Source organism: Pseudoduganella sp. GW821-FHT05F09, assembly GCF_059419605.1.
The window spans coordinates 169,656-284,998 of record NZ_JBWKSD010000009.1; the positions used below are offsets into that span (position 1 = coordinate 169,656).

86 protein-coding genes and 1 pseudogene (2 of these 87 cut by a window edge) are annotated in these 115,343 nt (G+C 66.0%); 41 read left to right on the top strand and 46 right to left on the bottom strand.

The window, feature by feature from the left end; translation table 11 throughout:
* The 6 genes from AC07S4_RS25755 to AC07S4_RS25780 all read left to right on the top strand — a co-directional run.
* On the top strand, positions 1–1,808 hold the 3' portion of the coding sequence (locus AC07S4_RS25755) for a monovalent cation:proton antiporter-2 (CPA2) family protein (protein ID WP_494989314.1). The gene continues 10 nt to the left of window position 1, outside the view; 1,808 of the gene's 1,818 nt are visible here — the last part of the coding sequence; its start codon lies off the left edge, out of view; it ends in the stop codon at positions 1,806–1,808.
* Between the two features lie 109 nt (positions 1,809–1,917).
* Complete coding sequence (locus AC07S4_RS25760) at positions 1,918–4,083, top strand: TonB-dependent siderophore receptor (protein ID WP_494989315.1); 2,166 nt, start codon at positions 1,918–1,920, stop codon at positions 4,081–4,083.
* A 4-nt stretch (positions 4,084–4,087) separates the two neighbouring features.
* On the top strand, positions 4,088–4,396 hold the full coding sequence (locus tag AC07S4_RS25765) for a DUF3649 domain-containing protein (RefSeq protein ID WP_494989316.1): 309 nt from the start codon (positions 4,088–4,090) through the stop codon (positions 4,394–4,396).
* On the top strand, positions 4,393–6,036 hold the full coding sequence (locus AC07S4_RS25770) for a PepSY-associated TM helix domain-containing protein (RefSeq protein ID WP_494989317.1): 1,644 nt from the start codon (positions 4,393–4,395) through the stop codon (positions 6,034–6,036). Before AC07S4_RS25765 ends, AC07S4_RS25770 begins: the two co-directional genes overlap by 4 nt.
* Positions 6,033–6,398: a DUF3325 family protein gene (locus AC07S4_RS25775; RefSeq protein ID WP_494989318.1), complete on the top strand. Its 366-nt coding sequence runs from the start codon at positions 6,033–6,035 to the stop codon at positions 6,396–6,398. Before AC07S4_RS25770 ends, AC07S4_RS25775 begins: the two co-directional genes overlap by 4 nt.
* Positions 6,399–6,426: 28 nt before the next feature.
* Positions 6,427–8,274, top strand: coding sequence for a M2 family metallopeptidase (locus tag AC07S4_RS25780; RefSeq protein ID WP_494989319.1), 1,848 nt, complete (start codon positions 6,427–6,429; stop codon positions 8,272–8,274).
* 135 nt (positions 8,275–8,409) lie between these two features.
* Here the strand turns inward: AC07S4_RS25780 and AC07S4_RS25785 are convergent, their stop codons facing one another.
* Positions 8,410–11,175 carry a TonB-dependent receptor gene (locus AC07S4_RS25785; RefSeq protein WP_494989320.1) on the bottom strand — a complete coding sequence of 922 codons (2,766 nt, stop codon included), beginning with the start codon at positions 11,173–11,175 and terminating at the stop codon, positions 8,410–8,412.
* Positions 11,176–11,444: 269 nt separating this feature from the next.
* Positions 11,445–12,401, bottom strand: a complete 957-nt coding sequence (locus AC07S4_RS25790; RefSeq protein WP_494989321.1) for an alpha/beta hydrolase — start codon at positions 12,399–12,401, stop codon at positions 11,445–11,447.
* A 113-nt stretch (positions 12,402–12,514) separates the two neighbouring features.
* Between AC07S4_RS25790 and AC07S4_RS25795 the strand changes: the two genes are divergently transcribed.
* Entirely contained in the window at positions 12,515–15,142 is a 2,628-nt protein-coding gene (locus AC07S4_RS25795; protein ID WP_494989322.1) for an alpha-amylase family glycosyl hydrolase, read from the top strand.
* 139 nt (positions 15,143–15,281) lie between these two features.
* Here the strand turns inward: AC07S4_RS25795 and AC07S4_RS25800 are convergent, their stop codons facing one another.
* The 3 genes from AC07S4_RS25800 to AC07S4_RS25810 all read right to left on the bottom strand — a co-directional run bounded on the left by AC07S4_RS25800 (position 15,282) and on the right by AC07S4_RS25810 (position 18,783).
* Entirely contained in the window at positions 15,282–16,904 is a 1,623-nt protein-coding gene (locus AC07S4_RS25800) for a methyl-accepting chemotaxis protein (protein ID WP_494989323.1), read from the bottom strand.
* Positions 16,905–16,995: 91 nt separating this feature from the next.
* Positions 16,996–17,505, bottom strand: a complete 510-nt coding sequence (locus AC07S4_RS25805) for a GNAT family N-acetyltransferase (protein ID WP_494989324.1) — start codon at positions 17,503–17,505, stop codon at positions 16,996–16,998.
* Between the two features lie 3 nt (positions 17,506–17,508).
* Positions 17,509–18,783: an amidohydrolase family protein gene (locus tag AC07S4_RS25810; RefSeq protein ID WP_494989325.1), complete on the bottom strand. Its 1,275-nt coding sequence runs from the start codon at positions 18,781–18,783 to the stop codon at positions 17,509–17,511.
* Positions 18,784–18,989: 206 nt separating this feature from the next.
* On the opposite strand from AC07S4_RS25810, the gene AC07S4_RS25815 reads away from it, so the two are divergent.
* The 4 genes from AC07S4_RS25815 (at position 18,990) to AC07S4_RS25830 (ending at position 25,632) form a co-directional block, all read left to right on the top strand.
* Positions 18,990–19,736 carry a phasin family protein gene (locus AC07S4_RS25815; protein ID WP_494989326.1) on the top strand — a complete coding sequence of 249 codons (747 nt, stop codon included), beginning with the start codon at positions 18,990–18,992 and terminating at the stop codon, positions 19,734–19,736.
* Positions 19,737–19,840: 104 nt separating this feature from the next.
* A complete protein-coding gene (locus tag AC07S4_RS25820) occupies positions 19,841–21,613 on the top strand; it encodes an ABC transporter ATP-binding protein (protein WP_494989327.1) in 1,773 nt (590 codons plus the stop codon).
* Positions 21,603–23,393, top strand: coding sequence for an ABC transporter ATP-binding protein (locus AC07S4_RS25825; protein ID WP_494989328.1), 1,791 nt, complete (start codon positions 21,603–21,605; stop codon positions 23,391–23,393). The genes AC07S4_RS25820 and AC07S4_RS25825 overlap by 11 nt, the downstream gene beginning before the upstream one ends.
* Positions 23,394–23,628: 235 nt before the next feature.
* Positions 23,629–25,632: a tetratricopeptide repeat-containing diguanylate cyclase gene (locus AC07S4_RS25830; protein WP_494989420.1), complete on the top strand. Its 2,004-nt coding sequence runs from the start codon at positions 23,629–23,631 to the stop codon at positions 25,630–25,632.
* An 89-nt stretch (positions 25,633–25,721) separates the two neighbouring features.
* On the opposite strand, the gene AC07S4_RS25835 is transcribed toward AC07S4_RS25830, so the two are convergent.
* Positions 25,722–26,024: an apolipophorin gene (locus AC07S4_RS25835; protein WP_494989329.1), complete on the bottom strand. Its 303-nt coding sequence runs from the start codon at positions 26,022–26,024 to the stop codon at positions 25,722–25,724.
* A gap of 113 nt (positions 26,025–26,137) precedes the next feature.
* On the opposite strand from AC07S4_RS25835, the gene AC07S4_RS25840 reads away from it, so the two are divergent.
* From AC07S4_RS25840 to AC07S4_RS25865, 6 genes are all read left to right on the top strand, one after another.
* Positions 26,138–28,366 carry a molybdopterin-dependent oxidoreductase gene (locus tag AC07S4_RS25840; RefSeq protein WP_494989330.1) on the top strand — a complete coding sequence of 743 codons (2,229 nt, stop codon included), beginning with the start codon at positions 26,138–26,140 and terminating at the stop codon, positions 28,364–28,366.
* Positions 28,367–28,456: 90 nt separating this feature from the next.
* Positions 28,457–28,852 (top strand): GntR family transcriptional regulator, encoded by a 396-nt coding sequence (locus tag AC07S4_RS25845; RefSeq protein ID WP_494989331.1) that lies wholly within the window; start codon positions 28,457–28,459, stop codon positions 28,850–28,852.
* On the top strand, positions 28,845–29,669 hold the full coding sequence (locus tag AC07S4_RS25850; protein ID WP_494989332.1) for an ABC transporter ATP-binding protein: 825 nt from the start codon (positions 28,845–28,847) through the stop codon (positions 29,667–29,669). The genes AC07S4_RS25845 and AC07S4_RS25850 overlap by 8 nt, the downstream gene beginning before the upstream one ends.
* Positions 29,666–31,057, top strand: coding sequence for a hypothetical protein (locus tag AC07S4_RS25855; RefSeq protein WP_494989333.1), 1,392 nt, complete (start codon positions 29,666–29,668; stop codon positions 31,055–31,057). Before AC07S4_RS25850 ends, AC07S4_RS25855 begins: the two co-directional genes overlap by 4 nt.
* The gene (locus tag AC07S4_RS25860; protein ID WP_494989334.1) at positions 31,054–32,445 is read left to right on the top strand and encodes a hypothetical protein; all 1,392 of its coding nucleotides are present in this window, start codon (positions 31,054–31,056) and stop codon (positions 32,443–32,445) included. The genes AC07S4_RS25855 and AC07S4_RS25860 overlap by 4 nt, the downstream gene beginning before the upstream one ends.
* Before the next feature lie 69 nt (positions 32,446–32,514).
* Complete coding sequence (locus AC07S4_RS25865; RefSeq protein WP_494989335.1) at positions 32,515–34,053, top strand: cryptochrome/photolyase family protein; 1,539 nt, start codon at positions 32,515–32,517, stop codon at positions 34,051–34,053.
* On the opposite strand, the gene AC07S4_RS25870 is transcribed toward AC07S4_RS25865, so the two are convergent.
* The 7 genes from AC07S4_RS25870 to AC07S4_RS25900 all read right to left on the bottom strand — a co-directional run bounded on the left by AC07S4_RS25870 (position 34,048) and on the right by AC07S4_RS25900 (position 44,078).
* On the bottom strand, positions 34,048–34,755 hold the full coding sequence (locus AC07S4_RS25870) for a hypothetical protein (RefSeq protein ID WP_494989336.1): 708 nt from the start codon (positions 34,753–34,755) through the stop codon (positions 34,048–34,050). The genes AC07S4_RS25865 and AC07S4_RS25870 overlap by 6 nt on opposite strands.
* Positions 34,756–34,768: 13 nt before the next feature.
* Complete coding sequence (locus tag AC07S4_RS25875) at positions 34,769–36,025, bottom strand: hypothetical protein (RefSeq protein ID WP_494989337.1); 1,257 nt, start codon at positions 36,023–36,025, stop codon at positions 34,769–34,771.
* A gap of 73 nt (positions 36,026–36,098) precedes the next feature.
* Positions 36,099–39,764, bottom strand: a complete 3,666-nt coding sequence (locus tag AC07S4_RS25880; protein ID WP_494989338.1) for a tubulin-like doman-containing protein — start codon at positions 39,762–39,764, stop codon at positions 36,099–36,101.
* Between the two features lie 26 nt (positions 39,765–39,790).
* Complete coding sequence (locus AC07S4_RS25885) at positions 39,791–40,264, bottom strand: hypothetical protein (RefSeq protein ID WP_494989339.1); 474 nt, start codon at positions 40,262–40,264, stop codon at positions 39,791–39,793.
* 40 nt (positions 40,265–40,304) lie between these two features.
* Positions 40,305–41,831: a hypothetical protein gene (locus tag AC07S4_RS25890; protein ID WP_494989340.1), complete on the bottom strand. Its 1,527-nt coding sequence runs from the start codon at positions 41,829–41,831 to the stop codon at positions 40,305–40,307.
* A gap of 11 nt (positions 41,832–41,842) precedes the next feature.
* Positions 41,843–43,408 carry a hypothetical protein gene (locus AC07S4_RS25895; protein WP_494989341.1) on the bottom strand — a complete coding sequence of 522 codons (1,566 nt, stop codon included), beginning with the start codon at positions 43,406–43,408 and terminating at the stop codon, positions 41,843–41,845.
* A gap of 190 nt (positions 43,409–43,598) precedes the next feature.
* A complete protein-coding gene (locus tag AC07S4_RS25900; RefSeq protein ID WP_494989421.1) occupies positions 43,599–44,078 on the bottom strand; it encodes a cache domain-containing protein in 480 nt (159 codons plus the stop codon).
* A gap of 211 nt (positions 44,079–44,289) precedes the next feature.
* Between AC07S4_RS25900 and AC07S4_RS25905 the strand changes: the two genes are divergently transcribed.
* Positions 44,290–45,315: a hypothetical protein gene (locus AC07S4_RS25905; RefSeq protein WP_494989342.1), complete on the top strand. Its 1,026-nt coding sequence runs from the start codon at positions 44,290–44,292 to the stop codon at positions 45,313–45,315.
* A complete protein-coding gene (locus tag AC07S4_RS25910; RefSeq protein WP_494989343.1) occupies positions 45,312–46,814 on the top strand; it encodes a choice-of-anchor X domain-containing protein in 1,503 nt (500 codons plus the stop codon). Before AC07S4_RS25905 ends, AC07S4_RS25910 begins: the two co-directional genes overlap by 4 nt.
* 6 nt (positions 46,815–46,820) lie before the next feature.
* Here the strand turns inward: AC07S4_RS25910 and AC07S4_RS25915 are convergent, their stop codons facing one another.
* Positions 46,821–47,276, bottom strand: coding sequence for a hypothetical protein (locus AC07S4_RS25915; protein WP_228893667.1), 456 nt, complete (start codon positions 47,274–47,276; stop codon positions 46,821–46,823).
* A 151-nt stretch (positions 47,277–47,427) separates the two neighbouring features.
* Here AC07S4_RS25915 and AC07S4_RS25920 point away from each other — a divergent pair, with 151 nt between their 5' ends.
* Complete coding sequence (locus AC07S4_RS25920) at positions 47,428–48,489, top strand: M29 family metallopeptidase (RefSeq protein WP_494989344.1); 1,062 nt, start codon at positions 47,428–47,430, stop codon at positions 48,487–48,489.
* A 369-nt stretch (positions 48,490–48,858) separates the two neighbouring features.
* Here the strand turns inward: AC07S4_RS25920 and AC07S4_RS25925 are convergent, their stop codons facing one another.
* The 7 genes from AC07S4_RS25925 to AC07S4_RS25955 form a co-directional block, all read right to left on the bottom strand.
* Positions 48,859–49,230 (bottom strand): DUF6869 domain-containing protein, encoded by a 372-nt coding sequence (locus tag AC07S4_RS25925; RefSeq protein WP_494989345.1) that lies wholly within the window; start codon positions 49,228–49,230, stop codon positions 48,859–48,861.
* 133 nt (positions 49,231–49,363) lie between these two features.
* A complete protein-coding gene (locus AC07S4_RS25930) occupies positions 49,364–49,831 on the bottom strand; it encodes a hypothetical protein (RefSeq protein WP_494989346.1) in 468 nt (155 codons plus the stop codon).
* Positions 49,801–51,309 (bottom strand): RHS repeat-associated core domain-containing protein, encoded by a 1,509-nt coding sequence (locus AC07S4_RS25935; RefSeq protein WP_494989347.1) that lies wholly within the window; start codon positions 51,307–51,309, stop codon positions 49,801–49,803. Before AC07S4_RS25935 ends, AC07S4_RS25930 begins: the two co-directional genes overlap by 31 nt.
* Before the next feature lie 117 nt (positions 51,310–51,426).
* Positions 51,427–51,861 (bottom strand): hypothetical protein, encoded by a 435-nt coding sequence (locus AC07S4_RS25940; RefSeq protein ID WP_494989348.1) that lies wholly within the window; start codon positions 51,859–51,861, stop codon positions 51,427–51,429.
* Positions 51,862–52,173: 312 nt separating this feature from the next.
* Positions 52,174–52,455 (bottom strand): hypothetical protein, encoded by a 282-nt coding sequence (locus AC07S4_RS25945; RefSeq protein WP_494989349.1) that lies wholly within the window; start codon positions 52,453–52,455, stop codon positions 52,174–52,176.
* Between the two features lie 13 nt (positions 52,456–52,468).
* Entirely contained in the window at positions 52,469–53,812 is a 1,344-nt protein-coding gene (locus AC07S4_RS25950; RefSeq protein WP_494989350.1) for an RHS repeat-associated core domain-containing protein, read from the bottom strand.
* A 401-nt stretch (positions 53,813–54,213) separates the two neighbouring features.
* Positions 54,214–54,552 carry a hypothetical protein gene (locus tag AC07S4_RS25955; RefSeq protein ID WP_494989351.1) on the bottom strand — a complete coding sequence of 113 codons (339 nt, stop codon included), beginning with the start codon at positions 54,550–54,552 and terminating at the stop codon, positions 54,214–54,216.
* A 387-nt stretch (positions 54,553–54,939) separates the two neighbouring features.
* On the opposite strand from AC07S4_RS25955, the pseudogene AC07S4_RS25960 reads away from it, so the two are divergent.
* Positions 54,940–55,353 (top strand): annotated as a pseudogene (locus AC07S4_RS25960) (IS481 family transposase); the annotation flags it as partial.
* Between the two features lie 182 nt (positions 55,354–55,535).
* Here the strand turns inward: AC07S4_RS25960 and AC07S4_RS25965 are convergent.
* From AC07S4_RS25965 to AC07S4_RS25975, 3 genes are all read right to left on the bottom strand, one after another.
* Positions 55,536–55,847, bottom strand: coding sequence for a hypothetical protein (locus AC07S4_RS25965; RefSeq protein ID WP_494989352.1), 312 nt, complete (start codon positions 55,845–55,847; stop codon positions 55,536–55,538).
* A 13-nt stretch (positions 55,848–55,860) separates the two neighbouring features.
* Complete coding sequence (locus AC07S4_RS25970; protein WP_494989353.1) at positions 55,861–60,078, bottom strand: RHS repeat-associated core domain-containing protein; 4,218 nt, start codon at positions 60,076–60,078, stop codon at positions 55,861–55,863.
* A gap of 132 nt (positions 60,079–60,210) precedes the next feature.
* Entirely contained in the window at positions 60,211–61,122 is a 912-nt protein-coding gene (locus AC07S4_RS25975; protein WP_494989354.1) for a LysR family transcriptional regulator, read from the bottom strand.
* Between the two features lie 125 nt (positions 61,123–61,247).
* On the opposite strand from AC07S4_RS25975, the gene AC07S4_RS25980 reads away from it, so the two are divergent.
* Together AC07S4_RS25980 and AC07S4_RS25985 are read left to right on the top strand one after the other, a co-directional pair.
* The gene (locus AC07S4_RS25980; RefSeq protein WP_494989355.1) at positions 61,248–62,087 is read left to right on the top strand and encodes a phytanoyl-CoA dioxygenase family protein; all 840 of its coding nucleotides are present in this window, start codon (positions 61,248–61,250) and stop codon (positions 62,085–62,087) included.
* 9 nt (positions 62,088–62,096) lie between these two features.
* Positions 62,097–62,912, top strand: coding sequence for a sugar phosphate isomerase/epimerase family protein (locus AC07S4_RS25985; RefSeq protein ID WP_494989356.1), 816 nt, complete (start codon positions 62,097–62,099; stop codon positions 62,910–62,912).
* Here the strand turns inward: AC07S4_RS25985 and AC07S4_RS25990 are convergent.
* From AC07S4_RS25990 to AC07S4_RS26005, 4 genes are all read right to left on the bottom strand, one after another.
* Entirely contained in the window at positions 62,903–64,948 is a 2,046-nt protein-coding gene (locus AC07S4_RS25990; protein WP_494989357.1) for a CHASE domain-containing protein, read from the bottom strand. The two genes, AC07S4_RS25985 and AC07S4_RS25990, sit on opposite strands and share 10 nt — an antisense overlap.
* A gap of 93 nt (positions 64,949–65,041) precedes the next feature.
* Positions 65,042–66,139 carry an HD domain-containing phosphohydrolase gene (locus AC07S4_RS25995; RefSeq protein WP_494989358.1) on the bottom strand — a complete coding sequence of 366 codons (1,098 nt, stop codon included), beginning with the start codon at positions 66,137–66,139 and terminating at the stop codon, positions 65,042–65,044.
* An 85-nt stretch (positions 66,140–66,224) separates the two neighbouring features.
* A complete protein-coding gene (locus tag AC07S4_RS26000; protein WP_494989359.1) occupies positions 66,225–66,506 on the bottom strand; it encodes a hypothetical protein in 282 nt (93 codons plus the stop codon).
* 102 nt (positions 66,507–66,608) lie between these two features.
* Positions 66,609–67,043, bottom strand: a complete 435-nt coding sequence (locus AC07S4_RS26005) for an EamA family transporter (protein ID WP_161074650.1) — start codon at positions 67,041–67,043, stop codon at positions 66,609–66,611.
* Between the two features lie 241 nt (positions 67,044–67,284).
* Here AC07S4_RS26005 and AC07S4_RS26010 point away from each other — a divergent pair, with 241 nt between their 5' ends.
* Complete coding sequence (locus AC07S4_RS26010; RefSeq protein WP_494989360.1) at positions 67,285–68,508, top strand: sensor histidine kinase; 1,224 nt, start codon at positions 67,285–67,287, stop codon at positions 68,506–68,508.
* Between the two features lie 30 nt (positions 68,509–68,538).
* Here the strand turns inward: AC07S4_RS26010 and AC07S4_RS26015 are convergent, their stop codons facing one another.
* Positions 68,539–69,777, bottom strand: a complete 1,239-nt coding sequence (locus AC07S4_RS26015; protein ID WP_494989361.1) for a hypothetical protein — start codon at positions 69,775–69,777, stop codon at positions 68,539–68,541.
* 127 nt (positions 69,778–69,904) lie between these two features.
* On the opposite strand from AC07S4_RS26015, the gene AC07S4_RS26020 reads away from it, so the two are divergent.
* The 5 genes from AC07S4_RS26020 to AC07S4_RS26040 all read left to right on the top strand — a co-directional run bounded on the left by AC07S4_RS26020 (position 69,905) and on the right by AC07S4_RS26040 (position 74,208).
* Positions 69,905–70,372 carry a MarR family winged helix-turn-helix transcriptional regulator gene (locus AC07S4_RS26020; RefSeq protein ID WP_494989362.1) on the top strand — a complete coding sequence of 156 codons (468 nt, stop codon included), beginning with the start codon at positions 69,905–69,907 and terminating at the stop codon, positions 70,370–70,372.
* A 103-nt stretch (positions 70,373–70,475) separates the two neighbouring features.
* The gene (locus AC07S4_RS26025; RefSeq protein WP_494989363.1) at positions 70,476–70,820 is read left to right on the top strand and encodes a hypothetical protein; all 345 of its coding nucleotides are present in this window, start codon (positions 70,476–70,478) and stop codon (positions 70,818–70,820) included.
* A gap of 7 nt (positions 70,821–70,827) precedes the next feature.
* Complete coding sequence (locus AC07S4_RS26030) at positions 70,828–71,181, top strand: hypothetical protein (RefSeq protein WP_494989364.1); 354 nt, start codon at positions 70,828–70,830, stop codon at positions 71,179–71,181.
* Between the two features lie 103 nt (positions 71,182–71,284).
* Positions 71,285–73,696, top strand: a complete 2,412-nt coding sequence (locus AC07S4_RS26035) for a M1 family metallopeptidase (RefSeq protein WP_494989422.1) — start codon at positions 71,285–71,287, stop codon at positions 73,694–73,696.
* The gene (locus AC07S4_RS26040) at positions 73,693–74,208 is read left to right on the top strand and encodes a DUF6702 family protein (RefSeq protein WP_494989365.1); all 516 of its coding nucleotides are present in this window, start codon (positions 73,693–73,695) and stop codon (positions 74,206–74,208) included. The genes AC07S4_RS26035 and AC07S4_RS26040 overlap by 4 nt, the downstream gene beginning before the upstream one ends.
* Here AC07S4_RS26040 and AC07S4_RS26045 read toward each other — a convergent pair.
* The gene (locus AC07S4_RS26045) at positions 74,205–75,884 is read right to left on the bottom strand and encodes a serine hydrolase (RefSeq protein ID WP_494989366.1); all 1,680 of its coding nucleotides are present in this window, start codon (positions 75,882–75,884) and stop codon (positions 74,205–74,207) included. The two genes, AC07S4_RS26040 and AC07S4_RS26045, sit on opposite strands and share 4 nt — an antisense overlap.
* A gap of 212 nt (positions 75,885–76,096) precedes the next feature.
* On the opposite strand from AC07S4_RS26045, the gene AC07S4_RS26050 reads away from it, so the two are divergent.
* The gene (locus AC07S4_RS26050) at positions 76,097–78,001 is read left to right on the top strand and encodes a hybrid sensor histidine kinase/response regulator (protein ID WP_494989367.1); all 1,905 of its coding nucleotides are present in this window, start codon (positions 76,097–76,099) and stop codon (positions 77,999–78,001) included.
* Between the two features lie 34 nt (positions 78,002–78,035).
* Here the strand turns inward: AC07S4_RS26050 and AC07S4_RS26055 are convergent, their stop codons facing one another.
* Positions 78,036–78,428, bottom strand: a complete 393-nt coding sequence (locus tag AC07S4_RS26055; RefSeq protein WP_494989368.1) for a DUF1828 domain-containing protein — start codon at positions 78,426–78,428, stop codon at positions 78,036–78,038.
* Positions 78,429–78,575: 147 nt separating this feature from the next.
* On the opposite strand from AC07S4_RS26055, the gene AC07S4_RS26060 reads away from it, so the two are divergent.
* The 5 genes from AC07S4_RS26060 (at position 78,576) to AC07S4_RS26080 (ending at position 85,903) form a co-directional block, all read left to right on the top strand.
* Entirely contained in the window at positions 78,576–80,636 is a 2,061-nt protein-coding gene (locus tag AC07S4_RS26060) for a TonB-dependent receptor (RefSeq protein ID WP_494989369.1), read from the top strand.
* A gap of 52 nt (positions 80,637–80,688) precedes the next feature.
* Positions 80,689–81,426 (top strand): 2OG-Fe dioxygenase family protein, encoded by a 738-nt coding sequence (locus tag AC07S4_RS26065; protein WP_494989370.1) that lies wholly within the window; start codon positions 80,689–80,691, stop codon positions 81,424–81,426.
* Between the two features lie 81 nt (positions 81,427–81,507).
* The gene (locus tag AC07S4_RS26070; protein WP_494989371.1) at positions 81,508–82,860 is read left to right on the top strand and encodes a hybrid sensor histidine kinase/response regulator; all 1,353 of its coding nucleotides are present in this window, start codon (positions 81,508–81,510) and stop codon (positions 82,858–82,860) included.
* Between the two features lie 40 nt (positions 82,861–82,900).
* Positions 82,901–83,719: a response regulator gene (locus tag AC07S4_RS26075; RefSeq protein ID WP_494989372.1), complete on the top strand. Its 819-nt coding sequence runs from the start codon at positions 82,901–82,903 to the stop codon at positions 83,717–83,719.
* A 216-nt stretch (positions 83,720–83,935) separates the two neighbouring features.
* Entirely contained in the window at positions 83,936–85,903 is a 1,968-nt protein-coding gene (locus tag AC07S4_RS26080; protein ID WP_494989373.1) for a hypothetical protein, read from the top strand.
* 14 nt (positions 85,904–85,917) lie between these two features.
* Here the strand turns inward: AC07S4_RS26080 and AC07S4_RS26085 are convergent, their stop codons facing one another.
* Positions 85,918–87,147, bottom strand: a complete 1,230-nt coding sequence (locus tag AC07S4_RS26085; protein WP_494989374.1) for a DUF1501 domain-containing protein — start codon at positions 87,145–87,147, stop codon at positions 85,918–85,920.
* Positions 87,148–87,156: 9 nt separating this feature from the next.
* On the bottom strand, positions 87,157–88,575 hold the full coding sequence (locus AC07S4_RS26090; protein ID WP_494989375.1) for a DUF1800 domain-containing protein: 1,419 nt from the start codon (positions 88,573–88,575) through the stop codon (positions 87,157–87,159).
* A 166-nt stretch (positions 88,576–88,741) separates the two neighbouring features.
* On the opposite strand from AC07S4_RS26090, the gene AC07S4_RS26095 reads away from it, so the two are divergent.
* From AC07S4_RS26095 to AC07S4_RS26110, 4 genes are read left to right on the top strand one after another with little or no spacing between them, the layout of a single operon-like run.
* Positions 88,742–89,410 (top strand): DUF1956 domain-containing protein, encoded by a 669-nt coding sequence (locus tag AC07S4_RS26095; protein ID WP_494989376.1) that lies wholly within the window; start codon positions 88,742–88,744, stop codon positions 89,408–89,410.
* A gap of 47 nt (positions 89,411–89,457) precedes the next feature.
* Positions 89,458–90,843, top strand: coding sequence for an efflux transporter outer membrane subunit (locus tag AC07S4_RS26100; RefSeq protein ID WP_494989423.1), 1,386 nt, complete (start codon positions 89,458–89,460; stop codon positions 90,841–90,843).
* A gap of 12 nt (positions 90,844–90,855) precedes the next feature.
* On the top strand, positions 90,856–92,025 hold the full coding sequence (locus AC07S4_RS26105; protein ID WP_494989377.1) for an efflux RND transporter periplasmic adaptor subunit: 1,170 nt from the start codon (positions 90,856–90,858) through the stop codon (positions 92,023–92,025).
* Positions 92,026–92,034: 9 nt separating this feature from the next.
* Positions 92,035–95,151: an efflux RND transporter permease subunit gene (locus AC07S4_RS26110; protein WP_494989378.1), complete on the top strand. Its 3,117-nt coding sequence runs from the start codon at positions 92,035–92,037 to the stop codon at positions 95,149–95,151.
* Positions 95,152–95,199: 48 nt separating this feature from the next.
* Here AC07S4_RS26110 and AC07S4_RS26115 read toward each other — a convergent pair whose 3' ends face one another.
* The 13 genes from AC07S4_RS26115 to AC07S4_RS26175 form a co-directional block, all read right to left on the bottom strand.
* Positions 95,200–96,591 carry an efflux transporter outer membrane subunit gene (locus AC07S4_RS26115; protein ID WP_494989379.1) on the bottom strand — a complete coding sequence of 464 codons (1,392 nt, stop codon included), beginning with the start codon at positions 96,589–96,591 and terminating at the stop codon, positions 95,200–95,202.
* Complete coding sequence (locus AC07S4_RS26120) at positions 96,588–97,835, bottom strand: HlyD family secretion protein (protein ID WP_494989380.1); 1,248 nt, start codon at positions 97,833–97,835, stop codon at positions 96,588–96,590. Before AC07S4_RS26120 ends, AC07S4_RS26115 begins: the two co-directional genes overlap by 4 nt.
* Positions 97,832–99,508 (bottom strand): MFS transporter, encoded by a 1,677-nt coding sequence (locus AC07S4_RS26125; protein WP_494989381.1) that lies wholly within the window; start codon positions 99,506–99,508, stop codon positions 97,832–97,834. The genes AC07S4_RS26120 and AC07S4_RS26125 overlap by 4 nt, the downstream gene beginning before the upstream one ends.
* Before the next feature lie 83 nt (positions 99,509–99,591).
* A complete protein-coding gene (locus AC07S4_RS26130; RefSeq protein WP_494989382.1) occupies positions 99,592–101,895 on the bottom strand; it encodes a catalase in 2,304 nt (767 codons plus the stop codon).
* Positions 101,896–102,007: 112 nt separating this feature from the next.
* Entirely contained in the window at positions 102,008–103,018 is a 1,011-nt protein-coding gene (locus AC07S4_RS26135) for a hypothetical protein (RefSeq protein WP_494989383.1), read from the bottom strand.
* Between the two features lie 108 nt (positions 103,019–103,126).
* Complete coding sequence (locus AC07S4_RS26140) at positions 103,127–103,534, bottom strand: hypothetical protein (RefSeq protein ID WP_494989384.1); 408 nt, start codon at positions 103,532–103,534, stop codon at positions 103,127–103,129.
* 105 nt (positions 103,535–103,639) lie between these two features.
* Complete coding sequence (locus AC07S4_RS26145) at positions 103,640–104,605, bottom strand: alpha/beta fold hydrolase (protein ID WP_494989385.1); 966 nt, start codon at positions 104,603–104,605, stop codon at positions 103,640–103,642.
* Positions 104,606–104,721: 116 nt separating this feature from the next.
* Positions 104,722–104,949 carry a hypothetical protein gene (locus tag AC07S4_RS26150; protein ID WP_494989386.1) on the bottom strand — a complete coding sequence of 76 codons (228 nt, stop codon included), beginning with the start codon at positions 104,947–104,949 and terminating at the stop codon, positions 104,722–104,724.
* Between the two features lie 61 nt (positions 104,950–105,010).
* On the bottom strand, positions 105,011–105,589 hold the full coding sequence (locus tag AC07S4_RS26155; RefSeq protein WP_494989387.1) for a TetR/AcrR family transcriptional regulator: 579 nt from the start codon (positions 105,587–105,589) through the stop codon (positions 105,011–105,013).
* A 15-nt stretch (positions 105,590–105,604) separates the two neighbouring features.
* The gene (locus AC07S4_RS26160; protein WP_494989388.1) at positions 105,605–106,699 is read right to left on the bottom strand and encodes a LacI family DNA-binding transcriptional regulator; all 1,095 of its coding nucleotides are present in this window, start codon (positions 106,697–106,699) and stop codon (positions 105,605–105,607) included.
* 122 nt (positions 106,700–106,821) lie between these two features.
* A complete protein-coding gene (locus AC07S4_RS26165; protein ID WP_494989389.1) occupies positions 106,822–109,023 on the bottom strand; it encodes an alpha-glucuronidase family glycosyl hydrolase in 2,202 nt (733 codons plus the stop codon).
* A 20-nt stretch (positions 109,024–109,043) separates the two neighbouring features.
* A complete protein-coding gene (locus tag AC07S4_RS26170; RefSeq protein ID WP_494989390.1) occupies positions 109,044–111,905 on the bottom strand; it encodes a glycosyl hydrolase 115 family protein in 2,862 nt (953 codons plus the stop codon).
* Positions 111,906–111,990: 85 nt separating this feature from the next.
* Positions 111,991–113,199, bottom strand: coding sequence for an SGNH/GDSL hydrolase family protein (locus AC07S4_RS26175; RefSeq protein ID WP_494989391.1), 1,209 nt, complete (start codon positions 113,197–113,199; stop codon positions 111,991–111,993).
* 132 nt (positions 113,200–113,331) lie between these two features.
* On the opposite strand from AC07S4_RS26175, the gene AC07S4_RS26180 reads away from it, so the two are divergent.
* Together AC07S4_RS26180 and AC07S4_RS26185 are read left to right on the top strand one after the other, a co-directional pair.
* Positions 113,332–114,738 (top strand): enolase C-terminal domain-like protein, encoded by a 1,407-nt coding sequence (locus AC07S4_RS26180; protein ID WP_494989392.1) that lies wholly within the window; start codon positions 113,332–113,334, stop codon positions 114,736–114,738.
* A 20-nt stretch (positions 114,739–114,758) separates the two neighbouring features.
* A protein-coding gene (locus tag AC07S4_RS26185; RefSeq protein ID WP_494989393.1) for a fumarylacetoacetate hydrolase family protein crosses the window boundary here: on the top strand, positions 114,759–115,343 show its 5' portion. The gene runs 615 nt beyond the window's last position; 585 of the gene's 1,200 nt are visible here — the first part of the coding sequence; its start codon is at positions 114,759–114,761; the stop codon falls past the right edge of the window.

Genomic DNA, 115,343 nt, shown 5'->3' on the forward strand with positions numbered 1-115,343 from the left:
CCAATCTCCTCTTGATGGCCCTGGTCTACCTGACCGCCGGCGTGCTGGCGGTGCCGGTGGCACAGCGGCTCGGCCTCGGTTCCGTGCTGGGCTACCTGGTGGCGGGCCTGCTGATCGGCCCTTCCGCGCTGGCCTTCGTGCACGACCCCGCCGAGGTGATGCACTTCGCCGAATTCGGCGTGGTCATCATGCTGTTCCTGATCGGCCTCGAGGTGCAGCCCTCCCTGCTGTGGCATATGCGCACCGCCTTCTTCGGCCTGGGCGGCCTGCAGGTGCTGCTCAGCGGCCTGGCGCTGGCCGCCATCGGCGTTGCCTTCGGCCTGGACTGGCAGGCCGCCGTGGCGCTGGGCTTCATCCTGTCGCTCTCGTCCACCGCCGTGGTGCTGCAGTCGCTGGAGGAAAAAGGCCTGCGCAAAACGCCCACCGGCCAGGCCGCGCAAGGCATCCTGCTGTTCCAGGACGTGGCCACCATACCCATGATCGCGGCGCTGCCGCTGCTGGCCGACGACAATGTGAGCAACGCCGCCGAAACCGGCCTGCTGAAAGGCTATCCGGCCTGGGTGCACGCCGCCGCCGTGATCGGCGCGGTGGTCATCGTCATCGTCGTGGGCCGCTTCCTGATGCGGCCCGCGCTGCGCTACATCGCCAAGATACGCTCGCGCGAAATCTTCACCGCCGCCGCGCTGCTGCTGGTGGTGGGCGTGTCGCTGCTGATGCAAGCGGTGGGCCTGTCCGCCGCGCTGGGCGCCTTCCTCGCCGGCGTGGTGCTGGCCGACAGCGAATTCCGCCGCGAACTGGAAGGCGACATCGAGCCGTTCCGGGGCCTGCTGCTTGGCCTGTTCTTCATGTCGGTGGGCGCCAGCGTCAACCTGGCGCTGGCGGCGCAGCACCTCGGCCTGCTGGCGGCCATGGTGTTCGGCCTGATGACGGTGAAGACCGCCATCGTCTACGGCATCATGCGCGTGTTCGGCATCCCCTCGCGCACGGCGGCGCAGACCGGCGCGGCGCTGAGCCAGGGCGGGGAGTTCGCCTTCGTGCTGCTGGGCCTCGCCTCGGCCGCCGGGGTGATCGCCGCCGACGTCTCGTCGCTGTCGGTGGCCGCCGTCGCCATCTCGATGGCGCTCACGCCCTTCGCGCTGATCCTGTATGAACGCCTGGCCGGGCCCGGCTTTTCCAGCAAGCCGGAACCGGAAGCGGGCGCGCTGGAGCACGAGCCGGACGTGATCGTGGCCGGCTTCGGCCGCTTCGGCCAGATCGCCGCGCGTCTGCTGATGGTCAACAAATTCAATATCTCCACGCTGGACGCCAGCGCCGAACAGGTGGAGCTGGTGCGCCGCTTCGGCCGCCGCGTCTACTACGGCGACGCCACCCGCCTCGACCTGCTGCGCGCCGCCGGCGCAGCCCAGGCCAAGCTGCTGATCGTGGCCATCGACGACCGCGACCAGGCCGAGGCGCTGGTGGAAATCGCCAGGCAGTACTTCCCCAACCTCACCATCCTGGCGCGCGCCTACGACCGCCGCCACGCCTACCGCCTGCTGGACCGGGGCGCCCACGTCGTCGAACGCGAAACCTTCGAGGGCGGCCTGGCCATCGGCGAGAAAGCCTTGCGCGCACTGGGCCTGGCGCCGGAAGCGGCGGCCAAAGCCAGCGCCAGCTTCCGCCGCCACGACGAGGACATGGTGGCGGCGCTGGCCAAGGTGTGGGGCGACGAGGAGAAGTTCGCGGTCGCCTTGCGCGAAACCAGCGACCGCATGAACCAGCTGCTGGCGGCCGACCTGGAGGAGACCCCGCCGGAGCCAGCTCCTTGATCCACCATCTGCAACTTGCATGATTGCGTAGTTAATAATATAATGAGAATCATTCTCATTTAAATCAGCCAGCGCATCGCCAGCCATCCAACCCTGCAAGGATGGCCAGATGCCTCACCCTCGTTTTCCCCGTACACCGCTGGGCGCCGCCGTGCGCTCGGCACTGCTGTTCGCCGCCCTCGGCGGCGCTCCCCTCGCCTTCGCTAACGAAAATCCGGCGGACGGCGCGGAAGCCGCTCCCGCCGTGATGGCGATCGTCACCGTCGACGGCAGGAAGGAGGACGACAACTACGCGGCCCGGCGCGGCGGCGTGGGCACCAAGACCGACACGCCGTTGATCGAAACGCCGCAATCCATCTCCGTGATCCTGCGCGAGCGCTTCGAGGAACAGGGCGCGCAAACGCTGCGCCAGACCGTGAACTACAGCGCCGGCCTGGTCTCCGCCTATTTCGACAGCCGCGTGGACTCCATCAGCTCGCGCGGCGGCAACCCCGCCCTGCTGCAGGACGGCGTGCAGATGAACTTCGGCTCCTACAACACCACCCGTCCCGACCCGTACACGCTGGAGAGCGTGGAAGTGCTGCGCGGCCCCTCGTCCGTGCTGTACGGCCAGGGCGGCATAGGCGGCGTGGTCAACCTCGTTTCCAAGCGCCCGCTGTCGAACAACCAGCGCGAAGTGCAGCTGCAGCTGGGCAGCCATAGCCGCAAGCAGCTCTCGGCCGACATCAACCAGGTGCTCGACGAGCAAGGCCACTGGGCGGCGCGCGTGGTGGCGATCGCGCGCGACAGCGGCACCCAGGTGAACCATGTGGCGGACGACCGCCGCGTGTTCGCGCCGTCGCTGACCTGGTCGCCCAATGGCGACACCTCGCTCACGCTGATGGCGCTGCGCCAGGAGGACAAGAGCGGCTCGATGATAGGCTTCTTCCCGTGGCAAGGCACGCTGCTGCCGTCCAAATTCGGCCGCATCGACACCAGCACCTTCACCGGCGAACCGGGCTGGGACGCCTACAACACCGAGCAGACCAACCTGGGCTACATCGTCAGCCACCGCTTCCGGAACGGCGTCCAGATCCGCCAGACGGTGCGCAAGTCGAACAGCGAAGTGGACTACCGCAGCGCCTACACCAGCTTCACCGCCGTGCCGGCCACCGGCCGCCCCGCGCGGCCCGTCTTCAACGCCGACCAGCGCACCATCAACCGCGACCTGATCCAGCAGCTCAATGAACTCGACACCCTGCTGGCCGACACCCAGCTGGAGGCGCAGTTCGCCACCGGCGGCATCCGGCACACCCTGCTGGCCGGCTTCGACCTGCAGCGCGTGGAAACGCGCCAGGCGCGCGGCACCGGCAGCGCGGCCCCGCTGGACGTGTACGCGCCGGTGTACGGCAGCTACAAGGCGCCCGCGTCGCTGGCCAGCCTGCCCACCACGAGGCTGCACCAGAAAGGCCTGTACCTGCAGGACCAGCTCAAGTTCACGCCCAACTGGACCGCCCTGCTCGGCCTGCGCCGCGACTCCGCCGAAAACGACATCGAAGGCCGCCCCGCCGGCCGTACCGACGACCAGGCCACCACCAAGCGCGTTGGCCTGCTCTACCTGGCCGACCAGGGCTGGGCGCCGTATGTGAGCTACTCGGAGTCCTTCCTGCCGCTGGGCGGCGTGGACCTGAACGGCAAGGCCTTCGTGCCGCAGCGCGGCAAGCAGTGGGAGGCGGGCGTGAAATGGCAGCCGCAGAACGGCGACTTCAACACCACGCTGGCCGTGTACGACCTGCGCGACAGCAACCGCAAGACCACCGACCCGGCCAATCCGCTGAACAGCATCCAGATCGGCGAAGTGCAGGTGCGGGGCCTGGAGCTGGAAAGCGGCGGCAGCCTGGGACGCAGCTGGAGCTGGACCGCAGGCTACGCTTACACCGACGCCAAGGTGGCCCGCAGCAACGGCGCCGACCAGGGCAAGCGCCTGAGCGGCGTCCCCGAACACAACGTGTCGGCCTGGCTCACGCACCGCTTCGCCGTCGCCGGCCGGAACGGCTTCAGCGCGGGCGGCGGCGTGCGCCACCTGTCGTCCTCCTGGGACGGCCTGGACGCGCTGGAAACGCCGGGCGTTACCCTGCTGGACGCCATGCTGGCCTACAGCAGCGGCCCGTGGCGCTTCGCCTTCAACGTCACCAACCTGGCGGACAAGGTGCAGATCTCCACCTGCCTGGCGCGCGGCGACTGCTTCTACGGCCAGCGCCGCACCGCCGCGCTGACCGCGCGTTACGCCTGGTAAAGCCATGCGCGCGCCCATACTTACCGCGCCGCTGGCCTACCGGCTCGGCGTGGCCGCGCGCGCCGTGGCCGCGATCATCGGCGGCTACGCGCTGTCGGCGGCGGCCACCGCCTTCCTGGCGCTGCTGCTGCCTATCCTTTCCGTCAGCCGCGCCGACGCCGTCATGGCCGCTACGCTGCTGTCCTTCGCCATCTATGTGTGCGCGGTGCTGTGGGTGTTCGCCGCCCGCAGCGCGGCGCGCGCCTGGCTGGGCCTCCTGCTGCCGGCGGCCGCGCTGGCCTGCGCCGCTTATGTCCTGCCGAGGTTCCCATGAAAGACGGCTTCCGCCAGGCGATGGCCTGGCTGCACACCTGGTCCGGCCTGCTAGTCTGCTGGATATTGTTCCTGGTCTTCAGCGCCGGCACCGCCAGCTATTTCCGCGACGAGATCAGCCTGTGGATGAAGCCCGAGCTGCACGCCGTGCACGTGCGCGGCGTGGCCGCCGCCACTGCGGCCAGCATGGCGGTGCAGGCATTGCAGGAGCGCGCGCCGGACGCCAAGCGCTGGTTCGTCACGCTGCCCACCGAGCGCACGCCCGCCGTGCGCATAGCCTACTCCGATCCGGACAAGGGCAAGCGCGGCCTGAAGTCCGCCCTGATCGACCCGGCCAGCGGCGTGGAGCTGAAAGACCCGCGCGAGACGCGCGGCGGCGAATTCATCTACCGCCTGCATTTCGACCTGCACTACATGTCCCCGCTCTGGGCGCGCTGGATCGTGGGCTTTTGCGCCATGTTCATGCTGGTGTCCATCGTGAGCGGCGTGATCACGCACAAGCGCATCTTCAAGGACTTCTTCACCTTCCGCGGCAACAAGGGCCAGCGCTCCTGGCTGGACGCGCACAACGCCACCGCCGTGCTGGCCCTGCCCTACCACCTGATGATCACCTACACCGGCCTGGTGACCCTGATGTTCCTGTACATGCCCGCCGCCACGCAAGTGCTCTACCAGGGCGACCGCGAGGCCATGAATGCCGAGGTCTTCCCCAGCGCCGGCGCGCCGGCCAAGCCTGCGGGCGTGCCCGCGCCGCTGGCGGCGATCCGTCCCATCATCGAACAGGCGCAGCGGCACTGGGGCGGGCGCGCGGCGGGCGGCTTCAGCGTGGCCAATCCGAACGACGCCAATGCGCGCATCTCGGTCACGCGCGCGGCCGGGCGCGAGCTGTCGAGCAAGCAGCCGGCCATGCAGTTCGACGGCGCCAGCGGCGCGCTGCTGGCGCAGGCGGGCGACGCCCCCAGCGGCGCGGCGGCCACGCACGGCGTGATGTACGGGCTGCACATCGCGCGCTTCGCCGGCCCGCTGATGCGCGGCTTCTTCTTCATCTCCGGCCTGGCGGGATGCGCCATGGTGGCCACCGGCGCGCTGCTGTGGGCGGTCAAGAGCCGGCAGCGGCAGGCCAAGGCGCTCAAGGCCGGCGGCAAAGTGGGCTTCGGCACGCGGCTGGTGGAGGCGCTCAACCTGGGCGCCATCGCGGGCCTGCCGATCGCCTACGGCGCCTACTTCTGGGCCAACCGGCTGGTGCCGGTCGGCGTGGCGGAGCGGCCGGAAACGGAGATCGCGTGGTTCTTCACCGCCTGGGGCGCGGCCATGGTGCTGGCGCAGATCCGCCCGGACCGGCTGATGTGGCGCCTCCAGCTCGGCGCCGGCGCGCTGCTGCTGATGGGCATACCGGTGCTCAATGTGTTCACCACCAGTTCGCACCTGGGCGTGACGCTGCTGCAAAGCCGTGGCCCGGCCGCCGTCGCCGGTTTCGACCTGACCGTGTTCGCCCTCGGCCTGCTGCTGGCCTGCGCCGCCCAGCGCCTAGGCCGCCGCGCCAAGGAAGCACCCGCCGCAAAGGACGGCGCCGCCCGCACAGCCGGCGCCCCCGCCGGACAGCGCGCGTCCGCCCCCGCGCCGATGCCGGAGACGACATGAGCATCCCGCCGCCCTACCTTCATCTGCTCGCGCTGTTCACGCTCAGCTACGGCGGCATGTTCGCGCTGAGCATGGCGACGGACCGCCACTACGCGGACCTGCGCGGACGCGGCGCCGAGCCGCCGCCGGCGCTGCGCCGCCGCCTGCGGCTGGGCGGCGCGGCGGCGCTGGCGCTGGCGCTGTCCGCCGCGGTCCAGGCCATGGGCGGCACGCACGGCGTCCTGCTTTGGGCCGGCGCGCTCACCGGCGCCTGCCTGCTGCTGGTGTTGCTGCTTTCCTACGCCGTGCGCGCGGCCGCCCTGCTCGGCGTGGCAAGCTATGCCTGCGGGTCTGCCGCCTGGCTACTGGCCGGTGTATATTAGTCGGCTCACCAACCAGAAGGAGACTGCAGTGCCAAAACCGCTGTATCTGAAAGCCATCCCCGCCGCCGTGATGCTGGCCGCTTGCGCGTTCCAGCCCGCCCAGGCAGAGGAGGCAAAAGCGCCTGCCAAAAGCACGCCAAGCAAACCCACCGTCGCCGAAGCCGAACGCTTCCTGAACGACACCGAAGCCAAGCTGGAAAAGCTGAACCTGGACGGCGCCCGCGCCCAATGGGTTGCGCAGAACTTCATCACCGAAGACACCGAAGCGCTGGCCACCTACTTCGGCGAGCGCCAGCTGAGCGCCTCAGGCGAAGCCGCCCTCGGCGCGCGCCGCTACAACGGCCTGAAACTCAAGGACGACTACGCGCGCAAGCTCAAGCTGCTGCAGCTGACCTTGATGCTGTCCGACCCGAAAGAGCGCGAAGCCTACGCCGCCAAGAACGCCGCGCTGAACGGCGCCTACGGCAAAGCCAAATACTGTCCCACCGGCGGCCAGGAATGCCTGCCGCTGGGCGAGCTGGAAAAAACGCTGGCCACCAGCCGCGATCCGGCCAAGCTGAAGGAAGTATGGCTGGGCTGGCACGCGCAGTCGCCGTCGTACAAGCAGATGTACACCGACTACGTGGCCCTGTCCAACAAGGGCGCGCGCGAAATGGGCTTCGCCGACACCGGCGCCCTGTGGCGCTCGCAGTACGACATGCCGCCGGAGGCTTTCTCGGCCGAGATGGAGCGCATGTGGCAGCAGGTCAAGCCGCTGTACGACTCGCTGCACACCTACACCCGCTACAAGCTGCGCGCCGCCTACGGCCCGGACGTGGTGCCGGCCAGCGGCCCCATCCCCGCCCACCTGTTCGGCAATATGTGGAGCCAGAGCTGGGAGAACATCTACCCGCTGCTGAAACCGGCCAGCAACGCCAGCAGCTTCGACCTGACCAAGGTGCTGGAAGAGCGCAAGACCGACGCCAAGCAGATGACGCAATACGCCGAGCGTTTCTACACCTCGCTCGGCATGCAAAAACTGCCCGAGACCTTCTGGCAGCGTTCCCTGCTGACCAAGCCGCGCGACCGCGACGTGGTGTGCCACGCGTCCGCCTGGACCATGGACGGCAAGGAAGACGTGCGCATCAAGATGTGCATCCGCCCGACCGACGAAGAGTTCAAGGTGATCCACCACGAGCTGGGCCACATCTACTACGACCTGGCCTACAACAAGCAGTCCTTCCTGTTCCAGGGCGGCGCCAACGACGGCTTCCACGAAGCCATCGGCGACACCGTGGCGCTGTCGATCACGCCGGACTACCTGAAGAAGGTCGGCCTGATGGACCAGGTGCCGGAAGCGAACGCCGACATCGGCGAACTGCTGCAGCGCGCGCTGGCGAAGGTGGCCTTCCTGCCGTTCGCCTACTCGGTGGACAAATGGCGCTGGGACGTCTACGCCGGCAAGACCCAGCCGGCCGACTACGACAAGAGCTGGTGGCAGCTGCGCGAGCAGTACATGGGCGTGAGCCGTCCTGCGCCCATGGTGGCGGGCGGCTTCGACGCCGGCGCCAAGTACCACGTGGCGGCCGACGTGCCCTACGCGCGCTACTTCCTGGCGCACATGCTGCAGTTCCAGTTCCACCGCGCCCTGTGCCGCGAAGCCGGCTACACCGGCCCGCTGCACCGCTGCTCGGTGTACGGCAACCAGAAAGCCGGCGCCAAGCTGCAGCAGATGCTGGCCATGGGCGCCAGCAAGCCCTGGCCTGAAGCGCTGAAAGCGGCCACCGGCGAAGACCGCATCGACGGCTCCGCGCTGCTCGACTACTTCGCCCCGCTGAAGACCTGGCTTGACGAGCAGAACCGCCAGCTGGCGGCGGCGGAAGCAGCCAAGAAGTAGGCGGCGGCGCCATGGCGGGTTACGCGCCTCGCGGCGCTAACCCGCCCTACGCATCGCACGCCCGCTAAATCACGGCACGAAAAAAACCCCGCCATGCGATGCATGGCGGGGTTTTTCATATCCAGCTAAACAGGCTTAGAACTTGTAGTTCGCGCCTACCAGGATGGTGCGGCCGTATTTCTGGTATTCCAGCTGCTGGTTGCGGGTGCCGGTGTAGGTCTCATACGCGGCGTTGCGCAGGTTGTTCACCTGGGCGACCAGGCCCAGGCCTTTCAGCGGACCTTCGCCGAAGGAGTAGCCCACCTGGAAGTCGATGATGTTCTCGCCGACCACATAACGCAGTGCGCGGTCGTTCGAGAAGTTGCCGATCTCACCCACGAAGTCCGAACGCTTGCGCTGGTTGATGCGGGTCTCGAAGCCGTTCTTTTCGTAGTACACCGTCAGGTTGGTGGTGTGCTTCGACAGGCCTGGCAGCGGGATCTTGGAGCCGATGCTGCCGCTAGGATCTTCGATCGTGATCGAGCTGTCGCTGTAGGTGTGGCTGGCTTGTACGCCGAAGCCGTCCAGCGTCTTGGTCACCAGGTTCAGCGGCAGCGATGCCGACAGTTCCGCGCCCTTCAGCGAGCCGCCGGTGCCGTTGTACGGCGCCGAGTAGTCGCCGATCGCCTGGCGCGCCTTGGTGCCAGGGATGAACTTCGAGAAGTCGTAGTCCTTGGTCTGCGTGAAGATGTAGGTGTTCAGCTTCTTGTAGAACGCGGCCACGGCGAAGTAGGCCTTCTTGTCGAAGTACTTCTCATACGACATGTCGAAGGCGTTGGCGCGCCATGGGTCCAGCTTGGCGTTGCCGCCGCTGCCGCCCGGTTTGAAGGTGGTGTCGGACACGCCGAAGTCCAGCGCGGAGCGCAGCTGGTCCACGCGTGGACGCGCGATCTGCTTGGCGGCCGCCAGGCGCAGGGTCTGCTGGCCTTCGAACGCGAACGCCAGGTTCATGCTCGGCAGGTAGTCGGTGTACTTCTTGCCGTCATGCACAGGCTTGACTTGCTGGCCCGCCGGCGCGGTGCCGTCGTAGTAGTTCGAGTCCGAGGACTGGTCGGTGTGCTGGGCCTGGATGCCCACGTTGCCGCGCATGGTCACGCTGCCCAGGTCCGCCTCGAGGTTGGTCTTGACGAAGGTGGTCGTGATCTTCTCGTTCACGTCCCAGCCCTTCGAGATCAGGTAGCTCTCGGTGTCGGTCGGCTTGAAGGTCATGTACTTGGCAACCATGGCTGGCACGTTCCAGGTCGGGATCATGCCCGCGCCGGCGAAGCCCAGGTCGGCCGCGCCGTACAGGAAGTCGGTGTTCAGGCTGACCGGGCTGGTGCCGTTCAGGTTGATGTTGCCTTCAGGCTGGCGCTTCTTCTTGCTGCGGTCGGTGTAGTTGATGCCCGCGTCGATGCCGGACACGAATTTCTCCAGCATGGTCGGCACCGGTGCGCTGGCCACCAGCTTGAAGCCGGTCAGCTCGTCTTCCACGCGCGGCGTCTTGCCGTAGCCGGAACCGTAGATGGTCGGGCCGATGAACAGCGTGGCAGGGTTGCTGTAGTTGCGGCCCAGGCCGATGGTCGAGTAGGTGCCGGTGTTGAAGGTCAGCTTGGCCGAATCCAGGTAGGCATTGCCGGCGCCGTCGTTGGTGGCCAGGCCGTTGCCCAGCTGCGCATTGTTTTCCAGGCTCAGCTCGTTGCGCTTGGCTTTCGAGTAGTTCAGGTCGGCGAACAGGGTCCAGTCGTCCAGCTTCAGGGTGTTGCTCCAGCCGATGGCGTGGATCTTGTCCTTGCGGTCGTTGTACATGCCGCGCACCAGCGGGTAGACGCCGTTGGCGGTGGCGCTGGCCAGGGCGCCGCCGACGATGCTGGCGTTGCTGTAGCCGAAGGCCGGGGTGTTGTTGCCGTTCCAGCCGCCCAGGTTGATCTCGATCTGGTTGGCGGTTTCTTCGCGGCGGAATTCGGACGCGTACACGTCGACGATGCTGGTCCAGTTTTTGTTAGGACGATATTGCAGCACGCCCATCACGCCGTCGCGCTTGTTCACGCCGCTGCGGGCCACGGCCTTGATGCCATCCATGATGTAGGTGCCGGCAGGCACGCCTGGGCGGGAGTCTTTCTTCCACGGCTCGTACAGACCGGTCTCGTTGTCCAGCACCGGCGATTCCAGGTGGGCAAAGCCGAGCGCGATACCGATGGTGCGGTCGGCGAACTGGTCGATGTAGCTGGCGCTGAAGCGGTTGCCGGTCGACTTGGCGTTGGCGATCGAACCCAGCGAGTTTTTCTCGCCGCGCGCGTTCAGCGCCACGGTGCGCTTGCCGAAGGCCAGCGGACGCACGGTCTGCATATCGATGGTGCCCGACAGGCCCTGGCCAACCAGGCCGGCGTCCGGGGTTTTGTAGATGGTCACGCCGCTCAGCAGCTCGGACGGGTACTGGTCGAACTCGACGGAGCGATTGTCGCCGGTGGACACTTGCTCGCGGCCGTTCAGCAGCGTGGTGGAGAAGTCGGGGGACAGGCCACGCACGGAAATCACCTGGGCACGGCCGGCCACGCGCTGCGCAGCCAGACCCGGCAGGCGGGCGATCGATTCAGCGATGGACACGTCCGGCAGCTTGCCGATGTCTTCCGCCGAGATGGCTTCCACGATGGAGGAAGCGTCTTTTTTGACCGAGATCGCATCTTCAATACCGCGGCGGATGCCCGATACGGTGACCGAGGCCATCGGTGCTTCTGCGGCGGCGCCGCTGGTTGCCACTTGGGCGTGGGCCGAACCGGCCAGTGCCGAAACGAACAAGGCGCATGCCGCGGCCACAGGGCTCAGCTGCAGGCTCAGTTGCACGGCTGCGCGCTGCGAGCGCTCAGATGCGAAATTCTTCATAAGGATGTCCCCTCTTTAGACAGATCAAAAGTCCCGCAGGCTGTTTTTCGACTACACGGGAGCCAGCAAAGCAAACGCTCTCAAGACGTTCTATGTGGAATTTTGTACTAAAACTAGATAGTGAGTCAATTAAAGTTCATCCGGGCTACGCAATATCACGCATTTGCTCCCTTGGCCTGCCTATGAAGATGCCGCTCTCGTTGTATTTCAGCTACATGACCATCCATGAGGGGCTGTAGTTGAACTACAGAATGTGCTGCCAGACCACTTCAGCGTGACAGCAGGAAGCGCAGCGGCACCTCCACCCGTTCGCGCCAGGCCGGCTCGCTGTGGTCCGCGCCGGGGAAGACCTGGGAGATCCAGTCCACGCCCATGCGGTAGGCCTTGGCGCGCACGATGCCGTCCACCTGCTGCTGGTAAGGCGCGTAGAGGGCGTCCAGGGTGGCGTCGCCATGGTCGAAATACAGCTTGTGGCGGCCGGCGCGCGGCAGCTTGCGGCCCAGCCAGTCGAAATAGGCGGCCGCATAGCGCACCGGGCGCGCGTCCTCCTTGTCGAACAGCATGTTGAAATTGGTGGTCAGCGGCCAGTGGGTGGACAGGCAGGCGGCGCCGGCGAACACCTCCGGATAGCGCACCAGCGCATACAGCGACACCAGGCCGCCCATGGACGAGCCCATGATGAAGGTGTCGGCGCGCTCCGGGCTGGTGTGGAAGCGCGCATCGATGGCCGGCTTGAGCTCGTCGACGATAAAGCGCAAATATTGTCTGGACAGCGTGGGCAGGCCGCCCGGCACAGGCGGATCGCCCAGCAGCGCGGCGCGCAGCTCCGGCGCCAGCGCCTCCACGGCCTCGGCCGGCGCATACTCGCGCGCCCGGTCGCGCGTGCTGGCGATGCCGACGACAATGGCGGGCCGCACCGCACCCGCCGCCGCCAGCGCGGCCAGCCGCTTGTGCACCTCCCAGGCCTGGCCGCCCATGGCAGTGGCCGGATCGAACAGATTCTGGCCGTCGTGCATATACAGCACCGGGTAGCGCTCGCCCTTGGGATCGTAACCGGGCGGCAGCCACACCACCACCTTGCGCGGCGCCACCTGGGCCGACGCGAAGTTATCCAGCACGACAAAACTGCCCTCGCCCGCTGCCGGCTGCGCCCGGCACGGCAGCGAAACGCCCAGCAGCGCCAGCCCCAGGCCAGCCAAAACTTGTACACGGCCACGTTGCGCCATTACCCCTCCTGTACCCAAACTAGATAGAAAAACTCCGCATTTCCCCTGTATTATCCCAATAAACATGATAAGCATGTAGCAGTACTACGCTGCGAGAACACGGAGACAGCCTGATGAAACGCCTGATCGCCACGGCCCTGCTGGCCGCCTGCGCCCTGCCCGCCCTGGCGGCCGAAGATTATCGCATCGACCATATGGAGCCGCCCATGTGGTGGACCGGCATGCGCGTCAAAACGCTGCAGCTGATGGTGCACGGCAAGCAGATTGCCGACCTGGAGCCCAGCATCAGCTACCCCGGCGTGCGCATCGACAAAGTGGAGCGCGTGGCCAACCGCAACTACCTGTTCATCGACCTGGCGCTGGACGACAGCGCCCAGCCCGGCAAGTTTGATATCCGTTTCACCGCCAAGGGCGGCGTGGGCGCCACCTACCGCTACGAACTGCTGGCGCGCGAGCCCGGCTCGGCCGATCGCGCCGGCTTCTCCGGCAAGGACGCCATCTACCAGCTGATGCCGGACCGCTACGCCAACGGCAACCCGGCCAACGACAACAGCCCGCGCCTGGCCGAGCGGGCCGACCGCAGCAAGGGCGGCGGCCGCCACGGCGGCGACCTGCAAGGCATGGAAAACGCGCTCGGCTACATCGCCGGCATGGGCTACACCATGGTCTGGCCCACGCCGCTGGTGGAAAACGACATGCCGGCCTACTCCTACCACGGCTACGCCGCCACCGACCACTACAAGGTGGACGAGCGCTACGGCAGCAACGAAGACTACCGCAGCTACAGCGCCAAGGCGCGCAGCCTGGGCATAGGCGTGATCCAGGACGTGGTGCTGAACCACATCGGCGCCAAACACTGGTGGATGCGCGACATGCCCACGCCGGACTGGATCAACTACGGCGGCAAATACCTGCCCACCCGCCACCACCGCGTGGCGGTGGCCGACCCCTACGGCTCCGCCGAAGACAAGCGCAACTTCACGCAAGGCTGGTTCTCGCCCAATATGCCGGACCTGAACCAGGCCAATCCCCACGTGGCCACCTACCTCATCCAGAACAACATCTGGTGGATAGAATACGCCGGCCTGTCCGGCCTGCGCGTGGACACCTACGGCTACTCCGACGCCGCCTTCCTCAGCGCCTGGTCGCGCCGCATCACCGCCGAATACCCCAGGCTGAACCTGGTGGGCGAAGAATGGAGCAGCCAGGTCCCCGTGGTGGCGCACTGGCAATACGGCAAGCGCAACCACGACGGCTACGCCTCCTGGATGCCCAGCATGATGGACTTCCCGCTCAACGAAGTGCTGCGCAAGGGTCTGACCGGCCAGGGCGAAGGCGAGCCCAGCCTGACCAATCTGTACGAGACGCTGGCGCAGGACTATCTGTACCCCATGCCGAGCAATCTGGTGCTGTTCGAAGGCAACCACGACATGCCGCGCCTGTTCAGCGAGCTGAAGAACGACGACGCCCTGTACCGCATGGCCATCGCCTACGTGCTGACCATGCCGCGCATCCCGCAGCTGTACTACGGCACCGAAATCCAGATGACCAGCAGCACCGGCGCGCGCGACGACGCCACCTACCGCCACGACTTCCCCGGCGGCTGGGCCGGCGACAAGGTGAACGCCTTCACCGGCGCCGGGCTGAGCGAACAGCAGCGCGGCGCGCAGGCCTTCATGAAAAAGCTGCTCAACTGGCGCAAGGGCGCCAGCGCGATCCACAACGGCAAGCTGATGCACTACGGCCCCGAGCAGGACGCCTACGTCTACTTCCGCTACGACGGCAAGAGCAAGGTGATGGTGGCGCTGAACCGCAACGCCAAGCCGGTCACGCTGCAGGCGGCGCGCTTCCACGAAATGCTGGCCGGCGTGGCGGGCGGCACGGACGTCATCAGCGGCAAGCGCTACGCGCTGGACGGCGAGATCACGCTGCCGGCGCGCTCGGCGCTGGTGCTGGAGCTGGAAGCGCCGGCGCCAGTAGAGAAGGCCGCCGTGCCGCGCGGCGAAGTGCGCATCATCGAGCAATTCGACTCGCCACAACTGGGCAACAAGCGCGCGCTGCGGATCTACCTGCCGCCCAGCTACGGCACGCAGCCCGAGCGCCGCTACCCCGTGCTCTACATGCAAGACGGCCAGAACCTGTTCGACGCCAAGACGGCGGCCTACGGCGCAGAGTGGGGCATGGACGAGACCGTGGACCAGCTGGTCGCGGAAGGCAAGATGGCCGAAATCATCGTGGTCGGCATCGACAACACGCCGGACCGCATGAACGAATACACGCCCTGCTGCGACGCCCGCTACGGCGGCGGCAAGCTGGCCGCCTACGAAAGCTTCCTGGTCGACACGGTCAAGCCCTATATCGACCGCACGCTGCGGACGCGGCCGGGCAAGGAAGACACCGCCATCATGGGCTCCTCGCTGGGCGGCATCGCCTCGGTGCTGATCGCCGCGCACCGGCCCGACATCTACGCCAAGGCCGGCGGCGTCTCCAGTTCCTTCTGGTGGAACCAGCGCAGCCTGATCGGCAAGGTGCCGGTGCTGCCGGTCAAGTTCTACCTCGACGCCGGCACCATAGACGACGGCCTCGAAGACACCGCCCTGATGCGCGCGGTCATGCTGGCGCAAGGCTACCGCGAAGGCGAAAACCTCTACTACCACGAAGCCGCCGGCGGCAGCCACAACGAAAAATCCTGGGCCGCCCGCGTCGCAATCCCCCTACGCTGGTTATTCCCTCCCCGCTAACAACCTCAGCCGCATTCGGGGTCAGGCCCCAAATGCGGCTTAGTTCGCTTAGCCAGGGGCGTCTCCCACAAAGGACAGCGATAGCGCTTAGCAAGCTGAGCCGCATTCGGGGTCTGACCCCGAATGCGGCTCAGCTTGCTTAGGTGGGGAGGGCTTGCAGGGGGCGGCGGGGGAGCGCGGGGGCGTCGTGCAGCTTGAAGATGCTGACCGCTTCGGTCAGCACCTGGGCTTGCTGTTGCAGGGAATCCGCGGCCGCGGCCGCTTGTTCGACGAGGGCGGCGTTTTGCTGTGTCACGCTGTCCATCTGGCTGATGGCGGTGCTGATCTGCTCGATGCCGTCGCGCTGCTCGCCGCTGGCCAGCGCGATCTCGCCGATGATGGCGTTGACCCGCTCCACGCTGGCCACCACTTCGGCCATCGTCACGCCCGCCTCGCCCACCAGCCGGCTGCCCGTTTCCACCCGCGCCACCGAGTTGCCGATCAGTTCCTTGATTTCCTTGGCCGCCGCCGCCGAGCGCTGCGCCAGATTGCGCACTTCGCTGGCCACCACCGCGAAGCCGCGCCCCTGCTCGCCGGCCCGCGCCGCTTCCACCGCCGCGTTCAGCGCCAGGATGTTGGTCTGGAAGGCGATGCCGTCTATCACCGCGATAATGTCCACGATACGGCGCGACGATTCGTTGATCGCGCCCATCGTCTGCACCACTTCCGACACCGTGGCGCCGCCGCGCACCGCCACTTCCGAGGCGGCGTGCGCCAGCCGGCGCGCCTGCCCGGCGTTCTCGTTGTTCTGCCGCACTGTGCTGGTGAGCTCGACCATCGACGAGGCCGTCTCCTCCAGCGAACTGGCCTGCTGCTCGGTGCGCGAGGACAGGTCCAGGTTGCCGGTGGCGATCTCGGCGCTGGCGGTGGCGATGGTGTCCGTGCCGGCCCGCACCCGGCCCACGATGCCGGCCAGGTTGTCGCTCATCTGCTGCAGCGCGGCCAGCAGTTCGCCCACTTCGTCGCGCCGCGCCGCCGCCGCACCGTCCACCCGGCAGCGCAGGTCGCCGCCCGCCACCGTCTTGGCGATGCCGATGGCCTGGTTCAGCGGCCGCGTAATGCCGCGTATCATCCACGTCACCAGCACGCTGCCCAGCGCCAGCGTGGCCACCAGCATCACCAGCAGCGAGATGCTGGCGCTGCGGTGGGCCGACTGGTTGTCCGCCTCCATCTCGGCGGCCAGGCGGCGCGCCTCGGCGCCGATGTAGGCCACGATATCGTCTATCTTCCGGGTCGGCGCGCGGTCCATCCCTTTCACCAGGCCGTCCACCGTCTTGGCGCTGTCCGGATTGGCGGAGTCGTACTGCTTGAGCGCCTGCAGGTAGTTCGCGCCCAGTTCGTCCTGCATCTTGATGGCCTCGCCCACCAGCGGCGTGGCCAGCTTCAGCCTGGCCAGCAGGCCGTCGAGCTTGCGCAGCTCGCCCTGCACCTGCTTGCCGGACTGGACGAAGGCCGCCGAGTAGCGCTTGAAATTGTCGGGATCATTGCCGCGCAGCAGGATGTTCTTCCACTCCTGCACCTGGGTCTTGAATTCCACCTGCGCGCTGCGCGCCGCGTCCACCGCCTCGGTCAGCGTGACGGAGCGCTGCATGCCCTCGCCGTTGCGTTCCTTGATGAAATTGAGCGCATCCCAGCCGACGTAGCCGACCACCAGCAGCGCCACGAAGAAAAATCCGCTGAGCATGCCCAGCCGCACGCCTATCTTCAGGTTCGAGAACTTCATGGTGATTCCCCTTGGAAATACAACACGATGTGTGGTCTGCGCCACGTACATCCATCATGCGCTTCGGCAAGGGAAAAGCCAAGTTTGTCCTTTACAAGGCCAGCCGGTAGACGTTGCTGGCCCCGTCCCAGCCTTGCAGCCGGGTGCGCTCGACGAACTGCATGCCCAGCTTGCCCAGCAGCTGGATGGAGGCGGCGTTGTCGGGCGAGGTGATGGCCATCAGGGCCGCCAGCCCCAGCGGCCCGCGCGCGTGCGCCACCACGGCGGCCGCCGCTTCGTAGGCGTAGCCCTGGCCCCAGTAGCGCGGCGAGATGGCGTAGCCGATGTCGGTCTCCGGCAACACGTCGCGCTTGATCAGCCCGCACATGCCCAGGGGGGCGCCGTCGCTGCGGCGCTGCACCAGGTAGAGCGAGTAGCCCAGCCGCTCGTACATGGCCACCGGGCCGTCCAGGATGGCGGCGCGCGCCGCGTCCAGCGTGCGGATGCCGCGGTCGCCGATAAAGCGTATCCACGACGGTTCGTTGACCAGTTCCAGATAGAAGGGCGCGTCGTCGGGGCTAACGGTGCGCAATTGCAGGCGTTCGGTTTCGAGTATCAGCATGGGCTAGGATAAGTGTCGGAAATCGGCCTGTTCCGGGCGGCCCGGCAGGTTCAGCCGCGCCACGGCGCGCGGCGATTCGCTGATGACCTTGCCGCGCCGCATCACCATGCGGCGCGCGGCGCGCAGACGTATGGCCTCCACCGGGCTGGCCGCGTCCAGCAGCACCAGGTCGGCGTGGCAGCCCGGCTCCAGTCCATAGTGGTGCAGGCCGAGGATGCGGGCCGGCGCCTCGGTCACGGCGGCGTAGCAGGCGCGCATGGCGTCCTGGCCCGTCATCTGCGCCACGTGCAAGCCCATGTGGGCCACTTCCAGCATGTCGCCCGAGCCCAGGCTGTACCAGGGGTCCATCACGCAGTCGTGGCCGAAGGCGACGTCGATGCCGGCGGCCATCAGCTCGGGCACGCGTGTCATGCCGCGCCGCTTGGGATAGCTGTCGTGCCGCCCTTGCAGCGTGATGTTGATCAAGGGATTGGCGATGGCCGCCACGCCGGCTTCCTTCATCAGCGGCAGCAGCTTGCTCACGTAGTAGTTGTCCATGGAGTGCATGGAGGTCAGGTGCGAGCCGGCCACGCGGCCGTGCAGGCCGAGCCGGTGGCTGTGGTAGGCCAGGGTTTCGATGTGGCGCGACAGCGGGTCGTCCGATTCGTCGCAGTGCATGTCCACCCGCAAGCCCTGCCCGGCCGCGAATTCGCACAGGATGCGCACCGATTCGGCGCCGTCGGCCATGGTGCGCTCGAAGTGGGGGATGCCGCCCACCACGTCCACGCCCAGGGCGACAGCGCGCTTCAGGTTGGGCAGCGCGGTGGGGCTGCGCAGCAGGCCGTCCTGCGGGAAGGCCACCAGTTGCATGTCCAGGTAGGGCGCCACGCGCCGCTTCACTTCCAGCAGCGCTTCCACGGCCAGCAGGCGGTCGTCGCACACGTCCACATGGGTGCGGATGGCCAGCAGGCCGCGCGCCACGGCCCAGTCGCAATAGCGCATGGCGCGCTCGACCAGCGCGTCCTGGGTCAGCTGCGGCTTCAGTTCGCCCCACAGCGCGATGCCTTCGAGTAGCGTGCCGGACTGGTTCACGCGCGGCAGGCCGTAGCTCAGCGTGGCGTCCATGTGGAAGTGGGCGTCGACAAAAGGCGGCGAGACCAGGTCGCCGCCGGCGTCGATTTCCTGCGCGCCCTTCAGTCCCAGCGCGGCGCCGGCGGCGGCGATCTTGCCGTCCAGTATGGCCAGGTCGATGCCGCGGCGGCCGTCCGGCAGGGTGGCGTTCCTTATTACTGTGTCCATCACGGCGTCCATGCTGTCTCCCAAGGCTGCGATGGCCGATTGTAGGCAGAGCGCGCGCCGGGGCGCAAACACTATCTCGATGTTGCAGTGCATTAATATCGTTCTGCAAGCTGCTGGCTTGGCGAAAAAAATAACTTTTCTTCGCCAACAATCGCCGCTAGAATGGATTTTATTGCAGCGCAATATAAACGTTCTCAGGAGAAGTCATGTTTTCGTTCACCGAACAGTTTTCCGCCGCCACTGCCACGGCCAAGTCGCAGCTGGACCAGCAGCTGAGTAAACAGTTGAATATCGCCAGCGAGTACGCCACCACGGCATTCGACGGCGTGCAGCAGATCATTGCCCTCAATGTCAGCACCACCAAGGCCTCGGTGGAGAAGACCTCCGCCGCCGCAAAACAGCTGTTCGACGTCAAGGAGCCGGCCGAGTTCTTCAAGCTGAACGCCGCCCAAAGCCCCAGCCTGGACAGCCTGCTGGCCTATAGCCGCGAACTCTACAACATCGCCAGCCGCACCCAGGCCGAACTGCTGGAAGTGGTGAAAGAGCAGATCAAGGACGTCACCGCCGCCGGCACGGCCGCCGCCGCAGCAGCCGCCAAGCAGTTGCCACTGGCCGTGGCCAAGAGCGCCGCGCCGTTCTCGGCCCCCGTATCTGCCCCCGTATCTGCCCCGGTAGCCGCCCCCGCAGCCGCGCCGGTCCCCAAAGCGCCTGTCGCTGCTGCCGCGCCTGTCGCCGCTCCTGTAGCACCCGCACCGGCCGCCGAAGCCGCTCCTGCCACCGTGGTCACGCCGCCCGCGCCGAAAGCCATCGCCGAAGCCGTGTCCGAAGCCGTCAGCGCACCCGCACAGGAAGAAGCGCCGGCCGCCAAGCCCGGCAAGGCCAAGCCCGGCGCCGTCAAAGCCAGCGCCAACGGCGAGCCCGTGGTCCTGAAGTCCGCAAAGAACCACAAATAAGACCGGCAATCCCGGCAGCAACAGCGCTGCCGGCGCCGCCCCGGGCGCTGCGCGGCACGGCTCATTGAGGTATCCTAGCGGGCTTGACGCTGCAAGGATCTACAATGAGTTTATCGAGGCTGATCGCCGGCTTTGTGCGCCAGCACTGGCCGGCCTATCTTGCCGCCGGCGCCATGCTGGCCGGCGTGGCTTTCCTGGGCATACTGGTGCCGCGCCGCATCGGCGCCATGATAGACGGCCTGGCTGCCCACACCCTGTCCGGTTCCGGCCTGCTGCTGCAGCTCGGCGAGCTGCTGCTGATCGGCGTGGCCATCTATTTCCTGCGCGTGGGCTGGCGCTTGCGCCTGTTCGCGGCCGCCTACCTGCTGGGCGTGCAGCTGCGCACCCGCTTCTACGCGCGCCTGTCCCTGCAAGGCCCTGCCTTCTACCAGAAGCAGCGCACCGGCGACCTGATGGCGCTGGCCACCAATGATATCGACGCCATAGAAATGGCCGCCGGCGAGGCCATGCTGGCCGGCTTCGACGGCACGCTGACGCTGGTGATGGTGCTCGGCGTGATGCTGCTGGGCGTGGACTGGCGCCTGGCCTGCATCGCCCTGCTGCCCTTCCCGCTGATGGCGCTGGCGTTCTGGCGCATCTCCAGCCATATCCACACCGCCTCCACCGATTCGCTGAAACGCTTTTCCGCGCTCAACGGCCACGTGCAGGAAACCCTGTCCGGCGTGCGCGCCCTGCGCGCGCTGGGCCTGGAGCAGCGCAGCAGCCAGCAGTTCGGCGAGCTGGCCGGCCACGCCGCCAAGGCCAGCCTGACCGCGCAGGTGTGGGAAGCGGCCTACGAACCGGCGGTGGGCCTGACCCTGACCACCGCCACCGGCCTGACCCTGGGCCTGGGCGGCTATCTGGTCTGGCAGGGCGAGCTGACCATAGGCTCGCTGACCGCTTTCAGCATCTATCTTGGCCAGCTGATCTGGCCCATGTTCGCGGCCGGCTGGGTGCTGTCGCTGATCGAGCGCGGCCGCGCCGCCTACGCCCGCCTGCAGCCCATGCTGGACGCGCCGCTGGCGGTGGACGACCACGGAACCATCGCCCGGCTGCCGCCCGGCGAGCTGGTGCTGGACAAGGTCGAGTACCGCTACCCCGGCCAGGCTGCCGACGCCGACGCTGCGCTGAAGGACATCTCGCTGCGCTTGAAACCGGGCCAGACCATGGGCCTGGTCGGTCCCACCGGCAGCGGCAAGTCCACCCTGCTGCGCGTGCTGCTGCGCCAGCTCACGCCGCAGCACGGCGCCGTGCGCTGGGGCGGGCACGCGCTGGACCAGTACACGCTGAGCGCGCTGCGCTCGGCCATCAGCTGGGTGCCGCAGGAGTCCTTCCTGTTCTCGGCCTCCATCGCCGACAACATCGCCCTGGCGCGCGAGCACGCCAGCCGCGCCGACGTGGAGCACGCCGCCAAGCTGGCCGCCATCCACGACGACATCCTGCTCTTCCCGCAGGGCTACGAGACCGAGGTGGGCGAGAAAGGCATCACCCTGTCCGGCGGCCAGCGCCAGCGCGTGGCCATCGCCCGCGCGCTGCTGGCCAACAACTCCCTGCTGCTGCTGGACGACGCGCTGTCGGCGGTGGACACCGGCACCGAAACGCGCATCCTCGAGCACCTGGAGGAGCTGCGCCGCGCCGGCCACCAGAGCGGCGCCGAGCGCAGCGCCATCATCGCCAGCCACCGCCTGAGCGCGGTGGTCAACGCCGACCTGATTATCGTGCTGCGCGACGGCCGCATCAGCGAATCCGGCAGCCACGACAGCCTGCTGGAGCAGGACGGCTGGTACGCCAGCCAGTGGCGCTATCAACAACTGGAGGCCAGCCTCGATGCTCTCTAAACCCGACGAAACCTCCACCCGCAAACAGGCGGCGCAAGCCATCGGCCTGCTGCGCCGCGCCGCGCGGCCCGACCAGCACCACCTGGGCTGGGCCTTGCTGTGGCTGGTGGCCGCCGCCTTCCTCGAAGTGCTGGGCCCCATCGCCGGCAAGGCGCTGATCGACGAGCACCTGCTGCCGCGCCACCTGGACTGGCCGCGCATGGCCACGCTGCTGGCCGCCGTGCTGCTCACCGGCTGGATCGCCAGCGGCTTGCGCTATCTGCAGCTGGTGCGCCTGTCCGGGCTGGCCATGCGCTCGGTGCAGCGGTTGCGCGAACAGGTCTACGGCCATGTGCTGCGCCTGCCCATGGCCTTCTTCGACCGCGCCATCATCGGCCAGCTGGTGTCGCGCGTGACCAACGACACCGAGGCCGTGAAAACCCTGTACGTGCAGGTGCTGTTCGTTATGCTCGACAGCACCATCGTGCTGGTCGGCACCATCATCGCCATGGCCTGGCTGGACTGGCGGCTGATGCTCATCGTGCTGGCGCTGCTGCCGGCGGTGCTGGGCATCGTCTGGCTGTACCAGCGCTGGAGCGCGCCCGCCGTCACGCGTGCGCGCCAGCTGCGCAGCGAGATCAACGGGCAGATGGCCGAATCCATCGGCGGCATGCCGGTGCTGCAGGCCAACAATGCCGAGGCGCGCTTCGCGGCCCGCTTCGGCAAGACCAACACCGAGCACTACACCCAGCGCCTGGCCGAAATCCGCGCCAACGCCTGGCTGCTGCGCCCGGCGCTCGACATGCTCAACATCATCCTGCTGGCGGCCGTCATCTACGCCTTCGGCCAGCGCGCCATGAGCGCGGCCGAGGTGGGCGTGCTGTACGCCTTCATCAGCTACATCGCGCGCGTGATCGAGCCGCTGATCCAGATCACCATGCAGTTCAGCCAGCTGCAGCAGTCGGTGGTGGCCACGGCGCGCGTGTCGGCGCTGCTGGACGAGCCGGCGGCGGACGAGCACCTGGCCGGCGCCGCCCGGCACGCCGAGCCGCGCGACCACGCGCCGGGCACGCCGGCCGTCTCCATCCGCCACCTGCGCTTCGCCTACAACGAAGACCAGACCGTGCTGCACGACCTGTCGCTGGACATTCCGCAGGGCGGCTTCTTCGGCATCGTCGGCCACACCGGCAGCGGCAAGTCCACGCTGCTGTCGCTGCTGCTGCGCTACTACCCGGTCAAGCACGGCAGCATCGCCATCTTCGGCGAAGCGCTGGCCGGCATACCCAACGAGCGCTTCCGCAGCGACGTCGGCCTGGTGCCGCAAGACCCCTTCCTGCTGGCCGCCTCGGCGCGCGAGAACATCGACATGGGGCGCGGCCTGTCGGACGCCGAGATCGAAGCGGCGGCCCGCGCCGCCCATGCGCACGGTTTTATCTCCGCGCTCGAGCACGGCTATGCCACCGAGCTGGGCGAAGGCGGCTCGCGCCTGTCCAGCGGCCAGAAGCAGCTGATCGCCATCGCCCGCGCGCTGGCCGGCAAGCCGCGCATCCTGCTGCTGGACGAAGCCACCTCGCGCATCGACAGCCAGACCGAGCAGATAGTGCAGACCGCGCTGGACGAATTGCGCGGGCGCGTCACCATCATCGCCATTGCGCACCGCCTGTCCACCATCCGCGACGCCGACCGCATCGTGGTGCTGAACCACGGCCGCATCGCCGAGGCCGGCGCGCACGAGGAGCTGATGCAGATCGAAGGCGGCCTTTACCAGCGCCTGTATCTGCTGCAGCAGCTGGCGGTCTGAACGCCTTATAGTCATAACAACAAGACGGGCGGAAAACTGTGCGTTTTTGGAGAATATCTCCCCCGAACGGCTGATTTCTCGCCTGCAACAAGAATATAATTGTCCAGACATCTTGCGGTGCATATACAAGGACAATACGTTGGCTGGCTTTAGGGATAAGTCGATATCGCGTGGCGTGCGCCTGCTGGCAGCCAGCTGCGTGCTCGCGCCCGCGCTGGCCTGGGGCCAGTCCGCCATGGACGCCAGCATCGCCGAGATCCGCGACCAGGCCCGCTACGTGCCGGACAAGGCCCTGGTCCAGCTGCAGAAAATGGAGCCGGCCGCGCGCGCCGCGGCGGCGCCCACCAAGGCCGAATTCCTGTCCCAGCTCAGCAACGCCTGGCGTGCGCTGGGCCAGCTCGAGACGGCGCTGCTGCTGTCGGAAGAACTGATCGCCTACGGCCGCAGCCAGAACAGCCCGGCCATCCTGGCCAAGGGCCTGCTCACCAAAGCCTACGTGCTGTCGTCCATGGCCGACCGCAAAGCCTCGCACCAGCTGGCGTTCGAAGCGGAGCAGATGGCCAACGGCACCGCCGACCTGGCGCTGCGGGTGCAGGCCACCATCACCTCCGGCCAGTCCTACGCCGAGCAGGGCAATTTCCCGGCCGCGCTGGGCAAGCTGCAAACCGCCGTCGACCTGGGCCGCCAGCTGGACGACATGGTGCCGCTGGCGCAGGCGCTCAACGCGCTGGCCCTGCTGTACACGCAGATGAAGGAATACGACAAGGGCTGGGCCGTGCTGGACGAGTCCGTGCGGGTGGCGGAAAAGCTCAATTCGCCGGGCCGCCTGGCCACCGCCAAGGGCACCGAATACGGCCTGGCGATCGACTCGCACCAGCCCAAGCGCGCGCTGGCGGCGCTGCAGTCCGGCCTGGAAGTGGCGCGCAAAATGGGCGCCAAGACGCTCATCGCCAACACCCTGGTCAACCTGTCGGACAGCTACCTGAAAGAGCAGGACTACGCGCGCGCCCTGCGCTACGCCACCGAGGCGCTGGCCGCCTCGGCCGAAACGCGCGACGCCAGCACCCGCGCCACCGCCCTGATCAACCTCGGCCAGGCCCACCTGGGGCTGGGCAACCTGGCGGAAGGCCGCAAGCACTTCGAGGCCGGCCTGCTGCACTACGAAAAAACCGGCGACCAGCCCGAGCTGCAGGTGATCCTGAAGGAATACGGCGAGGCGCTGGAACGCGCCGGCGACATGCGCGGCGCCGTCCTGGCCTACCACCGCGAGCGCGCCATTTCCGAAGCGCTGTTCGAGCAGCAGCGCCAGAAGGCGGTCTACGAGATGCAGGAGAAGTACGAGACCGAGAAGAAACAGCGCCAGATTGAACTGCTGAGCCGTGAAAACCAGGTCAAAAGCGCCGAGCTGGACAACCGGCGCCTGCAGCAGCGCGTGTGGTGGCTGCTGGCGGTGGTGTTCGCGCTGGCGGCGGTGATCGTCGGCCTGCTGTACCGCAAGGTGCGGCACGCCAACGCCCAGCTGGAAGTGAAGAATCTGGAACTGAAGGCGCAAAGCTCGCTCGACCCGCTCACCTCGCTCTACAACCGGCGCCACTTCCAGGAGTTCATGCGCAGCCACAACCAGGTGGACAAACGCGGCCCCGGCGGCGAGGACATCGTCGGCGCGCTGTTCCTGCTGGACGTGGACCACTTCAAGCACGTCAACGACACCTACGGCCACGCCGCCGGCGACATCGTGCTGAAAATGATAGCCGAGACGCTGCGCGTGGCGCTGCGCGAGACCGACATGATAGTGCGCTGGGGCGGCGAAGAATTCCTGGCCTTCCTGCCGGCCATCCCGCGCAGCGGCGTGGAGGAGATCGCGCGCCGCATCCTGACCAGCATTTCGGCGCAGCAGATCGCCTACCAGGACCACGTGCTGAGCGTGAACGTGTCGGTCGGTTTCGCCCCCTTCCCGCTGGTGCCGGCCGAAACGCCGCTGCCGTGGGAGCGCGCGGTCAACCTGGTGGACATGGCGCTCTACCTGGCCAAGGCCCACGGCCGCAACCGCGCCTACGGCGTGCGCGGCTTCGACCGCTTCCACCAGACCTCGATGGAAGCGATCGAGCAAGACCTCGAGCGCGCCTGGCGCGCCGGCTACGTCGACCTCAGCGTGGTGCTGGGCGGCCCCCAGGACCCGTCGCCCCCGCCGGGCGAGCACAGCAACGTCGTCCAGCTCAAGCCCGCCGTAAAATTGTAGAACTGCAAAAGGGGTCAGGGTTAATTAATTCGCCTGCGGCGAATTAATTAACCCTGACCCCTTTTTGGTTTAACGCAATTTATCGCGATTTACTTGTCGCGCGCTTCGCGGGCGGATTCCTGGATTTTCTCGCCGGCCTTCTCTATCTTGCGGCCGGCCTGCTCGGTCGCTTCGTTCAGGATCTCGCTGGTGTTCTTGGCCGCTTCGCTCAGCTTTTCGTTGGTTTCGCGCGCGGCGTGGGTCAGCTCGGCGCCGGCTTGCTGCGTCACCTGGTCCAGCTTGCGGCCCGCTTTCTCGGCTGGCCCCGGTTCGGCCTGCTTCTGGCAGCCCGCCAGGCTGGCCACCACGATGGCCACCGCCAGCGCGGCGTAGAATAGATTTCTTGGTTTCATGATTCTTCTCCTAACGAACCGAGCATACACCCGGGCCACAACAACACGATTGACATCAATGTAACAAATCCTGACAATAGCACGAGCGTTCACTTTTAAACAAGGAAGCCGTCATGCAACCGTCCAGCCCGCAGCAAGCCAAGTCTGCCCACCGCATCTGCCCCTTCTGCGAGGCCGCCTGCGGCCTCGAAGTGGAACTCAGCCAGGGCCAGGTGACGCGCGTGCGCGGCGACCAGGCCGACGTCTTCAGCGCCGGCTTCCTGTGCCCGAAGGCGGTGGGCCTGAAGGACTTGCACGAGGACGGGGACCGGCTGCGCACCCCGCTCATCAAGCGCGACGGGGTGTTTCATCCCGCCAGCTGGGACGAAGCCTATGCCGAAATCGAGCGCCGCCTGCTGCCCATCATCGAACGCGACGGCGGCAATGCCGTAGCCACTGTACTGGGCAACCCGGTGTCGCACAAAATGAGCTTGATGCTTTACTTCCCCAAACTGGCAAAAGCGTTGTCTACTCGCAACATGTTTTCCGCTTCCAGCGTGGACCAGGTGCCGAAAATGCTGTCCGTGGGGCTGATGTACGGCTCCTGGCTGTCGGTGCCCGTGCCCGATATCGAGCGCACCGAATTCCTGCTGATCCTGGGCGCCAATCCCATGGTGTCCAACGGCAGCCTGTGGACCGTGCCCGATTTCCGCGGCAAGGCCAAGGCGCTGCGCGCGCGCGGCGGCCGCATCGTGGTGGTGGACCCGCGCCGCACCGAAACCGCCGAAGTGGCCGACCAGCACCATTTCATCCGCCCCGGCGCCGATGTGTTCTTCCTGCTGGGCCTGGTGCATGCGCTGTTCGACGAGCAACTGGTCAAGCTGGGCCGCCTGGCCGGCCACGTGGCGGGACTGGAGCAATTGCAGGCCGCCGCCCTGCCCTACGCGCCGGAAACCGTGGCCGCGCGCTGCGGCATCGCCGCCGCCACCATGCGCGAGCTGGCGCGCACGCTGGCCGGCACGGAGCGGGCGGCGGTGTACGGCCGCATCGGCACCTGCACGCAGCAGTACGGTACGCTGGCCTCCTGGCTGATCGACGTGGTCAACGTCCTCACCGGCCACCTGGACCAGGAGGGCGGCATGATGTTCCCCAAGGCCGCCGCCTTCGCCGCCAACACGCGCGGCAAGCCGGGCAGCGGGCGCGGCGTGACGAGCGGGCGCTACCACAGCCGCCTGTCGAGCGCGCCGGAGGTGGCCGGCGAGCTGCCCATCACCTGCCTGGCCGAGGAGATCGATACGCCCGGCCCCGGCCAGGTGAAGGCGCTGATCGCCATCGCCGGCAACCCGGTGCTGTCGGCCCCCAACGGCCCGCGCCTGGCGGCCGCGCTGGAGCAGCTGGAATTCATGCTGAGCATGGACATCTACCTGAATGAAACCTCGCGCCATGCGGACGTGATCCTGCCCGGCGTGTCGCCGCTGGAGGACGCGCATTACGACGTGACCTTCACCCAGTTCTCGCACCGCAACCACGCGCGCTACAGCCCGCCGGTGCTGGCGCGCAGCGGCGGCCAGCCGGACGAGTGGGAAACCCTGCTGCGCCTGGTCGCCATCCTGAAAGGCCAGGGCGCCGGCGCCGACATCGATGCGCTGGACGACGCGCTGCTGCGCGAGGACCTGGAGAAGGCGGTGGGCGGGCAGGCGGACGCGGTGCTGGCCATGCTGGCGCCGCAGCGCGGCGTGCAGCGCCTGCTGGACCTGGGCCTGCGCAGCGGCCCCTACGGCGACCAGTTCGGCCGTGCGCCGGGCGGGCTGAACCTCGCCAAAATCCAGGCCGCGCCGTCCGGCATCGACCTGGGACCGATGACGCAGCGCATCCCCGAAGCGCTGCGCACGCCGTCCGGCCGGATCGAGCTGGCGCCGCAGCTGCTGCTGGACGACCTGGCGCGGGTGGCGGCCGACCTGGCCGCGCCGGCGGCCGACCTGGTCATTATCGGCCGCCGCCAACTGCGCTCGAACAACAGCTGGATGCACAACCTGCCGGTGCTGGCCAAGGGCGCCTACCGCTGCACCGCGCTGGTCCATCCGGACGACGCCGCCCGCCTGCGGCTGGCCGACGGCGCCCAGGCCACGGTGCGCAACGGCGCGCGCCAGATCGAGGTGCAGGTGGAGGTGAGCGCCGACATGATGCCCGGCGTGGTCAGCCTGCCGCACGGCTGGGGCCACAACCTGCCCGGCACGCAAATGGGCGTGGCGGCCGAGCGGCCGGGCGTGAACCTGAACGTGCTGCTGGACGAGAACCTGCGCGATCCGCTGTCCGGCAACGCGGTGCTGTCCGGCGTGCCCATCACCATGATGCCGCTGTAAGCAGCCTTCCCTGGCGGCGGATCAAGCCGCCGCGAAAAGTCTATTGAAGTGTATTGCATAGTGTATTAATGCAGTGATACACTGAGCCGCATGGACTTCGATATCGCCCCCACCTCCCCCGTCCCGATCTACCGCCAGATCGTGGAGCAGTTGCGCCGCATGGCGGCCAGCGGCCAGCTCAAGCCGGGCGACGAGCTGCCGTCGGTGCGGGCGGTGGCGCAGCACCACGCCATCAATCCCATGACCGTGAGCAAGGCCTACAGCATGCTGGAGGCGGAAGGCCTGCTGGCGCGCCGGCGCGGCCTGGGCATGGTGATCGCCGACGCCCAGCCCGCCTCCACGGCGCAGGACAAGGCCGCCATGCTGCTGCCCGCGCTGCAAGCGGCGGCGCAGATGGCGCGCCAGCTCGGCCTGCCGCCCGCCGAGGCGCTCGCACTATTTGAACGCTGCCTGAACGCTCCCTCCAAAAAGGAAAACCATGACTGACTCCGTCATCCGCGCCTGCGGCCTCACGCTGCGCCGCAAACATGTCGACGTGCTGCACGATGTTTCCTTCGACATTCCCGCCGGCGCCGTGGTCGGCCTGGTGGGCCGCAACGGCGCCGGCAAGTCCTCGCTGCTGCAATGCCTGACCGGCCTGGCCGCTCCGGACGCCGGCCACTGCGAGCTGCTGGGCTGCCCTTCGCTGGACCTGAGCGACGCGGTGCGCGAACGCCTGGGCTATGTGGCGCAGACGCCGGACCTGTTCGGCTGGATGAGCGCGGAAGAACACCTGCGCGCCATAGGCCGCGCCTACCCGCGCTGGGACGAGGCGCGCTGCCTGGCGCTGGCGGCGCGGCTGGACCTGCCGCTGGCGCGCAAGGTGCGCGACCTGTCCGGCGGCGACCAGCAGAAGCTGTCCGTGGTGCTGGCGCTGGCGCATGATCCGGACGTGCTGCTGTTCGACGAACCCGTGGCCAGCCTGGACCCGCTGAGCCGCCGCGAATTCATGCGCGCCATCTTCAGCGGCGAGGACCGCGAGCGCACCGTCATCATCTCCAGCCACATCCTGAGCGACCTGGAACGCGTGGTCACCCACCTGGCCTTTATCCGCAGCGGCCGCCTGCAAGTGCTCGACAGCTGGGACGCGATGCTGGAACACTACCGCGTGGCGCCGGCCGGCAGCGAGCCGCCCGGCGCCGCCATCGTCTGGCGCGGCAAGGCCGGCGAGCGCGCGCTGATCGACACGCGGCTGGCGCCGGAACTGGCCAGCGCCAGCCGCGCGCTCACGCTGGACGAACTGTTCATGGAGCTGAACGCATGAAAACCGCCGCCGTTCTCGCATTGCCGGCGCTGCCCTACCCGGAGTGGACCGTCGCCACCGGCCGAGGCATGCTGGCCTTCCTGGGCGTCGGCTGGATCCTGCTGCTGATGCTGACGACGGGCGCGCCGTCCAGCAGCGCGGACCTCGGCCTCGCCGTGCTGACGGGCGCCGCCTGCGTCGTCATCGGCCTGGCGGCGAACTACCGGCTCGAAGTCCTGGAGGACGCCTGGCGCGTGCTGGCCGCGCGCCGCGCGCCGGACGCGCTGTGGCAGGCGTGGACGCGCGACACGCTGATGTGGCTGACGCGCTGCTGGGCCGTGCTGTGCGCCGCGCTGGCTGCGCACTATCTTGCGCCGGCCTCGCAGGCGCCGTGGCTGGTGGCTCCCGCATTATTGTCGCTGTCGCTCTCCCTTGCCGTGCTGGGCGCCCTGTCCCGCATCGGTCTCGCCAGGCGCGGCCTGGAATGGGGCCGCGCCCTCGGCGCCATCGGCTTTATCGCAGGCTTCGGCTGGGCCACCCTGCACGGCTGGCGCGCCGTGGTGCACGCCATCCTCGCCACGCCTGCCCCGGCAATGCTGCTGTGCGCGCTGGCCTGGCCCGCGCTGGCATGGGCGCTGTGGCGCCGCAGCCGGGGCGCCATGCCGGCCTACCGTCCCCGTGAACGCAAGCCCGGCACGCTGGGTCCCGGCAAGCTGTCCACCCTGTTCAAGCGCTACAGCTTGGTACGCTGGCACGACGAGGCCAATACGTCCGCGCGCCCCACCTTCTTCAGCAAGCTGCCCTATGTCTTCCAGGGCGAACTGCTGTTCTACCTGGTGCTGCTGCAAATGCTGACCTCGAAATGGGGCAGCGCCGTCACGCCGCTGCGCGCGCTGGCGCTGTACATTATCTGCACCGTAACGGCCAACCGGCTCGCCGTGCGCGACCTGCACTGGCGCTCGCTGCTGCTGCCGGGCGGCCTGCGCCGCGACGGCGTGGGCACGCACATCATCCGCTCCACGCTGACGCTGCAACTGTGCGCGCTGGCCGCGATCGGCCTAGCCTACCTCGCGTTCCAGCTGGCCACGGGCACCACGCTGGGCACGGCGCTGGAGCGCATCGGCGCGGCGGCCATCCTGCCCTTTGAGCTGGCTTTCACCACCTGCGCCGCCGTCGTCATGCGCGGCATCGCCTCGCGCCGCCTGCTCGGCTTTGCGGGCGCCACCGCCATCGCCATGGGCATAGCCTACCTGGTGCTGGCCTCGTGGACCGCGCACGCCGGCCAATGGACCATAGGACCGCTCTACCTGCTGGTACTGGCGGCAGGCACCGCGCTGCTGTGGCGCCAGGCGGACCGGGTTTGGACCGTGGAAAAACTGTTCACTCAAATACGCAAGGAGGGCATATGAGAATCGGACTGACGACAGCGCCGTCATGGGCGCCCGTACCGCGCATGACGCTGTTGTTTATGGCCGTGCAGCTTGTGATCATGCTGCCCTTCTCGCTGCTGGAGCCCAGCGCCACGGAGGGCACCAGCCTTGCGCTATTCACGCAGAGCTGCCTGTGCATGGGCTTGCACTGCGTATGGGAAATGGAACGGCTGCGCGCATCGAACCAGTGCTTGCATGGCATGCGCGCGCCGTCGGCAGCCTGGCGCGGCAGCGCCGCCGGTTGCCTGCAAAGCGTCACCCTGGTCTGGCTCGTTTTCTCCGCTGGCCTGACACTGCGCTTTGCCACGCCCGCGTCGGGCATGCACTGGATCACGGGCGGCGCGGTGCTGTCGCTGATATGCTGCCTCGTTGCCATCGCCTGCCTGCATCGCTCCGGCATCGCGCAGCGCGGCCGGCAGTTGGCGGCTACGCTGGCCGCCTATGCCGCAGGGGCCGCGCTGCTGGCATTCTTCGCCGCGCAGTTCATACCGGGGCCGCGCGCGCTCATGGCCTGGCTGGACCGGCTGCCGGCCCCGATGCAATGGGCCATGCTGCTGTCCTGGCCTGCGGCCGCCTTGCTGCTGCGCCGGCAATGGCAAGTGCAGCCCCCCGCCGGCGCAACGCCGAACCTGGCGCAAGAAGGCGCCGCCAAGCCGCCCCGCACCGGCTGGCGCGAACAGCTGACAAGCCAGTTGCTGCGTTATTCGCGTCTGCGCAAAAGACAGGAACCGGCAAGCGCGCTGGCCAAGCCATTCGCCCCCGCACAGCGCGCAAGCTACCTGCTGCTGGTTCCGATGATGGCACTGCTTTACCTGCGCGCCTCCTGGGGAACGGCCTTCCCGCAAAGCGAACATTTGCTGCCCTTGGTGATGGTGATGTTGTTCTGTTCGCACAACCTCGTCATGCGCGACCTTCACTGGCGCCATCAACTGGCGCCCGGCGGCCCGCACACGCGCAGCATCGCGCTGAACATATTTTTCTCGTCGCTGGCGGTCTACCTGGTGCTGACCGTGCTGCTCGGGCTCTGCGTGCTGGGCGTGCTCTGCCTGACCGGGAAAATGACGCCCGGCGAGGCGCTGAATCAACTCCTGCTGCGCACGCTGATCGTGCCTGAACTGGCGTTCAGCCTGGCCTGCGCGGTGGCGTTCAAAGGCCTGGGCTGCTGGACGGTGGAAGGCGCATGCGTTGCCGGGATACTGCTGTCCTTGACGCTGCTGCGGGGTGGGATGCAGTATCCGGCGCGTGCCTATATCGATGGCAACGCGGTGTACTGCGCGGTCCTGCTGCTGTTGACTGCGGGCTTGCTGCTGCTGGCCCGGCGCACCTGGACCATGCAAAAGCTGGCGCCCTACCGGCAAGTAGCTTGACCCGGAGTTGAACCGCCGCCGCGCGGGCGGCGGCTGGACGCGGGGCGCGGCAAGGCATACAGTCGCCGCATGAAAACCGACACCACGCTACGCCTGATACTCGGCGACCAGCTCAACCCCGAACACAGCTGGTTCCGCCACCGCCATGCCGACGTGGTCTACGTCATGATGGAGGTGCGCCAGGAAACCGACTATGTGCTGCACCACGCGCAGAAGATCATCGCCATTTTCGCCGGCATGCGCGAGCTGGCGCGCCAGCTGCGCGCGCAAGGGCACCGGGTGCACTATCTGAAGATCGGCGACGCGCGCAACCGCCAGTCTCTGCCCGCCAATCTGGACGACGCCATCGAGCAATTCGACGCCGCCGAATTCGAATACCAGATGCCGGATGAATACCGCCTGGAGCAGCAGCTGGCGCGCTACACGCGCAATCTGGCCATCCCCGCCCGCATGGTGGACAGCGAACATTTTTATACGCGCCACGACGAGGCCGGGCAGCTGTTTGAAGGCCGCAGGCACTGGCTGATGGAGCACTTCTACCGCGCCATGCGCGTGAAACACGGCGTGCTGATGGACGCGGCCGGCAAGCCGCAAGGCGGCAAGTGGAACTATGATCACGACAACCGCAAGTCCTGGCCCGGCACGCCGCCGCAGCCGGACGACTTCCGGCCCTGCCACGACCACTCGGCGCTATGGCTGGAGATCCAGGCGTCCGGCGCGCGCAGCTTCGGCGAGCCGAATGCGGCGCGCTTCGCGTGGTCCCTGAACCGGCAGGAAGCCTTGCAGCAGCTGGCCGGCTTTGTCGAACACGCGCTGCCTCACTTCGGCGAATTCCAGGATGCGATGAGCAGCCGCGCATCGCGCCTGTTCCATTCGCTGCTGTCCTTTGCGCTCAACACCAAGATGCTCAATCCGCGCGAGGTGGTGCAGGCGGTGGAGCGGGCATGGCGGGAAGGCCGTGCGCCGCTGGCGTCCGCCGAGGGCTTTATCCGGCAGGTGCTGGGCTGGCGCGAATATGTGCGCGGCGTGTACTGGAGCCGCATGCCGGGCTACGGGCAAGAGAATGTGTTCGGCCACCGTCTGCCGCTGCCGCGCTGGTTCTGGGACGGCCAGACCGGCATGCGCTGCCTGGCCAGCGCCATCGGTGACTCCTTGCAGCACGCGCACGCGCACCACATCCACCGCCTGATGGTGATAGGGAATTTCGCGCTGCTGGCGGGGCTAGACCCGCAGCAGCTGCACGAGTGGTATCTGGGCGTGTACATCGACGCCTTCGAGTGGGTGGAAATGCCGAACACGCTGGGCATGAGCCAGTTCGCCGACGGCGGAATGCTGGCCACCAAGCCCTATGTCTCCAGCGCGGCGTATATCGACCGCATGAGCGACTATTGCAAGGGCTGCCGCTACGACAGGAAGGCCCGCATCGGCGAGGACGCTTGCCCGTTCAACGCGCTGTACTGGGATTTTTTCTCCCGCAACGAGGCTACGCTGGCGGGCAATCCGCGCATCGGCATGGTGTATCCGCAATTGCGCAAGATGGACCCGGCCGCCGTGCAGGCGCTGCGCGCGCAGGCGGACGCGGTGCGCGCGCGGCTTGATACGCTATAGCCGGGCCATCGCCGGCGCGGCGGTCTGCGCCACCTGGAACACGGTGGTGCGGCGCGCCACTTCCAGGCCGTCCAGCAGCAGCACGCTCTGCACCGTGTACTGGCCCTGCTCCATGCCGCGCGGGATCTTGTAGACGCCCACCGCCCGGTATTGCCCCGCGCCGTCGATGCGCTCCACGCGGGCGATCTGCGGCTTGTCGGATGCCTTCTCGCCGTTGGCCTTCAACAGCGTCATGCTCTGCACCACTTCCGGCACGCGCTGCGATTCGCCGTACAGCTTGATTTCGCCAACCACCCGCAGCGGCTCGCCGCCGGCGCGCGCCACGCTGGAAGTGGAATAGACCTGGTAATCCTTCACGCGGATTTCATTGGCCGGCACGGGTATGCCCTGGCGGCGCGCTTCGTTGTTGACGGTCTGCGCGGTGGCGATTTTTTCCGAGTACGAGGTCCAGCCGATGGCGGCGCCCATGGCCGCGCCGATCGCGGCGCCCTGTGCGCATTTCTTGCCCGCCAGGGCGGCCAGTGCGCAGCCAGCCACCGCGCCGATGGCCGCGCCCGCTGCGGCGTTTTCAGCGGCGCTGCCGGTGCCGCTGGTGCCGCTGCCGCCGCCACCGTTGCTGCGCTGGCCGTTGCGGCCTGCATCCGGCGCGGCGCAACCGGCCAACAGTGCGGCGATCAGGGTGAGGCTGAGTGTACGTTTCATGCTGCCTCCGTGATTAGTTGTGGCATTTGTCGTTGATCCAGTCCGCGCCGCTGGCCACGCAGCGCAGCATGTCTCGGTTGAGCCGTTCGGCGCGCTGCTTCAGGCCCAGGCATTCGCGGTTGCCCACGTCTATCATCGTTGCACAAATTTCCGCCTTGTCCATGGCGCCTTTGTAATTGCCCTGGCTAAGTTCGCGCTCGGCATCCGCCTGGATCTTGCGCGCCTGCTGGGCCGCCTGCGGCGCTTGCGGCGCGGTGCTCAGCACCTGGGGCGCCGGCGCCGCAGGTGCTGCAGATGCCGCACGCGGCGGCTCGTTGCTCAGCGCGGGCGGCGCCTTCTGTTCCAGCACGGTCGCTTCCAGCAGCTTGGACAGGGCCTCGCGCAGTGTGCGGATGCGGTCGGCCACTTCGCTGCGGTTCAGCTTCTCGGCGGCCACCAGCTTGGCTTCCAGGCAGGCACTGTTGGCTATTTTCAGGCAGCCATCGGCGTCGTCCAGCAGTCGCTCGGCCTTTTTCAAATCGATGCGTTTGTCCCAGTCCCGGGTTTCGTCGTCGGCGCCCCATTTCTTGGTGAAGGCGGCCAGGCGGGCGTCGGCGCGCTCCACGGCGCCGGTCTGCACAGCTGTTTCGAGCGCAGGCTTCAAATCCGCCCAGGCCTTGCTGCGCTGGCGGTTCCGTTCGCAGGTGAGCGCGCCGCTGTGAATCGCGTCGTTGGCCTTCTTGATCTGCAAATCGCTGGCTTTGTCCGCGCGCATGGCGGTCACTTCGGCGCGCGCCGCATCCAGCTTGCATTCGCCTATCAGTGCGAGCACCTTGTCGGCATGCTTGTCGAGGATGTCGTCCTTGCTGGCGGGCTTGGCCAGATACCAGATGACGGCCAGGATCATGGCGACCAGCAGCCAGGTGCTCCAGCCTATCGGTTCGCGCAGCGGCGGCTTGCCGTGCTGGCCGCCGGTGGCGCGTCCGGGCTGCGCGCTGCCGGAGGTCTGCGGGCCACGCAGCTTGTCCAGCCGCGCTTTGGCCGCAGCGATCTGCTCCGGCGTCATGAGGACAGGCTCCTCTTCCGCCGGCCTGGATGCGGGCGGCACCGTTTGCCGGAACTGCGGCTGCGTGGGCTGCGAAGGCGCTGCCGCCTGCTTGCCCACCGGCTGCGGACGGCTGGCCGGCGGCGCTGACGGCGCTGGAGGCTCGGGCTGGGCCGCAGCCGCAGGCCGCACGGAAGCGGCTGCGGCTGCGGCTTGCCGCGTGCCGCAGTACGGGCAGAACTTCACCTGGCGCGGAAAACCCCGGCCACAATCATTGTTAATGCATCGGTACGTCACTACGTCCACTACTCAGCCTTCCTTATTCCGGGTCCGGGATATCGTCATGCGGGTCCGGGATCGCGGCGCTCAGCAGAGGCGCGATGTCCGGCATCTCGCTGGCCAGCTTCCACTGGTCCACGCGCGGCACCCACTGCATATTCCAGACCTTGGTATTGCCGTCCACCTCGCCCGCCGCGATGCGCTGGGCCAGTTCGTGCAGCCCGTATGGACCCAGCTGCGTCTTGTTGACGAACACCTTGTACAGCACGCCGTCCGCAAGCGCAGGCCGCGCGGCCGCAGCGGCGGTGGCGGTGGCAGTGGCGGCGGCCTGCGCAACAGGCGCGTCGCCAAACACGCGCGCCGCAGCCGCGTCGCTGGCCAGCACCTCGTGCTTGAGCACGCGCTTGTCCACCGCGTGCTGCACCTCCCAGCTGTACGCGTCCGTGGACGATCCGGCCACCGGCTCGCTCCACGCCGCCAGCGCCTCCAGCGCGCGCTCCACCGTCGGCGCCGCACCCGGCGCCAAGCCAGCCTGCATGGCCTGTGCGCGCTTCACCCACTCGTCATGCAAGCGCTTGGCCGTGATATTCGGCAGCGACGGCGACGGCAGTTCCGCGCCCGTCTCGTCCACTTCCAGCTTGGGCTGGTACACGCGGTGCTGGTAATGGCGCATCAGCGCCGCCAGCAGCACGAACTGGTTCGCGCCCATGCGCGCCAGGCGCTGCTGCACCGAGACTATCACCTGGTCGCGATAATACGCGGGCAGGCCGTTCGAGCGGATGGCAAACTCGTTCCCGATCTGCAGCCACTCGCCGGAACCCTGCTCCACTTCAAACAGATATTGGCCGCGCGGCTGGAACAGCGCCTCGCGGTCCGCCAGGTCGGCCTTGCGCTTGACCACGCCCAGCGCAATCGCCTGCAGGAACCATTCGTAGTCGTCGGCCAGCCGGTTCAGCTCATCCATCGACGGCGCGATGGGATGGCGGAAGCGCGTGGAGTCGAAATGCAAATGGGTTGGAATCTTGGGATTCTCGATCTGGTAGGACGTGCGCCAGGTCGGCAAGCCGCGCAGCACCGTCATCGGAATGCCGGACAGCTCGATATAGCACACCGCCCGCCCTGCCTCGCCGGTATTGACGATGCTCACCAGGTCCCCGTGGAAGAAACCGGTCGGCACCGCCGCCTTGATTTCCGCCTCCAGCTTGCGCCACGCGTTCACGTCGCCCACGCCGATGAAGCATTTGAACTGGTCCGCGTTCGGCGTGAACTCCGCCGAGAAGCGCGCATTCACCCACGGCATGGCGCTGCGTATCCATTCATTGAACGTCAGCTGCCGCTCTTGCGGCGACATCGCCATCAGGCGTTCCAGCAGCGGATCGGGCGGCGCTTCGCCGTCGTCCAGATGCTCGCTGCTCAGCTGCGTCTGCGCGCGGCGGAACAGTTTGAGCAGCAGAGCCGAGCGCAGCTGCTCGTCGCCCAGTTGCGGGAACAAACGCGCCGAGCCGCCGAACTCCAGCAGCACTTCCTCGCTCCACACGCTGATGTCGCCGCTCAGCTTGACCGCCTCCGGCACCGTGTCGCTGGCCAGCTTCATATAGGTCGCGTGCTCGTGCTGCGCGTCCGCGCGCAGCTGCGCAATGCGCTGGTCCACCGCGCCCAGCATGGCCTCCACGCAGCGGCGTCCTTCCTGCAGTTCGCCCGCAATGCCGCTCCACACCGCCTGGCCCTGCTCGTCCACCGACTGCGTGTCGCCCAGCCAGGTGGACATGGAGCGCAGCAGCTCCACCGACTGCCCGGCCGCCACGGCCAGCATGTGGAAGCGCAGATAGTCCGCAATGTCGCGCTTCAGGTGCGCCATCACTTCGCGTGACTGCGCCTCGCTGCCGAACATCTTGGCGGCGGCCTGCGACAGGTTGTTCAGCGATTCCTCCACCTGGCGCGTGCGCAGCGCGTCGCGGATGTCGCGGTAGCGCTTGCCGTTGCGCTCCATATGCACCAGGTCCCGCTGCGAAATGCGCGCCTTGATCTGCTCCAGCAGCGACAGCACGAATTCCAGCCCGCCCTGCTTGCGGTCGTCCAGCAGCGCGTACAACTGTTCGCGCGCGCGGCCCTTCAGGCGCTGCAGCAGTTCCGCCGTGTGGCGCTTCAGGCGGTCCTCGCTGGTCTCGGCGGTGGCGCCGGCCTCGCGGATGGCGTCGCGCTCCAGGTGCGGCAACAGCTCGGCCACTTTCTCGCGCCACTGTTTCAGCTCGTAGTCGCCCATGATGCGGTCGATCTCGAGCTGCACCTTGCTCTCCACGCGCTCCAGCAGCGAGCGTTCGTCCTTGTCCATCAACAGCTGGTCGGTGAGCGCGTATTCCTGGAACGGCGTCACGTCCACCGTGCCTTTCTTGAAATCGGGGAACTCGTCGAAGGGATGCTCGGACATCGCCATCTGCTCGCGCATGAAGATGTCGCGTTCCTGGTCGCCGGCGCGGCGCGCTTTGGTGCCGTCGCTGCCCAGCAGGCCGAAGAAGGCCTTCACCATCAGGCCCGCCAGCTCGTAGGCGCGGATGTCTTCGCGCAGGCTTTGCTGCGTGTCCAGCACGGCCTGGCCGAACGCCGAGTACACCTTGGAGTAGGACAGGCGCATATCGCCGAAGCGCTGCTCAGGCACGCGCGGATTGAACGGTCCCAGCTTGTGCTGCTGCTGGTTCACCGCCACCGAGCGTTTGCGGTTGGCGAAATCGGCCGAGGCGAAGTCCTCGAACAGCGAGTCCGCCACCATCTGGTAGACGTCCTTCACATCCTGCGTGGCCTTGTTGGCCAGGTTGGCGGTGTCGACGAAGTAGACGTCGTCGAACGGCGCGCCACGGCCGGTCAGGCTGTCCGGATCGGCCCAGCGCACTTGCGCGTTCATGTCGCGCATGGCCGTTTCCAGCTCCATCAAGGTGGCGTAGGCGTTGGCCTCGGTGCGCTCCTTGTTGGCCTTGGCGTAACCGGACGGCATGAACATCACCAGGTCCACCTGACTGTCCGCCACTTCCTGCCGCGCGATGGCCTTGGCGATCCAGCCCAGGTCCATGGCGGTGCCCGCGCCGGTGCCGCCGGCGTTGGAGCCGATGACCACGATGCGGAACTTGGACGTATCCACTTGCAGGCCCAGGCGCTGGTAGTTCTCCTTGCGCTCGTTGCCCGCGTTACTGCTCAGGAAATTCAGCGCGCCCTTGATGCGGCCGCGCAGCTTGGGATATTTGTCGTACAGGTAGAGCCGCGCCACGGCGCGGATCTGGCCCGCGCCCTTGGACGGGTCGATGCCCAGCGAACGCAGTTTCTTGGGCCGCAGCGGCATCCAGTTTTCTATCAGCGGAAAGCGCGCCAGGCTGTCGTCGGACTCGTGGTATTGCTGCAGGTCGATAGACTCCACCAGGCGTTCCTCGTCGCTCAGCTTCACCAGCTCGTACCACGGGTCGGTGCGCTGCGACTTGCCCTCGTCGATGATGGCGCCGCTGTCCAGGTCCACGTGCAGGAAGCGCGCCACCGGGAACTGGCCTATGGCCTCCACCCGAGTGGGATGGCGGCGGTTCCAGACCGCCGACAGGATGCGGCGGCGGATGCGCATCATCACTTCCATGCCCGTGCCGCCCGCGCCGATGAACAGCGTGGGACGCAGGTCGACTTTGAGTTCGGCTTTCTTGCCGCCGCCGTTGTTCTGGAATTCTGCCATGATCGCTCCTCTGGGCTTTTTTTGAATTAACGGCGGCCCGTCAGCATCGCGCCGACCAGCGCGGCGATGCCGAAGACAAGCAAGGTACCGGTAATGGCCACGGTAAGGAATTTGCCGGCGTTCAGTATGGCCAGCACGGCGGCGGCGCTCAGGAAGGACAGGCCGAAGAACATCAGCCAGCCCGCCGTGTCGGCCGACGACGGCGCCACGCGGCGGCGCACCAGGTGGTTGGCGTAGGCGTTGCGGGCGAAGAAGAACACGATCAGCAGCACCAGGAAGACGGCGCCGCCTATCGCCAGGTCGCGCGCGGAGGTGTCGGTGGCGGGCGCGCCCTGCACCGGCGCCACTTCGATAGGCGCGGAATTGGGCGCAGCGCCGGGCGGCACGCTGGACAGCGCCGGCTCGCTCGACGGCTTGGCGTTCTGGTCCTGGCTGCCGGGAACCTTGAAGCCCGGGTCGGTATTGGCCTGCGCCAGCTGGATGTCGTTTTCTTTTTGCATTCTTGGTGATCCTTGTAGGGGCGGATGTATGAGCTCGATACTAGCGGCCGAGACGCACTTGCGCGCCTTCGCGCAGGTCCGCCAGTGTGCTGCCGAATAAAGTGGTGTTAAGCACGGCGACCTTGTTGCCGGCCTTGTCGAACAACGGCTGGCTGCTGCCGGCCTTGACGTGCAGCGTGCGCAGTTCGCCTTCGACGGTGACCTGCACCTTGCGCGGACGCGCTGCGGCAACGGCCAGCGCGGCGCCGCCCAGCAGCAGGGCCGCCACGCCGCCCAGCAGCGCCAGCAAGGGCGCTATGCCGAACTGCATGCGCACTTCCAGCGGCAGCACGGCGCGCGAACCCTGCACCTGGCTGGGCGGAGTGAAAATGTCGGGCAGCGGATCGCCGGGGAACAGCGCGGCCATGCGCTCGCGGAAGGCTTGCGAGAGTTCCAGTTTCTGTTCGCTCAGCTGCACTTCGATCGCGCCCGGCAGCACGGCGGCCGAACCTGCTGCCTGCACGGCTTCCAGCGACCACTTGCCGGGCAGGTTGGCCACCGGCAGCTGCATGCTGGACGCCAGCGGCAGCGATTTGCCGGGCGCCAGGCCCTGCACGCTTTCGGCCCCCAGCGCGATCGGCTTCTCGGCGCCCGCCAGCACGGAGCGCGCAGCCAGGCGCGCGCTGGTGATGGTGTAAGGATAAATCGTGTTCTCCAGCCGCCATTGGATGCGCGCGGCGGCCGGACCACCAGCCGACGATGCGGCGGCAGCGGCGTCGATATCGGCGCGCAGGGTGCCGTTGGGCTGGGTGGAGAAGGCCACGCCGGGCACGTTCTCCACCTTCACAGGCAGCAGGCGCACGGTATCCTGGTCGAGCGGCTTGAGGCGCGCGGGCGGCTCGGTGATCACCTTCTGCAAACGCCCCGAGCGCAGCAGCGCATCGAGCTCGCGCTTGCCTTCGTCCTGGATCGCAAAGACGTAAATCATCATGCCGTTGGCGCTGTAGCGGCCGTGCACCGGCATGTGCAGCGGGAAGGCCAGCGCCTTCTTGATGCTGCCGCCGTGGTGGATCAGCTCATAGAACTCGCGGTTGCGCTGCGCCGTGGCCTGGTCGTTGTTCGGGCTGTTCTTGTTGTTGGTGAACAGCCAGATCAGCCCCGGCTTGCCGCCCAGCGCCGACGTGATGGAGGTGCTGACCGCCTCGCCCAGATCGGTGTCCGCCAGCGCGCTGCTGCCGGGCTTCTTGGCCGCCGCCAGCGGCGCAAGCGCGGCCGAGACGGCGGCGCGCTGCGGCCTGTCGTCCACCTTCGCCGCCAGCAATGCCTTCGGCGACGGCGCGCCCGGCAGGCTCTGGTTGAAGGCCGCCAGCACCAGCGCATCGCCCGGCTGCACGGCGGCCAGCACCACCTCCGTCACCAGCGCTTTGTATTGCGAGGCGGGGTCGGTATAGAACGGCTCCATCCAGCCCGAGTTCTGCACCAGGAAGACGTGCGACACCGGCGCCGCCAGCGCGGAGGCCGGCGCGCCCAGCGCGCAAGCAAGCGCCAGCGCGCTTGGCGGCAGGAGCGGCGGCATGAGTGGAGGCATGCAGGCCCGCATCATGGCAGCGCTTTCAAATGCCAGCCGCGAATCTCGTTCCAGCCCGGATGGTGCAGCCACAGGCACTGGTCGTACACGAAGGGCTGGCAATCGGCCGGATGCGACAGGCGCACCGCCTCGTCCAGGATGACATTGCGCTGGCCCACCCACTCGATCAGCGTGCGCTGTATCACCGCGCCGCCCAGCGCGTCCTCCGCCATGGCGGGCGGCCGCTCCATGCGCAGCACCAGCCCGGTCGGCTGGCTGCGCGTGCTGCTCACGTTCTCCAGCAGCGGCAGCACCAGCGCCACGTTGCGGGTCTGGTCCTCCACGTCTTCCACGTCCCACGGCTCGTTCTTGACCTGGTGGCCACGGCGGAACAGCAGCGTGCCAAAGCCCAGCCGCGCGCCATCGAGTTCGCGCTGCTGCGCCAGGGTCACGCCCAGTTCGCGGAAAGAATAACCCTGCCCGTCATGCCCGATCTGCCACAAGCGCCCGTCCCGGCTGCGCGCCGGACCGCCGAACTGCAAGCGCGGCGTCCAGCCCGCAGGCCAGGGCAGCCATTGCGGCGCGCTGCCCGGACGCCAGACCAGATGGCCCTGCGCGTGCAGCCACATCAGCTTTCCGTCGTAGCTCAAAGGACGCGACCAGCCGCCGGCCGGCACCGCGCCGCCGCCGCCCGCATCCGGATCCGGAATGGCATCGGGCGCCGTGGGCAAACCCGCCGGCTCCGCCGCAATCTCCAGCGTCTCCCCATCCGCACCCTGCGCATCCGCCGTCCACAAGCGCACGCCGCCGGCCGCCGCGATCAGGCAGGCGATCCGCCGTCCCACCATGCCCGGCGCGCTGGCCAGCCTGGCCGACAGCACCGCCTCGGTATGGAAACTCTCGCTGACCGGATTGATCCACAGCCGCACCAGCCCCTGCCCCGACGGCACCAGCCCCACTTCGCCCCGCGCGCCGCCGTGCGCCGGCAGCCACGCATAGGCAGACGCGCTGAACGACAAATCGGCCAGGTGGTCCTCGCACGTCATCACATGCCAGCGCGCGGCGGCCGGGTCCCAGTACTGCAGCACGTTGCGCGTGTAGGCCAGCGCCAGCAAGCGCTGCGCCGCAAAGCCGAAATCGGCCGCCGCAAACACGCACACCGCGTTCGGCGGCGCCGGGATCCTCACCTCCGCCTGCCCCATCTGCGGCTCCGGCGGGCGCGTCTCCAGGCTGGCCGCCAGCGGCAGCGCCGTCAGCGGCAAGCCGTGCGGCGCATGGCGCGGCAGCGGCGCCTCGTTCACCGGCAGCGGCGCGCTGCTCGGCCCCCACCACGCGGGCAAGCGCTGCGCCGCCGGCGCGCACACCCGCAGCCCCGCGCCGCACTCGGGGCAGTAAGCAAAACCTTCGGGATAAATGGCCGCGTGCGCGCAGCCCGCAGGCAGCGACGCGCCCAATAGCTGCGCCACGTCCGGCAAGCGCGAGCGCGCTTGCGCCTGCCACTCGATGCGGCTCAAACCCTGGCTGGACGCCAGTTCAAATTGCCCACTTTCATCGTCCTCCAGCCAGACGCTGTCGGAAGTCTCCCACCTGTATGCCATGTATTTGCTCGAATATGCTCGGATGGATCCGCTTGCGGAACCTGAGCTCCGCCGCGGCGAGCTCAAGTTGTCCTTTGCATCATAACGCAGCGCCTTGCGGTTCGGGCAAGCCGCCATAAAAAAATACGCCCCATTTTAGCGGGGCGTATTGCGCTGGATCGCGGTTGTTAGCCGAACTTTTCCGCCAGGGCTATTTGTAGATACCCACACCTATCAGCACATCGCCGAACTTCTCGACATAAGTGGACTTGTCTTCCATGTTCTTGCTGATGGAATTGGGCCATTTGTAGGAAACCCAGCCCTTGCCGGCCGGGCTGTTCGCCACCTTGAGGAACTCCTTGATCGGGAACACGCCGCCGGCGTTGAGCTCCATCAGGTTTTTGTTGACCATCTTGGCGTTCTGGCCGTGCGCCAGCGCCACGCCCTGCTGGTCGCCGTTCATGCCGAACATGAAGACGTACAGGTCGCCCTTGACGAATTCGCCCTTGGGATCGTTGAAGGCGGCAATCGCCTTGTCGCGGCCGTTCTTGTCCATGAAGGCGCCGGCTTTCTTGACCATGGCCACCGCCTCGTCGGCCGTGCCGCGGTGCGCCGCGTCTTGCGCGCGGGCGCCGCCGCCCAGGGACAAGGCCAGTACGGCCGCAAATAAAACCTGGAATGCATGCTTCATCATCTGTCGTCTCCGGTGTGTTTTGTCGGTGCGGACAGATCGTTGCTGCCCGTCACGTCCAACATATCACATGCCGTACAGCAACCCTACGACTTCCGCAAGCCGGTTGCGCAAACCCGACGCTTGAGTCTGATTTACATCAAATCGCCCATTCGGCAGCGGCATAAGCTGGACTGCGGGGTCTTCCCGCGCTGCTTCCGAAAGGACTGCCATGCCTGCTCACATCACCATCCGCGACGGCTCGCCATACTGGTGGGCCAGCACCGACATCTGGGTCGTACCCGGAGCCGACCCGAACGGCTCGCCCGGCACGCCGGTGGCCGGCCAGCCCGCCTACCTGTGGGCGCACGCCGCCAATCTCGGCAACACCCAAGCCAACAGCACCCGCATCGATTTCTACTGGGCCGATCCCAGCGCCCAGGTCATCGCCGGCAACGCCACCGCCATCGGCTCGGCCTTTGTCGATCTGGCGCCGGAGCAGGACCCGAACAATCCCGTCGGCCAGGACGTGCTGTGCCTGGTGCCGTGGGTGCCGGTGATTGTGAACGGCGGCCACGAATGCCTGCTGGCCGTCGCGCACGCGCCGGGCGACACCGCCCCCATCCCCGACCCGCTGCCCAACGGCTATCTGTTCGACCCGCCCGCGCGCGACCAGATCGCGCAGCGCAATATCACCGTGCTGGTGGCCAGCATGCTGCAGGCGGCCATGGTCATCAGCGTGCGCGCGCTGCCCCGGCAGGACAAGGAAGCCTTTATCAGCGTGGAATACGGCGGCGAGCTGGACGAGCGGCAGCTAGCGCTGCTGGGCCTGCGCGGCCTGCAGCTGCGCCCCGCTCCGCAGCGGGCCGTGCAGGTTGAACTCAGTTTGCTGCCGCTGTGCGGCGGCAAGGACCGGCACCCGCACGCACAGCAAGCCGCGCGGCCGGCCGGCTACGGCGCCGGCTCCGAGGTGGGAGGCGGCGACAATGTTGAAGCGCAGGGCCAGGAACCCGGCGCCGCCGAGGACGACCTGGGCGCGGCCGGCGGCGAGGCGGCGCCGGACGCGGGATACGAGAGCAAGCGCGGCCTGCGCGTCAGCCTGCCGCGCGGCACCGCCGCCGCCGTCTACGCGGCCTTCAGCGCGGACGGCCTGCGGCCCGGCCAGTACCAGCTGGTGCACATCATCGAACGCAGCCAGGGCAAGGTGGCCGGCGGCGTCAGCTACGTCGTAGTCCAGCGGGAAGGAGACAAAAAATGAGCGCCACCCCACTCCAGGTCCTCACGCGCCCGTTCGCCATCGAGCCCGTGACCAGCATCATGCTGCCGGACGGCATATTCGACAACGCCATCTACGGCCTGCGCATTGCCGCCCACATCACCAACCTCTCGTCCAGCGCGCTGACCAACGTCACCGTCTGGCTCGAAAGCGTGGGCGACCCCGGCATTGCGCCGGTGGCGCGCACCCACTACTTCGCCAGCATCCCCGCCGGCGCCGCCATGCTGGTGATGTGGGACGCCGACTTCCAGCACGCCAGCCCCGGCAAGCCGCTGGTCAGCATTTTGGCGCGCGCCGACGGTTTTACCTCGCGCCGCTCCATCCAGCAGATCTTCGTCTCCGAAACCCGCTTCGACGCCATGAGCAACACCTACACCTGCACGGTGCAGGAAGGCACGCTGACGGTGTCCAATCTGAAAGGCCACCTGCCCGGCAAGCGCTGGGGCCAGACCGGTCCGGACGGCAAGGAATGCATCTGCCCGCCCGGCGGCGGCCCCATCGTGCCCACCGGGCTGACCATGGCATGGGCGCCGAATCCCGCCTTCCCCGGCCTGCACGGCGAGCTGCCCTTTGCCGACCCGTGGTGGAAGATACTCGCCATCATTATCGCCATCGTCGCCGCGCTGGTGGCCATCATCGCGGCGGCGCTGGGCGCGGGCAAGGCCAGCTTCAACGTGGGCGGCAGCGTGGAGGAAACCGACCCCAGCGTGACCTGCTGCTCGCTGGAGGGCGCCACCTCGGGCCAGCCGGAATACACGGTGGCCGGGGTGGCCTCGGCCATCGCCTCGGTGGCCATCGCCGTGGCCTGCTCGGACGCGGCCGACCCGTTCTGGCGCGGCCAGGAAGCCACCCCGCCCGCCGCCGGCGAACTGACCGTGGGCGAGCGCGTGGTGGCCGAGTGGACCATGCTGGAAGCGCCCAACGCCGGCGTGCCCTACGCCACCGACGTCAGCTGGACCTACCAGCGCTTCACCACCGGCGCCAGCTATAGCCACAGCGTGACGGAGACGCAAACCAACATCCACACCGCCGGCCCGGTGGACGTGGAAGCGCCGCCGCAGGTGCAGGCCTTCAGTCCGTTGTGGGTGCGCGCCAGATTCCACCGCGAAGACGGCAGCCTGTTCCACGGCACCGACCTGTACTCCTTCGCCATCTTCCAGGCGCCGCAGGGATTGAACTTCGTGATACCGCTGACCGACGACGGCCTGGGCTTCGACCCCGGCGCCAACGACGGCGTGTACGCGGCCGGCCTGAGCCTGGAGCTGGCCTACCGGCTGCTGCTCAAGTACGGCCAGACGGTGTACGGCAGATGGCGCATCTTCCTGTTCGCGCAGGACGTGAACCTGACCAAGCCGGGCACGCCGCCGGAGATCGCCGCGCAGCACATCGGCGGCTTCTTCGTGGCGAGCGCGGTCGAGATCACGTTTGACGATACCCTGCCCTGCCCGCTGAAGGCGCAGGCCAGCATTCTGGTGGTGTGAGGGGGATTACTCGGCGACGATCTTCTTGGGCGGCGGCGGCGGCGCAAACGCCACCGTTTCGCTCTCCGGCGCGGAGTCCAGCGCGTCCGAGTACTCCAGCCAGCGCTGCAGCACTTCCATGCGGCGGATCACGATGCCCTTGTTGCTGATATAGCCCACCTGCTCGAAGTTCTCCGGCTTGCTGACCATCTTGTTGGTGGTCGGCAGGTTGTCCAGCAGGCGCTCGAAGCACTTGCGCGCCTTCTGCTCCCACTTCGCCAGCGCCGGCTCCGAAAAGCGGTTGCTCTCGTAATAAATGGTCAGGGTGCGGTCGTGGTTGCCGAAGCCCACCACAGCGGCGCCCTTGCGCACCAGTTGCAGCACGTCTTCCTTGATGGCCGTGGTCGGCACGAACAGCGCCGCCCGTCCATCGCCGTCATCAGGCCGTTCCAGCGGTAAATCCATTCCCTTCACTGAGCTCATCGCTGCCTCCAGCCTGTAATGTGACGCCGAATCTGTAAAGTTGCCGTCCGGCTATATTGCAATGATTCTACGCCGCTCCCTTGCGCTGTACAAGGAATATGCAGGGCATATAATGCTCGTGCTTCCAATAAGTATTACTTCTGATTAAAAAATGACACAGTCGGCCCCACTTCCCCCGTCCGCGCCGCTCGGCGCCCTCCCCGCAGACGCCATCGCCACGGCGGCGGTCAACGTTCGCGACCTGCTGGCCGGGGCCATCGAATACGCGCCGCCGCAGCGGGCGCTGGTGGTGTACGACCGGCGCTGCGCGCTGAACGAGGCGCTGACGGAAGCCTACCGCCGCTCCCTGCCGGAAGGCCGCTTCATCGACTTCGACACCGTGGCGCCGGAAGACGTGCTGGCCGCGTTCGCCGAGCTGGGCCAGCACGACCTGGTGGTGCTGATCCAGTCCACCAGCTTCCGCCTGGAAGCGTTCCGCATCCGCATCGAACTGTTCAAGCGCGGCCTGAAAGTGATCGAGCACGTGCACCTGTCGCGCATGCCGGGCGAGCAGGGGCTGCACTACATCGCCTCGCTGGCCTACGACCCGGCCTACTACCGCGGCGTGGGCCGCGCCCTGCAAGCGCGCATCAACGCGGCGCCGTCGGCCGTGGTGGACAGCGGCGCAGGCGCGCTGCTGCGCTTCGACTCGCCGCTGGAAGCGGCCAAGCTCAACATCGGCGACTACAGCGGCATGAACAACGTGGGCGGCCAGTTCCCCATCGGCGAAGTGTTCACCGAAGCGCAGGACCTGGAAGCGGTGAACGGCCGCGTGCGCGTGTTCGTATTCGGCGACACCTCCTTCCACGTCAACCACCCGGCCCAGCCCATCACCATGATCGTGGAAAACGGCCGCGTCACCGGCGCCATCGACTCCACGCCCGAGTTCGACAACATGCTGGACATCATCCGCGCCCACGAAGGAGAAGTGTGGCTGCGCGAGCTGGGCTTCGGCATGAACCGCGCCTTCTCGCGCGAGCGGCTGGTGAGCGACATCGGCACCTACGAGCGCATGTGCGGCATCCATTTATCGCTGGGCGCCAAGCACGGCCAGTACCAGAAACCGCAATTCAAGCGCAAGGACGCCCGCTACCACGTGGACGTGTTCGCCGTGACCGAGGCGGTCTGGCTGGGTGAGGAAAGGGTGTATCAGGATGGGGCCTGGCGGGTGTAAGCCTACGCGGCTTCTAGAATTTGGACCAAGCCATGACAAATGCGTATCGCCACACGCTGACATCGGCGTCGGTACCCGACTGGTTCCAATACGCAACGCAAGGCTTGCATTTGTCAAAAAAACGCCATGGCGTTTACCACAATATTTTTCATTTAAGAAAAAATCGTGGATATAAAATTCTTTCCAAAACAAACAACAATCCAATACTACAGACACTGATCATTGGTCCCCAGAAGGCCAAATATGGAGCACACCGCCGCCCACTCCAATAAATGGATAGCCGGCAGGGACGAAAATAGCGGATTGAACGACTCCCATTTGCCGTTTTGACGGATTTTTCTCGCCCTATTGACCTCCCAGTTACCCAACCTAAGAGTGATTATGAATCAATCTTTGAAGCTGCCCCCAAACCTCATCCGACATGGAATTTTTCCAAATCAGCTTCATAACCTCAACAAATTTATGCTCTTCATGGCAGTACTGATCAATTAAAATCAAGGCTAAGTTTCCATGATACACCAAAAGGTCTTCTATAGGCCCTGCGGCCAGGTTGGATATAACCTTATTGCCCGAATTTCTCTCGTATATTTCTACTATAACTTTCCACGAATCATGTGGCCTTTTCCTACAAAAATCCGATAATTTATCAAAAGACCAAAATTCCTCAATGTATTCATCTGAGTTCAGCTCTGCGTGATGCAGATTTATCCAAGAAACCGCAATTTGTTCAAACTCACTCACTTACCGCTCCAATTAGGTATTATAAAGCCTACACACTTACGCGGATGGGCCCATATTTTCAGTACGGCTAATGTCCCGCTGCTGCGCCCAGGCCCAAACTCGTTTTCAAAATATTCGAGCAAGGGATCAACGTTTACCGCTCTTTACCATCACGCCGCCGAGCATCGTTCGATGCCTGCACGGCCTCTTCGGCTCGCTTAGCGGCTGCGGGATCTGCTTTACCTATCTCATGAATTAAATTATCAATTTCCGCTTTATGCATGAGATTTTCATCACCAATCAATAAGGCAATTAATTCCAACTTTTGATTGATCCCAGGGCATTTCACGGCCTCACGAAACCAAATTATTGCGTCTACGGATTTAAGTGTAAAGTTAGCGTGATACCTAGCTAGCCCATAGGCTGCCTGACAATCCCCGTTACGTGCACTTATTTCAAGATCAATAATCTCTTTCGAAGTCAAATTAAATTCTGAACTGGGGCTTACAGCCATAGGATTTGGTTCCTTTTTTAAAATCGCATACCCAACCAAAAGCGAAAATAAAAAAACAATAGAAAATGTAATTATCTTCATTTGAGTGTAGGAGAAAAAGATTTCCAAGAACCAGGAACACCTTGCGGAGGACCGCTTGGGTAAGGACCAGATCCTCGCAAGCCTGAGAGGTCATACCAAGTAAAATTCAGCGGCGCAGTCACATCCACACCAAGTTTATTAGCTAACTGTTGTGCAAATGAAGGCTTTCCATTCACTGAGACTCCAGTATTACACGCCCCTAAAATTACGGGTCTACCTTTCCAATTCGGATCATTGCGAATCATTTCTGCAAGATCATGAGGGAAAATAGCTCTAATTCCATCTCGCCGATCCTCCATATTTCCTGGATTTCCGTGGTCGGCCACTGTGTAGGCCCAAGGTGCTGACCAACCATTTCCACCTGGATAAGTAACCTCATCATGATAAAGCCCTCGGGGATTAAACAAGTTCATGTCGGCCAGCCCCTGCGGATCGATATTGCCGATCGGATTCCCTTCCACATAGGAATATGTGTTGATCCCACCAGCAAGACCGATCAGGTCGCTTTGAAGATAGCGTCCAAGCGTGCCGTCATAATAGCGGTTCCAGTTGTACCACAACCCAGTTTCGTTATCGATATACTGTCCAGGGAAGCCGACATTCAAGCCACCAACGGTATCCACCACCACCTTGCGGTCAAACGCCGCGTTTTCCGCGCGCCACACGACTGCACCGGCGGTATTGCTCAGCACCTCGGGCCGGCCAAGGTGGTCATTGTGACTGGCGTAGAATTGGCCACTCCGCACGATTCCCAACAATTCACCGCCGATCCAGACGTAGCTGGTTGGCGTGGCGCCGGTTTCGGTCAACAGTTCCCCCTGCGGTCCATACACGTAGGCAGTGCCCACGCCAATGTTTTTATAGGCGCGCTGGTTGTAAATGTTGGAGCGGTAGTCGCCGACCTGCACACCGCTAATGGTGACCGCGCTCATCCGGTTGAACAGGTCGTAGTCGTAGACACGGTTGCCATCGGTGCGCGTTTCGGTGTGGACGTTGCCGATCGCATCGTAGCCAAAGCTGCGCGACTTGCCGCCGCCGCTCCAGGAGGCGAGCCGATTGCTTTGCGTGTCGGGCGTAAATGTATAGGCTGTGCCTTGGCGGCTCTGGCCGGTACGGTTCCCTACGCTATCCCAATTAAAGCTCTGGGCGTCGCTGCTGCGGATCACGGAGTTGATGCGGTCCGCAGCGTCATAGCCGAAGCCGGACGTCATGGCGCTGTACACGCCGTCAGTGAGGCTGTTGATCAGGTCTGCATTGTTATAGCCCAGCGTGACGTTGTGCACGCCGCTGCTGCTCATTTGCGCAATACGGCCATCCGTGTCCAGCGTCACCAGGCGCGGCAAGCCGTTGCCGAAGCGCCAGGCATAGCGCTGCAAGTTCGCAGGCTGGTACAGGAAGCTGGTAGCCAGCGTGGCCGACGCGCCAGCGAGATTGCTGGTGATGCCGGAAACGCGGCCATAGCTGTCGTAGGCATACGTCAGCACCAGGCCGTACGGATAAGTCATGGTGCTCAGCCTGCCGACGGTGTCGTAGGTCCAGCCGTTCGTGTAGGTGCTGCCGTAGATTTCATTGGCCTTGCTGGTCAGCTCGCCTGCGGCGTTGTATGTAAAGGTCCGACATCACTATCGTGCTAACAACTTATTTCTATCCCGTTTAAGCGACGACCGTCTAACGGACCAGTTACCCAGCCTGATGACATTCTGAAGCGATCCCGCACGCGCACCGAAATGGCCCTGCGCAGTAGCGCTGAAACGACCTTCGATAATCACGTAGTGATTGTTCAATTTGCGCCATGAGCGCCCTTGCGAATCACTCAACTCGATCGCCAGTGAGTTCTTCTCCATCGAATATTCAAAGTCTTCCCGGTGCAGATAGACAGCGTCGCCTTCAAACTCGAGGTGCATGAACCCAATAACGCGGACCAACTTTCCATCGAACAGCTCCGGAGTGGTGATCAACTGGATTATCGACACATCCCGGGGTTCGTCCGCGTGCACGGCGCCGCCAATCGTCAATGCCAAAAGAACAGATAGCAGCCATGCCGATACACTTCTCATTTTGTGCTTCCTCTAGGAGCAGTACGTTTGCCCATCGGTTCCTACCTGATTCTTCCGATACTTTCTATTTTTCCATCGAAAGCCCTTCCATTTGCGGTGTATCTCAAAACATTTCCGTTGGGAGCCCCATGAAGATAGCGTACTTTCTTAGCCGCTAAAAAATTAAAAGCCGTACCCGGAACCCGCGCGTGAAGCAGCGGGTTGGGGACGGCTTTATTTGTTGAAGAAGGAGGACTGCAGGCGTGGCCGATTTAGCTACCCATCAGTCCGTGTCCGATTGTCGGACCTGACTCCATGCCATCACGTTGCCGTTCAATACGATCCTACCACGAGCATTACGATCAACACATAGGCCGCGAAGATGGCTCCGGCAAGTAGCATTCTGCGCAAATAGTATTGCTCCTCGGGTGGATCGGCGCGCATTACTAATCGTGTCCAACTTCCCGCGAAATCATGCAGATAGTCAACCAAGGCCGTTTTACGAGCTAGCCGTAGCCGAGTGTACCGCACCGTGTAAAAAACAAACGCCGCCAGCGATGACACCGCCGGCGTGCATATCGCAACTACTGTCATCGCAATTTTTAGGTCGTTCATAGCGTCGAGGTCTCTATAGGCCTTTTAGGAACGGTATCAGATTGTTCCTAACTGACAAAGTAGCGCTCTGCTGAGCTGAGACCTGCGCTCCGAACTGTGGGCCAAAAGAAACCCCCACGCCACTCACACCTGAGGTATCCCGCTGCAGGCTCAGACCATAAGCCTTCGCCCCAATTTGAAAGTTTTGTTGCGTCGCGCGATCGTTTGAACAAAAATCGCCCTTCTGAACACCAAGCTCAACCGCAGCTCTGCCAAGCATACGTCCGGCACCGAGGCCTGGAATATCGGAAGTAACGATTACTCCTGCGTCCCACTTACCGTCAGTGTACGAGACCCCAACCGAGAAGTTTGCTCCCCCAACGAAAGGAACCTTGAAGGAACCGCCCAGCGTAACCATGACCAGCCCGGAAGGATCCACAAAACTGAGGGGGTTGCTACCAACATAGGCGTAGGTGTTTATGCCGCCAGCAAGACCGATGGGATCGGATTGTAGATAACGTCCAAGCGCAGCATCGTAATACCGGTTCCAGTTATACCACAACCCAGTTTCGGCATCCACATACTGCCCAGGGAAACCGACATTCAATCCTCCGACCGTATCGACCACAACCTTGCGGTCAAACGCCGCGTTTTCCGCGCGCCAAACGACTGCACCGGCGGTATTGCTCAGCACCTCGGGCCGGCCAAGGTGGTCATTGTGACTGGCGTAGAACTGACCACTCCGCACGATTCCCAGCAACTCACCGCCGATCCAAACGTAGCTGGTTGGCGTGGCGCCGGTTTCGGTCAACAGTTCCCCCTGCGGTCCATACACGTAGGCAGTACCCACGCCGATGTTTTTGTAAGCGCGCTGACTGTAGATGTTGGAGCGGTAGTCGCCGACCTGCACACCGCTGATGGTGACCGCGCTCATCCGGTTGAACAGGTCGTAGTCGTAGACACGGTTGCCGTCGGTGCGCGTTTCGGTGTGGACGTTGCCAATCGCATCGTAGCCAAAGCTACGCGATTTGCCGCCGCCGCTCCAGGAGGCGAGCCGATTGCTTTGCGTGTCGGGCGTAAATGTATAGGCCGTTCCTTGGCGGCTCTGGCCGGTACGGTTCCCTACGCTATCCCAATTAAAGCTCTGGGCGTCGCTGCTGCGGGTTACAGAGTTGATGCGGTCCGCAGCGTCATAGCCGAAGCCGGACGTCATGGCGCTGTACACGCCGTCACTGAGGCTGTTGATCAGGTCTGCATTGCTATAACCCAGCGTGACGTTGTGCACGCCGCTGCTGCTCATCTGCGCAATGCGGCCATCCGTGTCCAGCGTCACCAGGCGCGGCAAGCCGTTGCCGAAGCGCCAGGCATAGCGCTGCAAATTCGCCGGCTGGTACAGGAAGTTGGTAGCCAGCGTGGCCGACGCACCGGCGAGATTGCTGGTGATGCCGGAAACGCGGCCATAGCTGTCGTAGGCATACGCCGAGCAGCGTGCACCGCCGGCGCTCGCTTCGTGGCTGGACGTCCAGTCTTCGTCCGGGTTGGCTTCCTGTGCTTCGCTCCGTCGACGGCATACCTCACGCCCACTGTGTGGGCTGCGGTCCCGTCAACATCGTGCGGCTGGGGCCGCACCCGCGCTTAGACCGCGCCTCAATGCTGCCGGCCCTCCGGCGCTGCGGGCAACCCGCTGGGGCAGGTGCTCCTTCGCGTCAGGCCCCGGCGCCTGCCGGGCCCGCACGCTGTCCTGCGGCAGCGACTCCAATTCGACCCCGCCCTAGGGACTCAAGATTGAGGGCCTTGCACGAACCACAGCATTAGCAGCGCAATCAAAACGAGCAGGCCGACTGTTCCAAGGACATAGCCGATACGGAAGATAAGAGGCTCCTGTCGCCAAACCTCTCTGAACGAATCTCGATAACCCGGCTTGAATAAGCGCAATGGGTTCAGGCTACCGAGAAGGTCCTTGAGAATCTGGATGACGGTGACAAAGAGGTCCATCGTTATTGCACCATCGCCAAGCCCCATTGCAGGCAAGTTGTCGAGCCACCCTGGCCCGGCGACGACATTACTGGGCCAGTCGTCGGCAGCCTGGCGGCACCAGTCGGGTTGGATGCAGAGCACTGGAGCGGCGGCTGCGGAACATAGGTGCCGCTCACCAAGCGGACCGACTGAACCTTAGGACCCCAGGCATCGTAGGCATTACGCGTTCTTGAACTGAAATTCTGAATCGCACCATTTCGCATCTGATTGCCAATCCAAATCTGTCCGTTGATGTCGCCAGTCTCTCGATACATCGTCCCCTGAGGCATCACTTGCTGCAACCCTCCTGTGTCCACATTGCTAACGGGGTTGCCATCGACATATGCGTAGGTGTGCAGTTCCGTGCGATCATATTCCTCGTCGCAGCTGGCCTTTGTTTCGCGCTAAGGCTATGCTGGACGAGTTGATCGCGGACATGGCACAGCGATCATCAGGCCACCAGAAGATCGTCCCGGAGTCATTGAGAACATGAGCACGCGCATTCATCCACAAGCCCGCACCACCCCGAAAATCCGCCAGGAAATCAAGAATTCAGGGTTGTCTGACCGCGAGGCGGCCAAGGTATTCAACATCACGCGCGCCACGGCGGCCAAGTGGCTCAAGCGCGACGATGTCCAAGACCGCTCCCACCGTGCTCACACCTTGCATACGACCTTGAGCGCCGGCCAGGAAGCCATCGTGCTGTCGCTGCGCCAGACGCTGTATCTGCCACTGGACGACCTGCTTTACATTACCCAGCAATACATCAATGCCGACGTGTCGCGCTCGGGCCTGGCCCGCCTGCTCAAGCGTGAAGGCATGGCGAGGTTGGAAGACGTCATACCCGCAGCAGAGGGCGAGACGATCCAGGCCAAGAAGACCTTCAAGGACTACGAACCGGGATTAGGGAGACGCTCTCTTGCAGTCTTCTCTGCAGCATCAATATCATATTGTTCCAGCCCCGTCGGATCAATCCGGCACAATGAATTTCCCTCAATATATGCGTAGGAGGGTGTCAGGCTACCATTGGATGAACCGCCTCGGCAGCCTTGTTGAGGCGGTATTTCAGCAGCCTGCCAGGCGCGTCACGAGCCACGCACATTCAGCACAAATCCCAGAAAAACAAGCAGAGCCACACCTGCGGTGGCCATACCAACAGCCATGGAGAGGATAATCCCAATCAGTGCTGCTCCTTTAAATCCAGAATAAAAAACCCATCCATTATATGAAAACAAAAAAAGCAGCCCAACCATCAAAGGTATGTAGGTTCCATTATTTTCTCCAAGCATCGGCAAAACCCAGAGGTATCCTCCAATCAACGCACATAGGATAAGAACGGATGCAGCGAGGATACGGGAAAAACTAATAGCCCCCAACATCATACAGAGTTCATTCATCACCACCTCCATTCTACTCCGGGATTTTCACGCGAAGGCGATTTGCCAGATCCAATAGCTTGGCCGCCTCGCTTTTGCAATTGTTGGTCACGATTCCATTTGAATGTTTATTCCTCTCGTTGTTCATAGTGTCGAATGCCAACCGAACAAATGGGTCCAATGTGGCATCACCAACCCTCTGCGCGAGACCATCTTTCAATGCCTGCTGAGCGGTCTTCAGGTCGAGTGGTTGATTTAAATTCCATCCGCGCAAGTTCGCGTCATTTCCCCAGCTGTACGTCAGATCGATAGCCCCATCACTGCCAGTTGTAGCGACAAATGTATGAGTTATCGGATTGGACATGCTTCGTGCGGAGCTCCCAAAAACCTGCAAGTCCCTGTTAACCAGATATGTATCCAATCCGCTCGAATCAATGTGAGAAATTGGGTTACCAAGCGCATATGCATAGGTATTGATACCGCCCGCAAGGCCGATCGGATCGCTTTGGAGATAGCGACCAAGTGCGGCGTCGTAATAACGATTCCAGTTATACCACAACCCAGTTTCGTTATCGATATACTGTCCAGGGAAGCCGACATTCAAGCCACCAACGGTATCCACCACTACCTTGCGGTCAAACGCCGCGTTTTCCGCGCGCCAAACGACTGCACCGGCGGTATTGCTCAGCACCTCGGGCCGGCCAAGGTGGTCATTGTGACTGGCGTAGAATTGGCCACTCCGCACGATTCCCAGCAACTCACCGCCGATCCAAACGTAGCTGGTTGGCGTGGCGCCGGTTTCGGTCAACAGTTCCCCCTGCGGTCCATACACGTAGGCAGTGCCCACGCCAATGTTTTTATAGGCGCGCTGGTTGTAAATGTTGGAGCGGTAGTCGCCGACCTGCACGCCGCTGATGGTGACCGCGCTCATCCGGTTGAACAGGTCGTAGTCGTAGACACGGTTGCCATCGGTGCGCGTTTCGGTGTGGACGTTGCCGATCGCATCGTAGCCAAAGCTGCGCGACTTGCCGCCGCCGCTCCAGGAGGCGAGCCGGTTGCTTTGCGTGTCGGGCGTAAAGGTATAAGCCGTTCCTTGCCGGCTCTGGCTGGTACGGTTCCCTACGCTATCCCAATTAAAGCTCTGCGCGTCGCTGCTGCGGGTCACGGCGTTGATGCGGTCCGCAGCGTCATAGCCGAAGCCGGACGTCATGGCGCTGTACACGCCGTCAGTAAGGCTGTTGATCAGGTCTGCATTGTTATAGCCCAGCGTGACGTTGTGCACACCGCTGCTGCTCATCTGCGCAATGCGGCCATCCGTGTCCAGCGTTACCAGGCGCGGCAAGCCGTTGCCGAAGCGCCAGGCATAGCGCTGCAAGTTCGCAGGCTGGTACAGGAAGTTGGTAGCCAGCGTGGCCGACGCGCCGGCGAGGTTGCTGGTGATGCCGGAAACGCGGCCATAGCTGTCGTAGGCATACGTCAGCACCAGGCCGTACGGATAAGTCATGGTGCTCAGCCTGCCGACGGTGTCGTAGGTCCAGCCGTTCGTGTAGGTGCTGCCGTAGATTTCATTGGCCTTGCTGGTCAGCTCACCGGCGGCGTTGTATGTAAAGGTCATCTGGCCCGTGCCGTCGTTGGTGCGGGTCAGGCGGCCTTTTCCGTAGGTGCCTTCGTCATAGGTGAAGATGTTGGCAGTGCCGCCACTCGTGCGCGTGGTGGGACGGTCCAGTTTGTCCCAGCCGTAGGTAATGGTGACGTTGTCCGCCCGTGTCTCCGTGTACAGCCGGCCTATGCTGTCGTACGCGTAGGTGGTGGTGCCCGTGTCGGGGCTGGTGCGCGAGACCACATCGCCAAAGCCGTTGTAGGTGTACGTGGTCGTGAGCAGACGAGGATCTTGCACCGACTCCAGCATGCCGTCGTTGTCGTACGAAAGCGTGGTCACCCCGCCATCGGCAGCCGTGCTCTTGGTCAGGCGGTTCTGCGCGTCGTACTCGTAGCGGGTGACGTGGCTGGCCGCGTCGGTCATGCTCTCCAGATTGCCGTTGAGATCGTAGCGGTAGTTCACCAGCTGGCCCGCGTTGCCGGATGCAGTGTACGGCCGCCCCTGCGAATCGAGCGCGGTGGTGGAGCTAAAGCTGCCGGATACAGAGGCAGTGGGCGTACTGCCGGCGGCGACATGCCGTTCCGAACTGCTGGTAACGGTTTTATTGGGAGCGTTAATCGCCACGGTCTCGAACTTGCCGAGCGCATCGCCAGTTTGGTAGAGCCTGGTCGCAGCGTTGTAGCGATAGCGTTTGACGCGGCCATCGCCAAAATTGATGTCGGTGACCTGCCTGTTGTTGTTATACGTGAAGGTGGTCGTTCGCGTCCCACCGCCGGGCACGGTCAACGTCGTGCTGAGCAAATTCGTATTCGGCGCAAACACCAGGGTCGTGCTCACGCCATTGATATCGGTGTATGTGCCCGGGCGCCCCAGCCCATCGTAGTTGCTCCAGGACTCTTGCTGGTTCAGCCCGTTAGTGCGCGTTGCCATATTGCCGTAGACGTCATAGGTGATCGTCGTGACCGACGAGGCGCCCGCTGGCAGGGAGCGAGTGATGGTCTTGGTGGCGATCGTGCCGTTGACGTTGAAGGTGTAGGCGTAAGTGGTCTTCTTCTGCTTGCCGGTCTTCAGGTCGTCCATCGTGATACTGGAGATGCGGCCGTTCGCCACGCCGGAGTTGTAGTAGCCGTAGGTGGTACGGGCATAGGCAACCCCATTCGTGCCGATGAAATCGACATGGTCGATCTGGTTTCCCGACCAGACATTGGTTACCGTCAGCGCATCGGCCGTGCCATAGGCGGTCGTCACACTTTGAATCCGGCCGGCGCCATCGACGTTGTATTGCGTGCGGTTGCCTTTCCAGTCCAGCGTATAGTCAATGTAGCCTTGGGCCGTGTAGAAGGTGCTCGCGCTGGAAGCGCCGCACGTCGATGTGCCCGTGCGTTCGACGGAACTGATTTTTTGCTCGCCCAGCACAGCCGTAAAGTTATAAACCGTAGGCTGCCCGAGTGCATTCGTTACCGTGGTTTTGTTCGTTCCGTAAACAAAGCTGTCGCTATCTTCGCCGCCCGCCAGTGAGCTTTGACTGACACGCTTATCGGGATAGTAACTGTACGTGCTGTAGCGGACGCCGTTAATGGTAATGCCGGTTAATAAAGTCGGATCGGCGTTTTCGTACAGATAACCCCGGACGTCGGCGGTTTGACCTGCTTGCACCGGCGCGGTAACCGAGGTCAGCATGCCATTGGTGTTGTAGCCGTAGGTCCAAATCTTGGACGACGTATCCTTCAGCGTACTCACGCGCCCATTACTACCGTACGTCAGCTGGATAAATTTACCGTTGGTGTGGGTAATTTTATCCACGCGGGATGTGCCGTTGACGTACGTATAGCTGACGCCGACACCGCTGTTTTCAAGCACGCTGATAATATAGCCGCTTGCATCATAATAGTATTCGATTTCATCCTTGATCAGGATCCAGCTATTATTCGGCGTATACCAAAGCTCTCCGGTGGAGGCTGAACCGCCGACGTTATAGACATAGGTATCGCCTTCCGCCATCGTGGTGGCGGATTTGACGGGTGCCTTGATGAGGGTACGGGCCCGGCTGGCCCTGGTCTTCTCAGCGGAGGACATCGAGGCGGCCAAGACGATATTGCTGAACTTATAGGTGAACTTGGTCCCATCCGGCTGGGCGATGGTGACGGTCTCTGGAATGCAGTCTCCGGTTTGCTTGACGGAGCAGCCAGCCAGGGTGAACATCACCCGGGGAACCTCGATGCTCGACATCCAGTTGGGGCCGAACATCGCGCCGCTGGTCTGCTTGCTGCGATACATTCGGGATACGCCAAGCCCATACGCGCCGTGCGCGACGAAATCTATTTCCTCTTTGACTTTCTCGCCGGTGGCTAAAATGACCGGCTTGCAGGTCTTCGCGGAAGTTCCGGAATCTGATGCGGTTGACGGCTTCTGCTGTTCCTGGGTGGCGGGACTGCCACCTCCGCCGCCGCCACCGGTCGACGGCGTGCTACCACCGCCGGCCTCATAGAAAGTATCTCGACCATTTTGGCACGCATATTTCATCGCTCCCACATAGCCGTCGCACCTGTCCCCCGGCACAAAAACTCGTGGGATGTCACTATCCTGCGCAAAAATCGGGCTTACAAAGAAGCAACTACAAAACACCAAAGCCAATCGGAGAAATACTTTCAATTTAGCAGCCTCTTGGGAAATTTTAATTATTTACGAGGCGTAATTTATTCAAAAATTTCCTGCGAGTCAATTAAATATTGATTAACTTTAAAAAATTAATAACTACTAATTTGATATTTAATAATAAGCGGCTCACTCAACCAACAGCGCCTTATCCCACGGCGGCACCGGCTGGTATTCCGCCACCAGGAAGTCAATCAGCGCGCGGACTTTGGGCGAAGGCTGGCGGCTGGCGGGATACAAGGCACTCAGGTAGTTGAGCGGCAGCTCCCAGTCCTCCAGCACCGGCACCAGCGTGCCGTCGCGCAGCGCTTCGCAGGCGAGGAAGGTGGTGCTGTAGACAATGCCAAGGCCGCGCAAGGCGGCCTGGTGCAGCACGAGGCCGTTGTTCGCGGTGAAGGCGGCGTCGATGCGCACCGAGGTGCGCCGCTCGCCTTGGCTGAAGTGCCAGGTGGCGCCGTCCGTCAAATGGCTGAAGTGCAGGCAGCGGTGCTGCGCCAGGTCTTCCGGCGCCGCGGGCTTGCCGGCCCGCGCCAGGTAGTCCGGGCTGGCGCACAGCACGCCCTTGCACGGCGCCAGCGGCCGCATTGCCAGCGCATGGCTGTCGGGAATGCCGCCCACGCGTATCGTCAGATCAAAACCGTGCTCGATGGGGTCGAGCAGCGCGTCGTCCACGTAGAGCAGCGGCGTCAGTTGCGGATGCGGCAGGCTGAAGCGGGCCAAGGCGTCCGCCAGCCACATGCTGCCGAAACTGGACGGCGCCTGGATGCGCAGCGGCCCGGCCAGCTGGCCACCCGCCTCGCGCGCACCCGTAACCACTTGCGCGGCTTCCCGCGCTTGCGCCACCGTGGCCATGCACGGTTCCAGATAGGCCTGGCCCACGTCGGTCAGGCTCACTTCCCGCGTGGAACGGTGCAGCAGCCGCGCTTGCAGCTTGTCCTCCAGCTGCATGATGTGCTTGCTGACCATGGCGCGCGTCAGCCCCAGCCGGCGGCCCGCCTCGCTGAAGCTGCGCAGCCGCGCCACTTCCACAAATATTTCCATTGCTCTGAGCTGATCCATGCGCCATTGTCTTCATTTTGCAGACAATGTGTCAACCGTTTGCCGATTGTGACGCCGCCGGGGCAGTCGTACAATGGCGCACCATCCATATCAAGGGAGTCCCCGCCATGCTGAACGAAGCACAAAAGCAACAATACGAGCGCGATGGCTACATCGTCATCCCCGGCTTCAAGAGCCTGGCGGAGATTGCCGCGCTACGCGAGCGCGCCGCCAAGATTGTCAACGAATTCGATCCAAGCGTGGCGCAAGGCATCTTCACCACCAAGGACCAGGAAAAAAAGGCCGACGAGTATTTCCTGCGTTCGGACAACACCATCCGCTGCTTCTTCGAGGAAGAAGCCTTCGGCCCGGACGGCCAGCTGAAGCAGGCCAAGGAACTGTCGATCAACAAGATCGGCCACGCCATGCACGACCTGGACCCGGTGTTCCGCGCCTTCTCGGCCGATCCCAAGCTGGCCGCCGTGGCGCGCGACCTGGGCCTGGCCGAAGCCCAGGTGTGGCAGTCGATGTATATCTTCAAGCAGCCCGGCATAGGCGGCGAGGTGCGCTGGCACCAGGACGCCACCTATTTCGACACCACGCCCATCAGCGTGACCACCTTCTGGTTCGCGCTGGAAGACGCCACGCTGGACAACGGCTGCCTGTGGGCGGAACCGGGCGGCCACCGCACGCCGCTGCGCGAGCGCTTTGTGCGCAACGGCGACAATATTCGCGTGGAAAAGCTGGACGCCACGCCGTGGCCGGACGACTCCACCGCCGTGCCGCTGGAGTGCAAGGCGGGTAGCCTGGTGTGCTTCCACGGCCTGCTGCCGCATTACAGCGCACCCAACCGCTCGGCCGTGTCGCGCCACGCTTACACGCTGCATGCCACCGACGCGCGCACCGAATACTCGCCGCAGAACTGGATACAGCGCGGCGCCGACTTCCCGGTGCGCGGTTTTATCTAAGGACCGGCCATGCAGATCAAGATCTTCGCCCCGCACTGGGGCAGCAACGAGCTGGCGCCGCAGGTGTTTGTCGACCAGGTGGCGGCGGCCGGTTTCGACGGCATAGAGATGTCGCTGCCGCTGGACCCGGCCGCGCGCGCGGACTGGACCGGCCGCATTGCGGACGCCGGCCTGGCCCTGATCGCCCAGCAGTGGGAAACCGTGTTCCATCCGCAGTTCGACGCGCACAAGACGGCGCTGGCCGAGCTGCTGCACAACGCCTGCGCGGCGCGCCCGCTGCTGGTGAACACCCACACCGGCAAGGACTTCTACAGCCAGGAGCAGAACCTGGAGCTGATCGCGCTGGCGGACGCCATCTCGCAGCGGCACGGCGTGCCCATCGTGCACGAAATCCACCGCAGCCGCTTCAGCGGACACCCGATGCTGCTGCTGCCCTACCTGGATAAGCTGCCGCAGCTGCAGCTGACGGCCGACCTGTCGCACTGGTGCTGCGCCTGCGAATCGCTGCTGGAAGACCAGCCGGACACGCTGGCCGCCACGCTGCCGCACGTGCGCCACATCCACGCCCGCGTGGGCCACGCGCAGGGTCCGCAAGTGGCGGACTTCCGCGCGCCGGAAGCGGCCGATGCGCTGCAGGCGCACTTGCAATGGTGGGACCGCATTGTGGCACTGCGCCGCGCCGCCGGCGCCGAGGTGATGACCATGACGCCGGAATTCGGCCCCGCGCCCTATCTGCCAACCCTGCCCTACACCGGCCAGCCGGTGGCGAACCAGTGGGAACTGAACGTGGCCATGCTGCAGCTGCTGCGCGCCCGCTACGGCTGAGTCAGCGCCGCCCGGCGCAGGCCTTGCCCTGCGCCCGGCCCTTCACCCTCGCCTTCATCGCCATCGCGCGCCGGCGCCACCAGCGGCAGCACCAGCGTCACGGTGGTGCCCTGGCCGGGCTCGGACTGGATGGCAATGGTCCCGTGCAGCACGCCGGTCACGATGTTGTAGACGATATTCATGCCCAGCCCCGAGCCGCCCTGCCCCATCTTGGTGGTGAAGAAGGGATCGAAGATCTGGTGCAGCGTGCGCGCCGACATACCCACGCCGTCGTCGCTGAACTCGATCTGCGCCTGGCCGTTGCCCTGCGCCACGGCGCGCAGCCGTATCACGCCGCTGTTGAGGCCCTCGAAGGCGTGCAGCATGGCGTTGTTGATCAGATTGCTCAACACCTGGCTCACGCTGCCCGGATAGGAATCGAATTCCAGCTGCTCCGGCACCTCCACCACTACCTCGCAATTGGCTCGCCGCAGCTGCGCGGCGAAGGTGGCCAGCACGTCGCCCACCACGCCGGCCAGCAGGAAGCGGCGGCGCTGGCCGCTGGTCTGGTCCACCGCCACCTGCTTGAAGGAGGTGATCAGTTCCGCCGCCCGGCTCAGCGAGCTGGCGATAATGGCGCAGGCCGTGCGCGCGTCGTGCAGATGCGCGTCCAGCGCCGATTTCTTCACGCCGCCGTCGGCCAGCTTGCTCTCGAACTCGGCCACCATATCGCTCAGCGCGGTGGCCGTCAGCAGGCTGTTGCCGATGGGCGTGTTCAGCTCGTGCGCTATGCCGGCCACCAGCGCGCCCAGCGACGCCATCTTCTCCGACGTGATCAGATTGGCCTGCGCCTGCTTGAGCGTGGCCAGCACCAGCGTCAGGTCGCGGTGCGCCAGCTCGGCGTTGGCTTTTTGCGCGGCCAGCTCGTCCAGGCTGCGCTCCAGGCCGTGCTGCGTCTGCACCAGCGCGGCTTCAGTTTTTTCGCGCTCGGCGATGTCGCGCCGCAGCTGTCCGGCCAGCGCGCTGTTGCGCTGCGAGGCCACCAGCAGCATGGCGATCAGCGCGCTGATCAAGGTGCCGGCGGCGGCGATCAGGCCAATGCGCAGGCCGCCGCTGCTGTAGCGCGTACCGGCGTGGCCCTGGAACTGTATCAGCCAGCGCCGCTCGCCCACGTTGAAGGTGGCTTGCGTGCTCAGGCCCGGCAGTGGCAAGGCGCGCGCGCCGCTGCCGATCTTGCCGGCGCTGTCGTACATCAGCGTGTCTTCCGTTGCCGGCAGCGGCGTGTCGTCGCGCAGGTAGCCGCCGTCGTGGATCTGGATCGACATATGGGCCAGCATGGGCGTATCGATCACTTCGCGCATCAGGTTGTTGACACGGAACACGATGGCGACAAAACCGATCAGCGCAGCGCGGCGCTGCTCCACCGTGTCCAGCGGGCCGTTGCGGTACACCGGCGCGCGCGCCACGAAGCCGGGCTGGCCGCTGGCGTCCTGCACCAGCGTAATGCGCTCGGTGGCGATGATCAGGTTGCTGTCGCGCCCCATTTCCAGCGCCCTTCTGTGCGGCGGCAGCGCGGCCAGGTCCAAGCCGAAGGCGCTTTCATTGCCCACCATGGGCTCGTTGTATTCAATGATGTAGTGCGGGTCGCGCACGGCGGCCGGGTGCAGCGTGAACTGGGGATAGCCCTCCGCCAGCAGGCTGGTGTCCGCGCGCACGCCGGCGGCAAAGCCTGCCAGCTGGGCGGCCGGCACCACGCGCACAAACTGGATGGCCTGGAAGCCGGGATAGCGCTCGGACAGGCGCAGCTCATGCACGTAATGGTTGAACTCGGCGCGGCTGACATTGCCGTTGCGCACCGCATACATGCCTTTGATGCTGAGCAGCGTGTCGAAATAGGTTTGCAGGCGCACGCTGGTGTCGCGTGCAATCTTGTCGGTGTCGCGCTGGAAGCTGGTGCGCAGGTTGTGCTGCTGGGCGTCGGACACGAACATGCACACCCACACGGTAATGCAGATGCCAAGGACAAACGCCAGGAAACCGTGTATGCGCAAATGCATGTCTATGCTCGACGTGAAACGCGGCGATGCAGCCTGCCGCAGGGCTGAAACGACTATAGCATAGCCCTGCGGCTACATATACAAAAGCAACGCTTATTGCACAGCGTCCTGAAACTCCGCAGCAATTTCCATGAAACGCTGCTCGGCCATCAGCATGGCGTCCACCACGTCGGGGTCGAAATGCTCGCCGCTGCCCTGGCGTATCAGCTCGATCGCGGTCTCGTGGGTGAAGGCCGGCTTGTAGACGCGCCTGGAAATGAGCGCGTCGTACACGTCGGCCACCGCCATCAGCCGCGCCGACACCGGAATGGCCTCGCCGGCCAGGCCCTGCGGATAGCCCGAGCCGTCGAACTTCTCCTGGTGCGAATAGGCGATCTCGCGGGCGAAGCGCAGGAAGTCGTTGGAAAAGCCCAGGTGCTGCTCCACGCCGGCGATGGCGTCGCGGCCGTAGACGGTGTGCAGCTTGATCTGCTCGAACTCCTCCGGGCTGAGGCGGCCCGGCTTGAGCAGGATGGCGTCCGGGATGCCCACCTTGCCGATGTCGTGCAGCGGCGCGGCCTTGTACAGGAAATCGATATTGCGGTTGCTCAGCTCGTGGTTAAAGCGCGGATGGTGCTTCAGTTCGCGCGCCAGCGCCACCACGTAGCGCTGCACGCGGTGGATGTGGTTGGCGCTTTCATGGTCGCGCGTTTCGGCCAGCGAGGCCAGCGCCCAGATCACCGCGTCCACCATCATGGTCAGTTCCACCGTGGTTTCCGTCACCAGTTCTTCCAGGTGCAGGCGCTGGCGGGCCAGCAGCTCGGCCGAACGCCGCAGCTGCAAATGCAGGCCCACGCGCGCCAGCACGGTTTCGGGCACCAGGGGCTCGGTGATGACGTCGGCCGCGCCGTCGCAATGGCCGCGCTGCTCGAGCTCCGGCTGGCCGGGCGGCACCATCAGCAGCAGCGGCAGGCCGGCCGTGTCCGGATTGCGCTTGAGCTGCTGGCAGACGGCAAAACCGTCCACCTGCGGCAGCCCGGCGTCGAGCAGCACCAGGTCGGGGCGCGGTATCTGCTGGGCGATGCGCAGCGCCGCCGGGCCGTCGGCGGCCAGCTTCACTTCGTAGAGGTCTTGCAGCAGGCCGTTCAGCCACAGCAGCTTGTCCGGCGCGGCGTCCGCGATCAGGACGATGGCCTTGTTGTTGTCGTTCATGGACTGCGCCCTCCTGACTGGTTTGATCAGTAATTATTACCAGCCAGCATCATACATGAGGGAGCAGCGCAGGATGGAACAACACCTACTCGCACAAGGCGGGGGTGCCATCCTCGAACAGGGCGCCGAAGCAGCGCGTGCAGTGGTAGCAAAACAAATGGGCGATGCGCACATTGTCCTGGCGCGGCACCAGCTGCAGCTGGCCTTGCCGGCAGGCCGGGCAGAATTCGCGCATGGCGCCGACGGCGGCAACGTCGCCGGCCAGATAGGTATCGTCGCAGCGCTCGCCGTCGATAACCGTGACAGGATCAAGTTCAACCAGGAGCAAGGCCGGCGCCTCGCCGCGCAATTCAGGTGTCCGTTTCATTACATTCGTCCCCTAGCCGCCTTCTGGAGAAGCGGACTGTATCACCTTAGCCAAATCGTACTTCACTGACAAGCAAAACTTTCAGCACAATGGAATCCGCTGTCAGCCGTATTTGACGATCACCAGCGAACCGGCAACGATCAAGCCCCCGCCCACGCAGACCGCCCAGTTCAGCTGTTCGCCCAGCACCACGACACCGAGCAGGATGGACAAAGCAACGCTGAGCTTGTCGACCGGCGCCACGCTGCTGAGCGGTCCCAGCTGCAAAGCGCGGTAGTAGCACAGCCACGACAAGCCCGTCGCCACGGCGGAGAGCACGATAAAGGCCCAGCTGGACCAGCTGGCCTGCGGCGGCCGCTGCCACTCATTGCGCAGCGAAATGACGCAGGCCGTCACGCCCACGATCACGATGGAGCGCACAAACGTCGCCATATTCGAATTAAGCTCCGTCACCCCCAGCTTGCCCAGCAGCGAAGTCAGGGCGGCAAAGAAGGCCGAACCGAGTGCGAACCAAACCCATTGTGCGTTGGCGGCCATAGTATGTGCGGGAATAGAGGGAAGACTGGCGCAGAATATCACCGCTGGCCGGCCGGCGCTGGCTGGGCGCGCGCTGTGACGATCTTGCAACACGGCGGGTCCGGCGCCCCCCTGCTGGGCGCCCGCAGTTAACGCGCTCCTCACGCCTATTTGACAAAGCGTTGACGGCGCGGATGCTAGTTTCCATCTTTCCGACTGCCATCGCCTGTCCCGTGCCCGCCATTCCCTTCCCCAGCAAAGCATGCTGACCATGTCCCTGCGCCGCCGCATCACCGCCGCTTATGCCTTGTATGCGCTGGGCCTGGTGATTTGCTTCACGCTGATCACCACCTTCACCGTCGAAGGCATAGAAGGGCATCTGGTGGACGCCCGGCTGCGGCAGGCGGCGCTGTGGGCGGTGCCGCGCCATGCCGCCGGGCTGACGGTCGAAATGCCGGCCGGAATCAGTTTCCATCAGGATCAGGAAATACCGCATGCGCTGCGCGACCTGGCCGACGGCATGCACGACAAGCACATCGAGGGGCACGGCCTGCACATCCTGGCGGGCAGCGCCGAGGGCCGCCCCTGGGTCGTGGTCGACCACCAAAGCGACTACGACAAGGTGGAGGTGGTGGTGTATTCCATGGTGGCCTGCTGCATGATGGGCTTCCTGGTGTTCTCTTACTTCCTGGCGGGCCATCTGGCGCGCGGCGTGATCAACCCGCTTGCGGCCTTGTCGGATGCGGTCGCCTCAGGACAGCCGCTGCCCGATATCGTCCACCCGCGCGAACTGGCCGAGCTGGCCCGCGCCCTCAATGAGCGCACCTGCTCGCTGCACCAGGCGCTGGAGCGCGAGCGCTGTTTCGCCGGCGACGCCAGCCACGAACTGCGCACCGCGCTGACCGTCATCCTCGGCGCCGCCGAGGTATTGCAGGCGCAGCAGGGCGCGAACTGCTCTGAAAAGTCCCCCGTCCAGCGGATACGCCGCGCCGCCACGGAGGCCGGCGAACTGGTGCAAGTGTTGCTGCTGCTGGCGCGCGCGCCCACGGCCGCGCACGCGGCCCCGGTGGACATCGGCGCCATCGTCGCCAAGGCGATGGCGCGCCACGCAGCGCTGGCCTCGGCCAAGGGTGTGCGGCTGCGCCTGGCCGATTCGCTGGCGTTCACGGTCCATGCGCCGGCCGAGCTGTGCGCCGCCGCCGTCGGCAACCTGATCCAGAACGCCTGCATCTACACCGAAGCTGGCGAAGTGGCGGTGCGCTATCGGGCGCGGCAGGTGGTGGTGGAGGACACGGGCGGCGGCCTGCCCGCCGCAGTGCTCGCCGCCATCGCGGACCAGGCCGCGCCGCCGTCGCAGGGATCGGCCGGCACCGGCCTCGGGCTGAGCCTCACGCAGCGCATATGCAGCTACCTCGGCGGCAGCCTGGCCTACGAGCCCACGCCGGCCGGCGGCAGCCGCTTCACCATCACCTTCGCCGCGCCGTAAGGCCGCCAACCGCGGCGCTTCGCGGACCGCTCAGAACTGCCAGCGCACCGAACTGGTCACGCTGCGCTCGACTTGCCCCGGACGCAGGCCAATCATGCTGCGTGCAGCACGCTGGCTGTCCACCGCCAGCAACTCCATCGCCAGCGTCACCCCAGCGTCAAGCGGCCAGGTATAGGCCAGTGCCAGCGACCTTCCCTTTTCATTGTTGGGATCGGACGGCAGCACGTCATGCTCGCTGGTGCCGAAGCGGTCGTAGCGCAGCGCCAGCCGGCCAGGCCCCACGGGATGGCTGGCCAGCACATACCAGGCCCGGAAGTCCAGGGCAACGGCGTTTTTCCCCATCAGCGTATCGCCGTGCATGGCCTGCGCCAGCAATTCCCAGCCGCCGCCGGGCCTGAGTACCAAGCTGGCGTGGCTGTAGCGGGTGCGCCAGCCGTACTGGCCATCTTTGACCACCAGCGGGTCGGCGCGGTTGTCATAGCGCTGGATGGCGAGTTCCACCCGCTCGCCCTGCTTGAAGTTGCCGCCGATGTAGTAGCCGGGCCGGCCATCAATTTCCCGGAACGGCCGGATGCGGCGGTCCTGGCGCGGAATGGCGCCGTCGGCGCGGTAGACCGGCAGATCGGCCAGCAGCACCGCCTCGTGGCGCCCGGCGATGCGGTCGCTGATGGTCCAGCCGCGCCAGGCCAGCAGCGTGCCGGCCGGATCGTTGCCGAAAAATGTACCCAGCGTCAGTCCGAAGTCGTAGCTGGCGCCGCTGTAGCGGCCCAAATGCGTCAGCTGCATTTCCGCGCCGTTGGTGCGCAGCTCCTCGCCTATCCAGCTATTGATGGCCGAGCTCGATATGGTGCGTTCCGGGGTCCAGGCGATGCCGGCATAGTCGATTTCCACGCTGCTGGGCGCGAAAAAGAAGCCCGCCTTCATCCGCAATTTCCACGCATTGACGGGCAAGGGACTCCAGCCCAGCCACGCTTCGCGCACATCGATACGGCCGTGATGCTGCGTATCCGCGCTCAATACCGCCGACGCGGACAGCGTGTCGGTCAAGTCGGCATCCCCCCGCAAGACGGCCTGGCCAATTCCCAGGCGGTTCGAAGCGCCGTCATAGCGGAGTTTGCCCAGGCCGGCATCGGTCCAGCTGCGCGCCGCATCGGCTTCGACCGCGCGCACATCGAGCAGGCCGCGCCACTCGGCCGCACTGGCGCCGGCGCTCCAGGCCAGCACGCTGCACCAACTTATGCAGGCCAGACTCTTCCCAAGTGCACACATGCCGCCTTCTCCCAGAGCAATTTTGACCATGCGCGCATGATAGCGGAAAGCCTGCGCCACCCATTCATCACAACTATATTGCGAGAGTTTGCTTGCAATTGAATAGTGCACTATCTATACTGTGCACATGGATACCACTACCGACACTACCAATCCCGCGCTCCGCCACGTGCCGCGCCTGGACGGCCAGCTGTGCTTCGCCCTGTACTCGACCTCGCTGGCGATGAACAAACTGTACCGCAAGCTGCTGCGCAAGCTGGGGCTGACCTATTCCCAGTACCTGGTGATGATGGTGCTGTGGGAAAAGAACGAGCAAACCGTGTCCGAGCTGGGCGAGCGCCTGTTCCTGGACTCGGCCACGCTCACGCCGCTGCTCAAGCGCATGGAGCAGGCCGGCCTGCTGACACGCACGCGCTGCCCGAACGACGAACGCCAGGTCATCATCGCCCTCAGCGAGCACGGCGACGCGCTGCGCCTGGAAGCGGCCAAGCTGCCCCCGGAAATCCTGGGCGCCACCAACTGCACGCTGGAGCAGGTGGTGGACATGAAAGAACAGCTCACCACGCTGCGCGACAGCCTGATGAAAAACGCCTGACCCCGCCCCACCGCCGCCTTGCGCGGCATCAAGCTGACACCGGCGCAAACCGTATTTCGTGGGCGTAGAATGGCTTCATCTGAGGTGCAGCCGGAGATCAGCAATGAACGCGCCACAATTCTTGCTCAAAGAATATTCTGAGGATGTTCGCCACCACGTTGAACTAGCTCAGCAAGTCATACAAGAGCTGAGTTTGACCTTAAGCGGCACGCCGGAAATACACCCTTGTTACTGGCCGGACGACGATGAACCAGGCGACTGTACCCCGCAAGATTGGACTCACGATAGCGTCGATGGGAAAATACTATTTTTTAACGTGGCGGGTGATACCGAAACAATGGTAGCGGCAAATCTGGCGCTCGCGGAAAAGGAATTACAACACCAAGTTGTGCGAGACGGCCAATTCACCATCGTCTTCATCGCTGGCCAAGATGGTCACACCTGCTGACCTTTTATTGACAGCCACCAGCATTGGCCAACTCGCTGGCACTGAAGCCAATATTCGCTCTGCCATCAGTCGCTACTACTACGCGGCTTATCACTGCAGCCACCAATTCCATGCCAAGTTGGCAATGCCTGGCCAGCCAGGCCGTGCATATGGCCGTCATAATCAACTCATCTCAAAACTGGCCAATCCATCACCGCAGCTTCCCCGGCACCTACAAGTGAGTTCGCTTGCAGTCGGCCGTGCCCTACTCTCGATTCGAAATCTGCGCATCCCGGCGGACTATCACTTAAACACAAGCTTCTCAAGCAAGCAACTGAGTCAAGCTGCGCAGCTTGCCGCGACCATCTTCGCGTTGACCTGACTTTCAATGTATCAACCTATTTACAAATGAAATTACAGCAGACGAGATAGCCGTTTTAGAATAACCGCTTAACTTTTTCACTAGAAAACAGGGATAGCGGATGATGAAGCGTTTGCCGATCAGTATTGCAGCACTGTGCCTCTCCTTGTCGGCCCAAGCGGCCGACGGATTCGACGACAAGTTCCGCCAGCTCGACGAGCTGCTGCCGACCGCCACGCAGTATCGCACTGCCTCCGGCGCCCCCGGCCACGCCTACTGGCAGCAGCGCGCCGACTACACCATCCGCGCCTCCCTGGACGAAGCCAAGCGCGCCATCACCGGCAGCGGCCAGGTCACCTACCACAACAATTCGCCCGACACCCTGCACTACCTGTGGGTGCAGCTGGACCAGAACATCTACAAGCCGGACTCCGACGCCCGCCGCATGCTCACCGCACCTTCGCGCGAAGCCTGGACCAAGCCGCGCGGCGCCGAAGACGGCATGAAATTCGAGGGCATGCGCGGCATCCTGGCCGGCCGCGACTTCGACGGCGGCTTCAAGATCGGCGCGGTGAAAACCGCCGGCGGCCAGCCGCTGAAAACCACCGTCAACCAGACCATGATGCGGATCGACCTGCCGACCCCGCTCAAGCCGGGCGAAAAATTCAGCTTCGCCATCGACTGGCAGTACAACATCAACGAGCAGAAAGTACTGGGCGGCCGCTCCGGCTACGAGTACTTCGAGCAGGACAAAAACACTTTATTCGAAGTGGCGCAGTGGTTCCCGCGCATGGCCGCCTACTACGATGTGGCTGGCTGGCAACACAAGCAGTTCATCGGCTCCGGCGAATTCACGCTGGAATTTGGCGACTACGACGTGAGCCTGACCGTGCCGGCCGACCACGTGGTGGCCAGTACCGGCGAGCTGCTCAATCCGGAGCAAGTGCTGAGCCCGGCCCAGCGCGACCGCCTGGCGCGCGCCCGCACCAGCGACAAGCCGGTGGCCATCGTCACCCAGGCCGAAGCGGAAGCGGCCGAGAAATCGGTCAGCACCGCCACCAAGACCTGGCACTTCAAGGCCAAGAACGTGCGCGACTTCGCCTGGGCCTCCAGCCGCAAGTTCATCTGGGACGCGCAAGGCTACAAGAAGGACGGCACCAATGTGATGGCCATGTCCTACTATCCGAAAGAAGGCAACCCGCTGTGGGAGAAGTTCTCCACCCAGGCCATCATCCACACCATCGAGCAGTACAACAAGTTCAGCTTCGACTACCCCTACCCGACCGCCATTTCGGTGAACGGCCCGGTGGGCGGCATGGAATACCCGATGATCTCCTTCAACGGCCCGCGCCCGACCAAGGACAAGAAAACCGGCGAGATCACCTACTCGAAGCGCGCCAAATACGGCCTGATCGGCGTCATCATCCACGAAGTGGGCCACAACTACTTCCCGATGATCGTCAACTCCGACGAACGCCAGTGGACCTGGATGGATGAGGGCCTGAACACCTTCGTGCAATACCTGGCCGAGCAGGCATGGGAAGAGAACTATCCGCAGTCGCGCGGCGAGCCGCGCGCCATCGTCGACTACATGCGCAGCCGCAACCAGGTGCCCATCATGACGAACTCGGAATCGCTGCTCCAGTTCGGCAACAACGCCTACGCCAAGCCGGCCACGGCGCTGAACATCCTGCGCGAAACCATCCTGGGCCGCGAGCTGTTCGACCACGCCTTCCGTGAATACGGCCGCCGTTGGAAATTCAAGCGTCCTACCCCGGCCGACTTCTTCCGCACGATGGAAGACGCGTCGGGCACCGACCTCGACTGGTTCTGGCGCGGCTGGTTCTACACCACCGACGCGGTGGACATCAGCGTGGACGGCATCAGCGAAGTGGCCGTGAGCACCAAGAATCCGGAGATCGAGAAGGCCTGGAAGAAGGAGCAGAAAGCGGCCGAGCCGCAGTCGGTGACCGACATCCAGAACAAGGGCATGCCGCGCCGCACCGACGCGCATCCCGAACTGAAGGACTTCTACAACGAGCACGACGACTTCACCGTCACCAACAAGGACCGCAACAACTACGCCGAAGCGGTGGAGAAGCTGGAGCCGTGGGAGAAGAAGCTGCTGGAACAGGGCAAGCACCTGTACCTGGTGGACTTCTCCAACGTGGGCGGGCTGGTGATGCCGCTGATACTGCAGATCGAGCTGAAGAGCGGCAAGAAGTACATCGAGCGCGTGCCGGCCGAAGTGTGGCGCTACTCGCCGAAGAAAATCACCAAGGTCATCGTCACCGATGAGCCGATGGTGAGCCTGACGCAGGACCCGAACTGGGAAACCGCCGACATCGACACCAGCAACAACGCCTGGCCGCGCAAGCTCACGCCGTCGCGCATGGAACTGTACAAGCAGGAACAGGGCCGCGAAGACATGATGAAGGACTTCAACACCCCGCTCAAGGGCAAGGACGCCAAGACCGAGGCCGGCGACATCAAGGGTGAGGCCAAAGCCGAAGCCAAGGGTGAAGCCAAGAAATGATGGCTAGCGGCGCCCGCAAGCTGGCCGCCGCCGCCGCGCTGCTGTTCTGCAGCGCGGCGCTGCACGTCCCCGCCCATGCCCACAATTACCACATGGGCATCACCGACATCAGCTACAACGCCAACACCGGCGGTACCGAAATCGTGCACACCTACACGGCGCACGACATGGAGGCGCTGCTGGCCAATCTGTACCAGCGGCAGTTCGACCTGGGCCTGCCCGAGGACCAGGCCGTGCTGCGGCGCTATGTTGAAAAGCAGTTCTACATCACGGCCGGCGGCCGGCGCTTGCCGCTGCAATGGGTAGGCGTCACGGCCGACGCGGCCAACATCACCATCTACCAGGAACTGCCGAAGACCGCGTTGCCCGCCGGCGCCGTGCTGCACCACGCGGTGCTGTCCGACTTCGTGCCGTCCCAGCTGAACACCGTCAACCTCGGCGCCGCGCCTTCCGGCCTCGCAGCAAGCTCCCTCACCTTCTCCGCCGCCACGCCGGAACGCACGCTGCCTTAGTTCTGCACCGCCTTCTTGAAATGCAGCCCATACAGGCGGTGGGTGGAAGCGACGGCGCCGGTAATGCGGCCGCCCGCGTCGCGCTCGAACCGGACCACGATGCTCTCGCCGCCGAAGACGTCGGGTGCCAGCGGCTTGAGCCGGAGCACGCTTTCCGGCTTGCCGAACAAACGGAAAGCAAGCTTGTCGCCGTCCGGCGCCACGTCGTAGCTGGCCAGCGCCTCGTCGCTGCCGTAGCGGCCAGTGTAGGCGCTCAAGGCGGCGCTGGCCGGGGGTTCGGCCGCGACCCGGCGGAAACTCATCAGCTCGCCGCCGCCCGGGTTTGCCACGAAGCGGTCCGGACCAGAAAATGCGAAGGTGCCGGTATTGACTGCAAACGTGCTGCCTTCGAGCGGCCGCAACGGCGTGCCGTTGGGCAGCACGAGCACGCCGTCGCGCAGCGCCACTATCACTGGATTCGCGGTCAGCTCGTTGTAGAACGTGCCGGCGTAGACGCCCAGCGCGGACGACGCAGCGACCGGCGCTGCAGCTGCGCCGGCAGCTTGAGCGGCTGGTACGGCTGATGCGGCTGGCGCGGCCAGGGCGGCCGGAGCTGGGGCCGGCGCCGCAAGCAGCTCCTGCGCCACCGCGCGCGCAAGCCTGCCGGGATTGGCGTCGCCCGCGTTGCACAGCAAGGCGATCGACAGGCGCTGCTCCGGATAGCGTCCCAGCCAGGCGCGGTAGCCGGCCGTGGCGCCGTCGTGCGACACCTCCGCCGCGCCGAGATAGCTTTGCGTGATCAGGCCGTGCCCATAATTGCCGACCCGGCCCTCCGGCAGCACCGGACGGCGCTCCAGCTGCGCGCTGATGTCCTTGCCCAGCAAGTTGCGCGTCAGCGCGTCGTTCCAGGTCAGCAGATCGCCCACCGTGGTAAGCAGGCCGCCGTGGCCGTACACGTCCTCGAACGGCATGTCCTGCTCGTAGCCTTTGCCCGCCGTGCTGTACGCCACGGCGCGGCCGGGCACCACGCGGCGGAAGTTGTCCCGCCATTGCGTGCGCGCCATCCCGAGCGGCTGGAAGATGCGCTCGCGCGTGAACTCGGCCAGCGTCTTGCCCGACACGCGCTGCACCACGAAGGCGGCCAGCACGTAGCCGCTGTTGCTATAGGAGTAGCGCTCGCCCGGCGGGAAGTTGAGGCCGCGCTGGCGCGCGATCACCGTCAGCGCCTGCTCCATGCTGACGGCGCGCGTGCCGCGCGGCCAGCCTTCCATTTCCACGATGCTGCCCCAGTCGCGCAAGCCGCTGGTGTGCGTGAGCAGGTGGTCCAGCGTGATCGGCTTGCCATAATCGGGCAGCTCGGGAATGTATTTACGCACATCGTCGGACAAGGCCAGCTTGCCGTCCTGCGCCAGCAGCAGCACGGCGGCGGCGGTGAACTGCTTGGATACCGAGCCGGCCTCGAACACCGTGTCCGGCGTATTGGCCGTTCCATGTTCCAGGTCGGACTGTCCATAGGCCAGCTTCAGCACCGGCTGCTCCGGCCGCGAGACGGCCAGGACGCAGCCCGGCGTTGCGGCGCTGTTCCATTTGGCGAACAAATTGCCCGCAACCGCTGCCGGCGTCTGGGCGGCGGCATCGGCTGCATCGGCAGCGGCCAGGTGGGCCGCCAGCAAAAACAAAACACCACATTTCTTCATCTTTGTCCCTCAAGGTTATTGCGTTCCGGGCTAGCCATTGTGCATCATTGCAATGCTTTTCAGGAAAGCATTCACTGCGGGAATTTCACGCCATCGTCCTGGACAACACCGCATGAATCCGGCTGCAGCTCGAGCCTTTCGTATCAGCATTACAATGGCCTGACCATAGCAAGCTCCCCATAGCGCGGCGTGCCCGCAGACGGAAACAGTACATGATTGAAAAGCCGCTCCGCCCCGCCACCGCCATTGAAGCAGAGCGCCTGCGGCTGTTTGTTTCCAGCGTCACCGACTACGCCATCTATACCCTCTCGCCGGAAGGCATCGTCACCAGCTGGAACGCGGGGGCGCAGCGCTTCAAGGGCTACTGCGAGGAGGAAATCCTCGGCCAGCATTTTTCGCGCTTCTATTCCGCACACGACCAGGCCGCCGGACGGCCCGCCATGGCGCTGGCCGTGGCGCGCGACAGCGGCCGCTTCGAGGACGAGGGCTGGCGCATCCGCAAGGACGGCACGCGCTTCTGGGCCAGTGTGGTGCTCGACCCTATCCGCGACCACCACGGCGTGCTGCTCGGCTACGCCAAGGTCACGCGCGACATCACGGCCCGGCGCAAGGAGCAGGAAGCGCTGCACGCCAGCGAGGAGCGCTTCCGCCTGCTGGTGCAGGGCGTAACCGACTACGCCATCTACATGCTGTCCCCGGAAGGGCTGGTGACCAACTGGAACGAGGGCGCGCGCCGCATCAAAGGCTACGAGTCGGACGAGGTGACCGGCACCCATTTCGAGCGCTTCTACACCGAGCCGGACCGGGCGGCGGGCCTGCCCATGCAGGCGCTGGCCGTGGCGCGCCGCGAGGGCCGCTTCGAGCGCGAGGGATGGCGCGTGCGCAAGGACGGCAGCCAGTTCTGGGCGCATGTGGTGATCGATACCATCAGCGACTCGATGGGCGAACTGATCGGCTACGCCAAGGTGACGCGCGACGTAAGCGAGCGCCGCAAGGCCGAGGAGGAACTGGCGCGCGCCAAGGAGGCGCTGTTCCAGTCGCAGAAACTGGAATCGATCGGCCAGCTGACCGGCGGCATCGCGCACGACTTCAACAACCTGCTCAACGTCATCATCAACGGCCTGGACATCCTGCGCAACGTGAGCGACCGCGCGCAGCAGACCAAGGCCATCGAAGGCATGGTGCGGGCCGCCGAGCGCGGCGCCAGCCTCACCCAGCAGCTGCTGACCTTTGCGCGCCAGCAGCCGTTCCGGCCCGAGCGCGTGCGCATCAACCGCATCGTCGACTCCTTCGAGGCGGTGCTGCGGCGCGCCGTGCGCAGCAACGTGCAGCTCGAGCTGCAGCAGGCCCAGGGCCTGCCCGAGATCATGGCCGACGTGCAGCAGCTCGAATCGGCCCTGCTGAACCTGGTGGTCAACGCGCGCGACGCCATCGACGACAACGGCGTCATCGTCATTTCAACCAGCGTGGAAGTGTACGAGAAAGGCAGCGGCGCGCTGCCGCCCGGCGCCTACGTCTGCCTGACCGTGCGCGACAGTGGCTGCGGCATGGCGCCGGACGTGGCGCGCCGCGCCATGGAGCCCTTTTTCACCACCAAGGAAGTGGGCAAAGGCACCGGCCTCGGGCTGAGCCAGGTGTACGGCATGGTGCAGCAGGCCAATGGCGAACTGCGCATCCAGTCCCAGCCTGGCGCGGGCACGGAGATTTCGCTGCTGTTCCCGGCCCATGAAAGCGGCGTTGGGCCCCAGGAATCGGCGCACGGCAGCGCGGCGGAAAAAGTGCTGGTGGTGGACGACCAGAGCGACGTGCTCGACATAGCGGCCCAGCTGTTCAGCAGCCTGGGCTACGAGGTGCTGGCCGCCAACAACGGCGCCGAAGCGCTGGAAGTCCTGGGCCGGCATCCGGACCTGCGCATCCTGTTCAGCGACGTCGTTATGCCCGGCATGAGCGGCATCGAGCTGGCGCGCACGGCCCGGCAGGCGCAGCCCGGCATGAAGATCATCCTGGCGTCCGGCTACCTGCCCTCCACGCTCAGCACCCAGCACCTGGACGTGGACCAGTTCGAGTTCATCGGCAAGCCCTACCGCCTGTCGGACATCATCAAGAAACTGCAATAACCTCCAGCCGGCAATCGATACCGGCCTTAGCGCCCTAATTGACGCCGGCTGTATTCCACTCGGTTTCCCAGGCCACAACGGCGCCCATAGCGGCAAGGAAGCGCTCGAACGCCGGCTGCGCATCGTCCAGCGCAAAGGCAATCTCCACCTCACCAGCATCGTTGAGCGCAGCTCCATGACGCCCGATTAATTCCGCAAGGCGGATGGCCTCCTCGTCACAGTCCAGCCCCATGCCGCACCCCAGCAAATAAAATATCGTGCCGCCATCGTCACAAAAGCGCAGCATGCCGGAAGTACAGTCCAGAAACACCGGCACCGGATCACCATCGGAATACCTGAGCGGCGTTGCAATCACGGCGTATCGTCCATCTTCGTCCAAAACTTGGCAGTCTCGTCCAATTGACGCTGCTATCAAATTACAGATCACGGTCATCTCCTTGAGGAAGTGTCCAATATGCTCGTGTGGGCTTCCATGCGCATACTTGATTGTCCTCTTGCTTTGGCAAATATCAAGCTGTCAGAGCAATCAGCGCAGCTATGTTTTTCCCGCCCGGCTGCGGCTATACTGCCCGCCATGACGCTATTCCGCCCTACTCCGTTCGCGCTGGCCGCCGCGCTGTGCAGTTTGCTGGCCTCTTCCACTTCCCACGCCGACGATACGCTGATGCAGCGCGTGCTGGTCGACGGTTCGCGCGCCAGCCAGCTTGGCATCGCCGACGCGGCCGGCGACGGCAGCGTCACGCAGCAGCAGCTGGCCGCGCGCACCACGTACCGCCCCGGCGAACTGCTCGAGGCCACGCCCGGCCTCATCGTCAGCCAGCACAGCGGCGAGGGCAAGGCCAACCAGTTCTACCTGCGCGGCTTCAACCTGGACCACGGCACCGACCTGCGCACCACCGTGGACGGCATGCCCGTCAACCAGCGCAGCCACGCCCACGGCCAGGGCTGGACCGACCTCAATTTCCTGATCCCGGAACTGGCCGCGCGCCTCGACTACAAGAAAGGCCCCTACTCGGCCGAACAAGGCGACTTCGCCTCCGCCGGCGCGGCCTCCATCATCTACGCCAACCGCCTGGTGCGCGGCGTGGCCAGCGCCACCGTGGGCCAGAACGGCTACCGCCGCGCGCTGCTGGCCGATTCGGCCAGCGTGAACGAGGCCAATAACGGCGCGCTGTTGTACGCGCTCGAAGCCATGCACAACGACGGCCCCTACACGCGCGGCGACGACTACCAGAAACTGAACGGCGTGCTGCGCTACAGCCAGGGCTACGCCAACAACGGTTTCACCGTCACCGCCATGGCCTACCACGCGGACTGGAACGCCACCGACCAGATTCCGCTGCGCGCCGTGCAGCAAGGCCTGCTGGGCCGCTACGACGGCGTCGACAACACCGACGGCGGCAAGGCGCACCGCTACAGCCTGTCCGGCGCCTGGCAGCGCAGCGGCGAGGACACGGCCTCCAAGGTCAGCGCCTACCTGATCGCCAACCAGCTGGACCTGTACTCCAACTTCACCTACTTCATGGACGACCCGGTGAACGGCGACCAGTTCGCCCAGCCGGACCGCCGCGTCACCAGCGGCGTGGACGCCAGCCACGCCTGGCACGCGCACATCGGCGAGGCCAGCTCCATCACCACGGTCGGCCTGCAGCTCCAGAACGACAATATCTTCAACGGCTTGTACAAGACCGTGGCGCGGCGCGCCGTCGCCACCACCCGCGCCGACCATGTCGTGGAAACCAGCGCCGGCCTGTATGTGGAAAACAGCACGCGCTGGTCGCCGCTGCTGCGCACCACGGCCGGCCTGCGCGCCGACGCCTACCGCTTTGACGTGCGCCCTTCGGAGCCGGGCAGCGCCGGCGCGCTGGCGCATCCGGCCGGCCGCGCCAGCGACCGCCTGCTCAGCCCCAGCCTGAGCGCCGTCTTCGGTCCCTGCGCGCTGACCGAGTTCTACGCCAACGCCGGCACCGGCTTCCACAGCAACGACGCGCGCGGCGCCGTCGCGGCGGACGCTCCGCTGGTGCGCTCGCGCGGCCTGGAGCTGGGCGTGCGCAGCGAATGGCTGCCCCGCCTGCAAACCTCGCTGTCCGTCTACCGCCTGGACTTCGATTCGGAACTGAGCTACGTGGGCGACGCCGGCGCCACCGAAGCGGGCGATCCGAGCCGCCGCTACGGCGTGGAGTTCTCCAACTACTACAAGCCCTTCAAATGGCTCAGCGTGGACGCGGACCTGGCCTTCGCCCGCGCCCGCAGCCGCGGCGCGGAAGCCCGCGCGGCAGGCGCGGCCTACATCCCAGGCGCGGTGGAAGGCGTGGCCCAGCTGGCGCTCACGGTGGACAAGCTGGGGCCGTGGTCCGGCGCGCTGCGGCTGCGCTGGTTCGGCCCGCGCCCGCTGGCCGAGGACAACAGCGTGCGCTCGCGCGCCAGCCAGACGCTGAACGGCCGCATCGGCTACAAATTCGCCGGCGGCATGCAGCTGGAGCTGGAGGCCTTCAACCTGGCCAATCGCCGCGTGTCGGCCATCGACTATTACTACGCCTCGCAGCTCAAGGGTGAAACGCAGCCGGTGGACGACGTCCACTTCCACCCCATCGAATCGCGCTCGTTCCGGCTGATGCTCACGCAGAGCTTCTAACCGTCGTAGAATAGATGACTCCATAGCCGAGCACACCCGCACATCCGTTCCAATGACGACTTACGCCCCGATCTACACCGCGCCCGAGCGCGTTACCGAAGCGCTGCGCAGCGAAGGCTACGCCCTGCTCCATCCCGAACACGTCGCCGCGCTGGCCGGCACCACGCTGGAGGCGCTGAACGCCCTGGTGCCGAGCTGGGAGCATCTTGAACTGGACAATTACCTGAAGGACGGTGGCCGCTACCGGCGCCGCCGCCATTCCTGCTTTATCCAGAAGGACGGCGCGCTGGCGCAGACCGCGCACCGCCCGCACTGGCAGCCGCTCGAATACAACGCGCTGCACGGCGGCATGCACCGCCTGTTCGAGCCCATGCAGCCGGACACCGTGGCGCAGCCGGCCTGGCGCCAGCTGATCACCGCCGTCGGCGACGCCTGCTCGGCCGCGCGCGCGCCGCAGCCCTGGTACATCGAAGCGCACCAGTTCCGCATCGACACCACCGACGGCATCGGCCGCCCCACGCCGGAAGGCGCGCACCGCGACGGCGTGGACTACGTGGCCGTGCTGCTGATAGGCCGCCACGGCATCAAGGGCGGAGAGACTCGCATCTTTGAAGCCGATGGCCCGAACGGCAAGCGCTTCACCATGACCGAACCCTGGACCATGCTGCTGCTGGACGACGCCACCGTGATCCACGAGTCCACGCCCATCCAGCCGCTGGCGCAGCACGGCCACCGCGATACGCTGGTGCTCACCTACCGCGCGGGTCAGTTCCAGGGCGCGCAGCCGTGAAATTTCACAGCTTGATAATTAAATCCTTTATAGTTACCTTAGAGTCAGCATAGCTTGAAAACCAATTTTTGGAGGCAGTCCGTGGACTCCAGCTACGAGATCGAACCGGATGAAATCGAAATCCTCATTGTCGAGGACAGTCCGACCCAGGCCGAGCGGCTGCGCCGCCTGATCCAGTCCGTGCGCTACAAGGCGCGCGTGGCCGCCAATGGCCGGCTGGCGCTGGAAGCGATCCGCGAACGCAAGCCGCACCTGGTGCTGTCGGACATCGTCATGCCCGAAATGGACGGCTACGAACTATGCCGCGCCATCAAGTCCGACGCCGTGCTGCGCGACATCCCGGTCATCCTGGTCACCTCGCTGACCGACCCCAAGGACATCATCAAAGGCATCGAGTGCGGCGCGGACAATTTCATCCGCAAGCCCTATGCCGAAGACTACCTGCTGAACCGCATCGGCCACATGCTGGTCAACCAGAAGCTGCGCCGCAACCAGAACATGGAAGTAGGCATCGCGCTGTACCTGGGCGACCAGAAGCACTTCATCAACGCCGAACGCCAGCAAATCCTCGACCTGCTGATCTCCACCTACGAACAGGCGGTGCAGGTCAACAGCGAACTGCAGGCGCGCGAGCGCCAGGTGATAGAGCTGAACATGCGCCTGGCCCACCACGCCGGCGAACTGGAAACCATCAACCGCGAAATCGCGCTGAAGAACCTGGAGCTGGCCGAAGCGAGCCGCATGAAATCGGCCTTCATCGCCAATATGTCGCACGAGCTGCGCACCCCGCTGAACGCCATTATCGGCTTCACCGGCGCGCTGCTGATGAAGCTGCCCGGCCCGCTGACCGGGGAACAGGACAAGCAGCTCAACACCATCCGCAACAGCGCGCGCCACCTGCTCTCGCTGATCAACGACATCCTGGACGTGGCCAAGATCGAAGCGGGCAAGGTCACGCTGTCGGTCGAGCCTATCCAGTGCCAGAACCTGATCGCGGAAGTGGCCGACACCCTGCGCCCGCTGGCGCAGCAAAAAGGCCTGGCGCTGGAAGTGGACTTGGCGCCGCAGGCGCTCACGCTCGACACCGACCGCCGCGCGCTGACCCAGATCTTGATCAACCTGGCCAACAACGCCATCAAGTTCACCGAGAAAGGCACGGTGCGCATCACCCTGAGCCAGCGCGCCGACGGCGACGGCGTGGTGACCGAATTCGCCGTGGCCGACAGCGGCGCCGGCATCCGCGAGGAAGACCAGGCCAAGCTGTTCCAGGCCTTCTCGCAGCTCGATTCGACCTCCACCCGCCATGCCGAAGGCGCGGGCCTGGGCCTGTACCTGTGCCAGAACCTGGCCAACCTGATAGGCGGCTCGCTGTTCTTCAGCAGCGATTTCGGACACGGCAGCACCTTCACGCTGGCGATGAAGAGCAAAAAATAAACCGCCCGGACGGGCAGCAGGGAGCGGTATGGCGGCGCGTGTGCTTATCGTGGAAGACAACCAGGCCAATATGGACCTGATGACCTACTTGCTGACCGCCTTCGGGCACATTCCGCTGGGCGCGGGCGACGGCCTGCAAGGCGTGGCCATGGCGCGCGAGCTGCTTCCCGACCTGATCATCTGCGACATCCACCTGCCCCGGCTGGACGGCTACGGCGTAGTGGCCCAGCTCAAGGCCGACCCGGCCACCGCCGCCATCCCGGTGCTGGCCGCCAGCGCGCTGCCGGTCTCGGACGGCGGCGCCGCCTTGCGCGCGGCCGGCTTTGACGGCCACCTGCCCAAATCGCTGGAACCGGACACGCTGATCCCCTCGCTGGAAACCTTCCTGCCGGCGGCGCTGCGCGGCCGGCCTCCGCAAACCGGCGGCCGGGCCGAAAACGACATCCCGCTGGCCGGCGAAACGCCGCGCGCGCGCCTGCTGCTGCTCGACGCCGCGCCCGACGACTGCGGCCTGGTGGCCAGCATCCTGGCGCACTACGGCTACGCGGTCACGGTGGCGGCGGACGCCGAACAGGCGGACCATTGCGCAAGGCAGCAATTCGACCTGATACTGTGCGACGCCGACACCGCGCAAAGCCGCCACACCGCCTTCCTGCCTTTGGTGCTGGCGCGCCACCAGGCTGCATGGGCCGGCGTGCCGCTGGTGCTGATTACCTCGTCCCGGGACGACCCGACGGACGGCCTGCTGCCGCCCGGCGTGGCGCCCGCGCTGCTGCTGGCGCATCCGCTGGAACCGCAGGAACTGGCCCGCGCGCTGGAGGGATGCCTGCCGGCGGCCTTGGCGCAACTGCCAAAATGAATAGATAGACATCGTATTTATACGGTATTGCGGTGCAACAAAAACGCGGCTATAGTGGAACTGTCTCCTCCAACCGTTCTCCGAACATTGGATTCAGCCCGCGCGCGACGCGGGCATTTTTTTGCCCGAAACGCACGCCGTATCTGACAAAAGGAGCACCAAATAACCCCCACCGACAAACCCGACCCGTCCACCCTGCCGCACTGCGACCTGGTCATGAAAGGCGGCATCACCAGCGGCGTGGTCTACCCCAAGCTGATCGCCCGGCTGGCGCGCGGCTACGCCTTCAAGAACATCGGCGGCACCTCCGCCGGCGCGATCGCCGCCGCAGCCTGCGCCGCAGCCGAATGCGGACGCCAGAGCGGACGCCAGCCAGCGGCCTTCGCCAGCCTGGCCGGCCTGCCCGAAGAACTGCAAGCGCAGGACCAAGGACGCTCGCGGCTGGCGCGCCTGTTCCAGCCCGCCCCCGCGTTGCAAGCCCACTTCGACATGGCCATGCGCTACATCGACGCCAAGGACAAGCTGCGCGCCGCGCTGGGCATCGCCGCAGCGCTGGTGCACTGGCCGACGGTGGCCGGCGCCGCGCTGCTGCTGATCGCGCCGCTGGTCATGCTCGCCACCCACCTCACGGCGCTGCGCAGCGCCGCCACCACCATGGCCATGCTGGCCACGGCCGCCGGCGCCGCCTGGCTGGCCAATCGCGCCTTTGCGCTGCTGCCCGCCCGTGCACTCGCCTCGCGCCCACCGTGGCTTCGCCTCGCCATCGAACTGGCCTGCGCCACGGCGGCGGGCCTGCTGGTGCTGGCGGCGGCGATCGCCGGCCTGCCGGGCCATGCCGGCCCGCTCAATATCGGCCTGCAGCTTCCCTTCCTGCTGCTGGTGCCGCTCTGCGTCGCCACCGGTTTCGGCTGGGGCGCCTGGCGCTCGGCCGCCGCGCTGCTGCAAGGCCTGCACCGCAACCAGTACGGCTTGTGCAGCGGCCGCAGCACCGGCAGCGACTCCGTGTCCGCCCTCACCGACTGGCTGTCCCTCTACCTGAACCAGCTGGCCGGCCTGCCGCCCGGCCGCCCGCTCACCTTCGGCGACCTGTGGGGACCGCAGCCCGCCACCGGCCCGGCGAACCGCATCGTCAACCTGGAAGTCGTGACCACGGCGCTCAGCCAGCAAATGCCCTACGCCCTGCCCTTCCGCGACAACGCAGGCGCGTTCTACTTCCATCCCGCAGAATGGGCGCAGCTGTTCCCGCCGTCCGTGATGGACTGGCTGCTGCAGCAGGCGCCGCCGCCCCGGCAGAGCGGCGCCGTCACCGCGCCGGACGGCAGCCAGCTGGTGCGCCTGTGCGATCCCGCCGACATGCCCGTGGTGGTGGCCGTGCGCATGAGCCTCAGCTTCCCGCTGCTGCTGTCCGCCGTGCCCATGTACGCGGTGGACTACACCGACACCAGCAAGCTGAAACGCGTCTGGTTCTCGGACGGCGGCATCTCCAGCAATATGCCGCTGCACTTCTTCGACACGCTGCTGCCCGAGCATCCCACCTTCGCCATCAACCTGAAGGAAGCGCACCCCAAGTATCCGATCGAGGATGCCGCCCAGTGCGGGCTGGATGGCCGGGTCTATCTGCCCGGCGATAACAACAGCGGCAGGCTGCGCTACTGGGCCGCGCCGGACGACGCCACGCCCGCCGGGCTGTTCGGCTTCCTGGGCAATATCTTCGCCACCATGCACAGCTGGCGCGACGAGATCCTGTTCCCCTATCCGGGCTACCGCGACCGCATTGTGCAGATCAGTTTGCGGCCGGGCGAAGGCGGGCTCAATCTCAACATGCCGAAGGAAGCGGTGGAGCGGCTGGGCGACGCGGGCGCCTGCGCGGCCGAGATGCTGTACCGGCGCTTCCATCCGCAAGGCGGCGGCAACGGCTGGGACAACCACGAGCAGGTGCAGGTGCTGTCGGTGCTGGGCAATCTGGAACGGCTGGCGAAGCAGGCCGGCGCCCCCGGCGCGGCGGCACGCTGGCGCGCGGCGGCGGAGCGCAGCAAGCGCCTGGGCGCGAAAGAAAAAATGCTGGCGAACGACTTGCTCTCGGACCTGGAAGCGATGGGCGCCCATGTCAGCACCAGCGGCGATAGCGTGGAGGACAAGATGTACCGGCCACGCCCGGAGATGAAGCTGACGCCGAATCTGTAGCCAGGGCTGGCGGCTTACGCGCGCAGCAAACGCAAGCCCGACGACGACGGCATGCGCGGGAACACCTGCGCCAGCTGGCTGTCGCTCAGGCGCAGATGCCGTTCGGCGATCTGCGCCAGCACCGTGCGGAAGTCCGTCGTCACCGGCAGGTCGCGCCCCTCGTTGAGCTGCCCGTTGCCCACGCCCTGCCAGTCGCCCAGCACCTTGCCGCCGGCCACGCCGCCGCCCAGCACCCACATCACATTGCCATGCCCGTGGTCGGTGCCGCCGTTGCCGTTTTCGCGCGCGGTGCGGCCGAACTCGGACATCACCACGATGGTGGTGTCCTCGAACATCGGCCCCAGCTTCTGCGCCAGCAAGGCCAGGCCCTGCCCCAGCGGCGCCAGCCGGTTGGCCAGCTGCCCGGTGCCCGCGCCCTGGCTCGCATGCGTGTCCCAGCCGCCCAGCGCAAAAAACGCCATCTGCACATTGGGGTCGTTGCGCATCAGGAGCGCCAGCCGCGCCGCGTCATCCGGGAAGCCGTTCGGCAGCGGCGCGCCGCCGTCCGCCGCCATCGACTCGGCCATGGTCGCCGCCATCACCTCCTTGTGCGCCTCGCGCCCGTCCTGGTACACCTTGCCAAAGCGCTCGTGGCCCATATACAGCTGGTCGAAAGCCGTCGCCAGCTGCGGCCGGTCCAGCGCGCCCGGCTTGCCCGCCGCCGAGCCGTTGGCGATATTGATGGCCGCCGCCTGCCCGCTCAGGATGCGCGGCATGGTCGGCCCCACGCTGACCGCGCGCGTCGGCGTGGAGGTGCCCGGCAAGGTCGCGATCAGGCGGTTCATCCAGCCGTCCGGCGTGCTCTTCACGCCCGGCGTGGCGGACTCCATGTAATCCTGCGCGTCGAAGTGCGAGCGGGTGGCGTCCGGCGAACCGCTGGCGTGCACGAAGGCCAGCTTCTTCTCGCGCCACAGCGGCATCAGCGGCGCCAGCGCCGGATGCAGGCCGAAGTAGCCGTCCAGGTCCAGCGCGCCGTTGTCCTTGCCCGGCGCGGCCAGCGCAATGCTGGGCCGCAGCTGGGCGTAGTTCTCGTCGCCGATGGGCGCCACCACGTTCAGGCCATCGACCGCGCCGCGCAGCATGACGACGATCAGCTTGCGGTCGGTGGGGCGCTGCACCGAGGTGGCCGCCCAGGCCTCGCGGCCCAGCGGTATCATCAGCCCGGCGCCGGCGGCGAAGGCGTTGAGGAAGTCTCTGCGTTGCATGGCCTGCTCCTAGCGTTGCATGAAATCGGGACTGCCGAGCAGCATGGCAGTGCGTATCTTTTGCGGACTGGCCGCCACGATGCCCTGCGTGCGCTCGGACACCGACTCGCCCAGCGCCGCCTGCACCAGCGCCGCATCCACGCCCTGCGCCAGCGTGGTTGCGTAGCCGATGCGCCGGCTCAGCGCGTCCGGATTGAGCCAGGCCGCCTGCGTGTTCTTGTAGCCGTCCGGCGTCTGGCAGCCGTACAGCGGCATGCCCAGGCGGTCCAGCGCGCCCAGCACCGGCCGCACCTCGGCCATCGCTGAATTGCCGGCGCGCGCCGCCGAGATCACGAACTGGTAAGGCGTCTTGAACTTGGCGCCCTGCGCCTCCGGCGACATGAATTCATCGCTGGCGAACAGCGTCTTGAGCACCGAGCGGATGTCGCCCTTGCTGGCCACCCAGGTCTGCGCCATGCGCTCGACCAGGGCCGGCGGCGGCTCGTCCGCCACGAAGTACTGCGCCAGCTTGTAGCTGATGTGGCGCGCCGTGGCCGGATGCACGGCCAGCACGTCCAGCGCGTACTCGCCCTCGGCCTGGCCCTGCGGCTTGATCACGCGGCCCAGCCACTGCTTGTCGCCGTTGTCATGCCGCTTGGGGTCGAAACGGAAGGTCTCGTTGCGCGCCACCAGCTGGCGCGGGGCGAAGCTCCAGCCGGTCAGCATGCGCGCCAGCTCGGTCACGTCCTTCTGCGTATAGCCCTTGTCCACGCCCAGCGTATGCAGCTCCATCAGCTCGCGCGCGTAGTTCTCGTTCAGGCCGCCGGCCTTGGAGAGGTAGTTATCCAGGTAGAACAGCATGGCCGGGTGCTTGGCGGTGGCGCCCAGCATGTCGCGGAAGGAGCCGAACACGTAAGGCCGGATCGCATCGCGCTCGTAGCTGGCCACCAGCGGCCGCACCTGGCCCTTGCCGGAGAAGACGTTGAAATGGTTGAACCAGAAGTCCACCATCACTTCCTCCAGCTGGCGCGGGCTGGCCACGGCGCGCGCAATGCGCGCTTCGGCGGTCTGGTTGTTGATGCGGGCCAGCACTTCGCGCCGCATGGCCTTGGCGTCCTCGGTTTCGTCCTTGACCATGTCGCGCACGGCCAGGAAGTCGCCCAGCACTTCGCCGCTGCTGCGCTGCACCGTATCGAGGCCCGCCAGGCGTTCGCTCAGCGCGGCGGGCAGCTCCAGCGATTCGGGATGCAGCTGGCTGTCGATATAGCGCGCCACGCCCATCTGCGCCACCCGTTCGATGTCGCCGGGCGCCGGGCCGTATGCCAGCCGGTTCAGCACATGCGCGGCGGCGGCCTGCCCGCTCAACTGCGGGGGCGCGGCCAGCGCCGCCGGCGCGGCCTGCACGGCCGCCAGGAGAATCATCGATGCAAACCAGCTGCGCGCACTCATGTTTAGCCTCTTTGATGTCGTTATAAGCATGACTTTATACCAGCAGGGTCCGTCCAGCCACACCGCCGTGTATCGATTGTAAGCAGTTGTTACAACGCATCAGTAACTTAATCAAACGATCGATTAACTTATTGATTTTGTCTGAATAGCATGGTCAAATGGCATCATGAACGATAAAGCCAGAACAAAAAAATCGCGGTCGGACGGAGAGCAATCGCGCGAGCGCCTGCTGGCCGCCGCCATGCGCCTGTTCGCCGAGCAGGGCTACTCGCGCGCCTCCACGCGCGAAATCGCCCTGGCCGCCGGCGTGAACGTGGCCGCCATCAGCTACTACTTCGGCGACAAGGCCGGCCTGTACCGCGCCGCCTTCACCGCCCTCTCGCCCGCCCCGGCCGACAACATCGCCATGTTCGACCAGCCGCACTTCACGCTGCGCGAATCGCTGCAAGGCTTCTTCAACCAGATGCTGGCGCCGCTGAAGGAAGGCGACATGATGGAAACCTGCATGCGCCTGTGGTTCCGCGAAATGCTGGAGCCCACCGGCATCTGGGCCAACGAGATTGAAAACGGCATCCGCCCCGAGCATGAAGCGTTCAGCCGCGTGCTGGCGCGCCATCTCGGCCAGGACAAGCCGGACGACGAAACCCACCGCCTCGCCTTCAGCATCGCCTCCATGGCGCTGATGCTGATGATGGCGGGCGACGTGGTAAAGACCATCAAGCCGCAGCTGATGGCCGGACCGGAAGCCATCGCCACCTGGACCGAACGCCTGAGCGACTACGCAACGGCACTGGTAGACGCAGAGAAAATCCGCATCAAGGAAAAAACAGCATGACGACAAACAAGCACAAGCCGGCGATGGCGAAGGCAAGCTCAGTGGCGATGGCCTTGGCAGTGGCGATGGCGCTGGGCGGCTGCGCCCTGAGTGCGCCGCCCGCCAGGGTGGACGCCGCCGCGCCGCCGCAGTGGCAGGCGCCGCTGCCGCACAACGGCAATCTCACGGACCTGAACAACTGGTGGCGGAACCAGGGCGACCCGCTGCTGGTGCAGCTGATCGATGCCGCGCAGGCGGCCAGCCCCACGCTGGCCTCGGCCCGTTCGCGCATCGCCCAGTCGCGCGCCGAGCGCGTGGCGGCCGGCGCCGCGCTGGCGCCCTCGCTGGACCTGGCCGGCAGCGTGGCGCGGCAGAACCAGCAGTCCGCCATCCCCACCGGCACCACCAGCCAGGCGGCGCTGCAGGCCTCATGGGAGATCGACCTGTTCGGCGCCGGCCGCGCCGCGCGCAACGCAGCCGAAGCGCGCTTCAACAGCGCCAACGCCGGCTGGCATGAAGCGCGCGTGTCCGTCGCCGCCGAAACGGCCAACCAGTACTACGGGCTGCGCGCCTGCGAGCAGTTGCTCAAGGTGGCGGTGCAGGACGCCGGCTCGCGCGCCTACACCGCGCGCCTGACGGAATTGAGCAGCAAGGCCGGCTTCCTGTCGCCGTCGGACTCCGCGCTGGCCCGCGCCAGCGCCGCCGACGGCCGCAGCCGCGCCAGCGCGCAGCGCGCCGCGTGCGACATCGGCGTGAAATCGCTGGTGGCGCTGACCGCCATCGCCGAACCGGACCTGCGCGCCAGGCTGGGCGCCGCCGCCGCCGTGCCGGCGCCCGCCATCGCCATCGCGGCATTGCCCGCGCAGACCCTGAGCCAGCGGCCGGACGTCTACACCGCCGAACAGGAAGTGGCGGCCGCCAGCTTCGAAGTGCGCGGTGCGCAGGCGCAGCGCTATCCGCGCCTGTCGCTGTCCGGCTCCGTGGGCGCGGCCAACTTCCGCAGCGGCGGCGAGAACACCCAGCTCGATACCTGGACCCTGGGTCCGCTGGCCATCTCGGTGCCGGTGTTCGACGCCGGGCGCCGCCGCGCCAACGTGGACGTCGCGCAGGCGCGCTACGAGCTGGCGGTGAGCCAGTACCGCGGCAGCGTGCGCAAGGCCGTGGCCGAAGTCGAACAGGCCCTGGTCACGCTCAACAGCACGGGCGAGCGCGCCAGCGACGCCGAGATTTCGCTGCAAGGCTACCGCACCGCCTTCACCGCCATTGAAGACCGCTACAAGAACGGCCTGGCCAGCCTGCTGGAGCTGGAAGACGCGCGCCGCAGCCGCCTGGCCGCCGAAAACAACGTGGTCAGCCTGCAGCAGGAGCGCAGCAACGCCTGGGTGGCGCTGTACCGCGCCGCCGGCGGCGGATGGAATGCCACGGCCGCCGTCCCGGCCCAGGCAAACAACTAAGAACAACCAAAAATGCACACCAAGACCATGAATAAATACGCGCTCAAGCCCCTGGCACTGCTCATGTTTGCCATCTTCGCCCTGCACGCCCCGCTGGCCGGCGCCGCCGAAGAGAAAAAAGACGCCCCCAAGGCAGCCCTCACCGTCACCACCACCAAGCCCTCCGCCGCGCGCCTGCCCATCACGCTCACGGCCAACGGCAACGTCACCGCCTGGCAGGAAGCGAGCATAGGCAGCGAATCGAACGGCCTGCGCCTGACCGACGTGAAGGTCAACGTGGGCGACGTGGTGCGCAAGGGCGAGGTGCTGGCCACCTTCTCGGCCGACACCGTCAACGCCGACCTGGCCCAGGCGCGCGCCGCCGTGATGGAAGCGGAGGCCAACGCCGCCGAAGCCGCGGCCAACGCCGCCCGCGCCCGCTCGCTGGAAACCACCGGCGCGCTCAGCGCCCAGCAGATCAGCCAGTACATGACCGCCGAGCAGACCGGCAAGGCGCGCATCGCCTCCGCCAAGGCCGCGCTGGCGACGCAGGAGCTGCGCCTGAAATACACGCAAGTGGTGGCGCCGGACAGCGGCGTGATCTCGGCCCGCAGCGCCACCGTGGGCGCCGTGGTGGGCGCCGGCACGGAACTGTTCCGCATGATCCGCCAGGGCCGCCTGGAATGGCGCGCCGAAGTGACGGCGGCCGACCTGCCCAAAATCAAAGCCGGCGCCAGCGCCGTGGTGAAGGCCGCCAACGGCGCCGAACTGGCCGGCAAGGTGCGCATGGTGGCGCCCACCATCGACCCGCAGAGCCGCTACGCGCTGGTCTACGTGGACCTGCCCGCGCCCAAGGGCGCCGAAGCGAACGCCTTCAAGGCCGGCATGTTCGCCAGCGGCCGCTTTGAGCTGGGCAACTCGGACGCCATGACCGTGCCGCAGCAGGCCGTGGCCGTGCGCGACGGCTTCAGCTACGTGTTCCGCCTGAACCCGGACAAGCGCGTCAGCCGCATCAAGGTGCAGACCGGCCGCCGCCTGTCCGACCGCATCGAGATCCTGGGCGGCATCGACGCCGCCACGCCGGTGGTGGTGAGCGGCGCGGGCTTCCTGAACGACGGCGACCTGGTGAACAACGTGGCGCCCATCACGCCCGCCGCAGCCCCCGCGCCCGCCTCGGCGAACAAAGTGGCCAAGGCCAAGTAAGGAGCGGCAGTGAATTTCTCATCCCTATCAATCAAGAATCCCATACCGGCGATCATGCTGTTCGCCCTGCTGACCCTGGCCGGTCTGCTGGCCTACCGCGCCAACCCGGTGCAGGACTTCCCCGACATCCAGCTGCCCATCGTCACCGTCAGCGCCTCGCTGCCGGGCGCCGCGCCGGCCCAGCTGGAAACCGAAGTGGCGCGCAAGATCGAAGACTCGGTCGCCACGCTGCAGGGCATCAAGAACATCTACACCAAGGTCCTGGACGGCAACGCCACCGTGACCGTCGAGTTCATCCTCGAGAAGAACATCTCGGACGCCGTCAATGAAGTGCGCGACGCGGTGGCGCAAGTGCGCGCCGACATGCCGGGCGAACTGCGCGACCCCGTGGTCAGCAAGGTGACCACCGCCGGGCGCGCCGTGCTCACCTTCACCGCCGCCTCCAAAGCCGGCGCCGGGCGCGCGCTGGACGACCAGGAACTGAGCTGGTTCGTGGACAACGACGTGTCCAAGAAGCTGCTCAGCGTATCGGGCGTGGGCGCGGTCAAGCGCATGGGCGGCGTGTCGCGCGAGATCCGCGTGGAGCTCGACGACGCCCGCATGGCCGCCCTCAAGGTGTCCGCGCTGGACGTGTCGCGCCAGCTGCGCCAGGTGCAGAAGGAAGCGCCGGGCGGACGCGGCGACGTGAGCGGCGCCGAGCAGTCGGTGCGCACTATAGGCACCGTGCAGACCGCCGCCGCGCTGGCCGACATGGACATCCCGCTGCCGGACGGCCGCCATATCCGCCTCGGCCAGGTGGCCATCGTCAGCGACACCGTGGCCGAGCCGCGCGCCGTGGCCGAGCAGGACGGCAAGCGCGTGGTGGCCTTCGAAGTGCTGCGCACCAAGGGCGCCAGCGAAACCCAGGTCGCTTCCGACGTGCAGAAAGCCGTGGCCGAACTGCGCAGCAGCTACCCCAACATCGAGCTAAAACAATCGATCGACAACGCCTTCCCGGTCGAGGAAAACTTCGTCGGCTCGATGGAGCTGCTGTACGAAGGCGCGCTGCTGGCGGTGCTGGTGGTGTGGTGGTTCCTGCGCGACTGGCGCGCCACGCTGGTAGCGGCCGCCGCGCTGCCGCTGTCGGTGCTGCCGGCCTTCCTCGGCATGTACTGGTTCGGCTACACCCTCAACACCGTGACCTTGCTGTCGCTGGCCCTGGTGGTGGGCGTGCTGGTGGACGACGCCATCGTGGAAATCGAAAACATCTCGCGCCACCTGCGCATGGGTAAAACCCCGATGGAAGCGGCCATGGAGGCGGCCGACGAAATCGGCATGGCGGTGATCGCCACCACCTTCGCGCTGGTGGCCGTGTTCCTGCCCACCGCCTTCATGGGCGGCGTGCCGGGCCTGTTCTTCAAGCAGTTCGGCTGGACCGCCGTGCTGGCCGTGCTGGCCTCGCTGGTGGTGGCGCGCCTGCTCACGCCGATGATGGCCGCCTACCTGATGAAGCCCGTGCCGCACAAGGACGAGGAAGACGGCTGGCTGATGACCCGCTACATCACGCTGATGCGCTGGTGCCTGCGCCACCGCCACATCACCGCCATCGCCTCCGGCGCCTTCTTCATCGGCTCCATCATGCTGGTGCCGCTGCTGCCGACCGGCTTCGTGCCGCCGGCCGACCGCGCCCAGACCAACGTCAACATCGAACTGCCGCCCGGCTCCACGCTGGCCGAAACGCGCGCCGTCGCCGAGCAGACCCGTTTGGCCGTGATGCAGGTGAAAGGCATCACTGGCGTATTCAGCTCCATCGGCGGCGGCTCCAGCGGCGACGCCTTCGCCCCCGGCGCGGCGGCCGAAGCGCGCCGCGCCGTGCTGACGCTGACCACCGTGCACCGCACCGACCGCAAGGAGTCCCTGCCCGACCTGGAAACGCAGATCCGCGCCAAGCTGGACAACATCCCCGGCGCGCGCTTCAACGTCGGCCCGCCGGACACCGGCGTGAAAATGCAGCTGGTGCTGCGCAGCGAAGATCCGATCGCGCTGACCGAAGCGGCGCAGAAAGTGGAGCGCGAACTGCGCACCATGAAAGGCATCGGCAACGTCAGTTCCAGCGCCTCGCTGGTGCGGCCCGAGATCATCGTGCGGCCCGACTTCGCGCGCGCCGCCGACCAGGGCGTGACCGCCAACGCCATTGGCGAAACGGTGCGCGTGGCCACCGCCGGCGACTACGACTTCGACCTGACCAAGATGAACCTGCCCGAGCGCCAGGTGCCGATCCGCGTCAAGCTGCCGGACGCCGTGCGCGCCGACCTGGACGCCATCGGCCGCCTGACCGTGCCCGGCAAGAACGGCCCCGTGCTGCTCTCCACCGTGGCCGACATCAGCATGGAATCGGGCCCGGCGCAGATCGACCGCCTGAACCGCAGCCGCAACGTCACGCTGGACGTGGAACTGGGCCGCCGCACGCTGGGCGAGCTGAATGAAGAAGCGCGCGCGCTGCCGTCGATGAAGAATTTGCCGCCGTCGGTGAAGATCGCCGAACTGGGCGACGCGCAGGAGATGGCCGCGCTGTTCGCCAGCTTCGGCCTGGCCATGCTGATCGGCGTGATCTGCATCTACTGCGTGCTGGTGCTGCTGTTCAAGGACTTCATGCAGCCGGTGACGATCCTGGCCGCGCTGCCGCTGTCGATAGGCGGCGCCTTCGTGGCGCTGCTCATCACGCGCAACGCGCTGTCGATGCCGTCGATGATAGGCCTGATCATGCTGATGGGGATCGTGACCAAGAACTCCATCCTGCTGGTGGACTACGCCATCCTGGCGCGCCAGGCCGGCATGAACCGCTTCGACGCGCTGGTGGACGCCTGCCACAAGCGCAGCCGGCCCATCCTGATGACCACCATCGCCATGGGCGCGGGCATGATGCCGCTGGCCCTGGGCTGGGGCGCCGACCCGAGCTTCCGCTCGCCGATGGCGATCGCCGTGATCGGCGGCCTGATCACGTCGACGCTGCTGAGCCTGCTGGTCGTGCCGGCCGTCTTCACCTACATCGACGACCTGGAAGGGCTGCTCAAGCGCCTGCGCGCCAAGCTGCGCCGCCACAAGTCCGCCCCGCTCCCCCCGGCGCTCCCCGAAGCCGCAGAGTAGCGCGCGTTTGGCGGGTTAGCGGCGCAGCTGCGTAACCCGCCAGCGCCGTCACTGGCCCCAGCCGCCGCCGAGGGCGCGGTAGAGGTCGACCGAGGCGATCAGCATGCGCGTCTTGAGTTGCAGGCGCAGCACGTCGGCGCTGTACAGCGTGCGCTGCGCGTCCAGTTCTTCCAGGTAGGAGGCGTAGCCGTTGCGGTAGCGGTTGCGCGCGATGCGCAGCGTTTCGGCGGCCGTGGCGCGCCGCGCGTCGTTCTGCACGGCCTGCTCGCGCAGGCGCTGGATGGCGCCCAGGCCGTTGTCGGTTTCGGCAAAGGCGGCACGCACGGCGTTCTCGTAGGCATACGCGGCCTGGTCGCGCGCCGAGGCGGCGGAGTCGGTCTGCGCCTGCACGCGGCCGCCTTCGAACAGCGGCCCGGCGACGGCCGCCGTCAACCGCCATAAATGCGTGGGGTCCTTGAGGAAGTCGCTGAACACGGTCGATTGCAGGCCGCCCACCGCCGTCAGCCGGAACGAGGGCAGCAGCTGGTCGCGCGTGGCGGACAGCGTGGCGCTTGCGGCCAGCAGGCTTTGCTCGGCGCGGGCGATGTCGGGACGGCGGCGCAGCAGGTCCGACGGCAGCCCGCCGGGAACAGGCGGCGGCGCCAATCCGGACAGCGGCACGCCGCGCGGCACCGGCCCGGGATTGCCGCCGCTGAGCAGCGACAGCGCGTTTTCCTGCTCGAAGATCTGGCGCTGCAGCTGCGGCACCTGCTCGGCCGCCGCCTGGTATTCGGCTTGCGCCTGCAGCCATTCGAGCCGCGAGCTGTAGCCCACTTCGAACTGCTTGCGCGCCAGCTCGCGCGATTCTTCGCGCAGCTTGAGCGTGGCCTGCGCCAGTTCGAGCTGGGCGTCCAGGCCGCGCAAATTCAGGTAGCCGGAGGCGGCGCTGGCGGCGATCGACAGTGCAGCCGCATCGGCGCTGGCCTGCTCGGCGGCGTAGGCGGCGCGCGCGGCGTCGGTCAGGTTGGCGAGACGGCCCCAGACGTCGATTTCGTAGCTGGCCTGGAGTTCGGCCTGGAACAGATTGGTTTCGTAGGGGACGCCGTTGTAGGCCAGCGTGCGGGTGCGCGTGGGACTGGCGCTGCCGGTGACGCTGGGAAGCTGGCTGGCGCGCGCCGCCGCCACGCGGGCGCGGTAGTCGGCCACGCGGGCGCGGGCGATGCGCAGGTCGCCGTTGTGCTCCAGCGCGCGGGCCACCAGGGCGCTCAGCGCCGGGTCGCCGAAGGCTTGCCACCATTGCTGCTCCACCGGACGCGCGTCGCTGCCGGGGCCGACGCCGGTGCGCCATCCGGCCGGCGTCTGCAAGGTCGATTGCGGGGCCGGTCCCAGCTTGGCCGCGCAGCCCGAGATCAGCAGGGCTGCCAGCAAGGTAGCAGCCGGTGCGGGCCTCGCGCGCTTCACGGCCGCGCTCCGCCGGCGGACGACGCGGCAGGGGCGGCCGGGGTGGCGGACGGGCGCGGCTGGGCAGGCGCGCCGGGCTTGCGCGCTTCGTCGTCGCGCACCGAGGAGGTGTCTATGCTGACGATCACCGACATGCCGGGCCGCAGCCGGTGCGCTTCGCCCTGCCCGCTGTCTATCCGTATCCGCACCGGTATGCGCTGGGCGATCTTGACGTAGTTGCCGGTGGCGTTGTCGGCCGGGAGCACGCTGAATTCGGAGCCGGTGGCGGGCGAGATGCGTTCCACCTGCCCGGTCAGCACCGCGCCATTGAGCGCGTCCACCTTGAACGTGGCGCTCTGGCCTATGCGCACGTCGTTCATCTGGGTTTCCTTGAGGTTGGCGATGATCCACATCTGCCTGGGCACCAGCCCCATAAGCTGCGCGCCGCTGTTGACGTAAGCCCCCTGGCGCACCGTGACCTGCCCCAGCTGCCCGTCCGACGGCGCGGTGATGCGCGTGTTGTCCAGGTCCACCTTGGCGGCCTTCAGCGCGGCTTCGGCGTTGGCCACGGCGGCCTGCAGCGACAGCTTGTTCACCACCACGGTCTGCGCGGCCTGCTTCGATATCTCCAGGCTGGCGCGCGCCTGCGCCACGGCGGCGGCGGTCTGCGCCTTGCCCGCCTTCTGCTGGTCCTGCTCGCGCACGGACAGCGAGCCGTCCGCCACCAGCGCCTCCACCCGCTTCAGGTCGGCCACCGAGCGCACCGCCTGCGCTTCGGCGTTGGCCAGCGCGGCCTGGTTCAGCAGGATGCTCGCTTCGGCACTGCGGTGCGACTGCTCCCAGTTGGCCAGCGCGGCCTTCTGCGCCGCCAGCTGCGCCTGCGCCTGCTCGTAGCGCTGCTGGTAGATGCGGTCGTCGATCTGCACCAGCAGGTCGCCCTCCAGCACCTGCTGGAAGTCCTGCACTTTCACCGCCACCACGTAGCCGGACAGCTGGGTGCCGATCACCGTCACCTGCCCGCGCACCAGCGCGTTCTCGGTGCTGACGATGGGCGTGCTGAACGGCGGCAGCCGCCACGCGTACAGCACCACCAGCACGCCGGCCAGCGCCACCAGCAGGAAGCCGGCGGCGGACAGCCACTGCTGCCGCCTGTCGGGCTGCGGCGGCGCAGCCGGTGCGGGCGGTGCGGGCGGCGCCGCCGTCGCTGCGGGCACGGGAGCGGGAGCGGGGGTAGCACTCGGTTCTGGCTGCGTAGTTGTGCTCATTTGGATCCGGAGTTATTGAGGGAGACATTGGCCATGGCCGTCTGCGCGTTCTGCGCCAGCGGCGCCGGCCTGCACGCGGTACAGATATTCCACAGGTGATGCAGCAGCATCCACAAGATGGTGGCCACCGCCACCACCGCGATCAGCAGGAAGACGTCGTTGTAGGCGAGGATGTTGGCTTCGCGCGTGGCGGCAGCGCCCAGCTGCGCCACGCCCAGCGCGTTGCGGGTGCCGGGGTCGGCCAGCGTACCGGCCAGCGCCGCGCCGCCCGATTGCACGCGCGCGGCCACCTGCGGGTCCAGCAGCGTCAGGTTTTCCACCAGCTGGCTGGAATGGAATTTCTCGCGCATCACCTGCACCGTGCCGACAATGGCAGAACCCAGCAGGCCGCCGATGTTCTGCGACATGGTGAACATGAGCGAAAAGCTGATCAGGTTGCGCGGCGCCGCGATCACCGCGCCAAAGCCGGACACAAAGGTCGGCCCGAGGAAGAAGGTGCCGCCAAAGGCCAGCAGGAACTGGCTCACATACATCTGCTCCGGCCGCGTGAGGTTGGTGGCGCGGCTGTCCATGAAGGCGCCCACCGCCATCATCGCCAGCGCGATCATCAGCGAGGGCTGGATGCGCGCGGGCGTGATGGTCAACGCGCTGACGGCGATGCCGCCCACGCTGCCCACCAGGGTAATGAACCACAGGGTTTGCATCTGGTCGTTGTTCAGGCCCAGCGCCTGCAGGAAGCCCACCGTGCCCGCCGCTTCGGACTGCACGATGCGTATCAGCAGCACCGACGCGGCCAGCCGCAGCATCATGCCGGTGCTGAGCCAGCGCGTGTTGAGCAGCGGCGCCGAGCGGTTGTGCTCCACCAGCAGCGCCGCCGCGATCAGCACGATGGAGCCGGCCAGGCAGTAGCCCAGCCACGGCGATTCGAACCACCACACGGTGCGCCCCAGCGCCAGCACCGCGCACAGCAGCGCCACGCCGGGCGCGAACAGGCCGAAGGTGAGGAAGTCCAGTTTTTCGAAGGCCTTCACGCGGTCGCCCGGCGGCAGCTTGAGCAGCAGCACGCAGCCCATCGCCAGCAAGGCCATGCCCAGCTCGAAGAAGTACAGGCCGCGCCACTCGCCTATCTCCAGCAGCTCGGACGAGAACATGCGCGCCATCGGCAGCGCCAGCTGCGGGAAGCCCACGCCGATCACCACCGCCTTGAGCCGGTGCTGCGCCGGGAAGGCCTGCAGCACGTAGTACAGCCCCAGCACCGTCAGCGCGGCGCCGCTCATGCCGTGCGCGGCGCGCACCGCGATGGCGGAGGCCAGGCCGTGCACGAACAGGTGCGCCAGCGTGGCCACCGCGTACAGGCCGAGGAACAGTTCCGTGAACAGCTGCAGGCCGTACTGCTGGCGGAATTTCACCAGCAGCAGATTCATGGACACGTTGGCCATCACATAGGCGGCAGGCAGCCATTGGATCTCGGCCGCATACACGCCCAGCGAGCCTTGCGCATACGGCAGGTTGACGGTGACCAGGGCGTTGCCCAGGCCGCCCGTCATGGCGACGATGAATCCGACGATCAGGTAGGCGAGGCGGCGCCGGTCCGAATGGAGCGGCGTGGAGGGAGAGCCCGGCAGCAGCGGGCGCTCATGCGGTAGCCATGTTTGCGGTGCGTAGACGTCCATGCATCATCGCCGTAGTGTTGAGCCCTAGCCAAGAGCATAGCACTACGGCGATGTTAGTTGACGGATTTTAGCCCCCCGCCGGCTCATACCAAAGGAGGATCCGTCTCGCGCTGGAAGGCGCGGTGGCCGGCCAGCGCGGTCTTGAACGCGGCCAGCGCGTCGGCCAGGTCGGACGGGTCGGCGCCGATCAGCGCCGGGTCGGATGTGCCGTCCGGCAGCTGCGGTGGAATGCCGGCCTTGCCCAGCAGGACCGTGCCGGCGCCCACCGCCAGCAGCGGCTTGCAGTGGCGGTATTGCTGGCGCACGAAATCCAGCGCCAGCGCGTCGCGCGAAAGCTGTTCGGCGGCGTCCGCGCCTTCCGGCAGCACCACCGCGTCGAACAGCACCGGCGGCGCGTTTTCCAGCGTCTTCTCGACCGCCAGCATGGCGCCGCCCGCCGTGCGCACCGGGTTCAGCGTGCCCGCCACCAGGTGCGGCACGGCGCCGTCGGCCAGCAGCGCGGCACGGATCGCCTCCACGCCGTCGCCGTCCACGCCGGGCGCGATCAGGATGGCGACTTGGCGCGTCTTGACGCCCTGCTCGCCCGGCCGCGCCAGCAGCGACAGCGCGGGCGACGGCGGATAGGAAGGCAGCGGCAGCGCCGTGGCCAGCGGCTGCGGCGGCGGCACCGGCACGCCCAGGCCGGAGGCCACGCCGTGCGCCAGCGTGGCGTCCACATTGGCCAGCATGGACAGCATGCGCTCGCGGATGGCGGGCACTTGCACCTTGCTCAGTTCAAAGCGGAAGCCGCCCACGATATGGGCCTGCTCGGCCGGGCTCTGGCTGATCCAGAACAGGCGCGCCTGCGAGTAGTGGTCCGCAAACAGCTCGGGCTTGCCGCGCACCTTGTCCTCCGTCACCGCCTGCTCGCGCAAGCTGGTGAAGCCGGCCATGCCGGCCTGGAAGGGACAGCCGCCGCCCAGCGAATTCGGCTCATACGACACCCTGCCGCGATTGACGGTCTGGCGGTGCATGCCGTCGCGCTGGTTGTTGTGCACCGGGCACACCGGCGCGTTGATCGGCAGCTCGTGGAAGTTGGGGCCGCCCAGGCGGCTGATCTGCGTGTCCACGTAGGAGTGGATGCGCCCTTGCAGCAGCGGGTCGTTGCTGAAGTCGATGCCGGGCACCACGTGCGCGGTGCAGAAGGCCACCTGCTCGGTCTCGGCGAAGAAGTTGTCCGGATTACGGTTCAGCGTCATGCGGCCGACCAGCTGCACCGGCACCAGTTCTTCCGGCACCAGCTTGGTGGCGTCCAGCACGTCGAAGGGGAAGGCCTCGGCCTGCTCCTCGGTGAAGATCTGCAGGCCCAGCTCCCACTGCGGATAAGCGCCCGCCTCGATGGCTTCCCACAGGTCGCGCCGGTGGAAGTCCGGGTCGGCGCCCATGATCTTGTTGGACTCCTCCCACACCAGCGAATGCGTGCCGGCCACGGGCTGCCAGTGGAATTTGCAGAACACGCTCGCGCCGTCCGCGTTCACCAGGCGGTAGGTATGCACGCCGAAGCCCTGCATCATGCGGTAGCTGCGCGGGATGGCGCGGTCGGACATGGTCCACATCAGCATGTGCATCGATTCCGGCATCAGCGAGGTGAAGTCCCAGAAGGTGTCGTGCGCGCTGGCCGCCTGCGGCATGCCGTGGTGCGGCTCGGGTTTCACCGAGTGCACCAGGTCCGGGAACTTCATCGCGTCCTGGATGAAGAACACGGGGATGTTGTTGCCCACCAGGTCCCAGTTGCCTTCGTCGGTGTAGAACTTGACGGCGAAGCCGCGCACGTCGCGCGCGGTGTCGGACGAGCCGCGCTCGCCGGCCACGGTGGAAAAGCGCACGAACACCGGCGTGCGCTTGCCCGCCTGCGCGAACGGCGCGGCGCGCGTGACGGCGCCCAGGTCCTGGTAGGACTCGAAGTAGCCGTGCGCCGCCGAACCGCGCGCGTGCACGATGCGCTCGGGGATGCGCTCATGGTCGAAGTGGGTGATCTTCTCGCGCAGGATGAAGTCTTCCATCAGCGTGGGGCCGCGCAGATGGGCTTTGAGCGAGTTCTGGTTGTCGCCTACCGGCACGCCCTGGTTGGTGGTCAGGCGCTGGCCGCTTGCATCGCTGCGCACGCGCTCCAGGTTGCCGTCGTTGGGATTGACGCCCAGTGGCGGCGCGCCGCTGCCCACTTTGGCTGAGCTTTGCGTTTCGGACGCGGTGCCGGCGGTGGCCGCCGGCGCGCCCGCCGCCACGTGCATGCCTTCGGGCGGCGTGCGCGCGGCTTCGCCATGCTCGGCGGGCTTGTTGGCGTTGTAGGCGATGCCGGCGGCCAGGTCGGCGGCGCTGGCGGGCTGGCCTTTTTTGCTGTTGGTCATAAGTCCTCTGATTTAACGGAACAGTGCGAGCAGAATGATGATGGGCAGCGGTATGCCCAGCATCCAAAGCAGAATCGAGCGCATGTCGGTCTCCTTGTAGTTGGCTTGCGTATCAGCGGCGCGGTGCGGCCGCAGGAACAGAAACTGCGCTGCCTTCGTCGCGCAGCTTGCCGCCGAAGGTGGCGGCCAGGCTGGCGATGAAGGCGCCCAGCAGCAGGGCCACGAACATCCACAGCGCGGACTGCGCGCCGGCTTTACGGGCCTGTTCTGCGGCGTTCCTGGCGGCGGCTTCGGCGTCGGCGCGGGCTTTCACCAGGCGGGCGTGGACGTCGTCCACGCGGCGCTCGGCCTCGGACTGCTCAACGCCGGTGCGCTTGGCGATCAGGCGGGCCAGGTACTGGCGGTCATCCACGGCCATGGACGGACCGGTACCGGGCTGCTGCACCAGGATGCGGCCGATCTCTGCGCGCAGGGCGCCGTTGTCGGTCTCCGGCAGCGGCGTGTCGGTCCGCAGCAGCATGTCGGTGTAGTAGGCGGCCGGACTCGTCGCCGGACCGGCGGCTGCGTTGGTGCCTTGCGCCGCGCCGGGCAATGCCGGCAGCGCCCCGTTTTTCGCCAGGCCGGCGCCCGCGCCGGCAGCGGCGGTGGCGCCGATGGCGGTGGCCGCGCCCGCACCGGCGTCAATCGCGCCGCTCAAGGCTGCGCGCACGGCGCCCGCCATCAGCGCGGCGGTCAGCATGGTAGCCAGGGCCCAGGCCAGCAGGCCGTGTGCGGTATCGCGGAAATAGACTTCGTCGCCGTGGACGTTGGCCCACTTCACGCGCAGCCTGCCCGCAAGGTAGCCGCCCACGCCGGCCGAAGCAAGCTGCATGAAGGCGGCCCAGATGATGGTGCTCTTGCCGACGGGCGCGTCGTTGTACGACCAGGGCGAAACGGCCGACAGGCCCAGTCCCACGCCCAGTATCAGCAGGATGAATGACAGTGCGGCCGCGGCCAGCGCACCGGCGGCGACGGCGCCCCAGGAGACGCCGGAGGCGGTGGTTTCCGCAGCGGGAATGACGGCGATGCCGCTCGCCTGCGGCGCAGCGCCGGCGGGACCATTGACGGGTATGGAGGTTTGCATAGGGTTCTCCTCGGGAGATGGAACAGAACACGGTGCAGCTGGCCGCCCGGCGGAGCGCGGAATGCGCGCTCCGCCGGCGGCAAAGCCGGTACAGCGCCAGCTATGGCCTTATTTGCGGCCCAGCAGCTTGGACAGGCCGTAGCCCGCCGCCACGGCGATCAGCACCGACGTGGCAGGGCTGCTGCGCACATAGTTGCGGCCTGATTCGGCGAAACGGCTATAGGCATCGCCGAGCTGCTTGGCGGTGGTGGCGGCCTGCTCGCTGACCTGGGTGGCGGTATCGGCTACGCGGTCAACGGCGGTATGGGCTGCGCCGGCCAGGCGGTCGGCGGCGGGCGGTACTTTTTCAGCCATCTTGTCCACCGTGGCGTGCACGGTGCTGGCCAGGCGGTCAGTGGTGGGCTGGACTTTTTCGGCGGTGCGGTCGATGGCGCCGTGGAGGTCGGCGCGGGAGTCGCGGCCAAACTGGGTGACGGTGTCACGGGTGGTGCTGCTTTTATCGGTGGTGTTTTCCATGATGATTCCTCGGTGTTGTTGATGGGCCTCATTGCCTGAGTAACAATAGGCCCATCAGGCGCCGCACACCGTGCGGCACCTAACCAACTCGGGGAATCTGCGCGCTTACTGAATGAAGCCCAGCAGCGCAGGGATGGTCTGCTCAGGCGCCTCTTCCATGATCCAGTGGCCCGAACCCTTGATGATGCGGCCGTCCACCTTGTCCGCCACCAGCTTGCCCTGGTTGATCAGGAACTCGCCGCCCGACTTTTCACCGGCCAGCACCAGCATCGGCATGGTCAGCTTGGTCTTGCCCAGTTCCGCAAACTGCTCGGCGTCCTGCGGGAAGGTCTTGAAGTACTGGAAACCGGCGCGCACGCCGCCCGGCTGGGCATAGGCTGCGGCATACAGCTTGCGGTCCGCTTCCTTGATGGACTTGGTCTTGTCGGCGGCGAAGTCGTTCCAGAAGTGCTCGAAGTAGGTGCGCTCGCGGCCGGCCACCAGTTTCTCCGGCGTCTCGCCGAAGAAGTGGAAGTGCCACAGGTCGCGCAGCAGGAACATATTGGTCCAGTTGCCGATGCCGGGCAGGAAGGCGTCCATCAGCGCTACCTTGTTCACGTCGGCCGGATACTGCGCGGCGTAGGCGTAAGCGACCATCAGGCCGATGTCGTGGCCTACCACGGTGGCCGGTTCCTTGCTGATGGTGCCCACCAGCTCATGGATGTCCTTGGCCATATTGGTTTTCAGGTAGCCGTCCGCCGCTTTCTCGGAGCCGCCCACGCCGCGCATGTCGGGCACGATGACGGTGTGGGTCTTGGCCAGTTCGCCCATGATGGGTTGCCACATGTGGCTGGTCTGGGTGTAGCCGTGCAGCAGCACCACCGGCGTGCCTTTGCCGCCCACCAGGTAGTGGATCTTGGTGCCGTTCACGGCGGCGGTCTTGCTGGTGAAGCCGGCCGGCGCCGCGGCGGCGGCAGGAGCGGGAGCGGCGGCAAACGCGCTGCCGACGGCGGCAGCCAGGCTAAGGGCGGCGGCGCCGCGCAGAACGGTACGGCGGATGTGTTTCGATACGTTGCTGGCTACGATACTCATGTCATGCTCCTGGTTAGGTTGTTGGGTGCAGCCGCTTGGCTGCACTGCCATGGACACACTATATAATTCAAAAAGCCCACCATCAATCCAACGAATACTAAGACATCATTCATAAATTATGAATTGATAGCCAAGCGCCGCCGCATTGCAGGATGCGCCGGTACACGCCCTTCCGCCTCCCCCAATTTGAAGACGCTGACCGCCTGCGCTAGTGCCCCCGCCTGCTGCACCATGCTGGCGGCCGCTGCCGCCGCCGGCTCCACCGAGCCCGCGATCAGCGCGCACAGCAACAGCACGGCAAAGCCCAGCAGCAGGCGTTTGCCGATGTTCAGGTTGTTCAGCATGGCTCCTTCAGGTTATATCCAGACCAATCGGTCCGGAATTGATAAAAAAATATGCCCTGGCTTAATGGAGCGCAGCCAGCGCCAGATCGGCAACCTGCGCCAGCGCGGCGCGGTCGGACTTCAAGCGCGCCATGGCGCGCATGCCTTGCACGCTGACGATGAGAAAGCGCGCCAGCGCTTGCGGATCAGCCTCGGCGCGCAACTCGCCGCGCTGCTGCGCCTGCCGCAGGGCGGCGCAGAAAACCGATTCTACTTCATCGTTATTTTCTTGCAGAAAACTCGCCACCGCCTCGTCGTCCAGGTTGCGCTGCAGGTTTGCGCTCAGCAGCAGGCAGCCGCGTTCGTGCTGCTCGCGCGTCTCGGCCGCCAGGCTGTGCAACAGCATGGCAAAGCCCTCGCGCACGGTGGGCGCGGCCGCCAGCATGCGCTGCATAGACGTGATGGTGTTGCGGCGGTACTGCTGCATTGCCAGCATGAACAGCGAACGCTTGTCGCCAAAGGTGTCGTACAGGCTTTGCTTGGCGATGCCCATGGCGGCCAGCAGCACCTCCAGCGAGGCGTTGTCGTAGCCCAGCGTCCAGAAGACCTCCAGCGCCGCGTCCAGCGCCTTCTGCGGTTCAAATGCCTTGGTGCGGGCCATGCCGGGCTTCCTGCTTTACTTGGGCGCCAGCTTGATCGGCGGGCGCATGCGCGGCGCCGCGTCGGACTGGCGGCGTATCAGCGAAAAGTCCATCAGCACATGCTCGGGCGCTTCCGGCGCGCCGTCGCGCAGCGCGCGGATCTGGCGCACCAGGTACTGCACCGCCGCTTCCGCCATGCCGGTGATCGGCTGGCGCACGGTGGTCAGCTCGGGCCAGATGGTGGTGGCCAGCGCCGTGTCATCGAAACCGGCCACGGTCAGGTCGCCCGGCACGTCCAGGCCGAGGCGGTGCGCGATGGCCACGGTGGCCGCCGCCATATCGTCGTTGCTGGCGAAGACCGCCGTGGGGCGCTGCTCCAGGCCCAGCAGCAGCTCGGCCGCGTCCAGGCCGGAACGGTAGGTGAACATGCCCTGCACGGTCAGCTCGGCCGCGTCCTGCGCGCTGCGGTCGGCAATGGCGGCCTTGAAGCCGGCCAGGCGGCGCGCGCTGGCGGTCTGGTTCGGGTGGCCGATGACGAAGCCGATGCGCTGGTGGCCCAGCGTGATCAGGTGCGAGGTCATGGCGTAGGCGGCCTGGTAGTCGTCGATGCTGACGGCGCACACGCGCGGGTCCGGCTGGCCACAGGCCACGGTGACGGCCGGCAGCGAGGACTGGGCGATCATGTCGATCAGGCCCGGCATGTCGCACAGCGGCGGCGGCAGGATGATGCCGTCCACGCCGTTGTCGATCAGGCGCTGGGTCTGCTCCTTCCAGTGCTCGCCCGCTTCGCACTTCTCCACCACCAGCTGCACATTGTTCAAGCTGGCCTGGTTCAGCAGGCCGACCAGGAATTCGCTCAGGTAGCCCGCGCTCGGATTGCTGTACAAGAAGCCGATGCGGATGGGCCGCGAGCCGGCGAGGCGCCGGGCGGCCTGGTTGGGCACATAGTTGAGCGCGGCCACGGCCTCGTCCACCTTGCGGCGGGTGCTCTGCCGTACCTTGGTGTCGCCGTTCATCACGCGCGACACCGTCATCGGCGACACGCCGGCAAGTTTCGCCACGTCGGACATGGTGGGGACGCCGGAGCGGGACTCCGCTCCCGCAGCTGCTTTCGCCTTAGTTCTTGCCATCTGCTCAGAAAACCTGTGTTAAAAAGTGGACTTTACCACAAGCGGCAGTGTTAAAACTGTCCGGCCATATAACAAACGGTCACATTTATGTTACCGCAATCATTTGGCCGGACCGCCGCCCGCTAGCCGCGTCCGGGGGCGTAGGGGAATTTCAGCGACTTGTAGTAATCGAGCGGCATGCCCGGCGCCTTCACGCCGGCCGGCAGCGCCAGGCCCGATACCGACTGGAAGTAGGCAATGCTGGCGTCGCGCCACCACACCGCTTCCTGGTACTGCTTGTCGAGCAGCACGGCCACGTCCTCATGGCGGCGCGCGTCGATCAGCGGTTTCAAACGCGCCCAGCGCTGGCGCATGTCGTCCACTTGCGCCACACCGCTGTCGTATCGAACCAACAACTCTTCCCACAGCTTGCGGCCCGACGCCATCTTGTAGTCCCACGGCAAATGGTGGAACCACAGCAGCATGGTTTCCGGCGTGCTGCGCGGATCGGCGTACTGGCGCGCCAGGCCGGGCGCGTACTGCGCCACGGCGTTGCTGCCGCTGGCGGTACGGTCGAAGCCGATGCCGCCCTTGTCCGCGCGGTGGTAGTAGACCGGGTTCCAGTCCGGGCGCTCCAGGTTGGCCACCCACGGCGCGGGACCGTGGTGGTGGCCGGTACCCATCAGGTGGTGCAGGCCGAGCGGCGTCATGTAGTTCACCACGGCCTCGCGCGACATCATCATCATGTCCGTCACCTGCGCCACGGCGGCGGGTGCGGCCGAGAAGGTCTGCGCGGCCCACTCGCGCGCCAGCGCGCGGGCGTCCGCCTGCGGGTTCCAGGCCAGGCGGCCGAAGGCGTACCAGTTGGCCTGGTCGAAGTGCGAGCCGCTCCAATTGCGCTCGCTGCCGATATTGGCCACGCCGGCGATGCCGGTCAGCTTGCCGGCCTTGCCGCCTTTGCCGTCGGCGCCCGCCTCCAGTATCTGCGCCACGGTGCCGGCGCCGGTGTGCATGTCGGTACCCAGCGTTTCCTGGTACATGGTGCCGAGGTAGGCCAGGTGAGTGGCATAGCCCAGGTATTCCTTGGTGATCTGGAATTCCATCATCAGCGGCGTGTTCGGCATGGCGCCGAACAGCGGGTGGGCCGGCTCGCGCGGCTGGAAGTCGATGGCGCCGTTCTTCACCTGCACCAGCACGTTGGCATCGAAAGTGCCGTCCAGCGGCTTGAATTCGCTATAGGCCTGCTTGGCGCGGTCATCCGGTTTTTCATGCGCGTAGACGAAGGCGCGCCACATCACCACGCCCTTGTGCGGCGCCACGGCCTTGGCCAGCATATTGGCGCCGTCGGCGTGGCTGCGGTGGTAGTCCTGCGGGCCGGGCTGGCCCTCGGAGTTGGCTTTGACGAGGAAGCCGCCGAAGTCGGGGATGGACTTGTAGATCTCGTCGGCCTTGGCTTTCCACCAGGCTGCGACAGCCGGGTCCAGCGGGTCGGCGGTCTTGGTGGCGCCCAGCTCCAGCGGCGTGGAGAAGCGCGCCGACAGGTAGACCTTGATGCCGTAAGGGCGCAGCGAGTCCGCCACGGCGGCGGCCTTGGCGATCCACGGCGCGGTCAGGATGTCCGGCTTGGAGTTGACGTTGTTGAGCACCGTGCCGTTGATGCCCAGCGAGGCGTTGGCGCGCGCGTAATCCACGTAGCGGCGGTCGCGCACTTCCGGCAGCGCCCACCAGTTCCAGATGGACTCGCCCGCGTAGCCGCGCTCCACGGTGCGGTCCAGGTTGTCCCAGTGATTCAGCACGCGCAGCTGCAGCTTGGGCGCGGAGCGTTCGTCCAGCGCCGCCAGGCCTTCCGCGCCAATGCCGATCTTGCGCAGCAGGGCGTAGGAACCGTACAGCAGGCCGATGTCGCTGTTGGCGGCGACCAGCGTGACCTTGTGGCCCTGCAGGCGCGTGCTGCGCAGCAGATAGCCTTCCCGGCCCAGCGTTTCCAGTTTCAGGTCCATGCCGGACAGCGCGGGCATGGACGCGGGCGTGGCCAGCACCACGGCGCCGTCCTGCACGGACGCGGCCAGCGGCGGCTCCTTGCCCAGCAAGCCGCCCAGGCCGCGCTGCAGCTCGGCGACTGCGGCTTGCACCGGCGAGGCCGGCGCGGCACCGGCTCGTGCTGCAGGACCGAAGGCGACGATGGTCGACGCGGCCGCGCGCACTTGCACGCGCGCCGCCTTGTCCATCGGTCGGTAGCGCAGCCAGAGGTCGTAGCCGTCCTCCGTGGCGCCCTGCGCGGCGTGGGCCGGCATGGCCAGCAGCAGCGCAAGCAAAGGCATGAGCGCCTTGAACATTATTTTCATCTTGTCTCCGTTACGGGGTTTTACGGGGCTTTCGGGCTTTCTTGCGGGCCGAGATAGCTTGGTTTCAGGCCGCCTGCGTCGATTACCAGTTTTTGCAGCACCAGCGCGGGGTCCACCGCCCAGAACTTGAGCGTGTGGGCGCCTGCGGCCAGTTTGTGTTTGGTCTTGAAGACGACCGCGCCGTCCGACACGGCACGCTCCCAGAAGCGCTGCGACGCGTCGGCATGCACGTTCACCACTTGCGGCGTTTCTCCGTCAAAGGACACGGCGTAGCGGAAGCCTTCGCCGGGCTGGAACTTCAGCGTGGGCGCCAGCGTGGCGTGCAGCGTGACTTCGCCCGGCGTGAGCAGGTGCACCTTGTATTCCAGGCGCATGCCTTCGGCGGCGCCGGGCAGCGACAGCGCGGCGCTGGCGGGCAAGGTGGTCATGGCGGACAGGGTGCGGCCATGGTCCGGAATGCGCAGCCACTGCCAGCCTTCCTTGGCCACCGCGTTCGCGTAGTGCTCGGCTTCGATGGAGATGACGCCCTGCGATTCGACATAGCTGCCGGACGCCGTCTGCACCGCGCGGCGCAGCGGCACCTTGATGCGGGTCTTGCCGCCTGCGCCTTCCACCGTCAGCGTGGCCTCGGTCACGCCGGGCGGAACATCCGCCCAGCGCACGTCCACCGTGATGCGCTTTTCGCGCACCACGCGGCCGCCCGGGCTGCTCAGCACTATCCACGGATCGCTGGCGGTGACGGTGTAGTTGAACGCCAGCTGGCCACGGTTGAACACCTCCAGCCAGCGCGTCTGCTTGTTGCCGGCTTCCAGCGCGGGCAGCGCGAGCTTGTCCGCGTTCTGGCCCGGCCATGCGAACTCGCTGCCCTCCACCGCCACGCCCAGGTCGCCGGCCTTGGGCAGCTGCAGTTCAGACACCGGCGGCATCACGTTGCGCGGCGGCTGGTTCCAGTAGGTGTAGCCCAGGTGGGTCTGCGACATCATGTGGTTCCACTTGCCGTCGCTGACGTCTTCCATGTACTGGCGCGCCAGTTCCGCGTCCTGCTTGAACAGGGCGCGCACGCGCTCGGCCAGGTCGTTGGTGAAAGCGCGCCCCTGCCTGGCGTACAGCTGGTTCTGCGCGGCGAGCGTGTACATCTCATTGACCACCGCAGCCGCGTTCACCGGGTACTGCACCAGCTGGAAGAAGGCGTCGCGCTGCTCGGAGGGCAAGGCGGCGTCTATCTTGTTGGCGCGCGCCGCCAGATCCTTGTACTCCGCCGTGACGCGCGCGGCCTCGTTGTAGTTCACCTGGCTGTAGGTACCCGGCTCCAGCTGCTCCGGCTTGCGGCGGCCGTTGTACTTGGTGTACTTGGCCACGATGTCGGCGATGTCGTCCGCGTACTCCGGGCTGAACTCGCGCGCGGCCCACAGCTTCAGGTACTCCGGCAGGCGCTCGGCGGGCCAGGCGGCGGGATTCCAGGCGTAGCTGAGGAAGAATTCGATAGGCACTTCCATCGGCTTGAGGTCGCCCACGTTGACGATCCACATGCGCTTGGCGTCGTATTCCCAGGCCAGGCGCATCTGCTCCCAGATCTTCGGTATCGGCGTCACGTTCAGCCATTTGTAGGAACGCGGGCCGCCTACGTAGTCGAAGTGGTAGTACACGCCAGCGCCGCCGGAACGCTTGCGCTCTTCCGGCGTGGGCAGGCGGCGGATGTTGGCCCAGTTGTCGTCGCACCACAGCAGCAGCACGTCGTCCGGCACGCGCATGCCCTTCTCGTAGTACTCCTGCACTTCCTTGTACAAGGCCCATACCTGCGGCACCTTGCTCATGTCCGGATTGATCTGCTGCGCGATGATCTCGCGCTGATCCTTCACGATGCGCTCCAGCAGCGCCACGTTGGATTCCTCGGACATGGGCTCGTCGCCGTCGCCGCGCATGCCCAGCGTGACGATTTTTTCCGTGCCCTTGGAGGCGCGCAGGCCGCCGCGCCAGAAGTCCTTCAGCACGGTTTCGTTCTTGCTGTAGTCCCAGGCGCCCTTGCCGTAGCGGTCCCATTCCTTGTGGGCGCGCATCATGGGCTCGTGGTGCGAGGTACCGATGACCACGCCGTATTCTTCGGCGCGCACGCCATTGAGCTTGTCGTCGTCGAAGAAGGCGGCGTCCCACATGGCGGGCCACAAGTAGTTGCCGCGCAGGCGCAGCAGCAGCTCGAACACTTTTTCGTAGAACTGGTGGTTGTAGCCGCCGTAGTGCTGCTTGGCCCAGCCGGTGAGCGCGGGCGCTTCGTCGTTCAGGAAGATGCCGCGGTACTGCACCGCAGGCGCATCGTTCACGCGCGCCGGTGCGCTGGCGTAGATGGCCTGGCGCTGCTTGGGCGGCACGTCCGCCCACCAGTACCAGGGCGATACGCCTATCTGCTCGGAGACTTCGTATATGCCGTAGATGGTGCCGCGCTTGTCGCTGCCGGCGATCACCAGCGCGCGCTCCACGCCGGGCATGGGGTTCTTCAGGGTCTGCACCTGCCAGGCTTCCCACTTGCCCTTGATGGCGGAAACGTCCAGCGCGCCGGAGCGCACCAGCTTGTCGATCAGGGCGCTCTTGCCGACGGTGCCGATGATGACCACGTCCGCGCCCGCTGCGGAGGAGCTTTTCACCAGTTCGGGCAGCGTGCCGCCCACGCGCTTGATGTCGCCTTGCAGGTCGGCGGCGGCGCGCAGCACGCCGGTGTGGTCCGTGGAATCGACGTAGATTTTGGCGGAGCCGCCGTCATGCAGCAGCGCCACGGCGTTGGCGTCCGCGCGCTCGAAGGCGACGAAGGGTTTTTGTCCCAGCGCAAACGCGGGCAAGGCGCAGGCCAGCATGAGGACGGCGCAGGCCGCCCTGGTGATGAATTTCATTCGTATTGTCTCCGAGCGGCTCTTGAAGGGCCTGTATTTTATTATCTTGCGGCGCGCCTAAGCCGCCCAACGGTCGGCGGATGCGTCAGCGCGGGCGATAGGCGCACTGGCGCAAGGCGTTCAGCGGCACGGCGTCGGCCATGGCGCGGAAGCCGGCTGGCGAGGGGTGCAGGCCGTCGCCCTTGTCGCGCTCTTTCAGCAGGCGCGATGGCTGGGCGGGGTCGCGCAGCGCGGCGTCGAAATCGGCCACGCCGTCGAACACGCCGGAGCTGCGTATCCAGTTGTTCAGCGCCACGCGGTCGGCCTCGTTGTCCACATTGGGACGGTAGTAGTCCGAGCCCATATACGGCGAGATGGTGCCGCCGATGACGCAGACGCCCTGCGCGTGCGCGCGCTCCACCAGCTGGCGGTGCGCCGTCATCAGGTCTTCCAGCAGTTTTTTGCGCGCCTCCGGCGTGTCGTCGCCGTTTCGGTGCTGCCCGCCCAGGTCGTTCACGCCTATCATGACGATGGCGTGGGTGACGCCGCTGCGGGAAATTACGTCGCGGTCGAAGCGGGACACCATATTCGGCCCCAGGCCGTCGCGCAGCATGCGGCCGCCGCCTATGCCGGCGTTGACCACGCCCATGCTCTGCCCTTCGCGGGCGAAGCGGGCCGCCAGCAGGTCCGGCCAGCGGTCGTTGCCGTCCGTGGTGGCGCCGTGGCCGTCGGTGATGGAGTCGCCGATGGCGACCACCGCGCCCACGCTGCGCGGCGCCTGCACTTCCACGTCCGCCAGCGCGTACCAGCGTTCCACCTTGGTGGCGCCCGGCCATTCGGCTTCCACCAGGCGGTTGCCCTTGATGACGAAGCTGTTGGTGCGCGAACCGGGATGGCCGGTCTGGCGCGCGGGTTCGCCCTTGAAGTACATGGAAATGGCCAGGTCGGCGCCGGGCTTGAGCTCGAGCGCGACCGGGTCGCTATAGTATTCCCCGCCGGACGGTATCAATACGCTGCTGCGGCCATTGAAGGTGAGCGCGCGCGAGGTGCCGCCCTCCACATCCGGCTTGCCCGGCCCCTTGGCCAGCGCCACCGCCGCACCTTCCAGCACCAGCGGCGTGGTGCCAAACGTGTTGCTGATGCGGACGCGCAGCTTGCTGCCGCCCAGCGAAAGATGGACGATCTGGCGCAGGCTACCCTCGCGCCAGTGTTCGGCGGCCAGTTCATTGCCGCCCTCGGGGACCATGACGGCCGTGCCCCAGCTAGCTACCCAATGTGCCTCGGTGGCGGGATCCGCCTTGTCTTTTGCTGCCACTTCGGCAACCGCTGCAAATGCACCGGCTGCAAACAACAGGCCGGAAAACCAGCCGTACAACTTGTGTTGACTTGACCGCATAAATCCCTCACACTTAGGTTATGGTAGCGCTATTCATTTTAGGACAAAGCGATGGTACACGCAACAAATCAAATTAGCCCAGGCAGCCCCAAGGTAATTGAAATGCAGGTCATCCCGGTCGCGGGCCACGACAGCATGCTGCTCAACCTGTGCGGCGCGCACGCGCCCTACTTTATCCGCACGCTGGTGCTGCTGAAAGACAGCGCCGGCAACACCGGCATGGGCGAAGTCCCGGGCGGCGCGGGCATCCTGCAGGCGCTGGAAAAAGCCGTGCCGCTGGTGGTGGGCACCGAGATCGGCCGCTACAACCGCACGCTGAACGCGGTGCGCTTGTCCATCGCCGGCAAGGGCGGCGGCCACCAGCACCAGGTCACCTCCGCCGCCGAAGCGGCGGTATTGAAGCAGCCGCACGAAATCAACCTGCGCCTGGAAAACGTGGTGACCGCCATCGAAGCGGCGCTGCTGGACCTGATGGGCCAGCACCTCGGCGTGCCGGTGTGCGAACTGCTGGGCGCCGGGCAGCAGCGCGACAGCGTGCCCATGCTGGCTTACCTGTTCTACATCGGCGACCGCCGCCGCACCGACCTGGCCTACCTGGAAAGAAGCGGGCCGGGGACTGCCTCCGAAAGCAGCTGGTACCACATGCGCCACCAGGAAGCGCTGACGCCGGAAGCCATTGCCGACCAGGCTGCGGCCACGGTGGAAAAATACGGCTTCCGCGACTTCAAGCTGAAAGGCGGCGTGATGCACGGCGCCGAGGAAATGGAAGCCATCCGCACCATCAAGAAGCGCTTCCCCGATTCGCGCGTGACGCTGGACCCGAACGGCGCCTGGTCGCTGGACGAATCCATCGCCCTGTGCAAAGGCCAGGGCCATATCCTGGCTTACGCGGAAGACCCTTGCGGCCCGGAGAACGGCTATTCCGGCCGCGAGATCATGGCTGAATTCCGCCGCGCCACCGGCATCCAGACCGCCACCAATATGATCGCCACGGACTGGCGCCAGATGGCCCACTCGCACCTGCTGGGCGCCGTCGACATTCCGCTGGCCGACCCGCACTTCTGGACCATGCAGGGTTCCGTGCGCCTGGCCCAGCTGTGCCACGACTGGGGCCTGACCTGGGGTTCGCATTCGAACAACCACTTCGACGTGTCGCTGGCCATGTTCACCCATGCCGCAGCCGCCGCGCCGGGCCGCATCACCGCCATCGACACGCACTGGATCTGGCAGGAAGGCCAGGAGCGCCTGACGCGCGAACCGCTGCAGATCGTGGGCGGCGAAGTGCAGGTGCCGAAGACGCCGGGCCTGGGCATCACGCCGGACATGGACCGCATCATGGCCGCCAACGCGCTGTACAACAAAGTGGCCACCGGCGCGCGCGACGACGCCATGGCCATGCGCTACCTGGTTCCCGGCTGGACCTATTCGCCCAAGCTGCCTAGCCTGGGCCGCAACTAAAACAACTAAAGGATAGAGACATGGCATTTGCACAAATTACCCAGCCCCTGCCTGCCGACCTGGCCGGCGCCCTGCTGATCGGCCGCGTATGGCGCGGCGGCGCCATCAACGGCCCTTGCGTGGTCGTGGTGCGCAACGGCGAAGTGTTCGACATTACCGAGCACGCGCCCACCGTTTCCGAACTGTTTGAACGCAGCGACGTGGCAGCCTTCGCGCGCACCGTGCAGGGCGAATCGCTCGGCCCCGTGCAGCGCCTGCTGGACAGCGCGCTGGCCGTGAACCCGGACGCCGAAGTGCCGCAGCTGCTGGCCCCGAGCGACCTGCAGGCGCTGAAAGCCTGCGGCGTGACCTTCGCCGTGAGCCTGCTGGAACGCGTGATCGAAGAACAGGCCGGCGGCGACAAATCGCGCGCCGACGCGCTGCGCGCCTCGCTGCTCAACACCATAGGCGCCGACCTCTCCAGCATCAAGCCCGGTTCGCCGGAAGCGGAAAAGCTGAAGCAGCAGTTCATCGCGCGCGGCGCCTGGTCGCAGTACATGGAAGTGGGCATCGGCCCCTACGCCGAAGTGTTCTCCAAGTCGCAGCCCATGTCCGCAGTCGGCTTT

Coding starts and splice junctions, on each gene's coding strand:
- AC07S4_RS25760 (WP_494989315.1), top strand. CDS start 1,918: ATGCCTCACCCTCGTTTTCCCCGTACACCGCTGGGCGCCGCCGTGCGC.
- AC07S4_RS25765 (WP_494989316.1), top strand. CDS start 4,088: ATGCGCGCGCCCATACTTACCGCGCCGCTGGCCTACCGGCTCGGCGTG.
- AC07S4_RS25770 (WP_494989317.1), top strand. CDS start 4,393: ATGAAAGACGGCTTCCGCCAGGCGATGGCCTGGCTGCACACCTGGTCC.
- AC07S4_RS25775 (WP_494989318.1), top strand. CDS start 6,033: ATGAGCATCCCGCCGCCCTACCTTCATCTGCTCGCGCTGTTCACGCTC.
- AC07S4_RS25785 (WP_494989320.1), bottom strand. CDS start 11,175: ATGAAGAATTTCGCATCTGAGCGCTCGCAGCGCGCAGCCGTGCAACTG.
- AC07S4_RS25790 (WP_494989321.1), bottom strand. CDS start 12,401: ATGGCGCAACGTGGCCGTGTACAAGTTTTGGCTGGCCTGGGGCTGGCG.
- AC07S4_RS25795 (WP_494989322.1), top strand. CDS start 12,515: ATGAAACGCCTGATCGCCACGGCCCTGCTGGCCGCCTGCGCCCTGCCC.
- AC07S4_RS25800 (WP_494989323.1), bottom strand. CDS start 16,904: ATGAAGTTCTCGAACCTGAAGATAGGCGTGCGGCTGGGCATGCTCAGC.
- AC07S4_RS25805 (WP_494989324.1), bottom strand. CDS start 17,505: ATGCTGATACTCGAAACCGAACGCCTGCAATTGCGCACCGTTAGCCCC.
- AC07S4_RS25810 (WP_494989325.1), bottom strand. CDS start 18,783: ATGGACACAGTAATAAGGAACGCCACCCTGCCGGACGGCCGCCGCGGC.
- AC07S4_RS25815 (WP_494989326.1), top strand. CDS start 18,990: ATGTTTTCGTTCACCGAACAGTTTTCCGCCGCCACTGCCACGGCCAAG.
- AC07S4_RS25820 (WP_494989327.1), top strand. CDS start 19,841: ATGAGTTTATCGAGGCTGATCGCCGGCTTTGTGCGCCAGCACTGGCCG.
- AC07S4_RS25825 (WP_494989328.1), top strand. CDS start 21,603: ATGCTCTCTAAACCCGACGAAACCTCCACCCGCAAACAGGCGGCGCAA.
- AC07S4_RS25830 (WP_494989420.1), top strand. CDS start 23,629: ATGGACGCCAGCATCGCCGAGATCCGCGACCAGGCCCGCTACGTGCCG.
- AC07S4_RS25835 (WP_494989329.1), bottom strand. CDS start 26,024: ATGAAACCAAGAAATCTATTCTACGCCGCGCTGGCGGTGGCCATCGTG.
- AC07S4_RS25840 (WP_494989330.1), top strand. CDS start 26,138: ATGCAACCGTCCAGCCCGCAGCAAGCCAAGTCTGCCCACCGCATCTGC.
- AC07S4_RS25845 (WP_494989331.1), top strand. CDS start 28,457: ATGGACTTCGATATCGCCCCCACCTCCCCCGTCCCGATCTACCGCCAG.
- AC07S4_RS25850 (WP_494989332.1), top strand. CDS start 28,845: ATGACTGACTCCGTCATCCGCGCCTGCGGCCTCACGCTGCGCCGCAAA.
- AC07S4_RS25855 (WP_494989333.1), top strand. CDS start 29,666: ATGAAAACCGCCGCCGTTCTCGCATTGCCGGCGCTGCCCTACCCGGAG.
- AC07S4_RS25860 (WP_494989334.1), top strand. CDS start 31,054: ATGAGAATCGGACTGACGACAGCGCCGTCATGGGCGCCCGTACCGCGC.
- AC07S4_RS25865 (WP_494989335.1), top strand. CDS start 32,515: ATGAAAACCGACACCACGCTACGCCTGATACTCGGCGACCAGCTCAAC.
- AC07S4_RS25870 (WP_494989336.1), bottom strand. CDS start 34,755: ATGAAACGTACACTCAGCCTCACCCTGATCGCCGCACTGTTGGCCGGT.
- AC07S4_RS25880 (WP_494989338.1), bottom strand. CDS start 39,764: ATGGCAGAATTCCAGAACAACGGCGGCGGCAAGAAAGCCGAACTCAAA.
- AC07S4_RS25885 (WP_494989339.1), bottom strand. CDS start 40,264: ATGCAAAAAGAAAACGACATCCAGCTGGCGCAGGCCAATACCGACCCG.
- AC07S4_RS25890 (WP_494989340.1), bottom strand. CDS start 41,831: ATGCCTCCACTCATGCCGCCGCTCCTGCCGCCAAGCGCGCTGGCGCTT.
- AC07S4_RS25895 (WP_494989341.1), bottom strand. CDS start 43,408: ATGGCATACAGGTGGGAGACTTCCGACAGCGTCTGGCTGGAGGACGAT.
- AC07S4_RS25900 (WP_494989421.1), bottom strand. CDS start 44,078: ATGAAGCATGCATTCCAGGTTTTATTTGCGGCCGTACTGGCCTTGTCC.
- AC07S4_RS25905 (WP_494989342.1), top strand. CDS start 44,290: ATGCCTGCTCACATCACCATCCGCGACGGCTCGCCATACTGGTGGGCC.
- AC07S4_RS25910 (WP_494989343.1), top strand. CDS start 45,312: ATGAGCGCCACCCCACTCCAGGTCCTCACGCGCCCGTTCGCCATCGAG.
- AC07S4_RS25915 (WP_228893667.1), bottom strand. CDS start 47,276: ATGAGCTCAGTGAAGGGAATGGATTTACCGCTGGAACGGCCTGATGAC.
- AC07S4_RS25920 (WP_494989344.1), top strand. CDS start 47,428: ATGACACAGTCGGCCCCACTTCCCCCGTCCGCGCCGCTCGGCGCCCTC.
- AC07S4_RS25935 (WP_494989347.1), bottom strand. CDS start 51,309: ATGACTTATCCGTACGGCCTGGTGCTGACGTATGCCTACGACAGCTAT.
- AC07S4_RS25940 (WP_494989348.1), bottom strand. CDS start 51,861: ATGAGAAGTGTATCGGCATGGCTGCTATCTGTTCTTTTGGCATTGACG.
- AC07S4_RS25945 (WP_494989349.1), bottom strand. CDS start 52,455: ATGAACGACCTAAAAATTGCGATGACAGTAGTTGCGATATGCACGCCG.
- AC07S4_RS25965 (WP_494989352.1), bottom strand. CDS start 55,847: ATGAATGAACTCTGTATGATGTTGGGGGCTATTAGTTTTTCCCGTATC.
- AC07S4_RS25975 (WP_494989354.1), bottom strand. CDS start 61,122: ATGGAAATATTTGTGGAAGTGGCGCGGCTGCGCAGCTTCAGCGAGGCG.
- AC07S4_RS25980 (WP_494989355.1), top strand. CDS start 61,248: ATGCTGAACGAAGCACAAAAGCAACAATACGAGCGCGATGGCTACATC.
- AC07S4_RS25985 (WP_494989356.1), top strand. CDS start 62,097: ATGCAGATCAAGATCTTCGCCCCGCACTGGGGCAGCAACGAGCTGGCG.
- AC07S4_RS25990 (WP_494989357.1), bottom strand. CDS start 64,948: ATGCATTTGCGCATACACGGTTTCCTGGCGTTTGTCCTTGGCATCTGC.
- AC07S4_RS25995 (WP_494989358.1), bottom strand. CDS start 66,139: ATGAACGACAACAACAAGGCCATCGTCCTGATCGCGGACGCCGCGCCG.
- AC07S4_RS26000 (WP_494989359.1), bottom strand. CDS start 66,506: ATGAAACGGACACCTGAATTGCGCGGCGAGGCGCCGGCCTTGCTCCTG.
- AC07S4_RS26005 (WP_161074650.1), bottom strand. CDS start 67,043: ATGGCCGCCAACGCACAATGGGTTTGGTTCGCACTCGGTTCGGCCTTC.
- AC07S4_RS26010 (WP_494989360.1), top strand. CDS start 67,285: ATGCTGACCATGTCCCTGCGCCGCCGCATCACCGCCGCTTATGCCTTG.
- AC07S4_RS26015 (WP_494989361.1), bottom strand. CDS start 69,777: ATGTGTGCACTTGGGAAGAGTCTGGCCTGCATAAGTTGGTGCAGCGTG.
- AC07S4_RS26020 (WP_494989362.1), top strand. CDS start 69,905: ATGGATACCACTACCGACACTACCAATCCCGCGCTCCGCCACGTGCCG.
- AC07S4_RS26025 (WP_494989363.1), top strand. CDS start 70,476: ATGAACGCGCCACAATTCTTGCTCAAAGAATATTCTGAGGATGTTCGC.
- AC07S4_RS26035 (WP_494989422.1), top strand. CDS start 71,285: ATGAAGCGTTTGCCGATCAGTATTGCAGCACTGTGCCTCTCCTTGTCG.
- AC07S4_RS26040 (WP_494989365.1), top strand. CDS start 73,693: ATGATGGCTAGCGGCGCCCGCAAGCTGGCCGCCGCCGCCGCGCTGCTG.
- AC07S4_RS26045 (WP_494989366.1), bottom strand. CDS start 75,884: ATGAAGAAATGTGGTGTTTTGTTTTTGCTGGCGGCCCACCTGGCCGCT.
- AC07S4_RS26050 (WP_494989367.1), top strand. CDS start 76,097: ATGATTGAAAAGCCGCTCCGCCCCGCCACCGCCATTGAAGCAGAGCGC.
- AC07S4_RS26060 (WP_494989369.1), top strand. CDS start 78,576: ATGACGCTATTCCGCCCTACTCCGTTCGCGCTGGCCGCCGCGCTGTGC.
- AC07S4_RS26065 (WP_494989370.1), top strand. CDS start 80,689: ATGACGACTTACGCCCCGATCTACACCGCGCCCGAGCGCGTTACCGAA.
- AC07S4_RS26080 (WP_494989373.1), top strand. CDS start 83,936: ATGAAAGGCGGCATCACCAGCGGCGTGGTCTACCCCAAGCTGATCGCC.
- AC07S4_RS26085 (WP_494989374.1), bottom strand. CDS start 87,147: ATGCAACGCAGAGACTTCCTCAACGCCTTCGCCGCCGGCGCCGGGCTG.
- AC07S4_RS26090 (WP_494989375.1), bottom strand. CDS start 88,575: ATGAGTGCGCGCAGCTGGTTTGCATCGATGATTCTCCTGGCGGCCGTG.
- AC07S4_RS26095 (WP_494989376.1), top strand. CDS start 88,742: ATGAACGATAAAGCCAGAACAAAAAAATCGCGGTCGGACGGAGAGCAA.
- AC07S4_RS26100 (WP_494989423.1), top strand. CDS start 89,458: ATGGCCTTGGCAGTGGCGATGGCGCTGGGCGGCTGCGCCCTGAGTGCG.
- AC07S4_RS26105 (WP_494989377.1), top strand. CDS start 90,856: ATGCACACCAAGACCATGAATAAATACGCGCTCAAGCCCCTGGCACTG.
- AC07S4_RS26120 (WP_494989380.1), bottom strand. CDS start 97,835: ATGAGCACAACTACGCAGCCAGAACCGAGTGCTACCCCCGCTCCCGCT.
- AC07S4_RS26125 (WP_494989381.1), bottom strand. CDS start 99,508: ATGGACGTCTACGCACCGCAAACATGGCTACCGCATGAGCGCCCGCTG.
- AC07S4_RS26130 (WP_494989382.1), bottom strand. CDS start 101,895: ATGACCAACAGCAAAAAAGGCCAGCCCGCCAGCGCCGCCGACCTGGCC.
- AC07S4_RS26135 (WP_494989383.1), bottom strand. CDS start 103,018: ATGCAAACCTCCATACCCGTCAATGGTCCCGCCGGCGCTGCGCCGCAG.
- AC07S4_RS26140 (WP_494989384.1), bottom strand. CDS start 103,534: ATGGAAAACACCACCGATAAAAGCAGCACCACCCGTGACACCGTCACC.
- AC07S4_RS26145 (WP_494989385.1), bottom strand. CDS start 104,605: ATGAGTATCGTAGCCAGCAACGTATCGAAACACATCCGCCGTACCGTT.
- AC07S4_RS26150 (WP_494989386.1), bottom strand. CDS start 104,949: ATGCTGAACAACCTGAACATCGGCAAACGCCTGCTGCTGGGCTTTGCC.
- AC07S4_RS26155 (WP_494989387.1), bottom strand. CDS start 105,589: ATGGCCCGCACCAAGGCATTTGAACCGCAGAAGGCGCTGGACGCGGCG.
- AC07S4_RS26160 (WP_494989388.1), bottom strand. CDS start 106,699: ATGGCAAGAACTAAGGCGAAAGCAGCTGCGGGAGCGGAGTCCCGCTCC.
- AC07S4_RS26165 (WP_494989389.1), bottom strand. CDS start 109,023: ATGAAAATAATGTTCAAGGCGCTCATGCCTTTGCTTGCGCTGCTGCTG.
- AC07S4_RS26170 (WP_494989390.1), bottom strand. CDS start 111,905: ATGAAATTCATCACCAGGGCGGCCTGCGCCGTCCTCATGCTGGCCTGC.
- AC07S4_RS26180 (WP_494989392.1), top strand. CDS start 113,332: ATGGTACACGCAACAAATCAAATTAGCCCAGGCAGCCCCAAGGTAATT.